The following is a 113505-nucleotide window of genomic DNA, read 5'->3' on the forward strand; positions in this document are numbered from 1 at the left end:
CGGCATCGCATAGGGCGGAAGGCATGAAATATTTCGCCCTCATGGTGGTCGTCTTCGCTGCGCTGGTCGCCGTCATGGCCGATCCCGCCGCGATGGAGGTGGCGGCCGCGGACGACAGATCCGCCGAAACGCTGATGGTCGATGCCGCGACCGCTCCGATTGTCGCGGCATCCGCGGCGCCTATGCCCCCTGTTCCGACCTACTCGAGCGCGGTCGAATTCGAACGCGGCCCAGGCGGGCATTTCTATACCGATGCCGTGATCGGCGGGACGAGCGTGCGCTTTCTGGTCGACACCGGCGCGACGGGCATCGCGCTGACCGAGGCCGATGCGCGGCGGCTGGGGCTGCCGTTCGACCCCCACGAATTCCATGTCGTGGGACGGCAGGTTTCGGGCGAGGTACGCGGCAAGCCGGTCACGCTGACCGAGGTCCGCGTCGGCGGCAAGGTCGTCCGCGACATCGAGGCGACGATCATCGAGGGCGGAACGATGAACCTGCTCGGCCAGAGCTTCCTCACCCGGGCGGGAAGGATCGAGATGGACGGCGATACGATGGTGCTGCGCTAGTCGCTGGCGCAACCCGCGAATTTGGGGCAGATCGCGCGCCATGTCGCGCGCCGCCAATCCCCTGAGTGCCTTTCTCGTCGCCGTTCTCGGCGTCGGTTGCCTGTCGGCGATGGATGGCGCGGTCAAGGCGATGAGCCTCGACGTCGGGGCGCTCGATGCGCTGTGCTGGCGACTGGCGGCGTCGGTGCCGCTGGTGGTGCTGGCCTACGTCCTTCTCCGCAAGACGCGCCCGACGCGCACGGCGGTGCGATTGCATGTCATGCGCGGCGTGCTGGGCGTGCCGATGGCGTTGCTGTTCTTCTCGGGGCTGGAACGGGTCCCGATGGCGCAGGCGATCGCGCTCGCATTCATGGCGCCGCTGTTCGCCCTGTTCTGGGCGCGTCTCCTGCTCGGCGAAAAGGTCGAGGGCGCGAGTGTTCTGGGCAGCATCGTGGCCTTTTCCGGAACCCTCCTGATCTTCTTCGGGCAGGCGCAGGCCGACATGGGCGAAGCCGCTTTCGTGGGGGCGCTCATGATCCTCGGTTCGGCGGTGCTCTACAGCTTTAACATCATCCTGATGCGGCAGCAGTCGCAGGTCGCCGATCCAATCGAGATCGCGCTGTTTCTCTATCTCATCCCCGCCAGCCTCTTCTGGATCATCGGCGTCGGCGTGGGCGGCGGTGTGCAATATCCGGAGGGTCAGGAGATCGCGATCGTCGCGGCGGCGGTCACCGGGGTGGCGGGGACGATCCTGCTGGCCTGGGCCTATCGCCGCGCCACCGCCAGCTATCTGAGCGCCAGCGAATATGCGGGTTTCCTGTGGGCCGCGGCGTTCGGGTTTCTCCTGTTCGGCGAAGTGCCGCTGCCGTGGACCGTCGCGGGCGGCGCGGCCATCATCGCGGGCGTGTGGATCGCCTCGCGTCCGGCCGCTCCGGGCCACGAGATGATCGAGGCCTAGTTCGCGGGCTCGACGTAGGGCGCGAACGGCGCGAGGTCGCTGGTCGACCGGGCGAAGGTCGGGCGGGGGAAATCGCCCCGCGCCTGCTCGTAGGCGTGGCCGAGCGCGAGGATCGCCGGATCGTCCCACTTGGTGCCGACGAAGCTCAACCCCACCGGCAGTCCTTTCGACAGCCCCATCGGTACGGTGAGGTGCGGATAGCCCGCCCACGCCGCCAGATAGCCTGCCCCGCCACCGTTCCAGCTGTCGCCATGCACATGGTCGATCAGCATCGCAGGCGCGGTTGTCGGGAAGATGAGCGCATCCAGATCGTTTTCCGACAGCAACCGGTCGATGCCGTTCCGGCCCGACCATTCGAGGTTCTGCTTCACCTTGTCGCGATAATCGTCGTCGATCCGCGTCTCCTCCGCTTTCTCGAAGATCGACTGATCGAAGATGGCGAGCTCGCGCGCGTTCGACGCGTTGAAGACGATGAGGTCGGCGAGCGTGCGCGTGGGGACCTGCGCGGGGTCGGTGGTCGCGAGGTATCGGTTCACCCCGTCGCGAAACTCGGTGAGCAGGATGTCGTAGGACAACTGCCCGTCGAGGCGGTCGGCCCCGATTTCCTCGATTTCGACTAGGATGGCGCCCTGCGCCTCGAGCAGCGCCCTGGCGCGCGCGAACGCCGCGTCGGTCTCGAACCCGGTCGCGAACTGAAGGACGCCCAGTCGCTTGCCTCGGAGGGTGGCGCCGGAAAGGGCGGGGACGAAGCGGCCCTTGTAGCGGTCGGCATCGGCAGTGGCGGGATCGGCGGGGTCGCTGCCCGCCATTGCGTCCATCATCTGCGCCGCTTGCGCCACGGTGCGCGTCATCGGGCCCGCGGTGTCCTGCGTGACGCTGATGGGAACGATATGGGTGCGGCTGACCATGCCGACCGAGGGCTTGAATCCGACGACGCCGTTCATTGCCGCGGGGCAGGTGATCGACCCGTTGGTTTCGGTGCCGACGGCATAGTCGGTATATCCTGCGGCGACCGCCGCGCCGGACCCTGCCGATGAACCGCACGGGGAACGGTCCATCGCCCACGGATTGACCGTCTGCCCACCCACGGCGCTCCAGCCCGAATTGCTATTCTCGCTGCGGAAATTCGCCCATTCGGACAGGTTGGTCTTGCCGAGGATGACCGCTCCGGCAGCGCGGAGGCCCGCGACCAGCGGCGCGTCGCGCCCGGTGACGTTGTCGGCGAGCGCGAGGCTGCCTGCGGTGGTCGCCAGCGGGCCGGCGGTCTCGATATTGTCCTTGAGGAGGACAGGCATGCCGTGAAGCGGAGAGCTCGTCGGGCCTTCCTCGAGACGGCGCGCCTGTTCCATTGCCGTCGGGTCGAGCGCGATGACCGCGCGGATCTCGTCGTCGCGCGCTTCGATCCGTTCGATCGCGGCGGCAGTCGTTTGTGCGGCTCCGGTAGGCGCGGACAGGGGAGCGAGCGGTGCGGGCCGTTCGTCCGACGTGCAGGCCGTTAGTAGAAAAGCGCCTGCAATCCAGACCTTGGAACGATGGTGCACTGCAACCTCCCTCGCGACATCACGTTACAAGGGGACGATTGCAGGCGCGCTCCCGGAAGGCCAGTCGGGAAATGCGCTGCCCGCTGTAGGAACCAGGAATTTCATGCACATCACCGGAACCGCCCTTGGCGCCATCGCTGCGATGCTCGCGCAGGAAGCACCCCAGGACCCCACGCCCATTCCCGCGCCGCAGGATGCGCCGGCAGAGGCGCAGGATGTCGACGATGCGGTCGACGAGGAGACCGTTCAACCCGATCCGGTGCCGGTGGTCGATGAGCCAATCGCCGACGACGACGGAATCGTGATCACCGCCGGGCGGCCGCGCGGATCGGTGGTCGGCGATGCCGAGCCGATCGTGACGCTCGATGCGCGCGACATCGCTGCGACCGGCGCGCGCAGCGTCGAGGAACTGCTGGAGGCTCTCCAGCCGGAAATCGGCTCCAACCGCGGGCGCGGCGGCGGACGGCCCGTCCTGCTGATCGACGGGCGGCGGATTTCGGGATTCCGCGAGCTGCGCGGGCTTCCGCCCGAGGCGATCGAGCGGATGGACATCCTCGCCGAGGAAGTCGCGTTGACCTATGGCTACAGCGCCGACCAGCGGGTGGTGAATTTCGTGCTGCGCGAGAATTTCTTCTCGACGACGCTGGAAACCGAAATGCGGGCCCCGACCGATGGCGGGCGCGCGGGCTTCGAGTTCGAGGCCGATCGCCTGATGCTGTCGCCCGGCAAGCGGACGACCTTCGAGTTCGAATATGAAACCCAGGGCAAGCTCACCGAGAACGAGCGCGATATCGCCCTCGAACCTATCGAGACGCTGGAAGGCGCGATCGACCCCCGCCCCTTCCGCACGCTGGAAGGCAGTAGCGAGGATTTGTCGCTGTCGACGGTCATCAAGCGGCCGCTCGGGGAGATCGACCTGACGGTCAACGGCGAGCTGTCCGAAGGTATCGGTCAGAGTCTCCTGGGACCGGACGTCGCGCGGCTCAACGTGCCGGCAGATAGCCCGTTCGCGATCGATGGTGTCGATACCGAAGTGTTGCGCGCCACGAACTTTGGCGCCTTGGCGCGCGACCGGCGTTCGCGCACGGGAGCGTTGGCCTTCATCCTGAATTCGCCTCCGGGCGACTGGCTCTGGTCGTCGAACGGCACGCTCGACGTCACGGAAACGCGCACCCGCACCGATCGCGGGGTGAACGTCGAGGCGATCCAGGCGGATCTCGACGCGCTCGATCCGCGCGTGAGTCCGTTCAACAATCTTGCGTTCGGTGCGCCGGTGCGCAACGAGGCGCTGTCGACCAGTGTGCAGGCGGTCCTCGACGGGCAATTGTCGGGCGTCATCGCCGACCTGCCGGCGGGCGAATTGCGGCCGACCTTCCGCGCCGGCGTGAACTATCTGTCGATCGACAGCAGCGACACGATTTCGGGGATCGAGGAGGATGTCTCCCTCGACCGCACGCGGCTGTTCGCTTCGGCCAACCTCGATGCGCCGCTTCTCGAGGACAGTCCGGTCGGCGAGATCGGGATCGGGTTCAACGGACTCGTCGAGGAACTGTCGGACTTCGGCACGCTGACCGCGCTCGGCGGCGGCGTGAACTGGCGCCCGACGGACCGGCTGCGGCTGCGCGTCAATTATCAGCGCGAGGAGGGCGCACCCTCGCTTTCCCAGCTCGGCGATCCCGTAACCATCGAGCCGCTGGCACGGGTGTTCGATTTCACCACTGGGGAAACGGTGTTCATTCCGGTGATTACCGGCGGCAACCCCGACCTCGTCGCCGATACGCGCGAGGTGTGGAGCCTCGGCGCGAACTGGGAAGTGCCGATCGACAACGACGACATCGACATCGATCTTCGTGCCGATTTCGTCTCGACCCGGATCGACAATCCGCAGGGCGGTTTTCCCTCCGTGTCTCCCGAGATCGAGGCGGCGTTCCCTGGCCGGTTCGTGCGCGATGCGATGGGCGATCTCGTCAGTGTCGACTTCACGCCCGTGAATTACGCCCAATCGCGGCGCGACAGCCTCCGCTACGGCTTCTCGCTGCGCCACACGCTCGAAGCCGATCCGCCGAGCCCCGAGACGATCCAGCGCTTCCGGGAGCGCTTCGCGCGTCTCGGATTGGAAGGACAGCGCGGGCAGCGTCAGCAGGCCGCCAACGCGCAGTCCGAAGGTCGGCAGGGACCACCGACGCCCGAAGGCCGCCAGCGGCCGTCGAGTGAACAGCAAAACCAGAGCGAGACCCGGCAACAGGGCGAGAACCAGCAGGGTCAGGCCCAGGAAGGCCAGACCCAGGAAGGTCAGCAGTCCCAGCAGGGACAGCAGCAGGCACGCGGACGTCGCGGCGGCGGCGGTCCGGGCGGATTCGGCGGCGGACGCGGCAATCGCGGCGGCCGGTTGTGGGCCAGCGTCACGCACGAGATCAATTTCACCGACGAACTGCTGATTGCCGAAGACGGGCCGCTGCTCGATTATCTCGACGGCGACGCGCTCGGCGGGACGGGCGGACGGTCGCGTCACACGCTGGAGGGGCGGTTCGGCCTGTTCAACAACGGCTGGGGCGCGCGGGTCGATGTCGACTGGTATTCGACCACGCGGGTGGACAGCGGGATCGGACAGCTACGCTTTGCCGATTACGGCACCTTCGACATCAACCTCTACGCCAATCTTGGCGAGAATCTCGATCTCCTGTCGCGCGAACCATGGCTTCGGGGCACCTCGATCCAGCTGGGCATCGACAATGTGCTCAACGATCGGCCCAAGGTGACCGACGAGTTCGGCAACGTGCCGCCAAGGTATCAGGCCGATCTTCTGCGTCCCGAGGGGCGGGTGATCAGCCTGGAAATCCGCAAGCTGTTCGTGCCGACGCGGTTCATCCGCGAGCAGTTTCAGCGGATGCGTGGCGGAAGCTAGGCCTTCCCCACGCGATCAACCGCGTCGCGCACGACCTTCAACGCATCATCGCGGTCGCCCCAGCGACCGATGCGCACCCATTTCTCCTTCTCCAGATCCTTGTAGTGGGTGAAGAAGTGTTCGATCTGCTGGGTCACGATATGGGGCAGGTCGGTGTGGTTCTCGACACTCTCGTAATAAGGTGAAACGCGGGTCACGGGCACCGCCAGCAGTTTCTCGTCGCCTCCCGCTTCGTCTTCGAGATGAAGGACGCCGACGGGCCGCGCGGCGATCACCGTGCCCGGAAGCAGCGACCAGCGGGTCATCACCAGACAGTCGAGCGGATCGCCGTCGTCGCACAACGTCTGGGGAATGAAGCCGTAGTTGGTCGGATAGCGCATCGGCGTGTGCAGGATGCGATCGACCACCATGGCACCCGATTTCTTGTCGAACTCGTACTTGACCGGCTCGCCGCCGATCGGGACTTCGATGAAGACGTTGAGTTCGTGCGGCGGATCGTCGCCAACGGGAATGAGGTCGATGTTCATGCCGGGCCTGTAGCGCTGCGGGGGCGGAGGGCCAAGGCGAAAAGGGTGGATTGCGTTGGCCCGAGCGACTAACCGCTCGCTGCATGAATAAATTCAGGCCGATCAAGGGCACGCAGAGCCTCTATGGCGAGGAAGCGGAGCGGTTCCAGCACGTGGTGGAGACGTTCGACCGGGTGCGGCGGCTTTACAATTTCGCGCGTGTCGAAGTGCCGGTGTTCGAGGTGACCGGTGTATTCGCCCGCACGATGGGCGAAACGAGCGACGTCGTGTCCAAGGAGATGTGGTCGTTCGAATCGCGCTCCGAGGGATCGGTGACCTTGCGGCCCGAGTTCACCGCGGGGATTGCGCGCGCCTACCTGTCCGAGGGCTGGCAGCAGCACGCCCCGATGAAGGTTGCGACGCACGGGGCGGCGTTCCGGTACGAACGACCGCAGAAGGGTCGTTATCGCCAGTTTCACCAGCTCGACGCCGAGGTGATCGGAAGCGCCGAACCGCTGGCCGACGTCGAATTGCTGACGATGGGTGCACAACTGCTCGAAGAATTGGGGATCGGCGCGGTTCGGCTGAAGCTCAACACGCTGGGCGATGCGGAAAGTCGTGACCGGTGGCGCGCCGCGCTGGTCGAGCATTTTGCGAGCCACCGCGACGAGCTGAGCGAGGATTCGCAGGACCGGCTGGAGCGCAATCCGCTGCGCATTCTCGACAGCAAGGACCCCCGCGATCGACCGTTTGCCGAGAGCGCGCCGCAGATGGACTTGAGCGCCGAAGCGGAGGATTTCTTCGGAAAGGTGCGTGCGGGGCTCGATGCGGCGGGCGTCGCCTACGAACTCGATCCGCACCTGGTGCGCGGGCTCGATTACTATCGCCATACCGCGTTCGAATTCGTCACCGACCAGTTGGGCGCGCAGGGCACCGTTCTGGCGGGGGGGCGTTACGACGGGCTGATCGAACAGCTGGGCGGATCGCATACGCCGGCCGTCGGCTGGGCCGCGGGGATCGAGCGGCTGGCGATGCTGCTCGATGGCGGCGAGGTCGTGCGCAAGGTCGATGCGGCGGTGCTTCCGATGGGCGACAAGGCCCAGGGGCTCGGCATCGCGGTCGTGACGGCGCTGCGCAAGGCCGGGCTGGCGGGTGAACTGTTCGCCAGCGGCAAGATGGGCAAGCGGATGAGCCGCGCCGACGAGGCGGGCGCGCTGGCGGCGATCATCATCGGCGACGACGAGATCGAAGCGGGCGAATTGCAGGTGAAGGTGCTGAGCACCGGCGAGCAGAAGGCGCTGGCGCCCGCGGCAGCGGTCGAGGCGATCACCGAACTGGCGGTCGAGCGGCAGATGCGTGCTGTGCTCGGCACCGACGAGGAGGAATAAGTATGGCGACCATTTCTCCCGACCGGGTCGACGCGATCCTTGCCAAGAAGGAGGATCTGCAACGACGCATGAGTGCGGCGGACCTCGACCCGCAGGACATCGTGCGGCTGGGCAAGGAATATGCCGAGGTCGAGGCGGTCGCCGAGATCGCGTCCGAACTGCGGCGCCTGCGCACCGAGAAGGCCGATCTCGCCGAAATGCTCGACGATCCCGAGATGCGCGAGATGGCGGAGGACGAGGCGCAGGCCATCAACAAGGCGATCCCCAAGGTCGAGCGCCAGTTGGCGTTGGCGTTGTTGCCCAAGGACAAGGCCGACGAAAAGCCAGCGATGCTCGAAGTCCGTGCGGGGACCGGCGGCGACGAGGCGGCGCTGTTCGCGGGCGATCTGCTGCGCATGTATCAACGGTTCGCCGAAGAGCAGGGCTGGAAGGTCGAGTTGATCAGCGCGAGCGTGAGCGATGTCGGCGGCTACAAGGAAGCGGTCGCATCCGTGAAGGGCAATGGCGTGTTCGCCAAGCTGAAGTTCGAAAGCGGCGTGCACCGCGTGCAGCGCGTCCCCGCGACCGAAAGCGGCGGACGTATTCACACATCGGCTGCAACCGTGGCGGTGCTGCCCGAGGCCGAGGAGGTCGACGTGCAGATCGACGACAAGGACCTGCGCATCGACGTGTTCCGTGCGTCAGGCCCCGGTGGCCAGTCGGTCAACACGACCGACAGCGCGGTCCGGATCACCCACATTCCCACCGGCCTCGTCGTCAGCCAGCAGGACGAGAAGTCGCAGCACAAGAACAAGGCCAAGGCCATGAAGGTCCTGCGCACGCGGCTGTACGAACATGAGCGCGCGATAGCCGATGCGGAGCGTTCGGGTGCGCGCAAGTCGATGGTCGGATCGGGCGACCGGTCGGAGCGTATCCGGACCTACAATTTCCCGCAGGGACGGGTGACCGATCACCGGATCAACCTCACGCTTCACAAGCTCGATGCGGTATTGGAAGGGGTGGCGCTGTCCGAACTGATCGAGGCGCTGATCGCCGAGGACGAGGCCGAACGGCTGGCGAGCCTCGACGCGCCGGAGTGAGCGATACCGCACGGCGGCTGACCGCCGCGGCGGCGCGCTTGGCGAACGTGAGCGACACGCCGCGGCTGGATGCGGAATTGCTGGCCGCATATGCTGGGGGATTGGAGCGCGACGCGCTGCTTCTCGACCCGGAGCGATCGCTGCCTGCATCCTTCGAAGCTTTCGTCGAACGGCGCGCAGCGGGAGAGCCGATAGCCTATATCGTCGGACGCCGCGCCTTCTGGACGATCGAGCTCATGGTCGGACCGGGAGCATTGATCCCCCGTGCGGACAGCGAGACCCTGCTCGACGAGGCGGTGGCCCATTTTGCGGGGACACCGGGGCCGGCGCGCGTTCTGGACCTCGGCACGGGGCCGGGAACGCTGTTGCTGGCAGCCCTCGACGAGTGGCCCGATGCGAGCGGCCTCGGCATCGATCTATCCTCCAGGGCGCTCGCCTTTGCACGGCGGAATGCGGATGACTTGCGCATGACGGAGCGGGCGAACTTCCAAGAGAAGGATTTCGCGGCGGTGGGCGGAGAGCGGTTCGATCTCGTTCTGGCGAACCCCCCCTACATCGCCGAGGGTGACCCCGAACTGGCGGCGGACGTGGCCGCACATGAACCGCGCGAGGCGTTGATGGCGGGATCGGACGGTCTCGACGCGTACCGGGTCATCGTGCCGCGCCTGCGACGCATGATGACGCCAGAAGGGATTGCGCTACTCGAGATCGGGCACCGTCAGGCCGCGGTCGTCAGCGCCATGGTCGAGGCGGAAGGCCTGCGCGCCCGGGTCGCCCGCGATCTCGCGGGACGGGACCGTGTCGTGGCTGCAACGATCGGCGACGCGTAAAAGGGTTGGAATCGTAGGACTTCGTTGCTACATCATTCGGTGAAACGGGGCCATCCATCGATCTCGATCGTCCGGAACGCCCCCGCTCATCCATCCCGCCGCATGTCTGCCTTTCCACCGACCCCAGGTCGCGGTAGGCGCGGAAACGGCAGCGGGAACAGCTCTCACCGGGCCGCGGGCCCCCTTGCCCGACCCGGTCTTCCGGCGCTGCTCCATTGTGGGGGCGCCCAACGACAAGGGTAATATACGTTGATCAGTAATCGACAGAACCGCCGCCGCGGACGCGGTGGCCAGCGAGGCGGCCCCAATCCCTCGGGCAATCGCAATCGCGGTAACGCATCGCAGCTTCTCGAAAAGTACAAGGGCCTTGCGCGCGACGCGCAGATGCAGGGCGACCGCGTGCAAGCTGAATATTATCTCCAGTTCGCGGACCATTATCACCGCGTGCTCGAGGAAATGAACTCGTCCAAGGACGATCGTCAGCAGCAGAACCAGCAGCCTCAGAAGTCCAAGTCGTCCAAGCGCGATCGTGACGACGACGAGGATGACGATCAGCAGCAGCAGCAGCAGCAGCAGGACAAGCCCAAGCGGACGCGCAAGCCGAAGAGCGACGATAGCGGACCCAAATCCGAGGACAGTCCTCCCAAGAAACGTGGACGTCCCAAGAAGTCGGATGATGGCATCGCGGCTGACGCGCTGCCGCCCGCGATCAGCACCAACGAGGCCGACGCCGCCTAGATCCGGCCGTCGGCCAACAGGCAGGCGACGAGGAATGCGGCAGCGGCGAGCGCACTGCCGAGCGGATGCTCGTGGGTTCGTTCATGCACGCTGCCGCGTATCAGTGCGAGGGCGAGCAACGCGGCGCTGCCGATCAACAGGACGAGTGGGAGCATCGCCCAGCCCGTCCATAGGCCGATGGCCCCGAACAGTTTGGGGTCGCCTGCCCCCATTCCGTCGTGGCCGCGCAATCGTTGATAACCCCGCCGCAGCCCTTCGAGCAGCAGAAAAGCCGCGGCTCCGCCGATCAGTCTATCGGTCAGCGTGATTGCGGTGACCCATTGGGCTGCCGCCAGACCAATCCCCGCGAGCAGCAGCACGAGCGGATCGGGAAGCCAGAGGTGGCGCGCGTCGAGCCAGCCGAGCGCCAGCAGCAGCCACCCCATCGCCGCGAGCGCGAGGCCGGCCGCTTCGGGCAGAATGGCAAAGGCAGTAGCGCCGATCGCCGCGGCGCCGATTTCGATCCCGACGTGCGACCGCGCGATCGGCGCGTGGCAGGCTCGGCATCTCCCCCGCAGGACGACATAGCTGACGATCGGAACCAGTTCGATCGGCGAAAGCGTGCGCGCGCACCCATCGCAGGCGGAGCGCCCTGTCAGCGCGCCTTTCCCCTCGGGCCAACGCACGACCAGCGTTGCGAGAAAGCTGCCGACGATGGCGCCCAGCAAAATGCCTGACACGATCCAGCTGGCCGGCGACACGGCCTCCACGTCCTATTGCAGTCGGCCGCGGCTCGACAGGGTCCAGCTGCCGCCGTCTAGTGTAAAGCCCGACGCACGCAGCGCCTCGCCGATCAAGGGCGAAGCGCCCTCAACGCTCAACATCGCTTCGGTCTCGCCCAGCGCGTCGATGTAGAGCGCGACGCTGGCCCCTCCACGGGGTCCCTGCAAGGTAGCGACGACCCGCCCGTCGTCGGCGCAGGCGACCGGGCCCGAAATCTCGCCCGCGAAATAGCGGACGGCGGCGGCGGGTATGGCCGTTACGGTTCCGGTGGCGGACTTGCAGGCGGTTCCGTCGAACAGCGCGTCGACCCCGTCGAAGAGCAGCGCGTCGATCGGCAAGGGCGCGACAAGGCCCGAGACATTGACGCGACCGTTGAGCGACGCGACGCCCTCGCTCGGCCCCGACAGGAAGAAACGGCCGGTCAGCGGGCCGTCGGGATCCTCGAGCCGCTCTACCGCCACTTCGGTACGCCCGATCAAAAGGGGCAGCGGGGCGAGATTGACGTCGAAGGTGCCGAGCCGCTCGCGGCCCAGCATCGCGTTGCCGATCCGCCCCGACCAAACGGTGCCGCCCACCTGTCGCGCCGACAAAAGGCCATCGCGGCCGAGTGCCATGTCCATCGCCACGCGCAGCGGGAAAAAGGCGAGCAGCGCCAGCAGGAAGGCGACCAGCGTCCAGACGATCCAGCGGCGGCGTCCCCGAATGGTCATGATGCGGCCTTTGCAAGGGTGAGGTCCAGCGCCACTCCGCCTTCGCCATTGTCGGTCATCGACATCGCCTCGACCACGACGCCCGCGGCGCGCAACTGCTCGAGCCAGGCGAGCGCGGCGGCCGAGCGCGCCTGCGCGATCGAGACGTTCGTACGATCGGGGCCGGAAGCGCTGTTGCTGGTAAGCGCGAAGCCCGCCTGGTCGGCCGAGGTCGCGACGAACTGGTCCAGCGATGCATCGATGCGCATGGGTGCGGTCGCCGTCGTCGAGGGATCGCCGCCCATCGCTTCCGCGAGCGCCTTGACCCGGCCGTAGCGATCGCTCGACGCCACATAGGTTTCGCGCGCCTCGTCATGCCAGCTGACCGCGGGCGCGATGATCAGGAACCAGGCAATGACCGGCACCGCGACGAGCGCGAGGATGCCGAACAGGATCTGTTCGCGGCGACTGCGTCCCCGCCACCAGTCCCGGATCGCGTTCATGCCGTTCCTCCACGGACGGTAAGGTCGATCATGGCGCGCCCCTGTCCGTCCGACAGGGGATTGGCCGCGACCGACCAGCCGCGCTGCTGAAGCCCCAGAAGCAGGCGGTTGAGCGTATCGACGTCGGGCGCCGTAAGGCGCGCGGTCAGCGAGCCGGTGGCGTCGAAGGACAGCATGCTGGCCTCGATGCTCGCCTCTCGTTCCATCTCGGCGAAAAGGCTGGTGAGCGCCTGGGTCCCCCGACCACCGAGACCCGTGCCTCCCTGGGCGGCCAGAAGTTCGGTTTCCGCACTCTCTGCCTCGACGGGTCGGCCCAGTGCAGCCGTCGCAATCGCTGCGGTTTCCCGGTCGAGGCTCTCGGTCGCGCTGTCCCAGCGGATCGCCTTGGCGATCGGAATGACGAGCGCGAGCAACAGGATCAGCCCGATCAGCAGCGCGAATTCCTCCAGGCGGCGCGGATCGGGCGCCCAGCGCCGTGCCCGCGCGAACCGTCCGGTGCGAAGGTCGATCGGCGGGTTCGGGACGGCAGAAGCGAGGCGCGCGTCGAGATCTTCGGGATCGAGCGTGTCGACGAATTCGTCTCCGACCAGCGCATCGACCAGCGCAGGCTCGTCGGGGAGGGCGAGGCCGTCCCGCGCGACGATGACCCGTTCGCCGACTTTCGCCTCGATCCACTTGCCATTCACGGGAAGAAGCGCGGCGAGCGGCACGATCTGGTCGAGCTCCGCCTCTTGCGCCTGCGCCCAGTCGAGCCACCGGCGCATCGTCGCGCCGTCGGTCGTGGCGATCCAGCCGTTCGCGGCGTCGGCCGCCGCGACGACATGGGGGTCGGCGCCAAGAGCGGTGTCTTCGCCCTCCAGCCGTGCGACTCCGCGTACCTGCGGGCTGGCGAACCGGTCGGGGTCGGTCCGTTCGAGACGGACGCGTTCGGGCCCGACGAGGCCGATAAGGACGACCGGTTCGCGCCCGCTCTGCGCGCTCCGGGCAAGCCATCCCGAACCCATGCCGTGGCCAATCACCCTTCCCTCGGCGACTTCCCACCAAGGTGCGTCGGATAATGAGGCGTCGGGCGCATCGGGCAGGAGGATCAGGACGGCCTTGGTCACGACGTGCTGCCCCATCGGCGCGCGTGCAGGATGGCGCGCCCGTCCTCGACCGAAAACAGCGCCTCCTGCCGCAATTCCGTATCCCCTTCGCCCACGCGGGTGACGAGCCGGAAGAAGCGCGTCTCCACCACGACCTGATTGTCGCGGCTGCCCTGGATGTCCCGCCCACGTAGCGGACCCGTTTCCCAGAAGTCCACAACCGAGCCGAACCCCGATGCGGGGCGCGCCTCCAGCTGGGCGGTGGCATCGGCGAGGCTGATCTGTTCCGGCGCCAGCATCGCGAGCAGCGCGGCGCGATCCGGCGACAGGGTTTCGACGTTGATGGGGGTGGGGTCCGTCGAAGGAAGTGCGCACAGATAGGGCCGGATTCGCGACCAGTATTCGGCATCCATGCCTTCGATCCCGGCCAGTTCGTCGGCGCTCGTCAGAAGGCGATCGGGAACGGGTGCGCCATCGGCCAGCCGCTCGCTGCCGAGCGGTCGGGGGTTGCGATCGTCGTCGATGGCATCGCCCATCGCATCGGCGAGCTGTTGCGAGCGGCCTTCGGGAAGACCGAGGATGATGAAGAGGTCGCGTAGCTGGAAGACGCGGCGTGCCTGGCTTTGCAGCACGCCGGTCTGGCGACGGCGCACCATGCTGTTGACGTTGAAGCAATTGGTCGCATCTTCGAGCCGCGCGGTGACGATCTGCCCGTCGGGCAGGGTGATCGACCGTTCGACGCCCAACAGCGCAGCCTGATCGGCGCCCGAGAGTTCGGCGGCATCGGTGATGCGCGCCTGCGCCAGTTCCTCGGCCATCGTCAGCCAGTGGCGACCCTGTGTCGCGACGACGGCATTTCCCGCCAGCCGCGTCGACAGGCCGAGGCGATCGAGCGCGGTGGCGGCGATGGCGGCCATGACCGCGACGATCAACAAGACCGACAGCAAGGCGGTGCCGCGTTCCTTCGACGGGATCATGGCGTCACGCTCCGCTCCTCGAAGGCGACGCGCGGAAGAGCGACCACGAATTGCGTTTCGGGGAGCCGGTTTCCCGCCAGCGTCATCCGAACGGCGCGGGGCAGCGCCTCGCCACTGCCGTCGGGCCAGGCGCCGCTCCATCCGCCTCCGATGCCCCGGTATTCCAAGGCGAACGTGCTGACGTCATCGACGAGACGCGCATCCGGAAGGCGGTCGTCGTTGCCATCGACTTCCTCGAACGTGATGCGGGTCAGCGCGCCCCGGTCCAGGGTCCATCGCACGCGACGAAGGTCGGTCTGCGGCGCGGTATCGAGCGCGACCACGCCGCCGCGGACGAAGGTCATGCCGTCCGCGCTGCCGACGAAGGCGGGTCGTTCGGCGCCGCCCGTGTCGCGCGTCGGACGGTCGGCGACCTGCGCGAGGTCGGCTTCGAGCAGGACGGAAATCCGCGTCAGATCGGCCTGTTCGCCGAGCGAGGCATCGACGGCCTGCTGGGTATCGGCGCTGGCCGACAGGAGGCCGACACCCGCGCTGGCGAGCAACGCGAAGATCGTCAGCCCGACGAGCATTTCGATCAGGGTGAAACCGTTGCGCTTGTCGATCACGGTTCGATCCGCTTGACGGTCACGAGCCGTTGGGACGGGCCGGCGGGGAGCGGGCGCACGGTGATGACGACGGTCAGGAACCGCTCGTCGTCGGTGGGGCTGGTATTCGTGATGACCGCGAAGGTCTGGCCGCCGTTCACGACGTTCTTCGTCTCGGTGCCGCGCGTGGGGGCGCCGGGCATGGAAGCGATCAGCGCGGCCTCGTTGCTCGCGACAAGTCGCGCCATGTTGTTTTCGCGAAGATTGGACGCGGTGCCGACGGCGTAGGCGTCGATGCGCAGAAGGGCGAGCGCGGCGATCGAGAACACGCTGAGCGCGATCAGCATCTCGATGAGCGTGAAGCCGCGTTCGTGGCGCATCAGTTGGCCTCGACCGCGCCGTTGGCGGCGACGGCGACCGTGGCGGTTCGTCCGTCCCCGTCCTCCAGAACGATGACCGACGGAGCCGACGGGAGCCCCAGATTGTCGAAGCGAACCCCGGTGCGCGCGCCCTGCGCCGTCACGCCCGATCGAAAGGCGGTGCGTCCGTCGAAGCGCTGCCCGGACAGCGGCTGCCACTGGCGGTCGGCATATTGCTCGAAGGTGAAACCGGATGGGGTGACCCAGATGCCGGTCGGGCGCGAACGCATGACGGCTTCGTCGCGCAGAGCGGCGATGCGACCCGCGAGCATGACCGCTTCGGTACGGGCGTGGTCCGAGGGGCGGAAGGTGAGGACGACTGCCGTCGCGGCAAGGCTCATCACCACCAACACGACCATCAGTTCGATAAGCGTGAAGCCGTTCGATCGGGATCGCGCCCTATTCGATGCCGGCGTAGATGTCCGCATTTTCGTCTTCGCCGCCCGGCTGGCCGTCGGCGCCGAGGCTGTAGATGTCGAAGGGGCGTCCGTCGCGACCGGGGGTCTGGACTTGGAACGGGCGGCCCCACGGATCCTCGGGGATTTCGCGGACATAGCCGCCGGGGCGGTAGCGATCGGGCTGGGCGAGGCCGGCGGGGGGCGTGCGCAGGGCCTCGATCGTCGGGGGATAGCTGAAGTTGTCGATGCGATACTGCTCCATCGCATTTTCCAGCTGTGCGATATTGGCTTGCGCGGCGGTGCGCTGTGCTTGGTCCTGCGCGGGCAGGACGTTGAGCATCACGACCGTGCCGAGCAGCCCGATGATGACGATGACGACCATCAGCTCGATGAGAGTGAAGCCGTTCTTGCGCTTCTTTGAGGTCTTCTTGGCGGGCATGGGCATCAGGTTCCGATCAGCGTTTGCAGTTGGAGAATGGGCATCAGGATCGCCAGGACGATGGCGGCGACGATCGCGCCCATGATGATGATGATGAGCGGTTCGAGCAAGGCCAGCGCGCTGGTCGTGAAGGTGTCGAATTCGCGTTCGAGATAGTCCGCAGCCTGCCCGAGCATGGGCCCCAGCTGGCCCGCGCTCTCGCCCGAGGCGGTCAGGTGGACGAGCAAAGGGGGGAACATATTGGTCTTGCGCAGCGCCCCCGACAGGCTGCCCCCGCCGCGGACATCGACTTCCATCTGGTGGGTGGCGACGGCGAGCTTGCGATTGGCGATGGTCCGCGCGGTGAGGCGCAGTCCCTCGACCAGGGGTAGGCGCGCGGCGACCATGGTGGCCAGCGTTCGCGCCATTCGAGCGGCGTTGAGATCGCGCAGAAGCCGCCCGAAGAAGGGCAGGCGCAGAATTGCGGCATCGAACCTGAGCCGGAACGCCTCGTTGCGGAGCGCAGCGATGGTCAGGAGGATGGCGGCGCCGAGAAACAAGAGGATGGCGATCCAGAAACTGGCGAGAAAATCGCTGATGGCGATCACGATCCGGGTGAGAAGCGGGAGTTGCTGCCCGACATCGTCGAACTGTTCGACGACCTTGGGCACGACCGCGATCATCAGCGCGGCGACGACACCGATGGCGACGACGGTCAGAACGGCGGGATAGGCAAGCGCACTGATGAGCTTGGAGCGCATTTCGGCCTGCCGCTCCTGCAGGGCGGCGAGGCGGTCCAACTGGTCGGACAGCGTACCCGAGCTCTCGCCCGCGGCGATCATGGCGCGATAGAGGCCGTCGAAGCTTCGGGGTTCGCCCGAGAGTGCGTCGGCGAGGCGGCGGCCTTCGACGACCCGGTCGGCGATGCGGGTGACGATATCCTTGACCGCCTGCTTGTCCGTCTGGCGGGCGATGGTCCGCAACGCCTCCTCGATCGGCGACACCTTGATGAGGGTCGCGAGTTGGCGCGTGAAGAGGACCCGCTGCTTGGCGGAGAACTTGGGCTCCCCGCCGATGCGCATGTCGAGCGAGATGCCCGGTTTCGCAGGGGCGCTCGCCTTGCGGGTGGCGCAGCCGAGTTTGACGGGATGCAGATTTCTACGCTGAAGCTGCGTCCGGGCGGCGTCCTTGTCGGGCGCCCGAACGGTGCCACGTTTCTCGCGACCCCTGGCGTCGACCGCGACATAGGCGAAGTCGCTGGTCATCAGGCGGCCTCGCCCGCTCCTTCATCGTCCTGACTGCGCGCGATGCGGATCGCTTCCTCCGGTGTGGTCTCGCCCGAACGAACGAGCTTTCGGGCGGCCGAGCCGAGGTTGGGATTGTTGAGGAAGGCGTGGCGGGCGATGACCGATTCGTCGCCCCCCTCGGCAATCAGGCGGCGGATGGTGCCATCGACCTTGATCGCCTCGAACACGCCGATGCGACCTTTGAAACCGGTGTTCGAGCATTCGGCGCAGCCATGCGCACGATAGACCGTTTCGCCTTCGTCGAAGCCGAGCAGCGCGGCGATCGAGCGGTCGGCCGGGACCGCCTCGCGGCAGTTCATGCAGAGGCGACGAACGAGCCGCTGGGCGATGACGGCGCGCAACGTGCTGGCGATCAGGAAGGGTTCAATGCGCATGTCACGCAGGCGAGTGATCGCACCGACCGCATCGTTGGTGTGAACGGTCGAGAGGACGAGATGGCCGGTGAGCGAGGCTTGCACCGCAATGTCGGCGGTTTCCTTGTCGCGGATTTCGCCGACCATGACGATGTCGGGATCCTGTCGGAGGATCGCGCGGAGGCCGGCGGCAAAGCTCATGCCGACCTTCGCGTCGACCTGCGTCTGGCCAATGCCGTCGATCGAATATTCGACCGGATCCTCGACCGTGAGCAGATTGCGCTGACCGTCGTTGAGATGCTGGAGGCAGGCGTAGAGAGTGGTCGTCTTCCCCGAGCCGGTGGGGCCGGTCACGAGAATGATCCCGTTGGGTTCGGACAAGGCTTCGCGCAGGACCTCGTCGGCAGCGCCGTGAATCCCGAGCAGGTCGATCGAGAGGCCGGCATTCTCCTTGTCGAGGATACGCATGACGACCCGTTCGCCCGCGCGACCGGGAAGCGTCGACACGCGGACGTCCAGCTGGCGGCCGCCGAGTTTGAGGGCGATGCGCCCGTCTTGCGGCACGCGCCGTTCCGCGATGTCGAGACGGGCCATGACCTTGATGCGGCTGACCACGACGGGTGCGGCATGCGCGGGCATGCGCAGATGCTCTTTCAGGACGCCGTCACGGCGAAGGCGGACGACGAGGCCGCTTTCGTAAGGTTCGATATGGATATCGGAGACGCCCAGGCGAACGGCTTCGGCGATGATGCCGTTGATGAGGCGGATGGCGGGGGCGTCGTCGCTGGTGTCGAGCAGATCCTCCGCACTGGGGATGCCGCTGGCGAGCGCGTCCAGTTCGTCACCGCCGCCGATGTCGCCGATCCCTTCGGCCGCGCTGCCGGCATACCGACCGTGCAGCAGTCGGTTGAACTCGCCTTCCTCGACGAAGTCGATGGCGAAGGGGCGGGCAAGGTAACGTCGGACCTCGACGATCATCACCGGGTCGGCTCCCTGGCGCACCGCGACGGTCAGATCGTCGCCGCTGTCGGGGCGAATGACGATCCCGTGTTCGCGCGCGAAGGCATAGGGAATGTCGATGACGTCGGCCATCGGCACGGCGGCGCGCGGTTCGTCGAGGGCCATGGCGCCCGGCGCCGGGCCGTCGTTTTCATCGGGTATCAGGCGCTGTTCGTCCTCCACGGGAGCGCGATTGTCGCGGCGCACGATCATCATCGCTCGTCTCCAATCATCGGCTCGGCAGCGGGGGGAACGGCGACCGCGTCGACGACCGCGGGCGGCCGGACGTAGATGTCGCCGGGACCGATCGGTGCGGCGGTCGGCGGGACGGTGCCGAGATAGTCGCGCACGAGGCTGTCCAGCGAGGGTTCGACGTTGGGATTGTTGGCCCATTGCGAGGCCCGCATGAAGTTGTAGCGGCGCGCGGTCATGGCCGCGGCGTCGTCGCGATCGCGGATGATCGTCGGGCGGATGAAGACCATGAGGTTGGTTTTGGACCGCGAGCGCGAGCGCGACTTGAACAGTTCGCCGAGGATCGGAATGTCGCCCAGCAACGGGATCTTCTCGATCGTGTTGCGCTCGCTGTCGTCGAGCAGGCCGCCGATGGCGACGATCTCGCCATTGTCGACGGTGACGACATTTTTGAATTCGCGCTTGTTGATGATGAGATCGGACGAGCCCGAGGCCACGGGGCCGGCGACCGAGCTGACTTCCTGACGGATGAACAGCTTGATCGAGCCAGAGCTGTTCACCTGCGGTTTGACGTCGAGCTGGATACCGACGTTCTGGCGCTGGACCGTCCGGAAGGCATTGTCGAAATTGCTCGAGAGCGCTTCGCCGGTGGTGATCGGGACTTCCTGACCGACCAGCAGGTTCGCTTCCTGGTTATCGAGCGTCATCGTCGAGGGAGTGGAGAGCAGGTTGCTCTCGGTATCGGCTTCGACCGCGTTGATGATCGCGCCGAACAGCGCATTGCCCGCAAGATTGATGACCCCGCCCGCGATTCCGCCCCGCGTCGCCAGCGCGGACTGGACCGCGGCTTCGGTCACGCCGTTGCCGAGCGGACTGTCGATCGTGGTGGTGACGACGCCGTCGTCGGTGACCGCGGTCTCGCGGCCCAGCTCGTAGTTCGCCACCGCCCCGCCGATGGCCAGGATGTTGGGCTGTGCGTTGGAATAGGTGGTGCCGAGGATCGGCGTGTTCTCGCCGGCGAGCAGGAACTGCGTGGACAGCTGGCGTGCGGCGGTGTCGCCGATCTCGACGATGATCGCTTCGATCAGCACCTGTTCGCGGCGCGTGTCGAGCTGGCGGATGACTTCGCCGATCTGGCGCTGCACGCTGGCGTTGGCGGCGACGATGATGGCGTTGGTGCCGGTGTAGCGGGTCACGACGGCGGGCCCGAAGCGGGCAATGCCGTTCGAGGCGTTGCCGGTGGAGGCGGGCGCAATGCCGCTCAAGGGCGGAACGGGCTGCGATGTCGGGCCCGCGCCCGTGCCTTCCTCGTCCTGCGTGGTGATGAAGGCAGGCGCGTCGGTCTGGATCGTGACCGGCTGGCCGAGCAGTTGCTGGATGACGGGCAGCATCGCTTCGGCGTCGGCATGTTCGAGGAAGTAGACGCGGATGTCGCTTCCGCCTGCGGCCTGGCTGTCCAGTTCGCGCGCAAGGCGGGCATATTCGGCGACCGCGGGGGCGGGGCCGCGGAGCGCGAGGCCGTTGGCGCTGTCGATCGGCGACACCGCGACCGGGGCGCCGATGACACCTTCGCCGTTGAGACCGGACAGCGCCTCCGCCACTTCGCGTGCGCCCGCGTTCGAAAGATAGACGATGTCGGTCGAGGAATTATCGGCATCGATGCGACCGATCAGGTTGCGGATGCGCACGACATTGTCGGCAAAGTCGGCGACGATGACGGTGTTGGCATTGCGGTTGGCCGTGATCTCGCCTTCCTGACTGATCAGCGGGCGGAGCGTCTCCAGGGCCCCCGCCGCATCGATGGTCCGCAGCCGGAAGATCTCGGTGACGAACTCGTTGCGTGCCGCGCCGCGCACGCCCAGCTGGCTCGGCTGGGTCGCAGCACCCTGCGCGGGCTGGATTCGATAGCCACCCGAAATGGGAATGGCGACGAGGCCATTGGAGCGCAGCGTCGACAAGAACAGCTCGAAATATTCCGATCGGCTGAGCGAACGTTGCGAGACGACGCTGACGGTCTGGTTGACGCGGCTGTCCACCACGAAGGTCAGTCCGGTCACGCGCGCGGCATCGTCGACGACCGCTCGAATATCGGCCTCCCGGAAGTTCAACGCATATTGCGCATAGGCGGGCTGGGCGGTCATCAGCATCGCGGCCGACAGGAGGAGGAGGGATTTCTTCATGGCGTTGGCTGCCTGCTGAAAGGATCTAGAGGGTGACCGCGACGGGGACGGTCGATCCCCCGCGTTCGACTTGGAGCGAAAGGCGCGCGCCGGGTTTGAGCGCGGCCTGGAACTGGGCGATGTCCGACTGGCTGTCGACGGGGACGCCATTGACGGAGACGATCACGTCGCCCTGGCGCAGGCCATAGACCGCCATGAGAGCGGGTTCGGCACTGACGGGAAGGCGGATGCCGGTGATGCGACCGCCCGACTGGCGCGGCTGGAAATCCAGATCGGGGACCGATGCGGAGGCGGCCGTCGTGTTGCCGCCCTCGCCGGCGGAAGCCGTATTTTCAGCGCCGGCTTCGGGTTCGGCTCCTTCGAAATACAGCCGCTCGCGGACGCCACCGCGATCGAGTGTCACATAGTCGAAGGCGACTGCGGCGAGCGTCACGCCGGGCGCGACTTCGTCGCCGACCTGATAGCTCGCCTGTTCGCCGTCGGCGCCGGCGATGATCGCGCTGCCCATGCCGGTACCGCGATTCTCGCGGGTTCCGAACAATTCCAGGTCGAGGTCGGTGACGGCTTCGCCGCCGACGCTGGTGGTGGCGGCCTGTTGTTGGGGGAACGGGTCGTAGCGGTTGAGCAATTCGCTTTGCGCCGCCGCCGGAAGCAGGCGGGGGCTGGCCGCCTGCCAGTCCCCGATGGGTCCGACGGGGGTCGCAAAGACCCAGACGAGGCGCGCGGCGAAGGCGGCGAGAACGGCGAGAAGCAGGGCGCGCGCGACGACGTGCGCCTGCGCAAAGGTCAGTCGATCGCGGCGCCCGGGGCGCGTGCGGAGAATCGAACCGAACATGGATACGAAAACCCTTCCCTGCCATAGGGATGCGTGGCATCGATGACAGTTTCAAGACATGTTTTTGATAGTTTTGTGAAAGCAGACGGGACCGCGATCCGGTTGGAAGGCGGTCCCGTCGTTCGGTCAGAAGTTCGGCGGAGCGCAGTCGCGACCCTAGAACGTCAGGGTGCCCGACAGATTGAAGGTGCGGCCGCGATCATAGGTGAGGATATTGAGAACGCTGTCGTTGAGCGTCTGCGTTTCCTCGTAATCGGTGCCGAGCAGGTTTCGTGCTTCGGCCTTCAGTTCGAGGCCGGGCCCGTTGCTGCCGAGTTCGATGCCTTCGCGGATGACCACGTCGAGCTGGACGCCGGGCCGTTCGATGAAGTCCGGGGTGCGGTTGGGGCCGCGGTTGGTCACGCGATCGGACGCGTAGGTCAGGAGGAGCGTCTGCTGCGACAGCCGATCCTCGTGTTCCAGCCCCAGCTGGACGTTAACGAGGTGCTCCGACTGTCCGGTCAGCGGCACGCCGTCGGCGAACACCGTGCTGGCGAGGACGCTGTCGGGCTGGCTAGTGAAGCTGATGGTCGTATCGTCGGGACCGACGACGATCTCGGAATTGGTGTAGGTATAGTTGGTGATTAGCGCGATCCGGCGGGGGCCGAAGAAGCCCTCTGTCGTCCCCAGGTCGTCGAAGGGGAGATATTTCCGGAATTCGACTTCGGCGCCGTAGAGTTGGGCCCGGGGCGCGTTCGCGAAGCTGGTGAGCGAGGTCGACCCGATATTCGTGGCGATCGCTTCGATCGGATCGGAGATGTCCTTGTAGAAGCCTGCGAGGCTGAAGATCTGGTCGCGGCCGAAATAATATTCGTAGCGCGCGTCGAGGTTGAAGATCTCGCTGTCGGTGAGGAACTGGTTGCCGAAGAAGGTCCGCTGCGATTCGAAATCGACATAGGGCTGCGGCGCGAGTTCGCGGAACTGCGGGCGAGCGATCGTCTTCGAAGCGCCTAGGCGCAGCTGCATGTCGTCGGCGAAATTCCAGGTAACCGTCCCAGCGGGAAGCCAATAGTCGCGCTCCAGCGTGGTGGCCTGCGCGGCGGGTTGCCCGAAGAGGATCAGCGGCGTGACCGTCTGGGTGCCCTGTTCGTAGCGCACGCCCGCATTGATCAGAACGTCGCTCGCGGGTTCGACCTCGACCATTCCGTAGCCGGCGATCGTTTCCAGTCCCGCATCATAGGCCGCCGAACCAAGACCACCGGTCGTTTCGCGGATCGCGATGTCGTAGGTGAAGACGTTGTAGTCCGAGAGCAGATAGTCGATGCGGGTCTGCGCCACGACCGGGCTGAGTGCCCGGTTGGGGAAGAACTCGAAGTCGCGCCGGATCGCCGAACGGCTGTTGTCGGAATAGGCAAATCCTGCCGACAGGGTGACCGGCATGGCGGTGGGCAGGTAATAGGCGACGTCCGCAGCGCCGAACCAGAGCTCGTCGTCCAGTTCGGAGAAGCTCACGTCCGCTTCGTTGCCAGGCGAGCGCAGGTCGTTGACGTAGTCGTTGACGCTGGCGTCGTAGACGTAGCTGTAGCTGCGCTCGTACGGGCTGTCGCGCCGCGTCTTGGCGTAGGAGCCGCGCAGATCGAGGCTGAGGTCGCCAAATTCGAGTTCGGCGACGGCTTGCGCATTGTAGAGTTCGCGCTCGAAGTAGCTGGTCCCGCCGGTCTGCAGCGTCGGGATGGCGGGATCGACGGGCGATACCGATTCCAGATCCTCGCCGAGGCTGATCTGCGCTTCCTTCAACGCATCGCGGATGTAGAGGCCGGTGAGGCGGAGCTGCTGGTCGCCGAGATTGAAGACCAGGCTGCCGAGGCCGTTCACGATGACGCGGTTCTGCGTCGAGGTGTAGAGGAAGCTCTGCTCGGCGAGCAGCTCGGCATCGGGCAGGGTCGGGTCGCCGAGCGAGTTGCCGAATTCGCGAAAGCCCTGCCGGGTGCGCCAGCTGTTCGAGATGCCGCCGACCGCGATCACGCCCAGATCGAGCGCCCCCAGTTCGAACGTCTCGCCCGCTCCGATGTCGGCCGACCAGTTCACGGGAACGTCGTAGGTCGTCTGGATCAGCGAGGTCGAGGCATTGTCGAGACTGGCGGTCAGGTTCTGGAGATCGGTGAAGCTGAAGGCCTCCGATTCGACGAGGCGGTTGCCGCTATCGAGCGCGGCCCGGAAGGTATTGGAAAGCGTGCGGTTGCCGTCGTCGTAGCCGAGAAAGTCGGTCGCGCTGCCGTAGTAGGTATAGCCGAGGTTGAGGCTGGTCTCGGTGTCGAAACCGATGCCGCCGCCCACGGAAAGGAAACCTTCTTCCGGCGCCGAACGGGTGGTCAGGTTGATGACCCCGCCGCCGAACTCGCCCGGATAATTGGCCGAATAGCTTTTCTGAACGACCGTCGAGGCGATGACCGACGTCGGAAACAGATCGAGCGGAACGACGCGGCGCAGCGGCTCGGGGCTGGGCAACGGAGCGCCGTTGAGCAGCGCCGAGCTATAGCGCTCCCCCAGGCCGCGCACGTAGACGAAGCGCCCTCCCACGACCGAAAGACCCGTCACCCGTTCGAGTGCAGAGGCGATATCGCCGTCGCCGCTGCGGGCGATGTCCTCGGCGGACAGCACAGATACGACTTCGGGCGTCGCGCGAACTGGGCTGGGGATATAGGTGCCGCGGATGATGATTTCCTCGCCGCGATCCGCACCGGGGCTCGAGATTTCGACCGTGCTCTCCGGCGGTGTGTCGTCGGCTCCCGGCTGGACGGCGTCGAGCGTGTCCTGCTGCGCGGCTTCATCGTCGGGGTCGCCGACCTGGCTGGCCGAGGGCGAGGAGGGGGGCGTGCCCGCATCCTGCGCGAAGGCCGTCGCGGGAACGAGCAGCGCAGTGGTCGCGAGCAGGGCGCAGAGCGTCTGAGGCTTGGTCATCGGGAAATCTTCCATCGGCTTTTCTGGATACGATGGGGGAGCGGCCACCGGTGGCGCCGCTCCCCGATACGAAAGAGGGCTGGAGCCCTAGTCGTCGGAACCGGCGCCGGGCACGGTCAGGCAGCTTTCCTGACCCGCAAGACCGCAGGTCCAGCCCCGCCACCAGTCGTCGTTGGCGTCGCGGACCGCGCCGATGTAATCGACGGCCTCGAAGAAATCGCCGTTCTCGAGCTCGGTCGGATCGGCCGCCTCGACGGCATTCTCGTTGGCGCCGTTGATGAAGGTGTCGGTCAGCGAGTTCGTGAACGACGTGTCGTTATTGTCATCGGCATCGAAGAGCGCCTGGATCTGCGCCACGGTCACCGGAGCGTTGGTTACGAACGGGTTGGCACCGCAGTCGAGCACGACCGACTTGATGCGCGGTGCGCCCAGTTCGTCGGAGCGGTTGGTTCCAGATTCCGTGACGGTGGCTTCTTCGTCGAACCCGATGCACGGCCCTTCGGCAACGATCACGCCATTGTAGAGCGCGAAGTCGGCAGCGCCGCGAATGTTGAGATACTCGTCGCTCTGCGGAGTGACGAACGTGAAGTTCGCAATCTCCCAGTTGGTGCCGGGTTCGTTGTCCTGGTTGCCGGGGCTGTCGATCTCGGCCAGCTTGTCGCCGCCGTCGGCGCGCTGGATCACGATCGCGAACTGCGTGCCGCCCTGATAGCCGACGTCGGCGTCGAGCGAGTCGTCGTCGTTGCCGGTCAGGACCAGCCACTTGTTGTTCACCGTGCCGCCGAACCATTCGATGCCGTCGTCCGAACCGTTGTGGACCTGGACATGTTCGAAGATCGTGCCCGCGCCGACGCCGCCGAGCGTGATCCCGTTCAGCTCGTTGTTGGCGTCGACTTCGAAGCCCGCGTAGCGAACCTGCAGATATTCGATCCGGCCCGAGGAATCGTTGGCATCGCCGCCGCCGTAGAGCGAACCGGATGTGCCTTCGACGGGCAGGCCGCAAGGCGCAGCGGCGCAACCTTCGCCGGGCGCCTGGCCGAGGAGGACGAGCCCGCCCCACTGGCCGATCGAGCTTTCGTTGGCGGTGCCGAGGACGTTCTGGCGGCTGGTCATCACGACGGGGCTGTCCGCCTCGCCGTCGACGATGAGCTGCGAACCGCGGTTGACCGCGAGGAAGTCCGCGCCCGCCGAGCCGAAGATGGTCACGCCGTCTTCGATGGTCAGGATGGCGGTATCGCCTGCGCCACCGGCGGCACCGTCGTCGATGCCGACCTCGACCTTGCCCGACAGCGAATAGATCGTGCCGTCGTTGTTGGGGAGGAAGAGGTCCTGCGTAATGCGACCCGAAAGCTGGCACACGCGCCGCTCGTCATCGGCATTGCCGCCGACGTCGATGGTGCCGACGTTCGCGGTACCCATCGGGCAGTTGGCCGCGGGGCCACCGGTCGGGGTGGGGGTCGGCGTAGGCGTGGGCGTCGGGGTCGGCGTGGGGGTCGGTGTCGGCGTCGGAACGACGATCACCCCTTCGCCGGGCGAGGCGACGTCGTCGGCGCCGCAGGCACCGAGGGCGCCGGCAGCGGCACTGAGAAGCAGGACGTTGCGAATGGTCTTCAGGTTGGTCATCATTTTTCTCCGCTTGCGGCGGTGGACAGGAACGATGATCGACAAAACGGAAAGGCAGCCCCCGCTTGCGCCGAACTCGACTTCGGCCGCTACGGGGTCAGTTTGACGCGATCATGCCGGTCCGATGACGCGAAGGTATCGGCTGCGTGACGGTGGGATGACGGTTGGCGCCTAAGTCGCTGTTCTGGCGGGACGCGCGGGTCGAGCGAGCAAAAAGGCAACGCCGACGCTTAATCGTGAAAGGGGACCGATCGGGTCGGTCAGGCCGATTCGATGGCGCGCGGTTTGGCGTCTTCATCGATCGCGACGAACGTGAAGATCGCTTCGGTGACCTTCTGCTCGACCTTCCCGCCTTCGCGCGTAGCGACGACTTCGATGCGGATCGCCATCGAGCTGCGCCCCACCCGTTCGATCTCGGCGTAGACGCTGATGAGGTCGTGAAGAAGGATGGGGGCGATGAACTCCATCGAATCGATCGCCACCGTCGCGACCTGGCCGCCGGCGCGGCGCGCGGCGACGATGCCGCCCGCGATGTCCATCTGGCTCAGCACCCACCCACCGAAGATATGGCCGTTGGCGTTGATGTCGCTGGGGCGCGGCACGATGCGCAGAATGGGATCGGTACGGTCGGTCGTCATCGGGGGTCGGAATCCTTGGGATCGAGAGAAGGGTCGTCGTGCATCGGATTACTGTCGTGCGCGTCGGCATCGTACCCGGCGCTGGCGCTGAAGTAGATCAGCGTCATGAGAAAGGTGGCTACCAGCATGCTGCCCGCGCCGAGCACGAACGTCGCGACGACGAGGTGGATGGTGGGATCGGGATCGCCGATCACGACGAAGGCAACGCCGAGCAAACCCACGATCACGCTCAGAAGCGCCATACGCTTGAGAGTCCGCCGGAGGCGCGCGAAACGGAGTTCGGTCAGTTCGGGCTCGGGCGAAGGCATGCCGCGCAAATGGCGGGGAGCCGCCTGCATTGCAAGCCGCGGGGCCGTCTCTTCCCGCGCGAATCCGCCTCCTGTTCCGACATTATATATAGGGATGCGTGAGGCGGCGTAGTCGATGCGATGCGGAAAGGAGCCCGTCGGCGAGCACTGGCTTCACCCGATTCATGCCGTCGAACGAAGCTTCTTTACCGCGATTCTCGACGGCGAATCCGGATACGCGGGGTCGATTCCCCGATCTGCGCCTGATCGCCGGCCCTGAAACCCGCTCGACAGTTCCGGCGGCGCCAAATTCGTTCAGACCCCGTAAATGGCTGAATTGCTACATAAAAGGCCGTCGATGGGGGCGCTTTCCAACAAAGTGTCATCTTTTTTCCAAAAAGCCGTTGACGGATTTGGGAGGCCCACATATATGCCTTCTCACAGCAGCGGCGGCGCCCACTCGGGACCGCCACCGCGGCGCTTCTTTTTCAGTCGGTAACACGACGCCCGGTACCACAAGCACCGGGACAGAAGATGCGTTTTGCTCTTTGACATTGTCGGTTAGAATGAAGGGACATGCGGGCGGCGGCCCGGCATCCGGAACACTAGGTTCGGGTCTGTCGGTAAATAACAAGCCGTTCCAATTGGGTGCCACCTTCGGGGTTCTTCGACCTCGTTGGATTCATGGTACGCATGTCCAAAAACGCAAACACACCAGATTGTGATTTTTGTGCAGGAACGGCTCCTAGTCAGCCGGTCGCACTGGTCGGGTTATTCCCCCGGCCTTGTCGATCGGTCATCAACTTGAGAGTTTGATTCTGGCTCAGAACGAACGCTGGCGGCATGCCTAACACATGCAAGTCGAACGAACCCTTCGGGGTGAGTGGCGGACGGGTGCGTAACGCGTGGGAAACTGCCCTAGGGTGCGGAACAACAGTTAGAAATGACTGCTAATACCGCATAATGACTTCGGTCCAAAGATTTATCGCCCTTGGATGTGCCCGCGTTGGATTAGCTTGTTGGTGGGGTAAAGGCCTACCAAGGCGACGATCCATAGCTGGTCTGAGAGGATGATCAGCCACACTGGGACTGAGACACGGCCCAGACTCCTACGGGAGGCAGCAGTGGGGAATATTGGACAATGGGCGAAAGCCTGATCCAGCAATGCCGCGTGAGTGATGAAGGCCTTAGGGTTGTAAAGCTCTTTTACCAGGGATGATAATGACAGTACCTGGAGAATAAGCTCCGGCTAACTCCGTGCCAGCAGCCGCGGTAATACGGAGGGAGCTAGCGTTGTTCGGAATTACTGGGCGTAAAGCGCGCGTAGGCGGCTTTGTAAGTCAGAGGTGAAATCCCGGGGCTCAACCCCGGAACTGCCTTTGAAACTACATCGCTAGAGTCTTGGAGAGGTGAGTGGAATTCCGAGTGTAGAGGTGGAATTCGTAGATATTCGGAAGAACACCAGTGGCGAAGGCGACTCACTGGACAAGTACTGACGCTGAGGTGCGAAAGCATGGGGAGCAAACAGGATTAGATACCCTGGTAGTCCATGCCGTAAACGATGAGAACTAGCTGTCGGGGCCCATAGGGTTTCGGTGGCGCAGCTAACGCATTAAGTTCTCCGCCTGGGGAGTACGGCCGCAAGGTTAAAACTCAAAGAAATTGACGGGGGCCTGCACAAGCGGTGGAGCATGTGGTTTAATTCGAAGCAACGCGCAGAACCTTACCAGCGTTTGACATCCTCTGACGGTTACTGGAGACAGTTTCCTCCCTTCGGGGCAGAGTGACAGGTGCTGCATGGCTGTCGTCAGCTCGTGTCGTGAGATGTTGGGTTAAGTCCCGCAACGAGCGCAACCCTCGCCTTTAGTTACCAGCATTCAGTTGGGTACTCTAGAGGAACTGCCGGTGATAAGCCGGAGGAAGGTGGGGATGACGTCAAGTCCTCATGGCCCTTACGCGCTGGGCTACACACGTGCTACAATGGCGGTGACAATGGGCAGCAAACTCGCGAGAGTGAGCAAATCCCCAAAAACCGTCTCAGTTCGGATTGTTCTCTGCAACTCGAGAGCATGAAGGCGGAATCGCTAGTAATCGTGGATCAGCATGCCACGGTGAATACGTTCCCAGGCCTTGTACACACCGCCCGTCACACCATGGGAGTTGGTTTCACCCGAAGATGGTGCGCTAACCTTTTAGGAGGCAGCCAGCCACGGTGGGATCAGCGACTGGGGTGAAGTCGTAACAAGGTAGCCGTAGGGGAACCTGCGGCTGGATCACCTCCTTTCTAAGGATCATGGCGGTAGATTTAGCTCACGCTAATCTCCTCCTGTCCAAAGAACATTGCCGCCGTCCTCATGTCCCTTCATTTCGGAACGCTTCCTCGAGCAATCGGGGGAGTTAGCCTGAGCTGGCTTATGCCGCCTGCGGCCTCGTTGCCGGTCAGGATTGGTATAGGTCCGTAGCTCAGTTGGTTAGAGCGCACCCCTGATAAGGGTGAGGTCGGTGGTTCAAATCCACTCGGACCTACCAGCACTTTCTGGTCAGGGGCCTTAGCTCAGCTGGGAGAGCACCTGCTTTGCAAGCAGGGGGTCATCGGTTCGATCCCGATAGGCTCCACCAGGTACCGCTGCCGCGGCGATGCTGCCGGCGCGACCATCATGTTCCGTTATGAAGATACCGAGATCCGGCTTTGCCGGTAGGTGCGGTTTGCGCACCGTCTTTGACATTGTGAATGGGTTCTAGAAATCGATGCCGTGAACGGCACGCAGGCTTCATGCCTGTGTGACGAACACTAATTTTAAATTGATTATCTAGCTGAGCCGATCATCCCCGCCGAGTTTGAGGGATGGTCGGAGTAAGTACCGCACCGCCTCTTCAATCGACGCCTCGTTATGCAAGAGGACTGTCGATGGTGGTGTGGATTCTCAAGCGTGAGGTAAGGGCAATTGGTGGATGCCTTGGCATGTACAGGCGATGAAGGACGTGGCACGCTGCGATAAGCACCGGTGAGATGTGAGCAATCTTTGACCCGGTGATTTCCGAATGGGGAAACCCAACTTCACCATTTATTTTCTTTCGATCCTTCGGGGTCGCTCGAAGATAAATGGGAAAGTTATCACCTTAGTGAATATATAGCTTTGGTGAAGCAAACCCGGAGAACTGAAACATCTAAGTACCCGGTGGAAAAGACATCAACCGAGATTCCGTTAGTAGTGGCGAGCGAACGCGGACCAGGCCAGTGCCAATAAGTGAGTTAGCAGAAAGATTTGGAAAGATCTGCCAGAGTGGGTGATAGCCCCGTATGCAAAAACGATCTTATTGGACTTGAGTAGGGCGGGACACGTGTAATCCTGTCTGAATATCGGGGGACCACCCTCGAAGCCTAAATACTCGTACATGACCGATAGCGAACAAGTACCGTGAGGGAAAGGTGAAAAGCACCCCGACGAGGGGAGTGAAACAGTACCTGAAACCGGTTGCCTACAAGCAGTTGGAGGATCCTTGTGATCTGACAGCGTACCTCTTGCATAATGGGTCAGTGACTTACTGTATCGAGCAAGCTTAAGCCGTTAGGTGTAGGCGAAGCGAAAGCGAGTCTGAATAGGGCGAATGAGTTCGATGCAGTAGACCCGAACCCCGGCGATCTAGACATGGCCAGGTTGAAGGTGCGGTAACACGCACTGGAGGACCGAACCGTTGTATGTTGAAAAATGCTCGGATGAGCTGTGTCTAGGGGTGAAAGGCCAATCAAGCCGGGAAATAGCTGGTTCTCCGCGAAAACTATTGAGGTAGTGCCTCGGATGGTTTCCTCAGGGGGTAGAGCACTGGATGGATGCGGGCTGCGCGAGCGGTACCAATTCTAACCAAACTCCGAATACCTGAGAGTATAGTCCGGGAGACAGACGGCGGGTGCTAAGGTCCGTCGTCAAAAGGGAAACAGCCCTAACCTACAGCTAAGGTCCCCAAGTCATCACTAAGTGGGAAAGCATGTGGGAATCCCAAAACAACCAGGAGGTTGGCTTAGAAGCAGCCATCCTTTAAAGAAAGCGTAACAGCTCACTGGTCTAATTAAGGGTTCCTGCGGCGAAGATGTATCGGGGCTAAAGTGATGCACCGAAGCTTAGGGTTCGTGATTTATCACGAGCGGTAGCGGAGCGTTCTGTAAGTCTGTGAAGCCGAAGGGTAACCGACGGTGGAGATATCAGAAGTGCGAATGCTGACATGAGTAGCGATAAAGAGGGTGAGATGCCCTCTCGCCGAAAGCCCAAGGGTTCCTGCGCAAGGCTAATCCGCGCAGGGTGAGTCGGCCCCTAAGACGAGCCCGAAGGGGGTAGTCGATGGGAAACAGGTTAATATTCCTGTACCTGGAGATGTGTGACGGATGGTGGACGTCGTTCTTCCTTAACGGATTGGAAGGGCGGCCATATTGTCCCAGGAAATAGCCTCTCCATTAAGACCGTACCCGAAACCGACACAGGTGGGCAGGTAGAGTATACCAAGGCGCTTGAGAGAAGGGTGTTGAAGGAACTCGGCAAATTGCCTCCGTACCTTCGGAAGAAGGAGGCCCCATATCGACGCAAGTCTTTGTGGGGGGCACAGGCCAGGGGGTAGCGACTGTTTATCAAAAACACAGGGCTCTGCTAAGTCGGCTTCAAGACGACGTATAGGGTCTGACGCCTGCCCGGTGCTTGAAGGTTAAAAGGAGGAGTGCAAGCTCCGAATTGAAGCCCAAGTAAACGGCGGCCGTAACTATAACGGTCCTAAGGTAGCGAAATTCCTTGTCGGGTAAGTTCCGACCTGCACGAATGGCGTAACGACTTCCCCACTGTCTCCAACACCTGCTCAGCGAAATTGAATTCTCCGTGAAGATGCGGAGTACCCGCGGTTAGACGGAAAGACCCCGTGCACCTTTACTGCAGCTTCAGAGTGGCTGTGGGAAACATTTGTGTAGGATAGGTGGGAGGCTTTGATCTGTTGGCGCCAGCTGACAGGGAGCCGTTGGTGAAATACCACCCTGATGTTTTCTACAGTCTAACCTCGATCCGTTATCCGGATCAGGGACCCTCTGTGGCGGGTAGTTTGACTGGGGCGGTCGCCTCCTAAAGAGTAACGGAGGCGCGCGATGGTAGGCTCAGGACGGTTGGAAACCGTCTGCAAGAGTGCAATGGCATAAGCCTGCCTGACTGCGAGACTGACAGGTCGAGCAGAGACGAAAGTCGGTCATAGTGATCCGGTGGTCCCTCGTGGAAGGGCCATCGCTCAACGGATAAAAGGTACGCCGGGGATAACAGGCTGATAACCCCCAAGAGCTCATATCGACGGGGTTGTTTGGCACCTCGATGTCGGCTCATCACATCCTGGGGCTGGAGCAGGTCCCAAGGGTTTGGCTGTTCGCCAATTAAAGTGGTACGTGAGCTGGGTTCAGAACGTCGCGAGACAGTTTGGTCCCTATCTGCCGTGGGCGTCGATACTTGAAAGGAGTTGCCCCTAGTACGAGAGGACCGGGGTGAACATGCCTCTGGTGGACCTGTCATCGTGCCAACGGTGCAGCAGGGTAGCTATGCATGGACGGGATAACCGCTGAAAGCATCTAAGCGGGAAGCCTCCCTTGAGATAAGGTATCATAGAGTCGTGGAAGACCACCACGTTGATAGGCCGGGTGTGGAAGCGCAGTAATGCGTGGAGCTAACCGGTCCTAATTACTCAATTCGCGCTTGAGAGTCCCACCATCATCGACAGTCCTCTGACTGACGAAGATACGGTACTTTCCCAGCAGATTTTCAAGATTTCTAGATCCTCGAACGACGATCCCATAGCTTGGTGACCATAGCGTCCGTGCCCCACCCGATCCCATTCCGAACTCGGCCGTGAAACCGGACAGCGCCGATGGTACTTCAGCTTAAGCTGCGGAAGAGTAGGTCGTCGCCAGGCTTTGCGATCGCCGTTCGAGGGATACCCATTCACATGTTTCAAAAGCCGCTGCCGGGGCAACCTGAGCGGCGGCTTTTGTCTTTCGGATCGCGAGCATTCGGGATCCGTCGGTGACGCGGGGTGGAGCAGTCCGGTAGCTCGTCAGGCTCATAACCTGAAGGTCGTTGGTTCAAATCCAACCCCCGCAACCATCGGTTCGAGATGAACTCACGCAAGGCGTCCTTCGGGGCGCCTTTTTTTATGGCCGAATGCGCTCGACAGCGTGGTCTTTCCGGGTCCGGGTGAAAGCGAGGTCGCGGTTGCGAGTGCCTCGCGAAGTTCATGTTCCGATCACCCGGCCGCCCCCCGAACATGCCCGCAAGGCCGTCTTTACTTTTGCACCGCGCTTCTCTCCATTGCCTCTCCGAGCGTCTGGCGGAGTGCGCCGTGCGTCATCGGCTGATTGGAGATCTCCTACGTGCGCCTCGCCTTGTCGTTTCTGTTGATGATCATGCTCGCGGGCTGCGCGCAGGCGGAAGAGGAGCGTGAGGAGCGTCCGGTCGACGTCATCGCGCAGCGGATCGAAATGCTTCCCGACGAACAAATCGTGGAGGCGATCGGATCGGCTCGCGCCGTGCGCTCGGCGGCGGTCTTTGCCGAAACGGCCGGCCGCGTCACCGCGGTTCGTTTCTCGCCCGGCGACTTCGTCCAGCGGGGCGCGCCGCTGGTCCAGCTCGACGCGCGCCAGGAGCGTCTGGCTCTCGATCTCGCCAACGTTCGGGTCGAGGAAGCGGCGCAGCTCCTCGCGCGCTATCGCAGGATCGAAGATACGGGGGCGATCTCCGACAGCCAGATCGAAGCCGGCGAAACCGCGCTCGCGGCGGCGCGCGTGGAGCGCGACCAGGCGCGCGAGGCCCTTGCGGACCGGACGGTACGCGCGCCCTTTTCCGGCCATATCGGCTTTACCGAGATCGATACGGGGGACCGTGTCACACCCGATGTCGAGATCGCGCAGCTCGATCAGCGCGGCACCCTCTATGTCGACTTTCCCGCGCCGGAAACGGTGTTTCAGCGCTTGCGCCCGGGACAGGAAGTCGACGTCGTTCCCTTCTCGGCTCCGGATACCCGCATCAGTGCGCGTATTCGCGCCGTCGACAGTGCGGTTTCGACGGACGGCCGCACCTATCAGGTACGCACCTCCATCGACAATGAGGGCGACGATTATCGACCGGGCATGAGCTTTCGCGTCCGCTATCGCGATTTCGGGGTTACGCGTCCGGCGGTACCCGAAGCGGCGGTCATCTGGGGCGGCGAAGGCTCCTACGTCTGGTCCGTGCGCGAGGGCGAGGCGGTGCGCGTTCCGGTGACGATCACCTCGCGGAGCGATGGCGTCGTTTTGCTCGACGCGCCGCTCGAGCGAGGTGACCTCGTGATCGTCGAGGGCGTTCAGAAGGTTCGCGACGGCCAGGCGGTCAATCTGGTCCAGCCGACGCGGATCGAGGCGCCCGACGTCACGGTCGAACCGTCGGCCAACGCGTCCTGATGGCCGAAAAGACCGATCTTCCTCTTCTTGCGGTCAAGCGACCGCTGCTCGTCATCGTTCTCAACCTGCTGATTGTGCTGGCGGGTCTGGCCGCCGTGCTGGGGGTCGAGGTCCGCGAACTCCCCAACGTCGATCGACCGATCGTCTCGGTCAATGCCAGCCTCCCGGGGGCGGCACCCGAAACGATGGACGCCGAGGTGACCAGCGTGCTGGAAAGTGCCGCCGCGCGGGTCAGCGGGGTCCGGCAAATCCAGTCTTCCAGCGAAGAGAACAACACGCGTATCCGCGTCGAATTCAATCCCGGCACCGATCTGGACATCGCCGCCTCGGACGTGCGTGAGGCGGTTAGCCGCGTGACACGCGAACTGCCGGATCGGGTCGAACAGGTTCGGGTCGTCAAGGCCGACGAGGACGCGCAGTCGGTCGTCACCTTGGCGGTCTCGAGCCGCGCCTATGATACGATGGCGCTCACGCAGATCGTCGAGAACGACATCATTCCCGAACTCCTCATCGCCGAGGGCGTGGCGTCCGTCAACAGCTTCGGCACGCGCCAGCAGCAGATGCGCGTCGCGGTGGACCCCGTCCGCCTCGGCCGGTTCGGACTGACCATCGGCGACGTGGCAAGCGCGCTCGAACAGGCGCCGTTCGACGTGCCCGTCGGTAGCTTCCGTTCGGATGCGCAGGAGCTCGTCGTGCGTGCCGAAGCCAACGCGGCCACCCCCGAACTGATCGCCGATGTCGTGGTGTCGGGAACGACGCGGATCCGCGATGTCGCCGAAACCACGTTCGCGCCCGCCGATGCCAGCAGCTACGTCCGGCTGAACGGAGAGGAGGTCATCGGTCTCGGCGTCGTGCGACAGGCCAACTCCAACACCATCGAGATCAGCGAGAACATCCGTGCCGCGGCGGACCGTATCAATGCCCGCTTCGACGACATCGATATTCGCGTGATTTCCGACGATGCGACCTTCATCAAGGTTTCGGTACGCGAAGTCCTCACGACGCTCGCCATCACGGTGGCGGTGGTCGTCGCGACCATCTTCCTCTTCTTCGGCGCGCTCAAGCCGACGTTCATTCCATCGACTACGATTCCGGTCGCTCTCATCGGGGTGGTCGCGGGCATCTGGCTCCTGGGCTTTTCCGTGAATCTCCTCACGCTTCTCGCGCTCGTGCTCGCCACCGGATTGATCGTCGACGACGCGATCGTCGTGCTGGAAAATGCGCAGCGGCTGCAGAAGGAGGAGGGGCTGGGCCCCAAGGCGGCCGCGGTGATCGGAACACGGCAGGTCTTCTTCGCGGTCGTCGCCACCAGTGCGGTCCTGGTCGCGGTCTTCGTGCCGATCAGTTTTCTGCCGAGCGAGACCGGCCGGCTGTTCCGCGAGTTCGGGTTCGTGCTCGCCTTCGCCGTTGTGCTGTCGACCTTCGTCGCTTTGTCGCTGGTGCCCGCTTTGGCTGCCAAGGTCGACCTGACGGGCGAGAACAAGACGCCGGGGTTTCTGTCGAAATGGGGTGCGCGCTCGACAAAACGGTACGAAGGGCTGGTGGGCAAGGTCGCGTCGGCGCCCAAGCGCGTCCTGTTCGGAAGTGTGCTGATCGCGGGTCTGGCGGCCTTTCTCTATACCCAACTCGACGAGGAACTGGTTCCGGACGAGGACCGGGCGACCGTCGTCGTCAGCGCGACCGGCCCCGACGGGGTCGGGCTCTCCTTCATGGACCGTGAGATGGACGAGATCGAACAGGTGCTCGACCCCTACCTCGAAAGTGGGGAGATCGAATCCACCCTGTCGATCGTCGGCCGATACGATCCCAACCGGATCCAGGTGACCGGAACACTCGCCGACTGGGGCGAGCGCGACCGCAGCCAGACCGAAATCGTGGAATCTCTGGAAGAACCGCTGCGCGCCATTCCGGGTTCGCGGGCCAATGCGCGCGGCCGCGGCACTTTGGGAGGCGGCGGTGGCGGCGGGGGCGGCATCGAAGTCGCGCTGACGGGGTCGGAATATGACGGCATCTACGCCTCGGCGCAGGCACTGGCCGAAGCCATCGACACCCAGTCGGACATTCTGTCCGATCCCGAAATCTCCTATCAGCCGACCCAGCCCCAGCTCTCGATCCAGATCGATCGGCAACGGGCTGCCGACGTCGGGGTGGACCTCGAGGAGCTGGCGCTGACCCTGCGCTCGATGGTGGACGGCAACGAGGTCGTCGATCTCAATGTCGGCGATCAGTCGATCCCCGTTTTCCTTACCTCGGCTGGCCGCGCCATTTCGCGCCCGTCCGATCTTCAGAACCTCTACGTCCGCAGCACGAACGGGGCGCTGATCCCGATCTCCACCATCACCCGACTGGAGGAAGAGGGAATCGCTGCCGAACTGGATCGCACCGAACAGCGCCGCGCGATCGAGGTCGAGGCGACGATCGCTCCCGGCACCCCGTTGCGGACCGCGGTGGACGAGATCGAACGGCTCGCCGCCGACGCGGTCGCCGACGACGTCGATCTCCTGCTGCAAGGCGAAGCGGAAACGCTGGAGGAAACATCCAATGCCCTCCTCCTTACCTATCTCTTCGCGCTGGTGATCGTCTTTCTCGTTCTGGTGGCGCAATTCGAGAGCCTGACCAGCCCCCTGGTCATCATCGCGACCGTACCCTTCGCGCTGGCGGCAGCGGTATGCGCGCTGTTCCTGTCGGGCGTGTCGCTCAACATCTACTCGCAGATCGGGCTGGTCATGCTGATCGGACTGATGGCGAAAAACGGCATTCTGCTCGTCGAATTCGCCGATCAGCGCCGCGCCGACGGGGCCAGCGTGACGGAGGCGATCGTCGAAGCGGCCCGTATCCGTCTGCGTCCCATCGCGATGACCCTTATCTCGACCATTCTCGGTGCAGTGCCGCTGATCCTGGCCTCCGGGGCGGGTGCCGAGGCGCGACAGTCGATCGGCTGGGTCATCTTCGGCGGTCTCGGCTTCGCTGCCGCCTTCACCCTGTTTCTCACCCCCGCGCTCTACGCGATCATCGCGCCGCTCGGCCAGTCGCGGCAGGTCGATCTCGCGCGAATGCGACGCGAGCTGGACGAGAATGACGACAAGGTCGCGGCGGCGTCGGCATGACAAGGTACCGCATCCTGATGTGCGCGGGCATGACGGTCGCGCTGGCCGGTTGCACCACGGCCACCCTGCCGCCGTCCGATCCGACGACGCGCGTTCCCATCCCCGCTGATTTCATCGCCGATGCGCGCCCCGATGCCGGGACGGGAGAACGATGGTGGCGGGGCTTCGAGGATCCCGAATTGAACGCGCTCGTCGATACCGCGCTCGACCGCAATCGCGAGATCGCCGCCGCCCGCTCGCGGCTCGGCGCGGCCGCCGCGCTGGTACGGGCGGAGCGATCCGACCTGCTGCCGAGCCTGGACGCCAGCGTCGGGGCGGACGTGGCTATCGATCAGGGACCGGGCATCGGCGAGGACGTTGGCGCCTCGCTCGGCGGTGCCCTTCCGATCGACCTCAATGGCAGGCTGTCTGCCGAGATTGCCGCGGCGCTCGCGGATCTCGACGCGGCGACCTACTTCGTCGCGGACCAGCGGCGCGTGATCGCCGCGGCGGTGGCCACGCAATATCTGGAACGCCGCCGGACAGGCGCACGGCTCGCCTTGCTTGAAACCTCCACCGAGTTGCAGGAACAGACCCTGGAGATCGTGACGTTGCGATACGATGCGGGCCTGTCCTCCAACCTCGACGTTCGGCGCGCGGCGGCCGACCTGGCGCGAACCCGCGCGCAGCTCGGTCAGCTCCAGCTCGCGCGTGCCCGGGCTAGCAATGCGCTCTCGGTCCTCACCGGCGATCCGCCCGCCCCGATCCCGCCCTCCCGCGAGGAAGCCACTATTCCGACCTACGAGGGCGGCCCCTCGGTCGGTCTTCCCTTGGATTTGCTCCGCCGTCGCCCCGACCTCCTGATCGCGGAGGCAGAGCTGGCGAACGCGGCCGCCGTCGTCGGGGTGGAGCGTGCCGATCTCCTTCCCACGCTTACGCTGCCGGGCTCGATCCTGCTGGGAGACGGGAGCATCGGCGGTCTCGTCACGAACGTCGTGGCGCAGGTCGGGGCATTGCTGGGTGTCCCCCTGTTCGACGGCGGGCGTCGTCGCGCCGAGACCGCGGCCGCCGAATTCGAACTGGAAGCACGGTTCGCCGATTATTCGCAGCGGCTGCTGTCGGTCTATTCCGAGGTCGAAACCGCGCTCGTCGCCATCGAGGCGTTCGACCAGCGGACGCGGCAATTGCGGCTCGCGGTCGAGGAGAGCGAGGCGGCTTTCTCGCAATCCAACGCGCTCTACCGCGAAGGGCTGGCGAGCCTGTTCGAGGTCCTCGATGTTCAACGACAGCTGATTTCCAGCCGCGAGGCGCTGATCGACAGCGAAGCGGATCTCGCGCAATCCCATGTCGACCTTTATCGTGTCGTGGGGGCGCCGACCTGCCCGGCATCGCCGGGCGAGGATCCGGGCGTCGTCTGCTGAAATGCCGGAGCCATTTCCTTCGCCAATTCGGCTGTTGCCGCTTGCCCGGGGGGCGGACCAAGTGCACGTTCGTTCCGACGTGCGGAACGACCTCGCCCGCGACGACGCGACGGCCGGATGACCGCAGAGAGAAGACAAGGACGATTGCCATGAACCTCGACCACACCCCCGAAGAAGAGGCTTTCCGCGAGGAGGTTCGCGCGTTTCTGAACGACAAGCTCCCCGAGCGGCTTTCGAACAAGGTGAAGAACGGCATGCGGCTGACCAAGGCCGACATGGAAGAATGGCACGCGATTCTCAACGAGCGCGGCTGGCTCGCGCCCCACTGGCCCGAGAAGTATGGCGGCACCGACTGGTCGACGATGGAGAAATTCATCTTCGAGACCGAACTGGCGCGTGCCCACGCCCCGCGCGTCGTGCCGTTCGGCGTGTCGATGCTCGCTCCCGTCCTCATTAAGTACGGGTCCGAGGAACAGTGCGCCCACTATCTGCCGCGTATTTTGGACGGCACGGACTGGTGGTGCCAGGGCTATTCGGAACCCGGCGCGGGGTCCGACCTCGCCAGTCTCAAGACCAAGGCCGAGCGGATCGAGGATCCCGACGGCGACTATTATCTCGTCAACGGCCAGAAGACCTGGACCACGCTCGGTCAGCATGCCGACTGGATCTTCTGCCTCGTTCGCACCGACGGCTCGGGCAAGAAGCAGGAAGGCATCTCCTTCCTCCTCATCGACATGGACACGCCCGGTGTCGAGGTGAAGCCGATCAAGCTGATCGACGGGGATGAGGAGGTGAACGAGGTCTTCTTCACCGACGTGAAGGTGCCGGTCGAGAATCTCGTCGGCGAGGAGAATATGGGCTGGACCTACGCCAAATATCTTCTGACCTACGAACGCACGAACATTGCGGGCATCGGGGCGGCCATGGCGTCGCTCGAACGGCTGAAGGAAATCGCGCGCACGACCCGCCGGAACGGCAAGCCACTGGCCGCCGACCCGCTGTTCGCGCAGCGGCTCGCCAAGGTGGAGATCGACCTCGAGAACATGAAGACGACCAACCTGCGCGTGCTGGCGGCGGCGGGCGAGGGCAAGGCGCCGGTCGCCGAAAGCTCGATGCTCAAGATCCGCGGAACCGAAATCCACCAGGCGATCGGCGATCTGATGCGCCGCGCCGCGGGCCGCTACGCCCAGCCCTTCGTCGATGAAAGTTTCGACGAGGGCTATAACGGTGCGCCCATCGGGCCCGAATGGACGGGCGCGGTATCGGCCAGCTACTTCAACAACCGCAAGCTGTCGATCTTCGGCGGATCCAACGAGATCCAGCGCGAGATCATCACCAAGGCGATCCTGGAGCTTTAATCAGATGGACCTTTCGATCGGACAGGACCGTGAAATGCTGCGCGACACGCTGTCGCGTTTCTTCGGCAAGAAATTCGACTGGGAACGGCGGCTCGAGGTTATCGAGACCGACGAGGGTTTCGACCGCGATCTGTGGAACGAGGTCGCGGAACTGGGCATGATCGGCGCTCTCTTCGGCGAGGACGCGGGCGGCTTTGGCGGCAGCGCGGTCGATGTCGGCGTGGTCTTCGCCGAGGTCGGTCGTGCGATCGTCACCGGTCCCTTTCTCGGTACCCTGCTCGCTGGCAAGCTGCTCGAACAGGCGGGCGAACAGGAGCTGCTCGCCGACGTCATCGGGGGCGAACGGATCGTGGCCTTCGCGCACGAACCCATGATCGAGGCCGGGGGCGGCGAACCGCTCGACGTCACCGCGCAGCGCGATGGCGACGATTGGCGGCTGGACGGGGCGAAGGGCGTGGTCGATTACCTCGGTTCCGCGGACCGGATTGTCGTCACCGCCGATACCGGGAAAGGTCGCGCAGCGTTCCTTTTGTCGGCCGACGCCGAGGGCGTGTCGGTTTCCGGCTACGATCTGGTCGATGGCGGTTCGGGCGGCGAGCTGCGGCTTGACGGGGCCAAGGCGCAGCGGCTCGACGGCATCGACGATGCCGCGATCGAGACCGCGCTCGCCTACGGCCTCGTGGCCCTGTGCTGGGAAGGCGTGGCGGTTATGGAAAAGCTGCGCGACCAGACGCTCGACTATCTACGGCAGCGCAAGCAGTTCGGCGTTCCCATCGGCAAGTTCCAGGCACTGCAGCACCGCATGGCAACGCTCGCACTCGAGATCGAGCAGGCCCGCTCGGCTGCGATCAACGCGGCGGCGAACTTCGACAAAGGCGCCGATCAACGCGATCGGTTCGTGGCGGCGGGGAAATATACCGTGTCGCGTGTCGGCACGCTGGCGGCGGAGGAGGCGATCCAGATGCATGGCGGTATCGGCATGACGTGGGAATTGCCACTGTCCCATTTCGCCAAGCGAATGACGCTGATCGGACACATCCTCGGCGACGAGGACGAGCATCTGTCCCGCTACATCGAGCTCACGGCGGCCTGATGGAAGGACCGCTGCGAAGGTCCTCGAGCATCGTTCGATTGCGAGACGATCGGTGACGATGACGGAAACAGCGAAGCCGGAAGACGCCGATCGTTTCCTGCTACTGGAAGGCGCACGCAATTGCCGGGACTTCGGCGGCTATCGCACGCGCGGTGGCGAGACCGTCGCGAGGGGGAAACTGTTCCGCTCGAATCGTCTGTCGCAGCTGACGGCGGCGGACTGCGAACGGCTGGACGCGACCGGGATCGACACGATCTTCGACCTGCGCGTGTCCCGCGAGCGCGAGGCCGATCCGACCGTCTGGGACGCACCGCACCTGACGGTCCATACCTATCCGCCGGGGCACAAACGGCGACTGGTCGACATGGCACTCGACTATCCGCCGACCGAGGCGGGGGCGCTCGACCTGATGCAGGATTTCTACGCTCAATTGCCGCTGACCCTCGCCCATGCGTTCGCCGATATTCTCCGTCGCATCGCCGACGGCGCGCTCCCCTGTCTCATTCATTGTTCGGCGGGCAAGGATCGTACGGGCATGGCGGCCGCGCTAATCCTCGAAGCGCTCGACGTACCGCGCGCCACGATCCTTGCCGACTACGCGCTGACCGACCTCGACCGCGTGGACGAGGAGGGAATGGCACGCTCGGTCGTAAGCGCGAAGAACGTCAGCGGATCCTCGGCACGCGAACGACTGCGCCAGCGTTTCGGCGACGAAGCGATCGCGGTCATGCGGTCGGCCCGACAGTCCTTTCTGGAGGCCGCCTTCGCAGGGGCCGAACGGGCGCACGGATCCATGACCGGATGGTTCGACGCGAACGGCGTGGACGCCCCCACGCGCGACCGGTTGGCAGCCCGACTGCTGGAACGACGATAAGGGCGCGTAGGTCGCGCTTGGTTGCCACCGAATTTTCAAGGCTGAACCCGAACCGGGCGGCTCTTGTCGCATCCGTGATGCAGCCTTTGGGCGGTAGGACGGTTGAGGCATCAAGAGATCGCTGATGCAAAAGCCCCCATGCCGTTCCTCCTCGACCAAGCCGCCCCGACGCCTGTGGTTCGTCTTCAACCCGGGATCGCATTCCGTCGAGGCGGACGTGCTCGACCGGGTCCGCACGCGCCTGTCGGAAATGGGCGGCACGATCGTCGGCGAGACCCGCTTTCCCGATCAATCGATTCCGGATGGTGCCGCGCTCGACGACCATGAAGTCGATACGCTCGTGACGCTCGGCGGCGACGGGACGATCACCTGTGCCGCGACCGAACTGGCCGGGTGGAAGGGGCGGCTGCTGGTTCTGGCCGGCGGGACCATGAACCTCATTCCCAAGATGCTGCACGCCGACCTGGACCCCGACGCGATCGTGACGGCGGCCTTCGCCCGGCCGCGCCTCACCGCGCTGCCTTACATCGCGGTCGGTGAACACCGGAGCTTCGCACGGATCATCGCCGGCCCCGCCGCCAGTTTCGTCCACGTCCGCGAGGAACTTCGCGCGGGCCGCGTGTCCCAGATGTGGCGGGCGCTGCGGTTCGCCTGGCGGATGCTCTGGTCGCGAACCATCGCGCTCGACGGCGAGGTCGGCCGGTTCCGCGCGATCTTCGTGCGCGCGGGTGACGATGAAGAATTGATGTTCGAGACGATCGAGGCGGGCGGACCGCTGAGTGCGCTCAAGCTCGCTTGGACCTGGACCGTCGACCTGATGGGCGACACCGCCGCGCTCGACCAGCGGCACCGGGGGACTGCGCTGCTCCGCTCCTCGCGGCCCGTTCGCATGCTGCTCGACGGGGAAGAGATGTTCTTCGATGCGCCGGTCGCACTCGAACCGCGAACGAGCGGCCTGTGCTTCTTCACCACCCGCGACGACCAGAACGAAGAAGAGGAGGGGGCATGAGCCGACTGCTGCACATTTCGGACCTGCATTTCGGTGCCGAGGATCGCGACGCGCTCTCCTGGTTCGCTGCCGAGGCCGATCGGATGCAGCCCGACGCCATCGTCGTGACGGGCGACCTGACGCAACGCGCCAAGCATCGCGAATTCGACGCGGCGCGCGATTATCTCGCCCGCCTGCCCGCACCCATCATCGTGGAGGAGGGCAATCACGACCTGCCCTATTTCAACCTGATCGAGCGGTTCACGCGACCCTACGCGCGGATCGACCGAGTGAAGCGGGCGGTCGAAACCCGCGTCGAGCTGGACGATTGCGTGTTCGTCTCGCTCAAGACGACCGCGCGGGCGCAATGGCGTCTGAACTGGAGCCATGGTCACGTTGATGAAAAGAGCATTTCGCGGGCGGAAGCCGCGCTGCGCGAGGTGCCCAAGGAAAAACTCGCCATCGTCGCTGCGCACCACCCGCTGGTCGAGCGCGCAGGGTTCGAGAGCAAGGGAAAGACCCGCGGCGGCAAGGATGCGATGCAACGGATTGCGGTCGCGGGGTGCGACGTCATCCTCACGGGGCACGTCCATACGCCCTTCGACCTCGAGCAACTGGGGGTTCGGATGATCGGCGCGGGAACGCTGTCCGAACGGCTCCGCGAACATCCACCCAGCTACAACGAGATCCTGATCAGGGGCCGCGACGTCTCCGTCGAGCATCACGTCCAGAAGGATTGATGCAGGGAGACTTTGGACCCGCTTGTCCGTTCGGTGGAAAAGCGCGACACTGCGCTTCGAACCATTTGCAAAGGGGACCAGCAATGAAGACCGCCGCTTTCGCCATCGCCGCCGCCATCGCCGTCACGGGTATCGCCACCGCACAGCCGCAGGGCCAGCCGGGCACCGCCGATCCGTCCGCAGTCGCCGCGGGCACCTATTCCACCGACCCCGCCCACACGCTGGTGCAGTGGTCGGTCAGCCACTTCGGTTTCAACCCCTATTGGGGAAGCTTCGGCGACGTCGAAGGGACGCTGACCATCGACCCCGCCAATCTCGCCGATGCGGAGCTGGACGTGTCCATTCCGATCGGTTCGGTCGCCGTGGTGAGCGAGGGGCTGCGCGACCATCTGCTGCGCCCCGGCGCCGACGGCGGCGATCCCGACTTCTTCGGTCCGGAACCGGGAATGGCCCGCTTCGTCTCCTATGACGTCCGTCCGACGGGCCCGACCAGCGCGACGATCCACGGTCGGCTGACCATGTTGGGCGAAACGCAGAACGTCGCCATCGCCGCCCAGTTCACGGGCGCCGGTGCCAACCCGATGAACCAGGCGCAGACGATCGGCTTCACCGGGCGTGCGCGCATCATGCGGTCCGATTTTGGCGTGAATTACGCGCTGCCCGCCATTTCTGACGAAGTCGATCTCACGATCAGCGCCGCCTTCGAACGGCAGTAAGGCGTTGCGGATCACGCTCTTCGGCGCGACCGGCGATACCGGCAGGCTGGTGCTCGAACAGGCACTGGCCGCCGGACACGAGGTCGTCGGCGCCGAGCGCGATTTCCCCGAGGGCTTCTGTCGTCACCCGTCGTTCGAGGAGCGGCAGGCCAATCTCCTGAAGGATGATCTGTCCGACGTGATCGCGGGCAGCGATGCGGTCATCAGCGCCGTCGGCCTGCCACGCGATCCCCGGACCCTCGCGGACCCGCCCCCCCTGTTCACCGAGGGCGCGGTGCGGATCGTCGAAGGCATGCGCAAGGCGAACGTCAAGCGACTGGCGGTCATCAGCGCCGCTTTCGTCAAACGCGACGTGACCATCCCCGACTGGTTCAAGGCGTCGATCATGCCGCTTCGGCGTCAGTTTGCGCAGATGGGCGACATGGAGCGCGTGCTGCGCGTGGCCGACGATCTCAAATGGACCGCGGTACGGCCCGGCTGGCTGCTCGATCAGCCGCATACGGGCGATTATGCCGTGGCGCAGGACGATCTTCCCGCGATGACGCTGCGGACCCGCAAGGCGGATCTTGCCGACTTCCTCCTGCGCTGCGTCAGCGACGACCTCCACGTCCGCGAAACCCCATTCATCGCCCGTCCCGAAGCGCGCGAGCACGAGGCCCCGACCGCGCTTGGCGAGGAGATCAAGCGCGGCTTCCGGCTCTGACCGCGGCTACAGCGCTTCGATGATGGTGGCGTTGGCGATACCGCCGCCCTCGCACATCGTCTGCAGGCCATACCGCTCGCCGCGCTGGCGCAGTGCGTAGATCAACGTCGTCGCCAGCTTGGTCCCGCTCGCGCCCAACGGATGACCGAGCGCGATGGCACCGCCGCGTACATTCAGCCTGTCGGGGTCGGCATCCGTCTCCTTCAGCCACGCGAGCGGGACGGGAGCGAATGCCTCGTTGACCTCGTAAAGGCCGATGTCGGCGTGGGTCCGTCCCGCGCGCTCCAGCACCTTGGCGGTCGCGGGGATCGGCTCCATCAGCATGACGACGGGATCGCCCGCGGTCACCGCCATCGCATCGACGCGCGCGAGCGGGGTGAGGCCGTGTTCCTTCAGCGCACGTTCCGACACGACCAACACGCCCGATGCGCCGTCGCAGATCTGGCTGGCATTGCCCGCGGTGATCACGCCGCCATCCGCGATGGGGTCGAGGCCCGCGAGACCTTCCATGCTGGCGTTCGCCCGGATCCCCTGGTCGCGGTCGTGGCGGAAGGTCTCCCCTTCCTTGTCGAGCCCCTCGAGGACGAGAATCTCCTCGTCGAACGCCTCTGCTTCGCTCGCGATGGCGGCCTTGCGGTGGCTGTCGAGCGCGAAGGTGTCGAGTTCCTCGCGGCTCATGTCGTAGCGGTCGGCGATCATCTGCGCCCCGGTGAATTGGGAGAATTGCTGCACCCCGAACCGCTCCTTGATCGCGGGACTGAACGGATCGGACGACAGGCCCGCCTTTGCAGGCGCCATGAAGGGCGTGCCCATCGGCACCCGGGTCATGCTTTCCACTCCCGCCGCGATGACCACGTCCTGGACGCCACTCATCACCGCCTGCGCCGCGAAGTGCAGCGACTGCTGCGACGAGCCGCACTGGCGATCGATGGTCACGGCGGGAACCGACTGGGGCAGCGAAGAGGCGAGGACCGCGTTGCGCCCGACGTGGAAGCTCTGTTCGCCCGCCTGGCTGACGCAGCCCATGATGACGTCCTCGATCGCAGCTGGGTCGATGCCGCTATCGGAGACGAGCGCATCGAGGATGGCCGCACCGAGATCGGCGGGATGCCATTCGCGCAGCGCGCCGCCTCGCTTGGCACCGGCGGTCCGGCGGGCGGCGACGATATAGGCTTCGGGCATGGCGGTTTCTCTCCTTCGGCGGTCACAGAAATTGTCCGCGACCCGCTGCTCATGCTACTCGCGCGGCAAGAGACGATAAAGGACCCGAATCATGCCCGATCTGTTCGACAACCCCGCCGGCCTCGACGGCTTCGAATTCGTCGAATTCACCGCGCCCGAAAAGGGCATGCTCGAACCGGTTTTCGAAGCGATGGGGTTCACCCACGTCGCCGATCATCGCTCCAAGGACGTGCAGCTGTGGCGGCAGGGCGGAATCAACCTCATCACCAATTACGAACCCGAAAGCCCTGCCTGGTACTTCGCACAGGAACATGGGCCGGGTGCCTGCGGCATGGGCTTTCGCGTCCGCGACGCCCAGGCGGCATGGGACCATCTGATGGAAGCAGGCGCGCAGCCCGTTCCGACCGACGCGGGGCCGATGGAACTGGTCATTCCCGCGATCAAGGGGATCGGGGGCAGCTATATCTACCTTATCGACCGCTACGCCGACGATCATGGCATGGGGATGACGATCTACGACATCGACTTCGACTATCTCGACGATGTCGAGCCCTATCCCGACGGCGCGGGGTTCAAGCTCATCGATCACCTCACGCACAACGTCTACAACGGGCGGATGGCCTATTGGGCGGACTATTACGAGAAGCTGTTCAACTTCCAGGAAATCCGCTTTTTCGACATCAAGGGCGAATATACCGGGCTGACCAGCAAGGCGCTGACCGCCCCCGACGGCAAGATCCGCATTCCCCTCAACGAGGAAGGTGACGGCGGCAAGGGGCAGATCGAGGAATATCTCAAGCAATTCAACGGCGAGGGCATCCAGCATATCGCGCTGATCTGCGACGATCTCTACAAGGCGTGGGACAATCTCAAGGAACTGGGCGTCCCGTTCATGACCGCCCCGCCGGAGACCTACTACGAGATGCTCGACGAACGGCTGCCGGGGCATGGTGAACCGGTGGACGAACTGCGCGCCCGCGGCATCCTCATGGACGGAACGACCGAAGGCGGATCGCCGCGTTTGCTGCTCCAGATCTTCGCCGAGGCGAACATCGGCCCGGTGTTCTTCGAATTCATCCAGCGCAAGGGCGACGACGGTTTCGGCGAGGGCAACTTCAAGGCGCTGTTCGAAAGCATGGAACGCGACCAGATCAAGCGCGGTGCATTGAAGGTCGACGCAGACGAAACCCAGCCCGCATGAGCGCGCAACGACGCCCGCCGTTCCACCTCGCTTTCCCGGTCGACGATCTCGAAGCGGCGCGGGGTTTCTATGGAGGCGTACTGGGCTGCGCCGAGGGACGGTCGAGCGAAAGCTGGGTCGACTTCGATCTGTTCGGTCATCAGATCGTCGCCCATCTCGACCCCTCGCTCAAGAAGCAGGCGCGCACCAACGCGGTCGACGGTGACGCGGTGCCGATCTTCCATTTCGGTCTGGTGCTGGACGTCGAGACATTCGAAGGACTGGCGCGCGATCTGCGGGAGCGGGACTGCGACTTCCTGATCGAACCGCGGGTGCGGTTCGCGGGGCAGCCTGGCGAACAGCATACGATGTTCGTGCGCGACCCCGCCGGCAATGCACTGGAGTTCAAGGCGTTCGCGGACCCCGCGCGCATGTTCGCGCGGGACTAGTTGGCCGCTTCCTTGGGGACGCGGTGGAATTGCTCGCTCGCCTTCTTGCGCGTGCTGGCTGGAATGTTACGGGGCAGGAATTCGACGCCGAGCACGACGTCGCGACCATAGACCCGGGTGCCCGAGCCGTCGCGAACCTCGACCCGATATTCGGGCGCCGCTTCCAGCGCGGCGGCGCCGAACCCCCAGCCGCGCGGATATTCGGCCATCAATTGGCAGTCGCGGACCCGATCGTCTTCCAGTGCCTCGCAAACGAGTTTGGCCGCTCCCGCCGTTCGGGTGGCGCGCGCGCGATCGGGATAGTGGCGCAGAAAGATCGCCTCGTGGTTCATTCCGGGAGCCCAGCGGACCGATAGAGCCGATGTGCCAAGCCCATCGCCGCTGCCGCCCGTTCCGGCACCGCTGCCCGATCCGGTTCCCGTTCCCGTGCCGGTGCCACCGCGACCCCCCGATAGCGCCAAGCCGATATCGTCGAGCGAAGAGGTCAGGCGGGTGGAGGGCGCCGACGGACGCTGGAGAACCGGCAATCGCACGATCGGACGCGGCAACTCGATCCGGGGCGCAGGCGCGGCGCGGGGCGATCCGCCCGACGGCAGTTCGATCGCGCCGGTGGGCGGTCCGACCGCGGAATCGCTCGACGGAACGGGTTCGACGAACGTCTCGATCGGTGGCGGGGGCGGTGGATCGGGGATCGGCAGCACCGGCGTGAACAGCCGCACTGCCGTCGATACGGCCGGTTCGTCGTCAGACCGGGGAAGGAGCAGGAACAGCAGAAGCGCGAATTGCGCCCCCGTCACTCCGAGCGCGATGGCCAGCCCGCCCGGATCGAGGCGGCGCCGCGCCGTGAGGCGATTCGGCGAGACCATGCTCATGCATCCCTGCATAGCAGCCGGAAACGCAACCGTCAGCATCCCATGATTGATCGATTCCCTGACCGGTAGCCAAAAGCCACGATTGAGCCAGTCGATTGAACTGATGAACGCAAAGCGTTGGACGGAACGGGTGCCGATCCCGCATCATTGGCACGATAGACGAATTTCCAACACGCGAAGGGATCCCACATGGACATCGAAAAAGGCAAGATCGGGGGCGGCTGCCCCATGCACGGCGACAGCGAAATGCGCTCGCTGCTCGGCCGCACCAACCGCGACTGGTGGCCTGACCAGCTGAACCTCGAAATCCTGACCGAAGACGGCAAGGCGGCCAACCCGATGGGCGAGGATTACGATTATCCCGCCGCCTTCCTGAAGCTCGACTACAAGGCGCTGAAGGCCGACATCAAGGCGCTGATGACCGACAGCCAGGAATGGTGGCCGGCCGACTATGGACACTACGGTCCCTTCTTCATCCGCATGGCGTGGCACGCCGCCGGAACCTACCGCACCGGCGACGGGCGTGGCGGCGCCTCGAGCGGACAGCAGCGCTTCGCGCCGCTCAACTCGTGGCCCGACAACGGCAACCTCGACAAGGCACGGCGCCTCCTGTGGCCGATCAAGCAGAAGTACGGGAAGCATATCAGCTGGGCCGACCTCTTCATCCTGACCGGCAACGTCGCGATCGAGGACATGGGCGGACCCGTGTTCGGCTTCGGCGGCGGCCGCGCCGACGTGTTCGAACCCGAACTGGTCTACTGGGGTACCGAGGAACAGTGGGTCGACACCGGCGCCAAGACGCGCATCGATCCCGACGAGGGCAAGGCGCTCGATAACCCGCTGGCCGCGATCCAGATGGGCCTTATCTACGTCAATCCCGAAGGGCCGGGCGGCAACCCGCACGATCCCGAAGGCATGGCGCGCGACATGCGCGAGACCTTCAGCCGCATGGCGATGAACGACGAGGAAACCGTCGCGCTGACCGCCGGCGGTCACGCGTTCGGCAAGTGCCACGGTGCCGCTCCCGCCGACACGTTCGGCAAGGCGCCCGAAGGCGAGAACCTGCATTCGATGGGCTTCGGCTGGCTGACCGACCCCGAAGAGATCGGCAAGGGCCACATCACCACCTCGGGCATCGAGGGTGCATGGACTCCCAACCCGACCGAATGGGGCAACGACTATTTCCGCCTGCTCTTCAAGTACGAATACGAGCTGACGAAGTCGCCCGCCGGCGCCAACCAGTGGACCCCGATCGACCCCGAGGAAGCCGACATGGCGCCCGACGCGCGCGATCCGTCCAAGAAGGTGCCGACGATCATGACGACCGCCGACATGGCGCTGAAGCGTGACCCCGACTATCGCAAGATTTCGGAGCGTTTCCGCGACGACCAGGCCGCGCTCGACGATGCGTTCGCCCGCGCCTGGTTCAAGCTGTGCCACCGCGACATGGGTCCCAAAGTCCGGTACCTCGGCCCGGAAGTGCCCTCGGAAACGCTGATCTGGCAGGACCCGGTCCCCGAGGGCAAGGAAGCGTCGGCCTCCACGGTCAAGGCGTTCAAGGACAAGGTGAAGGCGAGCGGCATGACCGTTCCCGAGGTTGTCAAGGCGGCCTGGGCCTCGGCCAGCACCTATCGCAAGTCCGACCATCGCGGCGGCGCCAATGGCGCGCGCGTCCGGCTCGCTCCGCAGAAGGACTGGGCGGTCAACGACCCCGAGGAACTGTCGGGCGTGCTGGCGAAGCTCGACGAGATGCGCGGCAGCCTGTCGATGGCCGATGCCATCGTGCTGGCGGGCGCGGCGGCGATCGAGAAGGCGGCCGCCGACGGTGGCTTCAAGGTCGATGTCGACGTCACGACCGGCCGCGGGGACGCGACCGACGCGGACACCGATGCCGAGAGCTTCGAGCCGCTGGAACCGTTCGCCGACGGTTTCCGCAACTATCTGAAGACCAAGGCCAACGTGAAGACCGAAGACATGCTGATCGACCGGGCGCATCTGCTCGATCTGTCGCTGCCCGAAATGACGGTCCTGCTGGGCGGCATGCGTGCACTGGGCGCGGTCAGCGAACATGCCAAGCACGGCAACCGCATCGGCGTCCTCACCGACCGTCCGGGCGTGCTGACCAACGATTTCTTCGTCAATCTGCTCGAAATGGGCACGATCTGGGAAGTGGTCGACGAAAGCGGCGACGAGGAATTCGTCGGCAAGTGTCGCAAGCAGGGCACCGAGAAGTGGCGCGCCACGCGCACCGATCTCGTTTTCGGCTCCAATTCGCAGCTTCGCGCGATCGCCGAAGTCTATGCCGAGAAGGGTAACGAGGAAAAGTTCGTGAAGGACTTCGTCGCGGCCTGGACCAAGGTCATGGACGCCGACCGCTTCGACCTCCGCTACAAGAAATATGGTTGAGGCTTCGACCCTCTAGAGGCTGCCCCTCCGGCCTCGAAAGAAGGGCCCTCGGCAGAAATGCCGGGGGCCCTTTTTCGTCGTCGCATGGATTTCGGGGTCGCATCGATGCGGAACAGGAACCGGACTCGGCGCCGCTTCGTCTCTTCTCATGCCCCCCCACGAAGGACCGAGACATGAGCGACAAGCGTAAAGTGCCCCCCACCACCACCGATGCCGGTATCCCCGTCGCCAGCGATGAACATTCGCTCACCGTCGGGCGCGACGGTCCGATCGTCCTGCACGACGATCATCTGCTCGAGGAAATGGCGCAGTTCAATCGCACCAACATCCCCGAGCGCCGCCCGCACGCCAAGGGATCGGGCGCCTTCGGCCGGTTCGAGACGACCGAGGACGTGACGAAATATACCCGTGCGAAACTGTTCCAGCCCGGCGCCAAGACCGACGTCGCGATGCGCTTCTCGACCGTCGCGGGCGAGCGGGGCAGCCCCGACACGTGGCGCGACCCGCGCGGCTTCTCGATCAAATTCTATACCGAGGACGGCAATTTCGACATGGTGGGCAACAACACCCCCATCTTCTTCGTCCGCGACCCCATGAAATTCCAGCATTTCATCCGCTCGCAGAAGCGCCGCGCCGACAACGGCCTGCGCGATCACGACATGATGTGGGACTTCTGGACGCTGTCGCCCGAAAGCGCGCACCAGGTCACCTACCTGATGGGCGATCGCGGCGTGCCGAAGAACTGGCGCGAGATGAACGGCTACGGCAGCCACACCTACATGCTCGTCAACGAGGAAGGCGAGAAGTTCTGGGTGAAGTTCCACTTCCACACCAATGTGGGCGACAAGAGCGGCAATGCACATTTCACGCAGGACGAGGCCGTCAAGAAGGCGGGCGAGGACAGCGACTATCACCGCCGCGACCTGTTCGAGGCAATCGCGAAAGGCGACCACCCGAGCTGGGCACTGAAGTGGCAGATCATGCCGTACGACGATGCCAAGACCTACCGGATCAATCCGTTCGACCTCACCAAGACCTGGCCGCACGAGGACTACCCGCTGATCGACGTCGGCACGCTGACGCTCGATCGCAATCCGACCGACTGGCACATGGAGATCGAACAATTGGCGTTCGAACCCAACAATATGGTGCCCGGCATCGGCCTCTCGCCCGACAAGATGCTTCTGGCGCGCGGCTTTTCCTATGCCGACGCGCACCGCGCACGGCTGGGGACGAACTACAAGCACATCCCCGTCAACGCGCCGATCGCGCCGGTGAACAGCTACACGCGCGGCGGGGCGATGCAGATCAAGAAGAACGAAGATCCCGTCTACGCTCCCAACAGCTACGGCGGCCCCGCGGCACAGCCCTCGCGCACCGATCATGCGGGCGAATGGCATGCCGACGGCGACATGGTGCGTCAGGCCTACACGCTTCGCGAGGATGACGACGACTGGAGTCAGGCCGGGGCGCTGGTGCGCGACGTCATGGACGATGCCCAGCGCGACCGCTTCGTCTCGAACGTCGCGGGCCATCTGGCCGATGGCGTGTCCGAAAAGGTCCTGCTCCGCGCGTTCGACTATTGGAAGAACGTCGATGGAAAGATCGGCGAGCGAATCGAGAAGAAGGTCCGTGACATGATCGGCGGGAAATCGACCGCGCCGGGGATGGCCTCGGCCGAATCGATCAAGGCGGACGCCGCCCAGCCCGAGCGTGAGCCCGCCGAATGAGCGAGCGGTACGAAAAGCTCGATCGCATTTACGTCGCAGGCGAATGGCGCGACGGCTCGGGCGAAGAGATGACCAACATCTGCCCGTGGGACGAAAGCACCATCTTCACCACGAAGGCAGCGACCACTGCGGACGTGGACGAGGCGATGGAGGCCGCCGCCGAGGCGCAGCAGGAGTGGGGCGCGCTGCCGCCCTCCGCCCGCTCAGCCAGGATGCACGCAATCGCCGATGTCCTCGAGGCGCGCAATGGCGAGATCGCGGACTGGATCGAACGCGAGGTCGGTGCCACCAAGTTGAAGGCCGCGCTCGAACTCAAGCTTGCGACGCAGGTCGCGCGGTCGGAGGCCGCCGCACTGCCCTTCATGGTCGAAGGCGCCATCCTTCCTGAGGACATTCCGGGCAAGGAAAGTCGTGTCTATCGCCGCCCGGTCGGGGTGATCGCGCTCATCAGTCCGTGGAATTTCCCGCTCCAGTTGACCGCCCGCACGCTGTTCCCGGCGCTCGCGCTCGGCAACGGCGTGGTGGTCAAACCTGCCAGCGACACGCCGGTGACCGGCGGCACAATCTTTGCCGCGATCTGCGAAGAGGCCGGCCTGCCGCCGGGGCTCGTTTCGGTCCTGCCGGGATCGGGAAGCGAGATCGGCGATGCGCTGTGCCGCCATCCCATCCCTTCGGTCGTCAGTTTCACCGGCTCCACCCCGGTCGGCCGGGGCGTCGGGAAAGCGGCGCTCGACGGGGACCGGATCAAGTCGGTCGAGCTCGAACTGGGCGGCAACAGTCCGATCGTGGTCCTCGACGATGCCGACATCGACCAGGCCGTGGAAGCCAGCGTCTGGGGCAAGTTCATGCATCAGGGCCAGATCTGCATGATCGCCAACCGCATCGTCGTCGAGGACGCGATCTACGACGAATTCGTCGATAAGTTCGTGGCCCGGGTGAAGAAACTCCCCGTCGGGAAACGCGACGACCCCGCCTGCTTCATCGGGCCGATCATCAATCGCGACCAGTATGACGGTATCGTCGAGATGATCGAAAAGGCGAAGAGCGAGGGCGCGACCTGCGCGCTCGGCGGCGATCCCGACGGGCTGGTCATCCCGCCGCACGTCTTCACCGACGTCGGCGAGGACAATTGCCTCGTCGCCAACGAAATCTTCGGACCCGTCGCGCCGATCCAGCGCGCGAAGGACGAGGACGAGGCCCTGCGCCTTGCCAACAATACCGAGATGGGACTGTCGAGCGCGGTCTTCTCGCGCGACGAAGGACGTGCGTTCGCCTTCGCCAAGCGGATCGAGGCCGGAATGACCCACGTCAACGATCAGCCCGTCAACGACAGCCCGTTCGCGGCGTTCGGGGGTGCCAAGAACAGCGGCATCGGCCGGTTCAATGGCCGCTGGGCGATCGAGGCGTTCACCGCGGCGCACTGGATCAGTGTCCAGCACGAGCCGCGGCAATATCCGTTCAGCGCCACGGATCTCGATTAAACCAGACTTGGCTTGCGCCCCCCGCGCGCGTCGTTATCGTGACCCGCCAATATCACGATAGAGCGCTGGGGGCGCGATCCACATGAATTTCGAAACCATCGACAATATCTCCGGCTTCATCTGGGGCGGGGTCTGGAGCGGCGAACAGGTCATTCCCCTTCCGCCGATGGTCCTGGTCCTGTTCGGGATCGGCATGTGGATCATGGTGGGGCTGAAATTCTATCCGATCCGCCAGCTGGGCAGCGCCTTCGCCGGCCTCTTCGCCAGCCGCAAGAGCTCGGGCGCGGGCGAGATCTCGCCCTTCGCGGCCCTGTCGACGGCGCTGTCTGGGCAGGTCGGCACGGGCAATCTCGCCGGTGTCGCGACCGCGATCACGCTGGGCGGTCCCGGCGCGATCTTCTGGATGTGGATCACCGCGCTCATCGGCATGGCCCTGGCTTTCGCCGAAGGCTCGCTCGCCATCCGCTATCGCGAAAAGGCCGCTTCGGGCGGCTATCGCGGCGGCCCGATGACCTACATCATGATGGGCCTCGGCCCGAAATGGACCTGGCTGGCGATCCTCTTCTGCATCGGCGCGCTGTTCAGTGCGGTCGTCACCGGCAACTCGATCCAGTCCAACTCGATCGCCGACAGCTTCGGGGAGCTCTTCGGGTTCGAGGAATGGGTGTCGGGCATTATCGTCGCGGTCGCGGTGTTCGCCGTGATCATCGGCGGCATCAAGTCGATCGGTTCGGTCGCCGAAAAGGTCGTGCCCGTCATGGCTATCGCCTACATCGTCCTGGCGGTCATCGCGCTCATCCTGAACTTCGCCGACCTGCCCGAAACCTTCTCGCTGATCTTCACCGGCGCTTTCAATCCGCAGGCGGCCAGCGGCGGCTTCCTCGGCGCGATGATCATCATCGCGATCCGGGCGGGTGCGGCACGCGGCCTGTTCTCGAACGAAGCGGGGCAGGGTTCGACCCCGATCGCACATGCGGTTGCGCAGACGGACGATCCCGAACAGCAGGGCCGCATGGCGATGCTCGGCACGTTCATCGACACGATCGTCATCTGCACCATGACCGCGCTCGTCATCCTGACCGTCCGCGGGGACTTCACCTACGAAGGCGCCTCGGTCGCGCATGCGTGGCAATCGGGCCTCAACGGGTTCGAAATGACGTCGGCGGCCTACGGGGCGGCCTTCCCGCTGCCCGTGCTTGGTGTGCCGCTCGGTACCTTCATCGTCAGCCTGGCGCTGATCCTATTCGTGTTCACCACGCTGCTTACCTGGAGCTACTACGGCGAACGCGCGATCACCTTCATCTACGACCGCACGCCGGGCGCGAGCGTGTCGGGCGAAAAGGCGCTGCACTTCGTCTGGCGGCTGCTGTGGTGCGTGGTGATCTTCGTCGGTGCCAGCGTGGACCTCGAACTGGTCTGGCGCATGGGCGACATTTCCAACGCCGCGATGGCGCTGCCCAACCTTCTCGCATTGGCGCTTCTGTCGGGCGTGGTCTTCAAACTGGCGCGGGGCGAGCGCGATGCCGGCCCCACCCATGCGCTCAAGAAGATCGAGAAGGCGGGCGATGCGGATACGGTGTCCGATGCCCCGCCGCCGGGTGTCGGCCACTAGGCCCGCATCCGCGATACACGAAGGAAAAGGCCGGGTTCGTCCCGGCCTTTTTCATTGCACCAGACTGTTCTCGACGGTGTTCATCTGAGCCTCGCTAGCGTTGCCGAGGTTCACGAAGGCCAACACGGCGGCCACCGCGATCAGCGAGGCGATCAGCGCATATTCGATCGCGCTCGCCCCCCGCTCGTCGCGGAGCAGTTTCTTCCACTTCGACATGATCCATGCCTCCTGGTCTTCTGCGGGCCGCACGGCGTCCACTCCGCAACGCCCCCGCACATTGATTTGCCGAGCGATAACGGAAATCAATTAACGGATGATAACCGCGGTGACGATGCCCTAATTGTAGGCGCGCTGTCCATGCTCGGCGAGGTCGAGGCCGTCTCGCTCTTGGCTGGGGGCGGCGCGCAGCGGCAGCGCGAGGCGGACGATCGCAAAGCACAGCGCGCTCCCGAGCCCCGCCCAGACGATCGCGATCAGCACCCCCAGCAGCTGGACCCCCAGTTGGGGAAGGAGCTCGTAGCCACCCTGTCCACCGATCGCGGGCAGCCCGGCGATGACGAGAGCGACCGACCCGACGATCCCGCCAAGACCATGGATTCCGAAAACGTCGAGGCTGTCGTCGATGCGCAGCCGCGACTTGGCCGCCCCGACGAAACCGTAGCACGCGAGCGAGGAGGCCGCGCCGAGCAGCATCGCCCCCAGCGGTCCGCTGACCCCTGCCGCCGGCGTGATGGCGACGAGCCCCGCGATCGCGCCCGATGCGCCGCCGACGAGGCTGACCTTGCCGGTCCGTGCGCGCTCGATCCCCTCCACGCGAGGATCGCGGCGGCGGGCGCGACGAAAGTGTTGATCATGGCAAGCGCCGCGGTTCCGTCGGCGGCTAGTGCCGAGCCCGCGTTGAACCCGAACCAGCCGACCCATAGAAGCCCCGCCCCGATGAACAGGAAGGCCAGGTTGTGTGGCGGCATCTCTTCCTTGAGGAAGCCTGCGCGCCGGCCCGTGAAGGCGACCGCGACGAGGCCCGAGATGCCCGCCGTGATGTGTACGACCGTGCCGCCCGCAAAATCGATCGCGCCGAGATCGTAGATCAGCCCGCCCTCGGCCCAGACCATGTGCGCGATGGGTGCGTAGACGAGGGTCAGGAAAAGGAGACCGAACAGCATCATCGCGGGGAAGCGCAGTCGCTCGACGGTCGCACCGACGACCAGAGCAGCGGTGATGGCGGCAAAGGTCATCTGGAAGGCGACGAAGGCGAGCGTCGGGACGCTGCCGCTGACTGCGTCGGGACCAATGCCGACGAGCCCGACCAGGTCGAGGTTCCCGACGACCGGTCCGCTTCCGGAGAAGGCAAGGCTGTACCCCCAGCCGACCCAGCCCAGCATGACCACTGCAGTGACGCCCAGCACCTGTCCAAGGGTGGACAGAATGTTTTTGGCGCGCACCAGTCCGCCATAGAACAAACCCAATCCCGGCACGGTCATCATCAGCACGAGAAGCGTCGATGTAAGAAGCCAGGCGGTGTTACCGGAATCGATCATGGATGGTCCCGCGTTTGCTGCACCTGCGAAGGTGCCGCGCGGGGGATCGCCGCGCAATCGGGATCGAGCGCCCGGTTAACTTTTCACTCGGTCGCAACTAACGGAAATTGCGGCCCTTGGGGATGCAGTCGACGTCGCGCGGGTGGACGCCGGTGGTGCGGCCAGGGTGGAGTTCGGGCAGGGTGCCGCTGCCGCCGCCCGCCACTTCGTCCCCGCGCCCGCCGTGCGGCGCCCACGCGCCGCCGCCGTCGCCGCGTCCGGCCGCCGGGGCGAGCAGGCGATCGGACAGGCTCGACAGCAACCCCGTATCGTCCTCCAGCTTGGCGGCGATCACGTGCACCACCGCATCGTCGTGCTGGACGATCCCGGTAACGTTGAGCAGCCGCGCGCCCATGACGATCGGGCGATAGGCTTCGAACGCGTCGGGCCAGATGACGAGGTTGGCGACCCCCGTCTCGTCCTCGATCGTGGTGAAGCATACGCCCTTGGCACTGCCCGGTCGCTGGCGGATCAGCACCAGCCCCGCCAGCCGCACCCGCCGCCCATAGCGCATCGAGCGCAATTCGCCCGCCGTGACGCACCCCATGCTGGCGTAGTGCTGACGCAGGAAACTCATCGGATGCGCTTTCAATGACAGGCGCGTGGTCTGGTAATCGGTCACCACCTGTTCGGACAGCGGCATGGCGGGCAGGCGCACCTGCTCCACCTCCCACCCTTCGTCGCGCGCATCGGCCGCTTCGAACAACGGCAGCGCGGGCGCGCCTTTCAGCGCCTTGGCGTCCCACAGCGCCGCGCGCCGGTCGAGCTTGATCGACCGGAACGCATCGGCCTCCGCCAGCCGCTCGACCGCCCCGACCCCGACGCCCGCGCGGCGCTTCACGTCCTCGACGCTTTCGTAGGGCGTGCTCGCCCGTGCCGCGACAATCCGCGTCGCGTCGTCCAACCGCATCCCGTCGATCTGTCGCAGCCCGAGACGCAGCGCCATGCGGGGGCGGGGCGGGGGCAGGCTGTCGGGGGTCCATGCCTCGGCGGGCAGCGCGGTCGAACCCCAGCTGCGCCGCTGCGCGACCGGTTCTCGGTCGGTCGGCTCCAGCGTGCAGTCCCAATCGGAATGATTGGCGTCCACGGGACGGATCTCGACCCCATGTTCCTTGGCATCGCGCACGATCTGCGCGGGGGCATAGAAGCCCATCGGCTGCGAATTGAGCAGCGCGGCGGCGAAGGCGGCGGGATATCGCCACTTGAGCCAGCTACTCACATAGACGAGCAGCGCGAAGCTCGCCGCGTGGCTCTCCGGAAACCCGTATTCGCCGAAGCCGCGGATCTGGTGGAAACAGCGTTCGGCAAAATCCTGGTCGTAGCCGCGCTCCACCATTCGCCCGACCATCTTGTCCTGCAGCAGGTCGATGGTCCCGCGCGAACGAAACGTCGCCATCGCCTTGCGGAGCTGGTTGGCCTCGGCACTCGAGAATTTCGCGGCATCGAGCGCGATCTTCATCGCCTGTTCCTGGAATACCGGCACGCCCAGCGTCCGCCGCAGGATCCGTTCCAGCTCGTCGGGCTCGCCATGATCGGGGTCGGGACAGGGGTAGAGCACCGGCTCCTTGCCCTGCCGCCGCTTCAGGAAGGGATGTACCATGTCGCCCTGGATCGGACCCGGGCGCACGATCGCGACCTCGATGACCAGGTCGTAGAATTCGCGCGGCCTGAGCCGCGGCAGCATGTTCATCTGCGCGCGGCTCTCGACCTGGAACACGCCCAGCGAGTCCCCCTCGCACAACATGTCGTAGACGCCCGGCTCCTCCTTGGGCAGCGTCGCGAGGTCCCACTTCTCGCCGTGGTGCGCCTCGATCAGATCGAACGCCTTGCGGCAACAGGTCAGCATGCCCAGCGCCAGCACGTCGATCTTGAGGATGCCCAGCTCCTCGATATCGTCCTTGTCCCACTCGATGAAGGTACGGTCGGGCATCGCGCCATTTCCGATCGGCACCGTCTCGGTGAGCAGCCGCTCGGTCAGGATGAAGCCCCCGACATGCTGCGACAGATGCCGCGGCATGCCGATCAGCTGCTCTGCCAGCATGACCGTCCGGCGAAGGTGCGGATCGGCGAGATCGAGCCCCGCTTCGGCCACCCGCTCCTCCCGCATCTCGCTTTCCATCGAGCCCCAGAAGGTCGCGGCGATCGCGGCGCACACGTCCTCCGACCAGCCCATCACCTTGCCGACCTCGCGGATCGCCATGCGCGGGCGATAGTGGATGACCGTCGCCGCGATCCCCGCCCGGTCGCGGCCGTATTTCGCGTAGATATGCTGGATCACCTCCTCGCGCCGTTCGTGCTCGAAATCGACGTCGATGTCGGGCGGCTCCTTGCGCTCCTCGCTGATGAAGCGTTCGAACAGGAGGTCGGTGGTCGACGGGTCGACCGCGGTGATGCCGAGGCAATAGCAGACCGCGCTGTTCGCGGCGCTCCCGCGTCCTTGGCACAGGATCGGCGGGTCGAGGCTGCGCGCATAGGCGACGATGTCGTGAACCGTGAGGAAGTAGCGCGCGAAATCGAGCTTCTCGATCAGCGCCAGCTCCTTCTCGAGCTGCGCGATGATCGGTTTGGGCACGCCCTCGGGCCACCGATCGCTGGACCCTTTCCACGTCAGGTGCGCCAGATGCTGATGCGGCGTCCGCCCGCCGGGACAGGTTTCCTGCGGATATTCGTACGCCAGTTCATCGAGGCTGAAGTCGATCTCGTCGGCGAATTCCCGCGTCGCGCGGATCGCGTGGGGCCAGCGCGCGAACAGCTCCTTCATCTCGCCCGGCGATTTCAGGTGCCGCTCGGCATTGGCATGCAGCCGCCATCCCGCCTGCTCCAGCGTCACCTTCTCGCGGATGCAGGTCATGACGTCCTGCAGCGGGCGCTTTTCGGGCGCGTGATAATGCACGTCGTTGGTGGCGAGGATGGACAGACCCTGCGCCCGCGCCAGCCGGTCCAGCCGCTCGATCCGCGCCACGTCGTCCCCACGATAGAGATAGCTTGCCGCGACATGGCGCATCCCGGGCAACCGCGAGACGATCGTCGGCAGCACGTCGGCGAAGGCGTCGAGGTCGTCGCCCGGCATGGCGATGAAGGCGATCTCTCCGGCATGGTCCGCAATCTCGTCCAGCGTCAGGTCGCAGGCTCCCTTCTCGCTTCGCATCTTGCCGAGGCTGAGCAGCCGCGACAGGTTCGCATAGCCTTCGCGCGTAAGGGGGTAGGCGAGCAGCTCGCACCGCTCCCCTTCCGCGTCATCGGGCGAGGCGTTGCAGTTGGCGGCGGCGATCCGCGGCGGTCGCGCGAAGGTCAGCCGGCACCCGATCAACGGGCGCAGGCCCGCCGCCTTGGCGGCCGAATGCATGCGCACAACCCCCGCCAGCGTGTCGGTATCGGTGACCCCGATCGCGTGCATGCCCTTGCCCAGCGCCGTCAGCACCAGTTCGATCGCGTCCGACGCGCCGGTCAGAAAGGTGAAGGGCGTCGTGACCGCCAGCTCGACATAATCGGCCACCGGCACCGGCACGGCCGGCCCGTCGCCCGCCAGCAGGCGCTTCTTGGAAAAGGAGGCGGGGCTGGCGTCAGGCACGGCTCACCCGAACAGCCCGTGGATGTACCAGCTCGGCTCGCCCCCGCGCCCGTCCCCGAACAGGCCTTCGCGAAAGATCCAATAGCCGCGCCCCGCCTGGTCCTCGACATGGTAGTAATCCCTGAGGCGCGCCGGTCGATATTCGCGCCACCATTCGGGCGCGACCCGCTCGGGCCCCGCGACCTTCTTGATATCGTGCACCGCGCGGCGCCACACGAAGCGGCGCGGCAGTCCTTCGGGCGTGGCATAGATGACGCTGATCGCCTCGGGCGCGTCGAGCAGCCGTTCGGGGCGGCGTGCCTGCACCGGCGCGGCTTCCGGCACGGCGCGGTCGGCCAGCGCGGGGGCCCAGCCCGACGAGCGTTCGGGCATGTGGCTCGCGCGGCGCACGGGGCGCGTCACGGCGCGCGGCCCCAGTTTGGTCGCGATCCGGTCGACCAGCTTGCCCACCGCCACCCCCGTCGGTTCGCCGCCGTCCAGCGCGTCCTGCGCGGGGTCCAGTCGCTCGACCCCGGTGGCGGTCAGCGTGAAGGCGTCGAACCCGAAATCGGGGTTCATCTCCTGCGTCTTCTCGGCGAGCAGGCGGCGCACATGCCGCGCATCACGGGTCGCCAGCGCGGTCGCGGCGCGTACGCTCGCGATCGACCCGTCGACGCGATAGCCGACGAGCTCGACCTCGCGCAGTCCCATCCGCTCGGCTTCCAGTCGTCGCGCCAGATCGGGGGCCAGCAGGTCCAGCGCCTGTTCCGCCGCGGCGGGGTCGGCGACCGGTTCCTTGAGCTTCAGCAGCGCGCGGGGCGACGGCGCCTCGCGGGTCGCGGTGAGCGGCTCCTCGGCACGGCCCAGTGCGCGGTCGAGCGCATCCAGCGGATTGTCGGCGCTGCGAAACCGCCGCGCGAGGCTGCGCCGTTCGATCCCCGACAGGCTGGCGATGGTCTTGAGGCCCAGCCGGTTGAGCGTCTGCACGACCGACGGCGACAGCCGCAGCGCGGCGACCGGCAGCGGCGCCAGCTGGGCCGCCAGCGCGCCCGAGGCAAGCCGCCGCTCGATCTTGTTGCGGGGAGGGGCGCCGAGCTGTGCCGAGCCGAGTTCGCCCCTCCCCGACCCCTTGCGGGGATCCCGTTCGCCACCGCCGCCACCGAAATGGGCCAGCGCCCAGGCGGCGAGCGCGGTGTCGGCGATCGCGGTGCGCGCGGTCAGGCCCATCGCGCCCAACCGCCGCTCGATGTCGTCGAGCATCTGCGCCTCCCCACCGAACAGGTGCGCCGCGCCCGTCGCGTCCATCCGCATCGCGCCCGGCCCGTCGCGTTCGACCGTCGGCGACCAGCGCCCGGCCCAGCGCACCAGCCGCCTCATCAGCGCATCGTCGCCCGCATGATCGCACGCCACCGCTTCCAGCGCCGGATCGAGCGCCCGCGCATCGGTCAGCCGCATTCCCGCGCGAATGCCGATCGCGGCAGCGACGTCGTTGGGCGCATGGACCAGCAGCCCGTGCGTGCCTTCGCGGGTCAGGACGATGCGCTTCGGCTCGCCCGGCTCGTGGTTGTCATCCGCTTGCTCGCCGGACAGTTTCTCCCACCGCTCGAGCGACAGGCGCGGCAGCACGATCGACACGATCCGGCGGCGAACCCGCCTCTGCCTGCGCGGCGACATGGGCGTCCTCATCGCGCCACTCCCATATGCCCGGCGCCCGCCCGCGCACGCGGAACAGGTCGGCGGTCAGCCGCGAGGAGCCGGGGGCCTGGGGATCGAGCGCATTGACCTGGCTCGGCAGGCTCTCCACCCGCCAGCGCCAGCGCGCGCCCGAAAGGTTGGCGCGCTGCGCACCCAGCCGCATCAGCCAGCAGGCAACCCCATGCGCTTCCGAAGCGAAGGCCAACCGCCGCGTGGCGGTGAAATCCAGCCGCGCATGCTCGCCCCACGCCTCGCCGATTACCGCGCTCAACCCCGAACATCGCAGCCCCTCTTCCATCGCCCACAGGAGGCGCGGTGTGTCGGGCGCGGTGACGTGGATGATGTCGACGCCCGGCTTTCCGCCGAGTGGACCCTCGAGGCCGGGGGGATGGATGCGCCCGGCCTCGAGGATCGCCATCCGTTCCTGCACCCACAGAATGGGGCCCGTCCGGGGAAGGCGGGACAGCAGGAAACGGACCCAGCCCGCATCGCGCGGGTGGCTGGAAAAACATTCGCTGAGCGTGGGATCGGGCGGTGCGGGAAGCCGATCGCCGGCAGGCGCACGCACGTCCCCCGCACCGTCCGGAAGGGACGGTTCGTCAGGCCGCACGACATCGTCCGCAGCGCCGTCCACCGCCGCCGCGTTCCGACCGCCGGCCGTGGGTGGAAGAGGCTTCGCCACACGACTCGCAATCACTTTGTTCTTTGTTTGTTCTCTTATCGGGCGAGTCCCGGCAAAGAGTCAAGAATGGCGGATTGGGGGGATGCGAGAAGGGTTTCGGCGGTAACGACTCGACGCGGTTACCCGCTTCGCAGCGCGGCCTTCAGTTCCTTGCGCGCGCGTCGTTTCGCACGGCGGCGTTCGCGAAAGCCCATCGCGGGATCGGTCCCTTCCGCCTCGGCCACGAAGCGGTTGATGTTGCGCGCGATCCGCGACAGCGCCGGGCGCCACATGGCGAACCCCATGTGCTGGGTGTCGATCTCGATCGCGCGATCGCAGTGGATGTCGCCCTTGCCGCACGCCGCGCCGGGCGCGACGACGCCGTCCTTGCGGCTCCAGAAGGCGATCGTCGGTACCGGCGGCTTTTCCTCCAGCCGGGGGAAGGGCGGCTCATTGACGTCGTGCCCCGCCACCCATTCGTAGACCCAGCGCGCGCTGTTGTTGGTCTTGAGATCGCCGCAAAAGGGCGAGGCCAGCGTCACGACTGCGCGAACCTTGCCGGGGCAGGCCCGCGCCACTTCGCGCGCATAGAGACCGCCGAGGCTCCACCCGACCAGCAGGACCTTGCGCCCCCCGCCAATGGCATCGACGCGTGATTCCAGCTCGTCCAGCAATTCCGCATAGGCGCCCTTGTTGACGCCCAGCTCCCACGGGTGGGCGCGCCAACCTGCGCGGCCCAGTGCGTGGCGGATGAGATGGGTTCCACGATCCGACGTCAGGAAGCCCGGAATGACCAGGGCCGGCGGTCCGTCCTCGGGGCCGTCGGCGTCGGATGGCCCGCGAAACCCGGCCAGCCTGGGCAGTTGCCAGGCCAGCTCGCGCACCCGCTCCCACCCGCGCGGCGCGGCGTCGGAAAGCAGTTCGGGTTCGAGAGGGATCGTCGCATTCATGGTGAGAAAAGAATAGAAAATCGCGGCTGAAGTTCCCCTGAACCCCCACGTTTCCCTCTATCGTTCCACGAACGTATCGATCTCTTCGACGACCCGCGCGATCATGCCGCGCGACATGCCGATGCGAAAATGGCCGCAGGGAATGCCGACGCAGGCATCGCTTTCGTCGAGCTGCCCCCGCTGGCACCCTTGGGCGAGCAGGCCGTCGCGCTCGGCATAGAGCGCCAGCGTGGGTACCGGCGGCTTTTCAGGGCTTTGTGCGACGGGCGGTTCGTCGACCGGGTGACCCGCGACCTTCTCGTAATATTTCCAGACGTTGTTGGCCTTGCGATTACCCGAAAAGGGGGAGGCGAGCGTGACCACCGCCCGAACCTTGTCCGGATGCTCGCGGGCGAGTTCGCGGGCGATTACGCCGCCCAGGCTCCAGCCGACCAGCAGCGCCTTGTCGTCGCCCCGGACGGTGTCCAGCCGCGCGTCCATGTCCTCGAGGATCCCCTCGTAGGCTCCCTGATTGCGCCCGCGCCCCCAGCCGTGCACCCGCCACCCGTCCGCGGCCAGCCCGCGGCGCAGCGCGAGCGTGGTGCGGTCGGTGGTCAGAAAGCCGGGAATGACCAGCGCGGGCGGCCCGTCGTCGGGACCGCGCGCGTCGAGGTGCCCGATCCGATGTGGCAGCCGCGCGAAATTGTGCGCGACCTCGACGAGTTTTCGCCCCAGTCCGGGCACCCGGTCGAGTGGATCAGAGATATTCGTCGCCGTTCATCAGATGGCGGATCCCCTCGGGCAGGCGCACGCGCCCGTCCTCGGTCTGGTGGTTCTCCAGCAACGGGACGAGGATGCGCGGGCTCGCCAGCGCGGTATTGTTCAGCGTGTGGGCGTGGACGACCTTGCCCTCCGCATTGCGATAGCGAAGGTTCGCGCGCCGCGCCTGCCAGTCGTGCAACGTCGAACAGCTGTGCGTCTCGCGATATTTCTCGAGGCTGGGCACCCAGCTTTCGAGGTCGTTCATGCGATATTTGCCGAGGCCCATGTCGCCGGTCGACGTCTCGATGACCTGATAGGGCACGTCCATCGCCTTGAGCAGCTTCTCGGCCGCGCCCAGCAGCTTGTCGTGCCACTGCGCACTGACCGCATCGTCGGCCTCGCAGATCACATATTGCTCGACCTTCACGAACTGGTGGACCCGCAGCAGTCCGCGCACGTCGCGTCCCGCGCTTCCCGCTTCGCGCCGGAAACAGGGGCTGTAGCCCGCGTAGAGGATCGGCAGCTGATCGACCTCGAGGATCTCGCCCGAATGAAGCCCCGTCAGCGCGACCTCGGCGGTGCCGGCAAGGAACATCTCGTCCTTTTCCAGCTCGTAGGTTTCCTCGCGGTGTCCCGGGAACTGGCCCTGCCGGACGAACGCTTCCTCGCGCGCGATCGCGGGCAGGGTGATGGGCGTGAACCCGTTGCCCATGATCTCTTCCAGCGCCCACGCCAACAGCTTCTGCTCGAGCAGCGCGAGCCGCCCCTTAAGGCAATAGGTGCGGCTGCCCGACACCTGCACGATGCGGCTGAGGTCGGCCCAGTCGTTCTTTTCGATGAGTTCGACATGATCGAGCGGGGTGAAGTCGAACGAGCGCGGCGTGCCTTCGGTGCGCACGACCACGTTGGCGCTTTCGTCGGGTCCGACGGGCGCGCCCTCGTACGGAATGTTGGGCATCGCCAGCATCATGGCGCGCATCTCGTCCTGCTTGGCGCCCAGACCCGCTTCCAGTTCGCCCGCCTGCTTGCCCGCCGCCTTCGCCTTGGCGCCCAGTTCGGCTTTCTCCTCGGGCGCGGCATCCTTGAACATGCCCGAAATGCGATTGCGCTCCGCACGAAGCTGGTCGATCTCGGTCTTGACGGCCCTGATGTCGGCATCGAGCGCGAACAGCCGGTCGAGGTCGAGATCGACATTCTTGGCCGCGATGGCGTCGCGAACCGCGGGGCGATTGTTTTTGATAAAGTCCATCGAAAGCATGGCGTCGTCCTGCGCCAACCGCGCCGTCGAAGGCAAGGGCGTCCTGCATTAACTTCCCGTTATTTCGTCTGCGATTTTCGGGTGGGTAGAGTAGGGACGCGAGGATACGCCCCTGATTTGCCGCCCCGGACGAACGCCCGCATCGAGGGTTGCATCCCCGGGCATGGCGGGCGACAGTCGCGCTTTCTCGGCGTAGATGATGGGGACGGATCGATGGTGAATGGCATGACATGGCGCCGCCGCGGTGCTGCGGCGATGGGCGCGCTCCTGCTGGCCATCGGCACGCTGGCGACCCCCGCGCAGGCGCAGGACCGCTTCGTCATGGTCCCGACCGAACAGGGCGAAACCCGGGTCGAGGTATGGGACGCGCTCGGCGACGACGTTCGCGGCGTGATCCTCTTCGGCAGCGGTTGGGGCGGCAGTCCGTCCAACTACGACCTGCTCCTCTCCAGCTTTGCGGGCGCGGGCTACTCGGTGTTCGCTCCCGTCACGCTCGACAGTGCGCAGCATCCGGGCAACGACGGGGTCGATGCGAACAGCATGGCGGGCGCGCAGGCGATCATCGGCGACCGGATGGTCGCGACCATGGCCCTGAGGAACTGGCTCGAGGAAAATCACGGCAGCAAGCCGGTGGTCCTCGCCGGCCACAGCTTCGGCAGCTACGTCGCGTTCACGCAGGCCGAGGGAAAATGGGCGTTCGGTCCGCTCCCCGGCCCCGACGTCGACGCGATCCTCGCCTTCTCCTCCCCCGGCCAGGTCCCCCAGCTCGTCAGCGAGACCAGCTACACCACCATCGACGTTCCGATGATGGTGGTGACGGGTACCGAGGACGTGGGCGGCGCGACCTTCCCCAACTGGGAATTGCACCGCATGGCCTTCGACCGTTCGCAGCCCGGCGACAAGTATCTCGTCGTGTTCGAGGGCGGACCGCACAGCCTGCCGCGGCTGGAAGAGGATGAATGGGTGTGGCGGGTGCAGTCGATCAGCCTGACGTTCCTCGACGCCTATGTGGCGAATATCGCCGATGCGCGAACGTTGCTTGAAACGCTGAAGGAACCGCGGGTACGGATCGAACGGCGCTAACCGCGCGCACCGCCAGACAGGGGATTTTCGCCTATGCCATCCGGTCTCGTCGCTTTGCTCGACGACGTCGCGCTCATCGCGCGCACCGCCGCCGCCAGCGTCGACGACGTCGCCGCCGCCGCTGGTCGCGCGGGGTCCAAGACCGCGGGCGTCATCATCGATGATGCGGCGGTCACCCCGTCGTACGTCACGGGGCTCGAGCCGGCACGCGAACTGCCGATCATTTGGAAGATCACCAAGGGTAGCCTGAAGAACAAGCTCGTCTTCCTCCTGCCCGCCGCGTTGCTGCTGTCCGAATTTGCACCCTTCCTCATCATCCCCATTTTGATGCTCGGGGGTTCCTACCTGGCCTTCGAAGGCGCCGAAAAGGTCATCGAGGCGTTCGGCGGCGGGCACCATACCGAAGAAGAAGTCATTGCCGCGACGCCGGAAGAACTGGAAAAGCGACAGGTAGCGGGCGCGGTTCGGACCGACCTCATCCTGTCGGCGGAAATCATGGCGATCACGCTCAACGAACTGACCGCCAGCGGGCTGGTCGACGGGCTCGGAATGCGCGCCGCCGCGCTGGCGCTGGTCGCGCTCGCGGTGACCTTCCTCGTTTACGGTACGGTCGGATTGATCGTGAAGCTGGACGATATCGGCCTAGCGCTCGCGCGGCGTGGCGGCGGCGTTGCATCGTTCGGGCGCGGGCTCGTCGCCTTCGTCCCCAAGTTGCTGAAGACGCTGTCGATCGTCGGTACCGCCGCGATGCTGTGGGTCGGCGGGTCGATCCTGCTCCACGGCTTCCACGAAATGCACTTCCTCGAGTTCATCTACGACTGGAACGAGGCGGCGGCGGATGCGGTGGCGGGCGACAATGCCATCGGCTCGTGGATCATGCATACGCTGGGCGCGGCGCTCATCGGCCTTGTCTGGGGCACCATCCTGGCGGTCGTCGTCACCAAGCTGTTCGGCCATGACAAGGCGCACGATGCCGCTGCCGCGGCCGGCCCCGACGAAACCGCACCCGCGCGGATCGACGACCATTGATCGCCGCGCTCGCCGTGTTCCTCGGCGGCGGGCTGGGCGCACTGCTGCGGTACGGGATCGGGCGCTGGACGCTCGCCTGGTTCGGCGCCGGCTTTCCGGTGGGGACTCTGGCGGTGAACATCGTCGGCAGCCTCGCGATCGGTCTCGCGATCGGCGCGCTCGACGGCATCGGACAGGAAGCGCGGCTGTTCTTCGTGACCGGCCTGCTCGGCGGTTTCACGACCTTCAGCGCGTTCAGCCTCGACACACTCACCCTCTGGCAGCGCGGCGACACCGGTGCGGCGATGGCCTACGTGGCCGCCTCGGTGCTGCTGTCGCTCGCCGCTTGCGCGCTGGGATTTAGGATTGCAACATGAACTGCACCGCATCGCCAGAGGCAACTCCCTTGCGAATTTCGCTACTTTTGGTTTTGCTATGGGTCGCTTCGATTCTCGTCCGATGGCCCGCGTTCAACCAGCAATCGGCATTGCAGGGCCTTGAAGCGACCTATCATATGCTCTGGACGGCCCGCGTCTTCGAGTCGGCGCCGCTCGAGAGCCATTGGTTCCTTCCTTCCGTCACACTCGATCCCGATCCCGAAGATCCGATCCGCTGGGGCGCGACCGTTCCTACTTCGGCTGGTAGTTTCATTTACACATCATTTCCCCCGCTGGGGTTTCTGATCGCCTTCCTCATCGCACTCTGGGTCGAACAGGTCGATCGATTCATGCTTCTCGGCTTGGCGAACAGCCTCGTCGGATTGATCGCTGCAATTCTGCTGGCTCGGTTGGTCACCGCTGTTTTCCAAGCGCTTCGTCCCGATCAAGAGAGCCGCCGATCCACTGTCTTTTTAACGACGTTTACCCTCTATCTCTTCTCTCGCGAGGCGTTGCTGAGCCACGGGGCCGTATTCTGGGGTCATTCCATCTCGCAGCTATGCCTTTTCGCAGGGTTGTTGTCGTGGTGGAGAGTTTTGCAAGGCGATGGGGGCAAAAGGTCGGTTGCGGGCTTAGTTGTTATAGCCTTCATTTACCCATCGCTCGAATGGACCGGCTTCGTCTTCAACGCCGGGATTGTTTTCCTGAGTCTGGCGACGCTTCTTAAAGAAACGCCGGACCGATACTTATTGCACGTGTGTGGGGGCGTCATCGTTTCGACGATCGCGGCCGGCGCCCTACTCGTAGGGCATTTTATTATTTCGATCGGAATCGATCCGCTGCGCAGCGCCCTGATGTCACGAGCATCCGCGCGTGGTGGCACGTTCGATGCCTTGAGCAGTCTCCCGATAGACTATGTGATCTCGTTTGGCCTTGCCGCTCCGATAGGATTGGTGTGCCTCCTGAAAATTTTGCGTGGCGGCACTAGAGAGCCTCATTCCCCCTACAGACTTTTACTGCTCGCGTCGCTCTTCCCAATGCTTGCCAACATTCTGCTGGCGCAGCACGCGCATCTTTTTTCCTTCGATCGATTGAAGCTTGCCGCACCGTTGGCCATCGCAATCATTGGTGTCGTCGCCACCACACGCATCGAGCGTTGCCGCGCACTATTCCTAGGTGGCGTGGCCCTGACTTTAGTGTCGAACGTAGGGCTCTATCTCTATGAGCAAGAGCGTAAGCGCCCGTGGCAGGACATCATTGCGAGAAACGATGCAGCAACCGCTGCACTCCAGAGCGAGCCGCTATCAACTTGTGCGCTAACCGGCACAGCCGCCGTTCCGCGCGGCAATGCCAACCTCATGTTAGCTGTCGATATCGTGGCGGTCTCGGAAACGGACGAACTTCTCGCGCGCGCTCGGCGACGAGGATCCTGCGCGGTGGTGCTCGTCGATTTCAGCTCGCCCTACAAGGATTTGCACCAAATCGAAGCAATCGACCTATACTCTCTCGATGGCCAACCGATGCGGACGATCTTTCCGACGCGGTAGTATGCACAGGCTTCGAGAGAGGGGCAAAAATCAATCAACCCCGAACGCGTGACAGAGGATGGCCGCTCCCTACGGTCGCCCTTGAACCGAATCTTCAGCTGACCGTCGAGTGTCGACGTTTTCCGGCAGTAAATTTAGCGCAAGAGAAAGGGGCCGGAGCATGATGCCCCGACCCCTCCTCAGGTTCGCGCTGGTCTCGTGCCTACCAGGCGACCTGGAACCCTGCGCGGGCCCCGACCTTGGCATCGCGGCCCGTCACGCCGATCCCGGCGTTGAACGAACTGCGTTCGCTGGTGCGCGCCGAAAGGGCGACGCTGGCAGCGACCTGCTCGTCGAAGTAACCGACACCGCCCGACAGGCCGAAGTTGGCATCATCGGGGAGGTAGGGCGATTCCATCGACAGGGCGAGCGCCACGCCGGCGGTCGCGTCACGGATGCTGTCGCGGTTTTCCTCGGTCAGCTGGAACAGCGTATCGACGTTGCCCTGAAGGCCAGCAAGACTGCCCTGCAGACCCGAGATGGCGCTCGTGTTGAGGCCGATCTGGTTGGCATTGTCCATGATCGCCATCGCATTGGCGGTCACGTCGGTCTGCCGCGCCAGACCCGTAAGGTCGATCGAGGACGTCCCGAGCGTACCGTTGCTGTCGGCGGTCACGAAGCTGATCGGTCCGACCTGGCTCTGCGTGCTGGTGCCGAGACCCGCGATCACGACCTGGCCGTCATTGGTGGCCGTCGCCCCGTTGCCGATGGCGATGCTGTTGGTGCCGCTGGCAACCGCCTCGTTGCCCATGGCGACCGAACCGTCACCCGACGCTTCGGCGGCTTCACCGACCGCGACCGACCGCACGCCATTGGCGTTGGCGAGATGGCCGAGAGCCGTGGCCCGTTCGGCATCCGCGACCGCGCGCCAACCGTAGGCCGTGGCCCCCGGTCCCTGCGCGACCGCTTGCCCGCCGACCGCCGTGGTCGAAGGACCGCTGGCGATGGTGTTCGAGATGTCGTTGTTCGGATCGTTGTCCTCGTTGACGTCGGCGATACCGTTGCCGTTGGCGTCCACGAAGTTGCGATTGCCGCCGATCGCGATGGCGTCGCCACCGTCGGCCGTCGCCATGTTGCCGATCGCGATGCTGTTGTCGCCGCTGGCATTGGACAGGTTGCCGAGCGCGACCGACTGGTCCCCGCTGGCGACCGCATCCTCGGCACCGGCAAAGCTCTGATCGCCGCTGGCGGTGGTCTGGTGACCAACCGCAGTGGCCATCGCGCCGGTGGCCTGGCTCTGCCAGCCGAGCGCGGTGGCACCCGGCGTCGTGGCATCGGACTCGCCGCCCAGGGCGACGGTCGAATTGCCCTGTGCGTTGGCTTCCGAACCGATGGCGATCGCATCGACGCCGTTGGCGACCGAATCGCCGCCGATGGCGACCGATTCGTCACCCTGCGCGTCGGCTGCGGCCCCATCGCTGTTGACCTCGAAATAGACCAGCTCGCCGGTGTTCTGATCGACCTGGACCGAGCCCGCGAAGCCGGCATCGGCGATCGCCTGGTTGAGCTGCGCGAGATTCACCGCGTCGGTGTCCTGCGTGCCAGCGGCGACGTTGGTGATCTGGCGAAGCGCACCGGCCGAACCGACCGACACCGTATTGGCGCGATTGGCGACCGACCCGTTGCCCAGAGCGACACTGTTGGCCGCCGTGGCGCTCGAAAGGTCGCCGATCGCGACGGCGCGGCTGCCCGATGCACTGGCGGCTTCACCGACCGCGACCGAGCGAAGGCCCGTCGCTTCGGCAAGGTGGCCGAGCGCGGTGGCGCGTTCGGCGTCCGCAACGGCGCGCCAGCCATAGGCCGTCGCACCCGGACCCTGTGCCAGCGCCTGGCCGCCGACGACCGTGGTCGAGGGGCCGTTGGCAGTGGTGTTGCGCACGTCGTTGTCGGGATCGTCGTCTTCGTTCACGTCGATGATGCCATTGCCGTCGGCATCCACGAAGTCGCGGTTGCCGCCGATTGCGATGGCGTCGCCGCCGGTCGCGCTGGCAAGGTTGCCGATCGCGATGGCGTTGGTGTCGGACGCGGTCGCGCCTTCACCGACGGCGACCGACCGCACGCCATTGGCATTGGCGAGATGGCCCAGCGCGGTAGCGCGCTCGGCATCGGCGACACTGCGCCAGCCGAAGGCGCTGGCCCCCGGGCCCATCGCGACGCTCTCGCCGCCGACCGCAGTGGTCGAATTGCCGTTGGCCATCGCATTGTCGCCGACCGCCAGCGCGTCGATGCCGTCGGCCGAACTCTCGTTGCCGATCGCGGTCGCGAAGTCGCTGGAGGCGACCGCCGCTTCACCGATGGCGACCGAGCGGATGCCTGTCGCTTCGGCGAGATGGCCGAGCGCGGTGGCGCGTTCGCCGTCCGCGACCGAACGCCAGCCATAGGCCGTTGCGCCCGGACCTTGCGCCAGCGCCTGTCCACCGACGACCGTAGTCGACGGACCGTTGGCGGTCGTGTTGCGCACGTCGTTGTCGGGATCGTCGTCTTCGTTGACATCGGCGATGCCGTTGCCGTTCGCGTCGACATAATCGCGGTTGCCGCCGATCGCGATGGCGTCGCCGCCGGTCGCGCTGGCGAGGTTGCCGATAGCGATCGCGTTGCTGTCGGCAGCCGTGGCGGCTTCACCGATAGCGACCGAACGAAGGCCGTTGGCATTGGCGAGATGGCCGAGCGCGGTGGCGCGTTCGGCATCGGCGACGGCGCGCCAGCCATAAGCCGTGGCGCCCGGGCCGATCGCCTGGGCCTGACCGCCGACCGCGGTCGTCGACGGGCCGATGGCCATCGTGTCGGACACGTCGTTGTCGGGATCGTCGTCCTCGTTCACGTCGGCGATGCCGTTGTTGTTCGCATCGACGAAGTTGCGGTTGCCGCCGATCGCGATGGCGTCGCCGCCTTCGGCCGTCGCGCGGTTGCCGATCGCGATGGCGTCGTCGCCGGTCGCGCTGGCATCCTCGCCGCAGGCAAGCGCCTCGTCGCCGTCGGCTTCGGCGCCGGCGTCATCGTCGGCGGGGGTGGCGCTGTCGTCGTCCTCCGTGTCGAGGAGGCATTCCTGCGCCTGTGCGGGAGTGGAAAGGGTAAAGGTCGCGACGCCCGTAAGAAGGGCGGCGGTCGTTGCGGTCATGATCTTCATGAAAGAGCTCCTGTTGCTGGCACGATCACGACAGGATCCCCCGCGACGAAGCGAAGGGCAGAACGTTGAAGGGAAAATCGCGGGATTGCTTCTTCCTCGAACCGTCCGCAGGCAGACCTGACGCGGCACCGCCAAGAGAGGCGATGCAGGACGGTAACGCCGTTAACTATGCGTTATGTTCCGCGTTAACTTTCGATTAAACGCCTATTCGGGGTCGGCTCGTCCGTTTGCTGCCACGGTCCATCCCGTCGCTGAGAGAGCGATCAGTCGAAATGCAGCCGACGGTATTTTCCGCGAAAGTAGAGCAAGGGATCGGGGCCCTTTTCGAAGCCCGCCCGCACGATGCGGCCGACCAGGATCAGGTGGTCGCCACCGTCATGGACCGCGTGATGCGCGCATTCGAACTGGGCGAGGCTGCCCTCCAGCAGCGGCGATCCCCCCTGTCCCCGGGTCCAGCGGGTTCGTCCGAACCGGTCCTCTCCGCGCGTGGAAAAGGTGATGGAGGCGGGACGCTGCTCGGTCCGCAGGACGTTGATCGCGAAATGAGCGGCCTGGCTCAACGGCGCGGCGCTCGTCGCGCTCTTGGCCAGGCAGACGAGCAGCAGCGGCGGATCGAGACTGACGCTGGTGAAGCTGTTGGCGGTCAGCCCGTGCGGAATGCCCTCGCCATCGGCGCAGGTCACCACCGTCACCCCCGTCGCGAAACAGCCCATCGCATCGCGCAGGGCCCGCGGGTCTCCGCCGTCTTCGTAAGTCTGCCACTCGCTCATCGAGCGGTGGCATAGCTCTCCGCCTGTCCCGCGCCAAGCGCTGCGAGCCGATCGACGCTTACCTCCACCAAATCGCGCGCGGAGGTCTCCAGGCTGTCGGACACGAAATAGAGCGGCTGGAACCGGTCGGAGCGATAAGGGGTCGCGGCGGCGTCGGGCACCGTGAAGCGCGGACGCGGCACGTCGGCCTCGAGGCTGAACCGCGCCTCCCCGAAACTCGACGCCAGTCCGGCCCCCCAGATCTTCACCGCACCATCCTCGCGGGCCAGTCCGAATTCGACCGTATGCCAGTAGAGACGGCTGACCAGCTCGGCGTGACCCGCCGCACAGGCCGCGACCCCCAGGACGCCCATCGCTTCCATCAATTCCGCCATCGGGCCGTGCGCCAGCACGGGGACGTGTCCGAAGATGTCGTGGAAGCAGTCGGGTTCCTCCAGATAGTCGAGGTTGCCCCCGTCGCGGATGAAATTACCGATCGGAAAGACCCGGTCGCGCAACATCGCGAAGAACGCGGCGTCGGGCACGATCCCCGCCACCGGCACCAACCGCCACCCCGTCGCATGGTGAAGCCGGCGGGTCAGCCGATCGAGCGCCGGAATGCCCGGTTCGTCGAGCCCCAGTCGCTTCAGACCCGCCAAGAAGGGCGAGACGGCGGTCCTGCCGAGCAGCGCCACCTGTCGGTCGTACAGACGGTCCCACGTCGCATGGTCCGCCCGCGTATACCGCGACCATTGTTCCTCGACGATATGATCGCGCCAGTCCGCGCCGGTCGGCATCGGGGCGATTTTATCCTGGAACATGGTCGCTTCTCCTTGGTGTCGTGAACGTCGGGCAATAAAAAACCCGCCGGGCGGAAGGCCGGGCGGGCGGTGGTCTCCTGGAGTTTTTCGGACTGTCCGTCGTTACTCCGTCGCCACCGCGCGCCCATAGGCGTACGTCCACGCATAAGCGCGGCCGATGGTGCGAATGAGGGCGATCCGGGTGGTCATTGCGGATCAGCCTATCGCCCGGCAACGATGAAGGAAAGATGAAACTGGCCCGTACCGCGCCACCTCACGAACGAGCGCGGCCCGTTACAACGGAGTTCTAGGCCAGAAGCGCGTCGATCGCGGCGGCCAACCGTTCGTCCTTCTCGGTGACCTTGTTTCCCGCATCGTGGGTGGTGAGGGTCAGATCGACCGTGTTCCAGACGTTGCGGATCTCGGGGTGATGGTCGCGCTCCTGGGCAAGCAGCGCCACCCGCGCGAGAAATCCGAACGCTTCGGAGAAATCCTCGAACTCGAGGTGGCGGGTGAGGGCGTCGCCCTCGCGGGTCCATTGATGGGAATGTTCGCTCATGCCCCCTCCAACCCACCGTCGCGGCCTCGGGTTGCAACCGCCCGCCCGTCACGCCAGTTGGAGGGAATGGAAGAAGGAGCGCCCATGTCCGAAGCCTATATCTGCGATGCCGTTCGGACCCCGGTCGGGAAGTTCGGCGGCGCTTTGTCGCAGGTGCGTGCCGACGATCTGGCCGCCGTCCCGCTCGCCGCACTGAAGGAGCGCAATCCCGGCGTGGACTGGAGCCGGCTCGACGATGTCATCCTCGGCTGCGCGAACCAGGCGGGGGAGGACAATCGCAACGTCGCGCGCATGGCCGCGCTGCTCGGGGGTCTTGGCGAAAGTGCGCCCGGAACGACCGTCAACCGCCTGTGCGGTTCGGGGCTCGACTGTCTCGCGATGGCCGGGCGGGCGATCAAGGCCGGCGAAGCCGATCTGATCGTTGCGGGCGGAGTGGAAAGCATGACCCGCGCACCGTTCGTGATGCCCAAGGCCGCGCAGGCATGGGATCGCAACAACAGCATCTACGACACCACCATCGGCTGGCGCTTCGTGAACCGCCGGCTGAAGGAGGAGTTCGGAATCGATTCGATGCCCGAAACGGCTGAGAACGTCGCCGAGATGTACGACGTCAGCCGCGAGGACCAGGACCGTTTCGCGCACGAAAGCCAGGTCCGCGCCGCGCGGGCGCAGGAAAGCGGCCGCCTCGCCGCCGAGATCGTCCCCGTCACCATTCCGCAGCGCAAGGGCGATCCCGTCGTCGTCGATCGCGACGAGCATCTGCGCCTGTCCGATCTCGACACGCTCGCCAAGCTGCGCCCGATCGTGCGCGACGGCGGTACTGTGACCGCAGGCAACGCGAGCGGCGTCAACGACGGCGCTGCCGCGCTGATCGTCGCGTCGAAGAAAGCGGTGGAAGAACATGGCCTTACGCCCCGTGCCCGAATCCTCGGCGGCGCTGCGGCGGGGGTGCCGCCCCGCATCATGGGGATCGGCCCGGCACCTGCGTCTACCAAACTGTTGCACCGTCTGGCGCTGACCATCGACGCCTTCGGAACGATCGAACTGAACGAAGCCTTCGCCGCGCAGGCGTTGCCCGTCCTGCGCGAACTGGGAATTCCCGACGATGCGCCGCACGTGAACCCCAATGGCGGCGCGATCGCCATTGGCCACCCGCTGGGGATGAGCGGCGCACGCCTCGCGATCACCGCAGTGGAGGAAATGCAGCGCGAAGGGCATGACAAGGCCCTCTGCACGATGTGCATCGGCGTGGGTCAGGGCATCGCGCTGGCCTTGGAGCGGGTCTGAACATGGGGACGCCCACGATCGACAAAGCGGGCATTCTTGCCGTGCTGGCCGAGGTGCCCGATCCCGAGATTCCCGTCGTGTCTGTCATCGATCTTGGGATCGTACGAGGGATCGAAGAAGGCGCGCGAGGGCCCGCCGTCATCATCACGCCAACCTATTCGGGTTGCCCTGCCACGGTGGAGATCGAGAACAGCGTCCGCGCCGCACTCGACGCCAACGGCTATTCCGATGTCGCCATCGTCACCCAACTCTTTCCGCCCTGGACGACCGACGACATGAGCGACGAGGCCAAGGCCAAGCTCAAGGCATATGGCATTGCTCCGCCGAGCCGGACCGAGAAAGCGGAATGCCCGAATTGCGGTTCGGAAGACACCAAGGAAATTAGCCGGTTCGGTTCAACGCCGTGCAAGGCACAATGGCAGTGCCAGGATTGCCTCGAACCCTTCGATCGGTTCAAATGTCACTGATCGGGCGCTGTTGATCCACCGCACTGCGCGCGGTGAAGCAGAAGGTGATCCGCCAGAACCAGCGCCATCATCGCTTCCATGACCGGCGCCCCGCGAATGCCGACGCACGGATCGTGACGACCGCGGGTGACGGCTTCCGCTTCGCTGCCGTCGGAACGCACGCTGGGCACAGGTATGCGGATCGAACTGGTTGGCTTAAACGCGGCGCTCACGACGATCTCTTGTCCCGTCGAAATGCCACCGGAAATCCCGCCCGAATGGTTGGCAGCGAACGTCGGCCCGTCGGCGCCCGCATGCATCGGGTCCGCATTCTCGCTTCCCTTGAGATCTGCTGCGCGCATCCCCTCGCCGATCTCGACACCTTTTACCGCCGGGATCGACATCATCGCTGCTGCCAGATCGGCGTCGAGCTTTCCGGAGACGGGCGCACCCAGGCCCGCCGGAACGCCGCGTGCGACACATTGAACCCTTGCGCCGAGGCTATCCCCAACCGCACGAGCAGTGTCGAGCATATCATCCCATTTGGTTTCATCGCGTTCACCGCCGATCGAGATCACCCGGGCGAGGATTGTCACATCGGGTAGAAGAAGGCGTGCTACCGCGCCCGCTGCCACCCGCATGGCGGTTTCGCGCGCCGAAGCCCGGCCGCCGCCCCTCGGATCGCGAAAGCCGTACTTGGCGTCGTAGGCATAATCGGCGTGGCCGGGCCGGTAAGGTGCGTCTTCCGGATAGTCCTTCGACCGCGCATCGACATTGTCGATCATCAACGCGATCGGCGTACCGGTGGACCGTCCCCGGAAAACGCCCGAGAGGATGCGCACGATATCCGGTTCCTGCCGTGGGGAGACATTGCGGCCCGTTCCGGGTCGCCGCGCGTCGAGGAAGGGCTGAATCTTGTCTTCGGACATAGGGATTCCCGGGGGGCAACCGTCGATCACGCAACCGATGGCCGGGCCGTGGCTCTCGCCCCATGTAGTCACCGTAAAGAGTCGCCCGAAGCGATTGATGCTCATCCTGCCTCCTCGAACCGGGCGCCCAGCCTCGTCATCATTTCCCGAAAGTCCGGAAAGCTGGTCGCAATCGGTGTCGTATCGTCCACGCCGACGGCGCGCTCGGCTGCCAGACCCAGGGTCAGGAACGCCATCGCGATGCGATGGTCGTGGTGGGTCGTCACCGTTCCACCCCCACGCACCCGGCCCCGACCGAAAATGGTCAGTCTATCGTCTTCGGGCATTGCATGAACCACATTGGCGACAAGCCCCGCCGCAGTAGAACCGATACGGTCGCTTTCCTTGTGACGTAACTCGTTGACGCCTTCGAACACGCTTTCGCCGTCGGCCATGGCCGCAACGCAGGCGAGCACGGGGATCTCGTCGATGAGCGCAGGAATGGTCGCCGCTTCCAGCCGCAAAGGGTCGAGACGGCGATGCGCAACCGTCACGTCGGCAACGGGCTCGCCCGATTGGGTCCGTTCGCGTTCGATGCGCACGTCCGCTCCCATTTGCTCGAGAGCCTCGAGAAAACCGGTCCGCGTCGCATTCACCAGCACGCCGGCGACACGCACTTTCGCGCCCGGGATCATCGCCGCCGCTCCCCACGCGAAGGCCGCCGACGAGGGGTCGCGGGGAACCACGACCTCGCATGCACGCAATTTGCGCGACTGCCCGAGGGCCACGGCCTGCGCGCCGTCTTCCATCGGTTCAAGTGTCCCGTCCGCTCCGAACTGGGCGAGCATGACCTCGCTGTGATCGCGGCTGGCGCGCGGCTCGCTTACCCGGACGGGTGCGTCGGTGCCGAGGCCCGCGAGGAGAATTGCCGATTTGATCTGCGCGCTCGCGACCGGGCTTTCGTAATCGATCCCGCCCAGCCGCGCACCGTGCAGTGTCAGGGGGAGGGTGTCGCCGCCCTCGAACCGGGCCCCCATGCGCGTCAGCGGCGTGACGACCCGCCTCATCGGTCGACGCGAAAGGCTGGCATCGCCGACGAAGCGGGCGGTCAGACCTTCGAACCGCGCCGCAGCGCCCATGAGCAACCGCGCCGAGGTTCCACTGTTTCCGCAGTCGATCGGGACAGCGGGACTCCGCCAGGGGCATCCCGTTACCAGCAGGTCGGCGCCGTCTTCCTCGATCCGCGCGCCGAACGCCTCGACCGCTGCACGCGTCGCCTTCACGTCGTCGGCGTCGAGCAGTCCGCTGATACGGCTGGTCCCTTCGGCCAACGCGGCGAGGATCAGCGCACGGTGGCTGATCGACTTGTCCCCCGGAACCGTTGCAGTGCCTCCGAATGCGGGCGAAGGGTGCGCCGTCAGCGGGCTCACCACCGGCCCGCCATGTCGGCGACCAGCCGCTCCGCCTGCGCACCGTTCAACCGTGGATCGCAGGCGGTCCGATAGGCGCGATCGAGCGCCGCCGCACTGACCGGCCCGCCCCCGCCTATACATTCGGTCACCGCGTCGGGACTCATCTCCAGATGCACGCCCCCCGGAACGATACCCTCGGCGCGGGCGATCGCCATGAAAGCGCGCGTTTCCGCGAGAATGGCGTCATAGTGTCGCACCTTCCGGCCCGATTCCATCACGGTGTTGCCGTGCATGGGATCGACGATCCAGACGAGCGAACGGTCGCGGCCGGCGCGGAGCAGCGGAGCGAGCCGGTCCTCGACCGCATCCGCGCCGAGCCGGACGATCATCACCAGCTTTCCCGGCGAGTCGTCGGGGTCGAGCCGATCGGCCAGCGTCGTCAATTCGTCGGGCTCCATCGTCGGACCGCATTTGACGCCGATGGGATTGGCGATGCCGGCAAGATAGGCGACGTGCGCTCCGTCCGGGTCGCGGGTCCGATCGCCGAGCCAGAGCAGGTGTCCCGATCGCGCCCACCAGCGCCCGTCCGACGCGCGCCGGGTCAATGCTTCCTCGTAGTGCAGCAGCAGTGCCTCGTGACTGGTGAACACGGGAGCTGCGCCGTGCCGCGCCGCGCGCAACGTGGCCGCCGTTCCGACCGACTGGACGTGCGCACGCACCATTCGGGCGGGATCATGCCGCCGGTCGCCGCTCGAGAAACCCTGAGCGTTGACGATATCGCCGCGATAGGCGGGCAGCGTAACCGTGCCGCGGGTTTCGCTCGGCGCCGATCGAGGCTTGGCGAACTGTCCCGCGATCCGCGCAAGCCGCACGACCGCACGACCGGTATCGCGTTCGATGCCGTCGGCCATCCGGTCGAACAACGCCGTCAGGCGTGCCACGCGCTGGGCTACGGCATCGTCGAAATTTTCCGCGCAATCGCCGCCTTGCAACAGGAAGGCATCGCCGCGTGCCACCCGCGCGAGCTCGGTCTGCAACGCCCTGATCGAGGCAACATCGACCACCGGCGCGGCGTCGGCCAGCCGCTGTTCGACCGCGCGCAACGCCGTTTCGTCACCATAAGTCGGCAACTGGCGCGCGGGACAGTCGCGCCAGTCCGCGGGGCTCCAGTCGGCCGGGGGTGGGGCGAAGGGGCGGTTCATCGTGCGCCGCTGTAGCGTGAGGGAGAGTGCGGGAAAAGCGGTCCGCTCAGGCCGCGCCATCTTCTTCGCGTGCGATCCGCCGCGACAGGCTGCGCGTGGTTTCCAGATCGCGGGTCGCCAGCGAGGTTTCACGAAGGAAGAAGGTCAGGCCGGCAAAGATCAGCACCATCGCCACGATCCAGCTGAAGGCGACCAGCGATCCCAACGGCGTGCGCACGAAGGAGCTGACGAACAGCAACGCGACGACCAGGCAGATCATGAGCGCCGCGGCGGTCGACAGGTTGACCGCATGATGGGCGTATCGCTGGCGCCGACGCAGGACGGGCAGTTCGTCCTGACGGGCGGCGTCGATACCTTCCTCGCCGGCCGCTTCGAGCTGATTGATCTTTTCCACCAGCCAGGTCAGCCGCAGGTTCATGACGTTCAGAAACGCCCCGATCCCCGCCAGCAGAAACACCGGCGCCAGGCTCAGCTGCAGGATCGCCTGCACGCGCGGCGTCGAGGCGGTCCGTTCAATGAGTTCGCCGAAGGCGGTCGCGATGAGAAGGTCCACGCCGGGGATCCTTTGCAACGAAAAATGGCGGAGCGGGTGGGATTCGAACCCACGATACGGGGTTTCCGTATACACACTTTCCAGGCGTGCGCCTTCGACCACTCGGCCACCGCTCCGCACGAAGGCGCGGGCGTAGCGGGATGCCGCCCTTGGCGCAAGCCGAAGGCTCGCTTAGAGGGCATGGTGAATGACACGGACGATCGGCATCGCGCCCACGGCGGCGGAAATGGAGGAGATCGCGCGGACCGCGCTCGCGCGGCTTCCCGACGATTTCACGCGGCATCTCGGCGATATCGTCTTTCTGGTCGAGGATTTCGCCGATGCCGAGACGCTCCGGATGATGGGGATGGATGAGCCCTACGAGCTGACGGGGCTATACGAAGGTCTCCCGCTGACCGAGCGGAGTGTCGAGCATTCGGGCACGATGCCCGACAAGATCCGGCTGTTTCGCCTGCCGATCCTGCTCGAATGGTGCGAACGGGGCGACGAGACGCTCGAGCATCTCATCCATCATGTTTTGGTGCACGAGATCGGCCACCATTTCGGTCTTTCCGACGACGATATGCACGCGCTCGAGGATATGGCGTGAGGGTCGCTTTGTGATCCCGCATCTGCGGTTCGATGACGTTGCCTGCGACCGGGGGGGACGGCGGCTGTTCGAGGGCATCGGTTTCGAACTGCAGCCGGGCGAGGCGATGCGGCTGACGGGGCCGAACGGAGCGGGAAAGTCGTCGATGCTGCTGGTCGCGGCCGGACTGCTCGTGCCGAGCGAAGGCACGGTGGTAAGCCGCGAACTGGCGCTGGCGGACGACCGGTTGGCCCTCGACCGGAGCCTGCCGCTGGGCAGGGCCCTGTCGTTCTGGGCACGGCTGGATGGACGGGAAGAAGCACTGAACGAGGCGATGGAAGATCTCGGGCTGGCCCCGCTTTCGGACGTTCCGGTCGCGTTTCTCTCGACGGGTCAGAAGCGACGGGCGGGGCTCGCGCGGCTGGTCGCGAGCGGTGCATCGCTCTGGCTGCTCGACGAGCCCGCTGACGGACTCGATTTCGAAACGCGGGGCCGGCTCGACACGCTCATCACGAGACATCGCGCACGCGGCGGCGCGGTCCTGGCAGCCTCGCACCAGTCGCTGGACGGAGAATGGCGCTCGATGGAGTTGGGGCGGTGACCGGCGCGCTGATAACCCGCGATCTGCGCCGCGCGGTCAGCGGCGCGCTGTGGCTGCCTGTCATCTTTTTCCTCATCGTCGCCAGCCTCGTACCTTTTGCGGTGGGGCCCGATGCGCCGTCGCTCGAACGGATCGGCCCCGGCATGATCCTGGTCGCCGCACTTCTCGCGGCGTTGTTGCCGATCGACCGACTGATCGCTCCCGATCTTGCCGACGGCACGATCGATCAATTGCGCCTTCGCGGTCTGACGCCCGAATGGATCGCGCTGTCGAAGATGGTCGCGCACTGGCTGTCCTTTGCGCCCCCGATGTTACTCGCGCTGCTACCTGCGGCGGCCTTGCTGGGGCTCTCGGACGGGTTGGACCGAACGGCTCTCGCGTTGCTTCTGACCAGTCCGGGGCTCGCTGGCCTTGCGCTCGCGGCGGCGGGGCTGACGGCGGGGCTGGAGAGGGCAGGGGCGCTCGCGGGGCTGCTCGTGCTGCCGATCGCCGTACCGCTTCTCATTTTCGGAGTCGGGGCGGCGAATGGCGAGGCGGGCGCCTTCCCGCTGCTCGCGGCGGTGACGATGCTGATCTCTGCCGGCGCACCGTTCGTGACGGGCGCAGCGCTTCGCCAGCGCGGCTAGTCGTTTACGTACCGTGCGAAAATCGCGGTCGGCAGCACCAGGTCGCGAGCTTCCTCCCGCACCCCCATCTCCCCCACCTCGACCCGCCCCGGCAGATGCGCGGTCGCCTGGCGCAGCAATTCGCCGATCGATAGCGCGCTTATCCGCACCGCGTAGACGGTGAGGATGCAGAAGCGACTCTTCTTGTCGAGCAGCGCGGCGCAATCCGCGACCAGCGGGGCGAGCCCCGTTTCGATCTCCCACCGCTCGCCCTTGGGGCCCCGGCCGAACTTGGGCGGGTCGAGCATGATGCCGTCGTAGCGCCGTTCGCGCCGAACCTCGCGCGCGGCGAACTTGCCCGCGTCCTCGACAAGCCAGCGGATCGGGCGGTCGGCCATGCCGGACAGCGTGGCATTCTCGCGCGCGCCCTCGACCGACTTCTTGCTGGCATCCACATGGACCAGTTCGGCGCCCGTCTCGCTCATCTGCAGCGTGCCGACTCCCGTATAGCCGAACAGGTTCATCGCCGTGCTTCCCGGGCCCAGTCGTTCGCGCGCAAAATCCCATTGCGGTGCCATGTCGGGGAAGAAAGCCAGATGCCGAAAAGGCGTCAGCTGGGCGTGGAAGCGGGTCGGACCGCGCGTCAGCTCCCAATGGTCGGGGACCTCGCGATAGTGCTGCCATTGCCCCTTGCCGTCGGCATCGCTGGCAGGGACGAACTCGGCATGCGCGTCCCAGTCCTTCGATCCGGGCGACCACATCGCCTGCGGTTCGGGGCGGACGGTCCGGACGGGGCCGAAGCGTTCGAACTTCCGCCCATCGCCGGAGTCGATGAGCGCATAGTCGTCCCAGGGTTCGGTCACGAGAGTGAGGAGATCGCTCACGATCTAGGCGTCGCGATCCTCGCGCCGGGCCTTGCGCGCGGCGAGCAGGAAGATGATCGCGGCGATGGCGGCGAAGGCGAACCACTGGAAGGCGTAGCTGCGCGAATTGTTGCGGATCGCGTCGGGCGAGGGTGGGGCGCTCGCTTCCAGTCCCGCGAGCCCTTCGTCCGCGACCAGACGGAATCCGTATTTCTCGTCGGGGCCGATCGTCCCTGAAACCTGTCCGCCTTCCCAGTCGGTCCCTGCGACGGGCTCAGTGCTCCAGCCGATTTCGACGGCGGCGCCCGGCCCTTCCGCGCTGGTCCGGCAATCGGCGACGTGGGCATAGCCGCTGCGGCCCGCGCGGTTCGCACCGGCCTGATGCCGCCATCCCGTCACTTCGAGGCAGTTGAGTTGCGAACGGCGGAACAGCGGCGGTTCGTCGGGGACGATGGTGGGATAGGTGACGGCGGGACGTCCGGCCGCGGCTTCGTAGGACGCGATGCGCGCATCCTTTTCCGCCGCGCGGTCGAGCTGCCAGATGCCGAGCCCGATCATCGTCGCAACGGCAATGGCCGTCACGATTCCGCCGATGACGAGCTTGTTCATTCTAGTGGTAGGTGGCGCCCCAACCGCCCCATACGTAGATGGTCGCGAAGAGGAACAGCCACACGACGTCGACGAAGTGCCAGTACCAGGCAGCGGCTTCGAAGCCGAAATGCTGCTTGGGTGTGAAGTCGCCCTTCACCGCGCGCAGATAGCAGACGATCAGGAAGATCGTGCCGACCAGGACGTGGAAGCCGTGAAAACCGGTCGCCATGTAGAAGGTCGACCCGTAGATGTTCCCGCCGTCTTCGGTCGAGAAATTGAAGGGTGCATGGATATATTCGTAGACCTGTACGGCGCTGAACAGCGCGCCGAGCGCGATCGTTAGGAGGAGGCCGTTCTTGAAGCTCTTGCGATCACCATGGATCAGCGCGTGATGCGCCCAGGTCACCGTCGTTCCCGAGCACAGCAGGATGAGCGTGTTGAGAAGCGGGTAACCGAACGGATCGATCAGCTCCATGTTGTTGGGCGGCCAGACGCCCCCGACCGAATCGACTGCGGGCGGGAACAGGGAGGCGTTGAAATAGGCCCAGAACCACGCGACGAAGAACATCACTTCGGACGCGATGAACAGGATCATGCCGTAGCGATGGTGCAGCTGCACCACTGGCGTGTGATCGCCAGAATTGGCTTCCTTGGTGACATCCGACCACCAGCTGAAGAAGGTGAACAGCACGCCGACGAAGCCCGCGCCGAAGATGAGGGAGCCGAACTGGCTCATGTCGTTCATCCACATCACCGCACCGCCAAGCATGGTCATCGCGCTGAACGATCCGATCAGCGGCCAGATGCTGGGCGGAAGGATGTGATAGTCGTGATTGACTTGGCCGGCCATGAATTGTCCTCGTCAGAGATGCGTTTGCGGATCGCTTAGCGGCTGCCCGCTCAACTTTCCACCGGGAAAAAGGTGTAAGAAAGGGTGATCTCGTCGATGTGACTGGTGTCGGGATCGGTGAGGATCGCGGGATCGACGAAGAAGATAACCGGCATCTCGACCTTCTCGCCCGGTTTGAGCTCCTGTTCGGTGAAGCAGAAACATTCGATCTTCGAGAAATACTGCCCTGCCTGGACCGGTGACACGTTGAAGGTCGCGGTGCCCTTCGTGGCGCGTGCGACGAGATTGGTGGCTTCGTAATTCACGATGGTGCGTTCGCCCGGCGCGATGCGGACGGTTTCGGCGGGTTCGAACTTCCACGGCAGATTGCCGTTGATATTGCCATCGAAGCGCACACCGATCTCGCCCGCTACCGCGCCCGGCGCGATCGCGGCTTTCTGGGTCGTGCCGCCGAAGCCCGTCACCTGGCAAAAAATGCGGTAGGCGGGCACCGCCGCGAAGGCGACACCGAGCATCAGCAGCGCGAACAGCGCGGCGCGCAGTGCGACCTTGCCGTTGTTGGGGGTGGCCGTCGCGCTCATCAGGCGAGACCCATCTTCGCGATCGTGATCCCGAAGACGAGCATGACGAACCCGAGCAGCAGCAACGCCGTGATGCGCGAGCGCTGGCGCTGGATGCGCCGAACTTCCTCGTCGCTGTAGTCGGGGCGGGGGGCTTGGGTCATGCGAAGGCGATCCGGTCGATGGTGAGAATGGCGAAGATCAGGAAAAGGTAGAGGATCGAATATTTGAACAGAGTCTTCTCCGGCCCCATCGCTTCGGGGGTGTCGGCGCGGTTCCGCGCGACTTGCACGGTAAACCAGAAGAAGAGCGCGGTCAGCGCGATGCTGGCGATCCCGTAAATCGGGCCGGTCAGTCCCAGGGGCCAGGGGGCGATCGCCGCGACCGCCATCGGGAAGGTGTAAAGAAGGATCTGGCGCCGCGTTTCCGCCATGCCGCGAACGACCGGAAGCATCGGGATGCCCGCCGCAGCATAGTCGGTCCGAACGAACAGGCTGAGCGCCCAGAAATGCGGCGGAGTCCACAGAAAGATGATCGCGAACATCAGCGCCGGTAGCAGCGTCACATCGCCCGTCACTGCCGCCCAGCCGATGACCGGCGGAAACGCACCCGCCGCGCCGCCGATGACGATGTTCTGGACCGTCCGGGGCTTGAGCCACATCGTATAGACGACGGCATAGAAGAAGATCGAAAAGGCAAGGATCGCAGCGGCCAGAAGGTTGGTCGCGAGGCCCATCACCATCACCGAGAAGAGCGACAGTCCCATGCCGAGGTGCAGCGCAGAGGAGCGGTCGACGCGGCCCGAAGGCAGCGGCCGTCCGGCGGTACGCTTCATTTTGGCGTCGATGTCGGCTTCGTACCACATGTTGAGCGCACCGCTCGCGCCCGCGGCGACCGCGATGCATAGGACTGCGGTAAAGCCGAGCACGGGATGGATCGGCGCGCGCGCCGCGAGCAGTCCACACAGCGCGGTGAAGACCACCAGGCTCATCACCCGCGGTTTGGTCAGCGCGAACAGATCGCTGGCGCTCGCAGGAAGGCGCGGCGAGGCGGCGACAGGCGGAGGGGATTCGGCGGCATGATCCATGATCGTGGTCGCCTATAAGATGCTGAACGGGCAAAGCAAAGCGGGACGAAAGCCTTTGTCGACGGGAGCCCGGCGCGCTAGGCTTCGCTTATGACCCACCTTATTCTTGCCGCCGCCCTCGCGCTCACCTTGCAGGACGCCGCGCCTGCCGCCCCGATGCAGGTCGCGGCACCAGATGCCGAGGCGGCGGCCACCGAAACGGTGCGCGTTCGGATGACGACGGCTGCGGGCGACATCGTTCTCGATCTCGACACCGGTGCCGCCCCGATCACCGCGAATGCCTTTCTGGACTATCTCGACGCGGGAAACTTGGAGAGTGCGACCTTCTACCGCGCGATGCCCTACGGCGAAGCGGGGATCGCCCAGTTCGGCGTCCGTCGCACCGATCGGCTGCTCCACCCGATCGCACACGAATCGACCGCCGACACCGGCCTTGCGCACGAACGCGGCACCATCTCGCTGATCGCGCCCGAACCGGGACAGGGTCAGGGTAACTGGTTCATCGCGCTGACCGATATTCCGGGGTTTGACGCGTCGGACAGCTTCCACGGCTTCAGCCCCTTCGGGCGGGTCGTCGAAGGTATGGACGTGGTCGAAGCGATCTTCGCCGCGCCGACCGATCCTGACGCCGGAGAGGGCGTGATGAAGGGCCAGATGCTGGTCGACCCGGTCGCGATCGAGAGCGCGACACGGGTCGAACCTTAAGCGGCAATTTTTCTGGCCCGCCGGTTACGCTCTGGCGGCGCGGGAGAATTGTATGGCCGCCAAGAGGAAGATCGTCACGAACATGGCGTGGATCACGATGACGAATGGGGCCGGATTGCCCATTCCAGCGGCGAAGGCCGCCACGCCCATTCCGATGTAGAACGTCGCCGCGATACGGCAGACGGCTGCCATGCCCGATGGCTTGGCCCTGACGAGCGTGGCTCCCAAGGCGAGAAGCGGGACGATCAGAAAATAGCCGATGTTGAACGGATTGTCCTCGTTGCCGACGATGCCGACCGCAAGGTTCGACCATAGAGTGAAGAGCGCCCCGAAGGTCATCAGGCCTGCCCCGATGCGATATGACCAGTCGCGGCTGAGCCGGACGAGAGCCTCGACCACCAGTCCCGCGCCGCCCAGCAGGATGGCGGCAGCGATGAAGTCCCCGCCGTTCCAGTCGACCCCCTCGGCTCCCGCCGCCATGGCGATGGCGGGCAGGGCGATAAGGAAACCGACAAGCCCCCATCCCGCGAGGCGAAGTCTGGAAAGCAGGCGATCGTCCTTGTCGATCATGACGTCGTTCATTTGGTCACTCCTTGAAACGATGAAGAGTGATCGGTCATCGTTCTTTCGCCGGGAAAAGGCATGAGCGCCCGGTGAGGATCAGGTGAGCGCCCGCTGATTTCCGCGATTTGCCAAAAGAACACCTGCGACGAGAAAGCAGCCGAGCAGCAGTCCCTCGGTGGCCGCGGTGGCTGCCTGGACGGCTGGACTGAACCGCTCGGCCAGACCGCCCAGCCAACCGCCGTCGATCGCGGGTCCATGGAACTTGCGGGCGAGACCCAGCAGACTGGCGGCAAGTAGCTTGCCCCCGCCAAGGCTGATCAGCCCGCCCGCCGCTGCGCCGCCCAAACCGCCCCCGATGACGGGGCGGGGCCACCGCCCACTCACACCCCCGCAAAGTCGTGCGCCGATGGCGATCCCCGCGCCGAGGATCGCGCCCTCGAGACCGCCGGTAAAATCGTCGTGGGGCTGCCCGAGCAGGAAGGAGAAGCTGCCACTGGCGAGCAGGTGGAAAAGGTCGCCGACCAGAAAGCCGCCGATCGCCGCACCGACGGCGACGAAGGCGAAATCGCGCTGCACGATCCGGCTGGCGGCCGCCATTCCCAGCATCAGGCCGAGTGATCCGAGCGCCGCCAGGCCAACGCCGATGACCGTCATGACCACGAAGATGATCAACGCGGCATCGTTTCCCGCGCCCGCGAGCAGGCCGTAGATCGCGCCGCCCAGGAGCCCCGCCGCCGCGCCGCCAAGCGTTCCGCCGACGATCGTGCGCACCATCGACGCATGGGCTTCCGCAGACGCGGTGCGAGGCATCGGTGAGTTCCCGGTGGGCGCCGCGGATTCGACGGGCGCGATGAAGCGATAGCCGCGCTTGGGGACGGTCTCAATGTAGGTCGGTGCCGCTGCCTCGTCGCCCAGCGATTTGCGCAGTTCCTTGATCGCCTGGGTGAGCGCTTCGTCGCCGACCGTGACACCGGGCCAGGCGGCGTCGAACAACGTGTCCTTGGAGAGAAGTTCGCCGGGATGTCGGACGAAGGCGGCGAGAAGGTCGAAGGTCTTGGGTGCCAGCGCCACCGCTTCGCCATCGCGTGTCAGTCGAGCCTCTCGCTCGTCGAACTCGAAAGGGCCAAAGCGATGGATGGCGGCGTTCATGGCCAAGGGCTAGCAGTCGGGTTGCGCGAGGTCATCCGGCGATTGAAACAAACAAAGGCCGCCCGGTCTCTCGGACGGCCTTTTGAGTTTCCGTGTCGAGAACACCCGGTCTAGTCGACCTTGGGCAGCGTCTCGAACTGATGGTACGGCGGCGGGCTCGACAGGCTCCATTCGAGCGTCGTCGCGCCTTCGCCCCATTCGTTGTCGGGAGCCTTCTTGCCCGCGGCGAGGCTCCAGAAGACGTTGACGAAGAACACCACCATCGACCCCGCCATGATGAGATAGCCATACGAGCTGATCTCGTTCCAGTAGGCGAACGCCTCCGGATAGTCGGGGTAGCGACGCGGCATGCCGTCGAGACCCAGGAAATGCTGCGGGAAGAAGATCACGTTCACGCCGATGAACATGGCGAAGAAGTGAACCTTGCCCAAGAACTCGTTGTACCGCTTCCCGGACATCTTCCCGAACCAATAATAGAAGCCCGCAAACAGCGCGAACACCGCGCCGAGGCTCAACACGTAGTGGAAGTGCGCGACCACATAGTAGGTGTCGTGCATGTAGTTATCGACACCCCCGTTGGCGAGCACGACGCCGGTGACGCCGCCCACGGTGAACAGGAAGATGAAGCCGATCGCCCAGAGCATTGGGGTCTGGAAGCTGATCGAACCGCCCCACATGGTGGCAATCCAGCTGAAGATCTTCACGCCTGTCGGGACCGCGATGATCATCGTCGCCGCGGTGAAGTACATCTTCATATCGACGCTCATGCCGATCGTGAACATGTGGTGCGCCCAGACGACGAAGCCGACGACGCCGATCGCGACCATGGCGTAGGCCATGCCGAGATAGCCGAAGACGGGCTTGCGGCTGAAGGTGGCGACGATCTGGCTGACGATGCCGAACGCCGGCAGGATCATGATGTACACTTCGGGGTGACCGAAGAACCAGAACAGATGCTGGTACAGGATCGGGTCGCCGCCCGCCTGTGCATCAAAGAAGGCCGTGCCGAAGTTGCGGTCTGTCAGCAGCATGGTGATCGCGCCCGCCAACACCGGCAGCGCCAGCAGCAAGAGGAAGGCGGTCACCAGCACCGACCAGACGAACAGCGGCATTTTGTGCAGGGTCATCCCCGGCGCACGCATGTTGAAGATGGTCGTGATGAAGTTGATCGCGCCCAGGATCGAGGCGGCACCCGCGAGATGCAGCGAGAAGATCGCGAAATCGACCGCGGGTCCGGCGGAGCCCGACGTCGAAAGCGGCGCGTAAACGGTCCACCCCGTGCCCGCGCCCGTGCCCGTTCCTCCCGGAACGAACGCGCTGGCGAGCAACAGGATGAAGGCGGTGACCGTCAGCCAGAAGCTGACATTGTTCATGCGCGGGAACGCCATGTCGGGCGCGCCGATCATGATCGGAACGAACCAGTTCCCGAAACCGCCGATCAGCGCGGGCATGACCATGAAGAAGACCATGATGAGACCGTGCGCGGTGATCAGCACGTTCCAGTGATGGAGCGCCTCGTCGAAGCTCGCCTCCGCACCCGCACCGAAGGGCCAGGCACCCGTCAGAATCTGAATGCCCGGTTCGGCAAGCTCGGCGCGCATGATGCCCGAAATCGCACCCCCGATGATCCCCGCGCAGATCGCGAAGATCAGGTAGAGCGTGCCGATATCCTTGTGGTTGGTCGACATGAACCAGCGGGCGAAGAAACCCGGCTTGTGATCGGCGTCATGCGCATGCGCGTCCGAATGCTCGCGGGGAGCATCGAAGTTCAGCGTGTCGGCAGTAGTGGCCATTGTTCAGATCTTCCTTAGGCGATCGGCTGCGCGGCGGGCGCTTCGTTGGGTTCGGCTTCGGGCGGCGTGCCCTCGAGATCGGCATCGTCGCCTGCCTCGGCTTCGGCAGCGTCGGCTTCGGCCTGCGCGGCGGCGGCTTCGGCGGCCTCGCGGCGCGCGATCTCGTCGGGCATCGCGCCACCCTTGCTGGCGACGTAGCGGCGGAATTCAGCGGGAGTCACGACCTCGATCGCGATCGGCATGTAGGCATGACGCGCCCCGCAAAGCTCGCTGCACTGTCCGAAATAGAGACCCGGCTCGTCGACCTTGACCCAGGTTTCGTTGAGGCGACCGGGGACGGTGTCCATCTTGAGCCAGAAGGCCGGCATCGCGAACGAATGGATGACGTCGTTCGCCGTCAGCAGGAACTTGACCGTCTGTCCCGCCGGAATGACGAGCCGCTCGTCGACCGCCAGCAGCGCCGGACCATCGGCGTCGGTGCGGAACCGCTGACCCTCGGTCAATGCGGGATCGTCCGCTTCGCGCAGCATGTTGGACACGAAGCTGAAGCCGCCATGGTCGGGGTATTCGTATTCCCAATACCATTGATGGCCCGTCACCTTCACGACGACATCGGCCGGCGGCGGCGAATATTGCGCCCGGATCAGACCGATCGAGGGAAAGGCGATGACCAGCAGAATCAGCGCGGGCAGCACCGTCCAGATCACCTCGATCACCGTATTGTGCGACGTCTTGCTCGGTTCGGGATGGGCGCTGCGGCGGAAACGCACCATGGCGTAGAGCAGCAGGACCAGCACGAAGAGGCTAATCGCCGTGATGAGCGGCATCAGCCAGTTGTTATGGAAGCCGAGCGCACGCTGTCCGACTTCGGTATACTGCTGCTGGATCCCCATCGCGCCGGTCGGGCCGTTGTAGCCCTGCGAAGCATCGATGCCGATCCATTCGGGCAGATCCTCGGCCTCGGCGTCGGCGTCGAGCCCCGGCTGGACGGCGACCTGCTCGCCGATCGGAGTCTCGACCGTCTCCTGCGCGGCGGCAGGGGCGGTGGCGAGGAACAGGGCGGCAAAGGCCAGGAACAGCGTTTTCACGAGATCGATCATCCTGAATGATAAGCGGATTTGGGCGTATGTCATGCACCCGATTGGCCGCCTCTATATCGGCGCGTTCGCCATAGCTCAAGACCGTGTAAAAGGCCGTAGCGCAGCCTCGCTTTACCTGTTCGCGTGCGCCATTTAGAGACGCAGCGACGAGGAGACGGCAGGCGACATGACGCAGGACGAGATTTTGGCCGAATTCCGTAGCGCCAATGCGCTGCTGGAAGGACATTTCATTCTTTCCTCCGGACGCCGCAGCGCCGCCTATCTGCAATGCGCGCGGGTGCTGATGAACGCGGAGCGCGCCGCACGCTTGGCCGAGGCGCTGGCAGAAAAGATTCCCGAAAAGCTGCGTCAGCGCATCGACACGGTCGTTTCTCCCGCCATGGGCGGAGTCGTCATCGGCCATGAAATGGGCCGGGCCCTCGGCAGGGACGCGATGTTTCTCGAGCGGCCGGAGGGGGAATTTCATCTGCGCCGCGGGTTCGCGCTCGAACCGGGCGCCAATGTCTTGATGGTCGAGGATGTGGTGACGACGGGCCTGTCGAGCCGCGAGGCGATTGCGGCCGTGGACCGCGAAGGCGGCAAGGTCCTAGCCGAAGTCGCGCTGGTCGATCGCGGCGGCGGCGGCGAGCTGGGAGTCCCCTTCTTCGGGCTGATCGACCTCGACATTCCCACGTACGATCCCGACGACCTGCCGCCCGATCTGGCCGCGATCGAGCCCGTCAAGCCGGGCAGCCGCGCGTGAAGAAATTTCTTCTCGTTCCCATGGCGCTGGCGCTGACAGCCTGTCCGCCGCCCGAGGGACATGTCTATTCTGCCTCGTCACCTGAGGCTTCAGAACGCGCTCGCGCCGATTTGCAGCCGGTTCTGGACCGGCATGGTTTCGATGGGGACCTTCGCGTTTCCGGCGGCCGGCTCGACGGCGCGCGGGTAGGAAGGATGCGTGTCTGGCCTTGGGCGAGCGTCACCAAGCAGATCGTTGCCGTCATGGTGATGCAGGAGGTCGAGGCGGGGCGTCTCGACCTCGACACGCCCGTGTCCGACTATGTCGACTGGCCGGAATCGAGTGAGGATTTCGTGCCCCCCACCTTGCGGCAGTTGCTGAAGCACCAGTCGGGGCTCTTGGACCAAGAACCACGCTTCGGACAGCCGGATGCCGTTCCCCCCGAGGACTATGAGTGTTCGCGGCAAATCGACGCGGCGGGCGGCGCCTTCGTTTACAACAATTGCGACACGATCATCGCCGCGTCCGTTCTCGAGGCATTGACGCGCCACTCGATCGGCGAACTGTTCCACGAGCGGATCGCCGCGCCGCTCGGGCTGGCCTCGTCGGGCTTCGCAACCGCAGAGACCCCGCTCGCGGACAGCCGCGACGGGTCGCTGACGCCCCATGACGTTTCGCTCTATGGCGCGGCCGGCGGGCTGGCGGGGACGCCCGAGGGGCTGGTCGTCGTGTCGCGGGCGCTGCTCGACGGACGCTTGCTCGGCGAGGCCGCGCGGGCCGAGATGTGGCGGGGCGATCCGGAGCTGGGTTATACGGCGCTCGGCCAATGGGACGTGACGCTCCCGCTGGACGGTTGCGACGCCCCCGTCCGCATTATCGAACGGCGCGGCGCCGTCCCCGGCTATCAGGCACGCAACTTTATCCTCCCCGACCTCGGCATCGTCGTCGTCGCCTTCATCGGGCGTAGCGAGGAGAACTATTCTTTTGGAGAGCCGTGGTCGGGTGAGGGTCTCAGCTACGATCTGCTCTCCGCTGCGGCGTGCGGCGACTGATGGCCGAGCTTCGTTCGCTCCGCCTCGGGGTCAACATCGACCATGTCGCGACCGTCCGGAATGCGCGGGGCGGCGATCATCCCGACCCCGTTCGTGCGGCCGAAATCGTCGCGGTTTGCGGCGGCGACGGCATTACCGCTCATCTCCGCGAGGATCGGCGTCATATCCGCGACGAGGATCTGCGACGCATCCAGGATGCGACGGACCTTCCGCTCAATCTCGAAATGGCGGCGACCGACGAAATGCTCGCCATCGCGCTCCGCCATCGGCCGCATGCCGCCTGCATCGTTCCCGAGAAGCGCGAGGAGCGGACCACGGAAGGCGGGCTCGATGCCGCGGGACAGCATAATCACCTCGCCCGCTACGTCGGCGCGCTCAACGATGCCGGGATCCGCGTCAGCCTGTTCATCGAGGCGAGCGAGCGGCAACTGGACGCCGCGCATCGTCTCGGCGCTCCGGTGGTCGAATTCCATACCGGCGAGTATGCGCACGCGGGTCTCGACGGCGACCCCGAACGCGTGGAGCGCGAACTGCGACGTATCGCCGACATGGCCGCACTCGCGGCGAAGAACGGGATCGAACCTCACGCGGGGCACGGCCTCACCTACGAGAACGTCCAGCCGATCGCGGCCATTCCGCAGCTCGCGGAACTCAACATCGGACATTACCTTATCGGCGAGGCGATCTTCACGGGGCTGGAAAGCGCCGTTCTGCGGATGCGCGAGCTCATGGACGCGGCGCGCGGATGATCGTCGGTCTCGGTAGCGACTTGTGCAGTATCGAGCGGATACAGGCATCGCTCGATCGCTTCGGCGAACGGTTCGAGCATCGCGTCTTTACCGATACGGAACGTGCGAAGGCACGTCGCCGACCCTATACGATCGCCGGCACCTACGCGAAGCGGTTCGCGGCGAAGGAGGCGTTCTCGAAGGCCGTGGGCACCGGATTCAAGCGCGGCGTCTTCATGAAGGACATCGGGGTCGTCAATGCACCTTCCGGCAAACCGACGCTCGCCCTGACGGGCGGTGCGCGGGCACGGCTTGACGCGATGACCCCGGCGGGCCACTCCATGACGGTCCATCTCACGCTGACCGACGACCATCCGTGGGCGCAGGCGTTCGTGATCCTCGAGGCACTGCCGATAGAGGCCTGATTGAGTAGCTCTGCCCCACCCGAAACCTCTGCACCGCTGTCGAACGAGGGTGCCGAGGAAGTCGTCGACGCTCCGCCGCGCCGCAAATGGACCGCGGGCAGGATGGCTGGCGTCGTCTGGGACGAACTGCGCGGGCTCTTCTGGGTGATGCTCGCGGTTCTGGGTTTTCACAGCTTCATCGCCAAGCCCTTCTACATTCCGTCGGAAAGCATGATGCCGATCCTGCTCGAAGGCGACCGGCTGCTCGTGAGCAAATTTCCCTATGGCTATAGCCATGTGTCCCCGACCATCCCCAACCCCGCCGCGCTGACGCGGATGTTGCTGCTGGGCGGTCCGGCGGAACCGTGGAGCATCGTGTTGCCGTCGGTGGGCGGGCGACTGTTCGGACGTTATCCGACGCGCGGTGACATCGTCATCGTGACGCCGCCGACACGTTCGGACGATTACATCAAGCGCGTCATCGGTCTGCCGGGCGACACGATCGCCGTCACCGGCGGTCGCCTGGTCATCAACGGCACGGCGGTGAAGGCCGAACGTCGTCCGCCTGCGCTCATTCCGGTGGATGCCAACATGCCCTGTGGCCTGTTCGACGGCACGCGGATGCGCACGACCGACGGTGCGCTCGTCTGCCAGTTGCCGATCGTCCGCGAGACGCTGCCCAATGGTGTCTCGTTCGATACCGTCGACATGGGCTATCGCCAGTCGAGCGACGAATTCGGTCCGATCACCGTACCCGACGGACACGTATTCCTGATGGGCGACAACCGTGACCGTTCGTCGGACAGCCGGGTCGAGTTGGAATTCGGCGGCCTCGGCGGTGCGGTGCCGGTCGAACGGATTGGCGGGCGCGCGGAATTCATCACGTTCAGCCTCGACGGCACGACACGGCTGAGCCCGGCGACGTGGTTCACGAGCCTTCGCGACGGACGCTCATGGTCCGGACTTCGGGCGCGCCCCACCACGAACGAGGAGCGAGAATAGGATGGTGGCGCCCGATCCTCAGACGACCGGCCCCACCGAAATCGAGGATCCGCGCCTTCGGTTGGAGGTCAAGAAAGCGCTGATCTGGCTCGGCATGGCGACGCTGTTCGCGCTCGTCATTCTAGCGGCCGGCCCCCTGTTGCTCATCGTCGCGGGCATGATCTTTGCGGTCGCCCTCGACGGCGGGACGCGGCTTCTGGGCAGGGTCCTTCCCATCGGGCGCGGCTGGCGTCTCATGCTGGTCATCATCGGGGTGTTCGGGTTTCTCGGCTGGACCGTCTGGACAGCCGGTACCGCGTTCGTCGCGCAATTCGCGGCGTTGCGGGAGCTCGTCGTCGGCCAGTTCGAACGGCTTCTGGCCTGGGCATCGGCAAGCGGCATGATCGACGACATGAGCATCGACGCCGTGTCGGGCCAGATGTTCGCATCGGTCGGGCGCGTCACCAGCCTTCTGGGATCCGCGATCGGCGCCCTCACCGCGTCTCTCCTCGTCGTCGTGATTGGGATCTTCATTGCCGCCGAACCGCGCCTCTACGATCGCGGCGTGGGATGGATGCTGCCGAGGCGAATGCGCCCGTCCTTCTACGAGATTTCCGACCAGGTCGGCTGGGCACTGCGACGCCTGCTCGCCGGACGGCTGATCGGCATGTTCATCGAAGGGCTGTTCACGTACGTCATGCTGACGCTGGGCGCGCGGTTGCTGGGGCTGCCTAGCTTTCCGCTCGCGGGGCTGTTGGCACTGCTGACCGGGCTGTTCGCATTCATTCCCAACGTCGGCGCAGTCCTGTCGGGGATGCTGATGATCGCGGTCGGCTTCTCGCTTTCCCAAGAAGCGGGGTTCTACGCCATCTTCGTCTATCTGTTCGTCCAGAACTTCGACGGCTACGTCGTCATTCCGATGATCGCGCGGCGCACCGTCGACCTGGCGCCCGCGTTGGTGCTGGCGACGCAGATCATCATGGGAACGTTGTTCGGGATCCTCGGCCTCATGCTGGCCGATCCGGTCGTGGCCGCGATCAAGGCCGCGCTCGAACGCTACAGCGCCTTCCGCGACGAACAGGCCAACATTGCCGCTTCGCGCAAACCCAAAGTCTTGTGATCGCCGACTAGCCGCCGACTAGGGGGTCGGCGTCCCGATCGGCGGCGGGCCAGCGCCTTCGACGGGCGGGGGGCCTTCGCCCGGCGCCGTGGGCGGCGGTCCGCCACCACCCTGCATCTGCTGCTGCTGCGCAATCAGCATCGGGGCGATCCCGCGGCCGACTTCGACGATCGTCAATTCGAAGACCAAGTCGGAATTGGGCGGAATCGGCGATCCGGGGCGCACTTCCGAGCCATAAGCCTGCTCGGCCGGCAGGAACAGGCGGTAGCGGCCGCCCGGACGCATCTGGGTCCAGACTTCGGCGAACCCGGGGACCAGGGCCTGCGCGTACATGGGTACCGGCGAGCCCGTCGTATCCTCGAACACCTCGCCCGTGGCTGCGAGCGAACCGACATATTCGACCAGCGCCGCGTCATCGAGGGTCATCGGCTCGTCTTCGCCCTGTTCGAGGACGCGAAGATTGACGCCGGTCTCGCTGGTCTCACCCTGCAAGGGAGAGGTCGAACAAGTCGCGAGCGCGAACGCCAGCGCAACCAGTACCGCCATCGCGATCCAGAACTTCAGGAGCGAACCCTTGGCGATCGGACGCAACGGTACCTGGGTGGCCGACATTGCAGATGCTCCTGAAGGAGAAGGCTGGCGGACCGAACATTCGGCCCGAAGAGAAAGGCGTGAAGGGGATGGGTCCCCTTAGCGACCGCCCTCGCGTTCCATACGCTTGCGCTCGAGCTTGCGCGCACGACGCACGGCAGCGGCCTTTTCACGGGCACGCTTTTCGCTCGGCTTTTCGTAATGGCGGCGCAGCTTCATCTCGCGATAGACGCCTTCACGCTGCAGCTTCTTCTTGAGCGCGCGCAGCGCTTGGTCGACGTTGTTGTCGCGAACGATAATCTGCATAAAAAACCACCAGCTCCTTTGACCGGAGCCGCACGGACGGGCACCGGAAAATGATCATGAGAATCGGATCGTCCGGCCGCAGTGCGACCGACGAAGAAGGGGCGCCCCTAACAGGAAGCGCCTATCGAGGCAACTCTTATAGCAGGTCCCGATCGGTTTGTCGCGTGGCAGAAGTGCGATGAACCGTGGCACTCCGCTGCCCAGACGACGGATCGGCCTCATGACCGGTTAACCTTCTGTTGTTTATAAGGTTTCCCGAATCACGAACCATGTGGGGAGGGACCGGGCGTATGCAGCTTGGACGGCGAGACTTGTTGAAAATGGCAGGCGCGGGGGCGGCGATCAGCGCGCTTCCGGGAGCCGCGGCGGCGCAGATGCTGCCCCGCGTGCCCGTTCCCCAGCTTCCAAACATCGCCGCGCCCCGAGGCGTCGACCGCGCGCTGTTCGAGCGTGCCCGCGCGGCGCTCATGCGTCATTCGGACCGCATCCGGCACCGCGACCGCATCGGTATCGTCGACTACAGCCTGCGTTCGGACGAGGCGCGCTTCCATATCGTCGACACCGCGACCGGTCAGACGCGCAGCCATCTCGTCAGCCACGGCAGCGGTTCGGACCGCAACCACAACGGCTTTCTCGACCATTTCTCGAACCAGCATAACAGCTATGCGACCAGCGCGGGCACCTACCAGACCGCCAACCGCTATCACGGCAAATACGGCCTCTCAATGAAGCTGCACGGGTTGGACGACAGCAATTCCAACGCTTTCTCGCGCTACATCGTCATGCACTCGGCCTGGTATGCCGAACAGGATATGGTCCACAAGCATGGCAAGCTCGGACGGTCGCAGGGCTGCTTCGCGCTCGGACGCGCCGACCATTGGAGCGCGATGGACCTGCTCGGCGACGGCCGCATGATTTACGCCGACAAGCTGGCGTAACTTCACCGCTTCCGACGACAATAAAAAGCCCCGCCGGCGACCGCCGACGGGGCTTTTTTCTTGATATGTTGATGCGCGACTAGTTCAGCGCCGCAACCTCGTCGCGCGGGGCGAGCGGATCGGCGCCGCGGGGGGCGTCGTTCAGCGTCGCCAGCACCGGCTTGTCGCGGTTGTAGATGTCCTCGTAGGCGAGGATGTCGCCGTCGGCTTTCGCCACCGCCGAGAAATAGACGATGTGCACGGGGATCGGCTTCACGAACTTGGCACCCGTATTCTCACCCGAATTGATCACTTCGGCAGTCTTCGCCGCGGACCAGTCGCCACCGTCTTCCTCGAGCAGGATCGTCGCGAGCTTGAGGATATTTTCGGTCCGGATGCAGCCGTGACTGCGTGCCCGTTCCTCGGCGTTGAACAGCCCCCGCGCGTTGGTGTCGTGCAGATAGATGAGGTGCGGATTGTACATCACGAACTTGACGCGACCCAGCGAATTGGACGGCCCCGGCGGCTGGCGCCAGCGGATGATCGAGCCGTCGTCGCCCCGCACGGCTTCGTAGCCGGCCTTGCCCCGCACTTCGGGTTCGATCGACTTGGGCACGTTCCAGTAGGGATTGAAGATCACGCCCGTCGCTTCGACCGACAGTTGCGGCGTCGGGGTGTTTTTCGCTCCGGCGACCGCGCGGTGGCGCGACAGGGTCTCGCCATTCTCGACCAGCGCCGCGGTATAGGCGGGCACGTTCACGATGATGTAGCGATCGCCCAGATCGCGCGGCAACCAGCGCCAGCGATCCATGTTGAGCCGAATTTCCGCGACATTCTTCGCGCGGGCAGCGCTGCCCTTGCCGATTTCTTTCTTCAACGCAGCCTTCAGGGCTTCGTACTGCGGATGTGTAGGCATCAGCGCGTCGAGGCTGCCGGTAATGTCGTTGTCGTAGAGCGCGCGCAGCGTCAGGTACCGCAGATCGCCTTCTTTCTGCAGATCGGGGTCCACGACATGCCAGTCGATCCGCGACTTTTCGCCCGCATGACCACGCGCCAGATCGTTCGCCAGCCGTTCGTATCGCTCGGTTGCGGCGGCGGAGACCTCTTCGGCACTGCCCGAGGCGCGGATCGCGCGCAGCCCTGCCGCGTCATAGTCCGCCGGGGTCAACCCATGCTGATGAATGACGTCGATGTAGGACAGGAGTTCGTCAACGTCTCCGGCCTGCCAGACGGGGACCGCCTGGACTGCGGCGCGCGACTGATCGTTGGCGACCGCATCCTGCGATGCGTCGACGGCGACTTCCTCGACCGGAACACGCGCATCGTCGGCGGGTGGCATGCTCGGCGGCGGCGGGGCTGCCAGCGCGGCAGCGGCCGGGATCAGGATGCTCGCCGCACCCAGTCGGACCATCGAATTCGTCAATATCGTCACGTCTTCCATCCCCTCGCAGCGCCGCGGATCGCGGCATTTCTGCTGTGTCCCCTATCACTTAGCAATATGATCGAAGCTGAACGGCTTGGCAAACGAAACCCGAATTGGTCGCTTTTTTGTTGCCACTTGTCGCACGAATCGCGCAGCGTATCGGGCAGATGAAACAGGCGACTCAGGATAAGAAGATCGCGCGCATCGCTCCCGTCGACCCGGCGGTCGAACGGCGTCGCAGTCAGCGCCAGACGGTCGAGATCGACGCGCTGATGCGCGAGATGGGAGCCGAGGGTTTCGATGTACGCCTGATCGACCTGTCGACGCATGGCTTCCAGGCCGAGATCGTCGGCACCGAGGAAGTCGATGTCGGCGCGCGCATCTGGCTGATGGTGCAGGGCTGCGAGCGACAGAGCGCGCTCGTCAAATGGATCGCGGGCGCGCGGCTGGGGGCGGAATTCGCGCAGCCGGTCGACGTCGACGCGCTTCTTTCGGGCGGCGTCGGCTAGAGCGCGTCCAGTTCGCTCGTCGCGACCGGCAGCATGGCGGTCACGATCCGCTTGATCCCCCGATAGGTTGGATGGACCCCGTCCGGAAGCAGCATGCCAGGCTCGCTCGCTAGTTCCTGCGGAAGAAACGGATGGACCGTGACCCCGTACCGTTCGCCGAGCGACGTGTAGACGCCGTCGAACCGCTCGATATAGGCGCGATCGTAATTCTGCGCCGCGGGAATGGCGGCGAGCAGCACGCGGATATCGTCCTGTTGAAAGCGTTCGATGAGCGCCGCGAGGTTGCGTTCCACCTCTGCCGGATCGACCGCGCGAAGCATGTCGTTGCCGCCCAGTTCGAGGATGACCATGTCAGGGGTGCGATCGAGATTGTCGAGCGTCCATTCGACCCGATCCAGGCCCTGCGCGCTGGTTTCGCCCGAAACGCCCGCGTCGATGACCCGCACCGTGCGCCCTTCGCGGCGCAACGCATCCTCGAGCTGCGGCGCGAACCCCAACCCTTCGTCGAGGCCGTAGCCGGCTGTCAGACTGTCCCCAAAGGCGAGGATGGTGACGGGTTCGGCACGGTCGGTCGAAGGCTGCGCGCCGCCCGTCGAGGGCAGGGCGAGAAGCATCAGCAGAAGAGCGAGGAGACGTAGCATGGACCTTATGGCGGCTAGCGCGATTGCGCGCGGGCCGCAATCTTTCTACCCGCGAGCTCATGACCGACCCTCTTCTCTCCCTCTCCAATGTAACGTTTGGCCTCGGCAAGGGCGCCGCGCGCGTCGACATTCTGAAAGGGGTCGATCTGGCGCTGGCGCCCGGCGAGACGCTCGCGATCCTCGGGCCGTCGGGGTCGGGCAAGTCCTCGCTGATGAGCGTGATCGCGGGGCTCGACCGTCCCGACGGCGGCACCGTGCAGGTGCTGGGCGAGGAATTGACCGGCCTGTCGCAGGACCGGCTCGCGCAGCTTCGCGGACGACGGATCGGGATCGTGCTTCAGGACTTCCAGTTGCTGCCGACGATGACCGCGCACGAGAATGTCGCGGTGCCGCTCGAACTGGCGGGCCGCGCCGATGCGGACGATCGCGCCCGGGCCGAGCTGGACCGGGTGGGGCTGGGCGACCGGATGACCCATTACCCTTCCCAGTTGTCGGGCGGCGAGCAACAGCGTGTCGCCATCGCCCGCGCCACCGCGCCGGGACCCGAATTGCTGCTGGCGGACGAACCGACCGGCAATCTCGACAGCGCCACCGGCGCGGCGATCGTCGAGCTGCTTTTCGACCGGGCGCGCAGCGAAGGCGCAGGCCTCGTCGTCATCACCCATGACGCGGAACTCGCCGCGCGCGCCGACCGCACTCTTCACATGCGCGACGGAAAGCTGGCGTGAGCCTCGGCGCTCGGCTCGCCAAACGCGATCTGAAAGGCGGGTTCGGCGGACTCGGCCTGCTCTTCACCTGTCTGCTTCTCAGCATCGCGGGCCTGGCCGCCGTGCTTAGCCTCGTCGCGGCGATGGAAAGCGCGATCGACGACAGCGGACGGTCGCTTCTGGGCGGCGACCTCAAGTTTGAGCAGGCGCAGCGTCCCGCCACCGAGGCGGAACTGGCAGTGCTGCGCGACGCCGGCGAGATCAGCGTCGGGGTTGCCACCCGCGCGATGCTGCTGACCGAAGACGACTTCGCGCTGATCGACCTGCGGTCAGGCGACGATGCCTATCCTCTCGCGGGCGAGATCGTCTTCGCGCAAGGGGTGCGGCCGTCAAATGCGGAACAGATCGCGCTCGGCGCCGAGATTGCGTCACGCTCCGGCCTGGCCGTCGGTGACACGGTCGATCTCGGGCAGGCAAGTTTCACCGTGAGCGGCCTGATCGACCGGATGCCGGGCGGCAGCTTCGTTCTCGCGCCGCCCGCGCTTCTCACCGACGAAGGCATGGCTCGCACCCAATTGGTCGTTCCGGGTAGCCTCGTCGACTATGAGGTGCGTGTTTTGGTCGAGGGCGATCGCGATCTCAATGCGCTCGGCGAGGAATTGGCGTCGCAGCTCGAACCCATCGGTTGGGACGTCGATACGCGCGAGGGCGCGGCGGGTGGCACGCAGCGGTTCGTCTCGTCCACAGGAGACATGCTCCTGTTCGTCGCGATCGCGGCGCTCGGCATCGGTGCCCTGGGGATCGGCAGCGCCATGCGCGCATTCGCCGCCTCCCGCCGCGAGACGATCGCGCGGCTGAAGCTGGTGGGCGCCACCACCGCGCCGCTTCGCTCCATGCTCGGGATCGAGATTCTCCTGGTTGCCACGCTGGCGATCGTACCTGCGTTGGCCATCGGCGCGCTTGCCCCCCTCATCGTTGGCGAGATCGTGGCCGACCGCCTGCCGCTGGCCCCCGATCCGGGACCGCATTGGGGCGCATTGGGTCTGGCCGCGGCCGTCGGGATATTGACCACCCTGGCGGTCAGCTGGCGCCCGCTGGCCTCCGCGCTCCGCACGCAGCCCAAGGCGACGCTTCGCCAGACGGCGGCGCCCGGCGACATGGATGCGCGGCGAAGCGATTGGATCGTTCCGCTGGTCGCGACGGCAGGGGTCGTGGGGTTGCTGCTGCTCGCCGCCGACACACCGTTCCTCGCAGCGGTCGCGATCGGATCGTTGCTTGGGCTCGCGATCCTGTTCCTGCTGTTCGGGTGGCTGGTCCGCCGTCTCGCCCGCAGCGCGCGGCACATCGGTAGCCCCGTCGTCCGGCTCGGCATCGCCGCGCTCGACCGTCCCGGGAATGCGACCCAGCGGCTGGTACTGGCGCTCGGGCTCGGCCTGTCTATTCTCGTGGCGCTCGGCGCGGGCGGGCAAAGCCTGCTGACAGAAATCGATACTGCCATCCCCGATCGCGCACCCTCGCATTTCATCATCGATGTTCCGCGCGATCGCGAGGCGGATCTGAGGGCGCTGGCCGAACGCGAGGCGCCCGGCGCCGAAGTTCGCGTCGTGCCCAGCTTGCGCGCCGCCGTGACCGCCGTGGATGGCGTTGCCGTGGCAGACCTTCCCGAAGATCAGCAGAGCTGGCTGGTTCGCGGGGATCGGGGCCTCACCTTCTCCGCCGAGGTGCCCGAAGGCAATCGCGTGACCGCGGGCGAATGGTGGCCCACAGACTATGACGGCCCGCCGCTGATCAGCCTCGAGAACGAGGCTGCCGACGATCTGGGCATCACGGTGGGCGATACACTGACCTTCTCGATCGCAGGCCGCGAGATTACCGCCACCATCGCCTCGCTGCGCGAAGTGGACTGGCAGACGTTCGGTTTCAACTTCGGGATCGTGTTCGCGCCGGGCACGCTCGAGGATGCCCCCTACACTCTTCTGGCCCAGCTCGAGCCGGGTGCTACCGGGCTGGCCGACGGTTTCGAACGGCGTCTTGCGACCGAACTGCCGATGGTGACGGCGATCAGCGTGGCTGGCATTCTTGCCGAAGTGCGCTCGATCCTGACGGCGCTCGACGCCGCCATCCGCATCGCGGTGGCCCTGGCCATTGCCATCGGTGTCATCGTGCTCGCCGGTTCGGTCGTCGCGACGCGAGCAGCGAGAGCGCGCGATCTCACGCTGCTTCGGCTGGTCGGCGCGCGCTGGCGGCAATTGGTGGCGAGCCAGCTGACCGAATTCGCCCTTCTGTCGGTCACTGCGGTCGCGCTCGCCTTCGCGACAGGCCTCGCGCTCGCCTACGCCGCGATCGTCTATCAGTTCGAAATCGCCTTCCGTCCCGACATGGTCCAGCTGGGGTTGCTTGCCGCAGCCTCGATCGCATTGGCGATCGGTTCGGCGATGATCGCGGTCTGGCCTGCGCTGACCGCCTCGACCGGTCGTGCGCTCAAGGCCAGGTGATGCCCTCCAGCCACGCCGGATTGACCCATTTTAAGACATTGGAAACCATGCGCGGATCGGGACGTTTAAGAGGCGAAAGGATTCTCTTATGGCTTCCCGACCCGTTCCCCAGATGCGAGCCCCTTATGCGACCCGATCCTATATCGCGACTTATCGGGCGGACGGGGCCAACTACTGCCCGGGCTGCGGCCAGTCGCACTGGATCGTCGGCCGGATTTCCGCGGAGTGCGCGCGTTGCGCGACGGCTCTTCCGCTCGCGGAGAGCGTCCATTCCTTCGACAGCGCCTCGGTCGTCGTGGCCACGGACCGCCGCCCCCATCTTCACGCCATTTAAGGCGGAAGATCAGCCGTCGACCCGCCGCACCGGCACGTTGACGTTGCACACGTCCACTCCGCCCGCCGCGACGCGATAGAAATCATCGTTTCGGTTGGCGCGTACCGACAGGTAGCGCGCGAAGGCCTCGCTATCTTCCCGCATGACCTGATAACGGGGGATCGGCTCTTCCTGCAGCATTGCGGCGAGGACCGAGCGCGTGATGGGGACGGGCGTTTCGTTTTCAGCGTACATTCCCAGTCCTTCGGATCCGCGCGGAAGCGAAGAAAGATATTCGATCCCGTCGATGACGCGGCCGACGATTGCGATATTCCGGTCGAGATGGCGAGGAGCGTGGCCGATCACCGCGTAGAGTTCGCTACCCGACCCCGTTTCCGGGTCGAGCCCGCGCCCCACCCCGACGGTGCCATAGCAATGTGTCAGGCTTGCGGTTCCGTCGCGATAAAGCGCCACCGGCCATCCGTCGACGAACCCTGCTGCCGACGCATAGCTGTCGCTCGAACCCAGTCCCGTGACCTTGAGGTCGGACACCGGTCGAACATATTCGGCCGCCGGTCGTTCGCTCACCCCGGCCGGAAGCCTTCGCTCTTCGTCGCCGACGCCCCATTGCGCGACGTAATTATCCTGGACGCGATAGACGCTGGCTCCCGACCAGTGGGCGTTGCGCGCGAACGACTGGATATTGGCGACATGTTCGGGCGCGAACGTCGGGTTGAGCTCGATCACGACGCGCCGGCCTCCCTCGAGGTCGACCAGCAAGAGAAGCTCGGGATCGACGTCGCGCCACGCCTCATCGGGTGCGGCTTCGACGATCTGTCCCGGCGTCACTTTTGGGAGTGGTGGCGCAGGATCCTGAAACGTCAGCGAAAGGGCGGCGAACAGGATCGACATGGTCTAAGCACTCCAGGGGTGACAGCAGGATGACAACCGAACATGGCAGCGTTGCCCCAAAGAGCAAGCGGCCACCTGAATCGCGACTTTCGAAACTTTTTGGCCATTTCAGCCATTCAGTGTCGCATGGACGACCTTTCTCACCAGAAGCTTTCGCCGCACGAACTGCGCGAGATGGCCGACACGAGCGGCGATCCTGTCATCCGCCGCGCGCTTGAAACCTTGGCGCGCGACGTAGAGGAAGAGGGCACCGATCTTCTGGAGAGCGCCAAATGAAGTCCGTTGCCTTGATCATCCCGCTCGCTGCCCTGGCGTTGGCGTCATGCGGCGAAACCGAAGTGGCCGAAGATACCGGCGTCGACGTCCGAGGCACGCTTCAGGACGAGTTGTTCGATCGTTCGCCCGTCGATCGCGACATTGCGCTCAAGCGCGCCATCCGCGGAAACGGCGGTGTGTGCGATCTCGTCAATTATTCGGGTTTCGTCACCGAATATGAGAATGTCGACATGTGGACCGCCAACTGCGACGCGGACGTCGAATGGGCGATCTTCATCGGCAATGACGATACGGCGCAGATCCGCTATTGCGACGACGTCGGAGCGGCCGGCCTTCCCGAATGCGAAATCACGCGGCTCAACAGCGAGGGGCAGAACACGCCCGAGGTGACGCCCGTCACCGATGGATCGAACGAACCCGACTATGAGGCCGCTCCCGCCGAAGCTCCCGCGAACTAAACGGGCGGCGCGTCGGGAAAGCGGGCGAGTTCGACGAACTCGTGCGCGTTGCGATGGCCCACCACCGGCACCTCGCCGCTCGACAGCCAGACGTGCGCTTCCAGACCGTCCGCTCCCCGGCGCGACCCGAAATGATAGGTCGCCGCATATCCGCGCCGCGCCAGCATCCGTTGCGCTGCGAGCGCTTGCTCGAAACACATCGGTCGCCAGGGCAGACGCCGCGCCCACCCGCGGATGACCCGCTCGATCCGCCGCGCTGTTCGATTGTCCGCCGGCGGCCGGGCACTTTGGGTGCCCGCAACCAGCTCTTCGAAGGAGCGTCGGCGAAGCGCCACCGAGGCCACGACGAGATCGCGAAGCGCCTCGGCCATGAACCGCCACGACAGGCGTTCCGGCTTGCTCATTGCTCCGCGACCCACTGAGCGAACGCGGCGCCGGTGAGCGTTCGCATCAGCCGCACGCGATAGGTCATGACCTGCTCTTCATCGTTCCATCCGCTGGCCGGCCATTGACGAAGCGTGCGATCCATCGCCTCAACGTCGAAAATCTCGGCGCCCGGATGGCCGTCGCGCAGCCGATCGACGATCTGCCGCATCAGCGCCGCATCGCGGATCGCGGCGGCGCGCCAGTCCGCGCCCTGCATTCCGCCGGCGCGACCCAGTCGGATGATTTCGGGCAATCGCGGATCGAGCATCGCGCGCTGAACCCGTCGTACGCGCTTCGGCTGGCGATACAGCTCCTCGGGCAGTCGCAGCGAGAAGGCCACCAGTTCGGGATGGCCGTAGGGGTCGACCAGTTCGACCCCGTGCCGCCGCCGTGCCGCCCTTTTGCTGTTGGCCAAGTCGAGTTGGAGAATGACGTCGCGAAGCCGCCGCTGCGGAAAGGGCATGCCGTCGGCGGGCTGGTCGGCCTGGTATCCCGCCGCGACCGCGCGTCGGCGTTCGCTCGCAACGAAACGGTTGCTTGTCTTGAGATACATCCGTTTCGCCTGACGCCGTCCGGCCGAAGGTGTCTTGAGCCGCAGCAGCCACTCGGGGGGCGCCTCGCGCCAGACCGCGCGTAGCCCGTGCCCGCCGTGCCGTGCGCATTCGGCCAACATGTCCCGCCATCGACGCTGCGCCGCGAGCGCGACCACCGGATGTTCGCCATTGTGACCGATCGTGAAATTGCCGAGCGTGCCGTCGAAGACGGTGCCATCACCCAATGTGGCGGCAAGAGCCTGGCACCCGTCCATCCATCCGAGATTGGACGGATTGTACATAGGACGCTCGAACGCTTCGAAGCCCCAGTCGATCGCTTCGCGCAGACCAGAAGGTGCGGCGCGCAGCCGATAATGATCACCGCCCCCGCCGACTGCGTGATAGGCCGCGTGGGCAAGCGGATATTCGTCTATCGTGTCGCCGCCCGCCGCCTCGGCATGGACCGAGGGCGATCCGGTAATCGCGTCGCCGAGATTGCCCGCCTGGGCCAGCCGCGACAACATGACATTGCTGTCCACGCCGGCGGACAGCAGAAGGGGCGCCTTGCCGTGCGCCTGCAGGCGCTTGTCCACCAGCCGCTCTGCGGTTGCGACGGCCTCCTCCAGCGACAGATCGAGTTGCTGAAGGTCGGGGGCCCAATAGAGCTCGACGCGGGGTTCGCGGCCCGGTTCGATCGTCACGATCGATCCGGGCGGTACGCGGTGAACGTCGCGATAGGCGGTCGCGTCCCGCGCTTCGGGGATCAGCAGCAGAAACCCGGCAAGCCAGTTGGCATCGACCCGCGGGCGGGCACCTAGCCTTCCGAGGGGAAGCATGTCGGAATGGACGAACAGTCGGCCGTCGTGCTGCCGATAATGGAGCGGTTCGCAGCCAAGCGCGTCGCGAAACAGGTGGACAGTCGTACCCTGCTGCCAGATGCCCGCGAAGATACCGGTGAGATCGCGTAGCGCTCGCGATCCGGCCTTCTCAAAGCCCGCGAGGAGAAGTGCAGCCTGCGAGGCATTGTCGTCCGTGGAATCGCCCGCCAGCTCGTGAAGCGACCCCGTCTCGCCCAGCGAGCCGATCAGCCACAGTCGCGCATTTCCCAACTCGGCATCGGGTGCGCGAACGCTTCCGCTATCGAGCGGAAACGTGAAATCCAGCGATGTCAGCAAGGCGCGACTAGACGAAGGCCGAGCAGTTCACCACGCGCATCCCGCCACCACAGACGGAATCATTTCCTTCGCCGCTCGCGTTGGTACCGTTACGCGCCTGCTTGGCGTTAAGACGTGAGAGACGGGGGGCGTCCCAAACCAGTTTCTTTTCGCGTGCACGCATGACCGGATCCTTCGACACAAACATTGGAATCACCCGGGTTCGGGCGATAATCGTTAATGCTTGTAAAGGATTTTGGGTTCCGAGTCGACCGCCGACCTAGGCGCTCCCCTTGATCGTACCGGTTTTCCCGCTCGCTCCCTCGCCCATCGACAGTCGTCCGGGCATTTGCGCGGCTTTCGCAGCGATCCGGGACAGCGCCGGCGTCGTCCAGACAAGAAGGGCAGGGGGAACGGATCGCACGAGCTGTCTCGCATTGGGTCAAAAAAAGACACCCGCCGGGCGGGTGCGAAAACCGGTATAGAATGGTTGGGGTAAACGAAGTGTTGATGCTGGGGCGTGTCAGCCCAGAGCGACGCGGTCGTCCATCAAGTCCCACGTCTGCGGGCGGTGCGAGACCATCAGTACGGCGGCATCCGGCAATTCGGAACGGATCGCCGTAATCAGCGCCGCCTCGCTTTCGAGGTCGAGTGCCGCCGTCGCCTCGTCGAGAATGAGCAGGCTCGGGCGCCGCAGAATCGCACGGACGACCGCCAGTCGCTGCCGTTCTCCGCCCGAGATGCGAGCGGCGCGATCGCCAAGCCGCGTGTCGAGCGATCCCAGCCGCTCAATCAACGGCATCGCGCCGACCATCTCGATCAATCGCGCGACCTCGGCATCGGTCGCGTCTGCGGGCGGATCGATCATGGCCCGTGCCGTATTGCCGAGCAGCGTGCCGTCCTGACCGAGATAGGCGATCTCGCGTGGCCAGCGGGGTGCGTCCGAAGGATCGAACGGTGCATCGTTCAGGGTCATCGTCCCGTCCACCGGCCGGAGCAGTCCCGCCACCACGTCGACCAGCAGCGATTTTCCCGTTCCCGACGCGCCCTGCAGCGCGACCCAGCGCCCGCGCTGCACCACGCAATCGACCGGGCCGAGCGGTTCGCCGCGTGCGGGCAGAAGCAGGCCGCGCGCCTCCAGACGCTGCCACTCCAACCGATCGTCGTCGCTTTCTGCACAAAAACGTGTGCCGACGCGTGTCTCGCTGTCCAGCAGCGCGGCCAGCGGCAGGAAGCTCCCCGCATAGGCGAGAAACCGCTGCAATTGCGCGATCAACGCCCGTGCCGGCCCGACCATCCGCGCGAACAGGATCAGCAGCAGGAAGAAGACGCTCGTCTCCACTTCGATCGCCACGATCCCCACGTACAATATCGCTGCCAAACCCACGGCTGCTGCGAACTGATTGGCGACGTCGGCTTCCGCTTCGGCGCGTTCGATCGCGTAGAACCCGCCATATTCGGCTCCGACGAGCGCCTTGAACCGATCGACGAAGCCCTGTTCGCGTCCCTCTGCGAGCGCGGACTTGAGGCTCGCGTGAAACTGGAACCCATGCTCGCGCGCATCGCTGAGGGCGTCGAGCGCTTCCTGTCCTTTGCGCCCCGACCGTCGGACCCAGGTCCAGCTCGCCAACGAACTCAGCGCGAGCAATATCGTCGCCGCCGCCGCCATGGCCGGGGCCAGCGCAAAAGCGATCGCCGCCTTTACGGTCAGCAACAGCACCGACACCGCCATCATCAGAAGCTGCGTCACCGCCAGCGTCGTTCGCGGCACGTTGGCGTTCCAATATTGCTGCATCCGCGCCTGCCCGATGTCGCTGGCCGCGGGCCATCCGATCCGTGCCAGTGCCTCGGCCAGTTCGCCCGACAACGAGACCGAATAATCGCGATAGAAGGCTGCCTGCATCCGTCCGCGCACGAGCAAAAGGATGGCGCGGACCACCATGACGCACAGGAACGCGATCACTACGACCTCGATGCTGGCGAAAGCGGGTAACCAGTCTGGACCCTCGCCACTCAACGCCGCGAGAAGCGGCAGCAGAAGCAGGATCCCGATGCCTTCGACGAGAGCCGACACGGTCTGAAAGCCGATATAGATAAAGATCCGCCGGCCGAAGCGCTTCCGCATGTCACCCAGCAGAGGGCGGATGTGTTCGATCCTCACGCCCGGTCCACGATCACCAGACCCGAATCGACCAGTTCCTCGAGAAAGGACAGTGTCTCGGTGCGGCACCGCTCCACTGCAACGTCGTGGGTGTCGGCGAGCTTTTCGATTAGCGTTTCGACTGCAATGCCATCGCCGATCGCGTTCCAGATCCGCGTTCCCGTTGGGTCGAGTCCGTAGACCTCGCCGGCGGCGGGATCGAGCGCCATGAGTTCGCCATCGACCGCTCCCGTCGGGATCGACCGATTCTGTCGAATGTGGTCGGTGAGGAGGATCGCGCTCGCCTCTGCCATGCCAAAGGGGCTAAGGAGCATCGGCATGGGTGACAAGCAAAATGGATGAAAAGCTGCGGACCTTCGGCGCCTTCGGTCTGCGCATCGCCGCCCCCTTCTCCCTCACGGCGCTCCGCCCGGCGACGGGACCGGCCGACATCGCCATCGCACTCGACGAAGGCCCGGAGGGACCTCTGTACGATCAGGCCCGCTGGTCGGTCGAGGATGCAGGCGATCGCGTCGTCTTCGATATCGGTGCGCTTTCCTTCGCGGTGGAGGGCGGGCGCCGGATCGCCGTTACCGCTGCCCCCTCGGTCGCGCATCGCGAACTTGTGACCTGGCTCACCGGGCCGGTAATGGGTGCGGCGCTGTTGCAGCGCGGCATGTTGGCGGTTCACGCCAATGCGGTGGTATTCGCAGATGGCGAAGCGGCCGCGATGCTCGGATCGGCGGGAGACGGGAAATCGACGCTCGCCGCCGCGCTCGACGCGGGCGGGGTAGAGCCCCTTTGCGACGATCTGCTGGGCATCTCGTTCAACGCGGACGGTCACCCGCTCGTCCATCCCGGCATTCCGCGCGTGAAGCTCAAGCCCGAGGCTGCCGACCGGCTTGGGATCGACGTGTCCAATGCGCCCTTCGTCGGTGCGGGAATGCAGAAATATGAGGTCGCGCTGCGCAAAGAGGCCGCGTGGGACCGCTCGTTCCGTCTTTCGCGGCTTTACGTGCTCGAGCGAGGGCCCCTCGCGATCGAGCCGATCCGCGGGCAACGAGCGGCCGCCGTGCTACTCGAAAACCTGTTCTGGCCTGACGCGCAGGA

Annotated in this window: 103 protein-coding genes, 4 tRNA genes, 3 rRNA genes and 1 pseudogene (1 of these 111 running past the window's edge); 52 read left to right on the forward strand and 59 right to left on the reverse strand. The window is 65.5% G+C overall.

Translation table 11 applies throughout. From position 1 onward, the window contains the following. Positions 1–23: 23 nt before the first annotated feature. Both WJT74_RS11350 and WJT74_RS11355 read left to right on the forward strand, forming a co-directional pair. Positions 24–566: a retropepsin-like aspartic protease family protein gene (locus WJT74_RS11350; protein WP_343344958.1), complete on the forward strand. Its 543-nt coding sequence runs from the start codon at positions 24–26 to the stop codon at positions 564–566. Between the two features lie 40 nt (positions 567–606). Further along, a complete protein-coding gene (locus WJT74_RS11355; protein WP_343344960.1) occupies positions 607–1503 on the forward strand; it encodes a DMT family transporter in 897 nt (298 codons plus the stop codon). Here WJT74_RS11355 and WJT74_RS11360 read toward each other — a convergent pair. Next, positions 1500–3044 (reverse strand): amidase, encoded by a 1545-nt coding sequence (locus WJT74_RS11360; RefSeq protein ID WP_343344963.1) that lies wholly within the window; start codon positions 3042–3044, stop codon positions 1500–1502. The genes WJT74_RS11355 and WJT74_RS11360 overlap by 4 nt on opposite strands. Before the next feature lie 103 nt (positions 3045–3147). Here WJT74_RS11360 and WJT74_RS11365 point away from each other — a divergent pair, with 103 nt between their 5' ends. Next, a complete protein-coding gene (locus WJT74_RS11365) occupies positions 3148–5949 on the forward strand; it encodes a hypothetical protein (protein WP_343344966.1) in 2802 nt (933 codons plus the stop codon). Here the strand turns inward: WJT74_RS11365 and ppa are convergent. After that, positions 5946–6476, reverse strand: coding sequence for an inorganic diphosphatase (gene ppa / locus WJT74_RS11370; RefSeq protein WP_343344969.1), 531 nt, complete (start codon positions 6474–6476; stop codon positions 5946–5948). The genes WJT74_RS11365 and ppa overlap by 4 nt on opposite strands. 83 nt (positions 6477–6559) lie before the next feature. On the opposite strand from ppa, the gene hisS reads away from it, so the two are divergent. The 4 genes from hisS (at position 6560) to WJT74_RS11390 (ending at position 10490) form a co-directional block, all read left to right on the forward strand. Further along, positions 6560–7843, forward strand: a complete 1284-nt coding sequence (hisS, locus tag WJT74_RS11375) for a histidine--tRNA ligase (protein WP_343344971.1) — start codon at positions 6560–6562, stop codon at positions 7841–7843. 2 nt (positions 7844–7845) lie between these two features. Continuing rightward, on the forward strand, positions 7846–8922 hold the full coding sequence (gene prfA / locus WJT74_RS11380; RefSeq protein WP_343344973.1) for a peptide chain release factor 1: 1077 nt from the start codon (positions 7846–7848) through the stop codon (positions 8920–8922). Next, positions 8919–9752 (forward strand): peptide chain release factor N(5)-glutamine methyltransferase, encoded by an 834-nt coding sequence (prmC, locus tag WJT74_RS11385; RefSeq protein WP_343344975.1) that lies wholly within the window; start codon positions 8919–8921, stop codon positions 9750–9752. The genes prfA and prmC overlap by 4 nt, the downstream gene beginning before the upstream one ends. Positions 9753–10001: 249 nt before the next feature. Beyond that, positions 10002–10490: a DUF4167 domain-containing protein gene (locus tag WJT74_RS11390; protein WP_343344977.1), complete on the forward strand. Its 489-nt coding sequence runs from the start codon at positions 10002–10004 to the stop codon at positions 10488–10490. Here WJT74_RS11390 and WJT74_RS11395 read toward each other — a convergent pair. The 17 genes from WJT74_RS11395 to WJT74_RS11475 all read right to left on the reverse strand — a co-directional run bounded on the left by WJT74_RS11395 (position 10487) and on the right by WJT74_RS11475 (position 27700). Next, positions 10487–11239, reverse strand: coding sequence for a prepilin peptidase (locus tag WJT74_RS11395; protein WP_343344978.1), 753 nt, complete (start codon positions 11237–11239; stop codon positions 10487–10489). The two genes, WJT74_RS11390 and WJT74_RS11395, sit on opposite strands and share 4 nt — an antisense overlap. Before the next feature lie 3 nt (positions 11240–11242). Further along, entirely contained in the window at positions 11243–11962 is a 720-nt protein-coding gene (gene gspN, locus WJT74_RS11400; RefSeq protein ID WP_343344980.1) for a type II secretion system protein N, read from the reverse strand. Further along, complete coding sequence (gspM, locus tag WJT74_RS11405) at positions 11959–12444, reverse strand: type II secretion system protein GspM (protein WP_343344982.1); 486 nt, start codon at positions 12442–12444, stop codon at positions 11959–11961. The genes gspN and gspM overlap by 4 nt, the downstream gene beginning before the upstream one ends. Continuing rightward, a complete protein-coding gene (gene gspL, locus WJT74_RS11410) occupies positions 12441–13550 on the reverse strand; it encodes a type II secretion system protein GspL (RefSeq protein ID WP_343344984.1) in 1110 nt (369 codons plus the stop codon). The genes gspM and gspL overlap by 4 nt, the downstream gene beginning before the upstream one ends. Beyond that, positions 13547–14506 carry a type II secretion system minor pseudopilin GspK gene (gspK, locus tag WJT74_RS11415; protein ID WP_343344986.1) on the reverse strand — a complete coding sequence of 320 codons (960 nt, stop codon included), beginning with the start codon at positions 14504–14506 and terminating at the stop codon, positions 13547–13549. Before gspK ends, gspL begins: the two co-directional genes overlap by 4 nt. After that, positions 14503–15111, reverse strand: a complete 609-nt coding sequence (gene gspJ / locus WJT74_RS11420; RefSeq protein ID WP_343344988.1) for a type II secretion system minor pseudopilin GspJ — start codon at positions 15109–15111, stop codon at positions 14503–14505. The genes gspK and gspJ overlap by 4 nt, the downstream gene beginning before the upstream one ends. Beyond that, the gene (gene gspI / locus WJT74_RS11425) at positions 15108–15470 is read right to left on the reverse strand and encodes a type II secretion system minor pseudopilin GspI (RefSeq protein WP_343344990.1); all 363 of its coding nucleotides are present in this window, start codon (positions 15468–15470) and stop codon (positions 15108–15110) included. Before gspI ends, gspJ begins: the two co-directional genes overlap by 4 nt. Next, positions 15470–15937 carry a GspH/FimT family pseudopilin gene (locus WJT74_RS11430; RefSeq protein ID WP_343344993.1) on the reverse strand — a complete coding sequence of 156 codons (468 nt, stop codon included), beginning with the start codon at positions 15935–15937 and terminating at the stop codon, positions 15470–15472. Before WJT74_RS11430 ends, gspI begins: the two co-directional genes overlap by 1 nt. After that, entirely contained in the window at positions 15909–16352 is a 444-nt protein-coding gene (gene gspG, locus WJT74_RS11435) for a type II secretion system major pseudopilin GspG (protein ID WP_343344995.1), read from the reverse strand. The genes WJT74_RS11430 and gspG overlap by 29 nt, the downstream gene beginning before the upstream one ends. Beyond that, positions 16352–17590, reverse strand: coding sequence for a type II secretion system inner membrane protein GspF (gspF, locus tag WJT74_RS11440; RefSeq protein WP_343344997.1), 1239 nt, complete (start codon positions 17588–17590; stop codon positions 16352–16354). Before gspF ends, gspG begins: the two co-directional genes overlap by 1 nt. Next, a complete protein-coding gene (locus WJT74_RS11445) occupies positions 17590–19110 on the reverse strand; it encodes a GspE/PulE family protein (RefSeq protein ID WP_343348188.1) in 1521 nt (506 codons plus the stop codon). The genes gspF and WJT74_RS11445 overlap by 1 nt, the downstream gene beginning before the upstream one ends. Before the next feature lie 86 nt (positions 19111–19196). After that, the gene (gene gspD, locus WJT74_RS11450; RefSeq protein ID WP_343345000.1) at positions 19197–21356 is read right to left on the reverse strand and encodes a type II secretion system secretin GspD; all 2160 of its coding nucleotides are present in this window, start codon (positions 21354–21356) and stop codon (positions 19197–19199) included. Between the two features lie 25 nt (positions 21357–21381). Next, the gene (locus tag WJT74_RS11455; RefSeq protein ID WP_343345003.1) at positions 21382–22191 is read right to left on the reverse strand and encodes a type II secretion system protein N; all 810 of its coding nucleotides are present in this window, start codon (positions 22189–22191) and stop codon (positions 21382–21384) included. Between the two features lie 156 nt (positions 22192–22347). Next, positions 22348–25131, reverse strand: coding sequence for a TonB-dependent receptor domain-containing protein (locus WJT74_RS11460; protein WP_343345005.1), 2784 nt, complete (start codon positions 25129–25131; stop codon positions 22348–22350). A gap of 87 nt (positions 25132–25218) precedes the next feature. Next, complete coding sequence (locus tag WJT74_RS11465) at positions 25219–26757, reverse strand: hypothetical protein (protein WP_343345009.1); 1539 nt, start codon at positions 26755–26757, stop codon at positions 25219–25221. A 257-nt stretch (positions 26758–27014) separates the two neighbouring features. Continuing rightward, a complete protein-coding gene (locus WJT74_RS11470; protein WP_343345012.1) occupies positions 27015–27392 on the reverse strand; it encodes an acyl-CoA thioesterase in 378 nt (125 codons plus the stop codon). Further along, complete coding sequence (locus WJT74_RS11475) at positions 27389–27700, reverse strand: hypothetical protein (protein WP_343345015.1); 312 nt, start codon at positions 27698–27700, stop codon at positions 27389–27391. Before WJT74_RS11475 ends, WJT74_RS11470 begins: the two co-directional genes overlap by 4 nt. 779 nt (positions 27701–28479) lie before the next feature. Here WJT74_RS11475 and WJT74_RS11480 point away from each other — a divergent pair. The 16 genes from WJT74_RS11480 (at position 28480) to WJT74_RS11555 (ending at position 46111) form a co-directional block, all read left to right on the forward strand. Continuing rightward, a 16S ribosomal RNA gene (locus WJT74_RS11480) occupies positions 28480–29963 on the forward strand. 168 nt (positions 29964–30131) lie between these two features. Continuing rightward, a tRNA-Ile gene (locus WJT74_RS11485) sits at positions 30132–30208 on the forward strand. Between the two features lie 14 nt (positions 30209–30222). Next, a tRNA-Ala gene (locus tag WJT74_RS11490) sits at positions 30223–30298 on the forward strand. Positions 30299–30604: 306 nt separating this feature from the next. Then, positions 30605–33398, forward strand: a 23S ribosomal RNA gene (locus WJT74_RS11495). Between the two features lie 97 nt (positions 33399–33495). Continuing rightward, positions 33496–33610 (forward strand): 5S ribosomal RNA (gene rrf, locus WJT74_RS11500). The 16S, 23S and 5S rRNA genes sit together here with 3 tRNA genes alongside, the layout of an rRNA operon. 114 nt (positions 33611–33724) lie before the next feature. Continuing rightward, positions 33725–33801: transfer RNA gene (locus WJT74_RS11505), tRNA-Met, on the forward strand. Between the two features lie 251 nt (positions 33802–34052). Further along, positions 34053–35132: an efflux RND transporter periplasmic adaptor subunit gene (locus WJT74_RS11510; RefSeq protein WP_343345018.1), complete on the forward strand. Its 1080-nt coding sequence runs from the start codon at positions 34053–34055 to the stop codon at positions 35130–35132. Next, positions 35132–38239 carry an efflux RND transporter permease subunit gene (locus WJT74_RS11515; RefSeq protein WP_343345021.1) on the forward strand — a complete coding sequence of 1036 codons (3108 nt, stop codon included), beginning with the start codon at positions 35132–35134 and terminating at the stop codon, positions 38237–38239. The genes WJT74_RS11510 and WJT74_RS11515 overlap by 1 nt, the downstream gene beginning before the upstream one ends. Next, complete coding sequence (locus WJT74_RS11520; RefSeq protein WP_343345023.1) at positions 38236–39639, forward strand: TolC family protein; 1404 nt, start codon at positions 38236–38238, stop codon at positions 39637–39639. The genes WJT74_RS11515 and WJT74_RS11520 overlap by 4 nt, the downstream gene beginning before the upstream one ends. A 149-nt stretch (positions 39640–39788) precedes the next feature. Beyond that, positions 39789–40997 carry an acyl-CoA dehydrogenase family protein gene (locus WJT74_RS11525; RefSeq protein WP_343345025.1) on the forward strand — a complete coding sequence of 403 codons (1209 nt, stop codon included), beginning with the start codon at positions 39789–39791 and terminating at the stop codon, positions 40995–40997. 4 nt (positions 40998–41001) lie between these two features. Next, entirely contained in the window at positions 41002–42090 is a 1089-nt protein-coding gene (locus WJT74_RS11530) for an acyl-CoA dehydrogenase family protein (protein ID WP_343345027.1), read from the forward strand. A 58-nt stretch (positions 42091–42148) separates the two neighbouring features. Beyond that, positions 42149–42964 (forward strand): tyrosine-protein phosphatase, encoded by an 816-nt coding sequence (locus WJT74_RS11535; protein WP_343345029.1) that lies wholly within the window; start codon positions 42149–42151, stop codon positions 42962–42964. A 124-nt stretch (positions 42965–43088) separates the two neighbouring features. Continuing rightward, the gene (locus tag WJT74_RS11540) at positions 43089–43973 is read left to right on the forward strand and encodes a diacylglycerol/lipid kinase family protein (protein WP_343345032.1); all 885 of its coding nucleotides are present in this window, start codon (positions 43089–43091) and stop codon (positions 43971–43973) included. After that, positions 43970–44692, forward strand: coding sequence for a metallophosphoesterase family protein (locus tag WJT74_RS11545; protein WP_343345034.1), 723 nt, complete (start codon positions 43970–43972; stop codon positions 44690–44692). The genes WJT74_RS11540 and WJT74_RS11545 overlap by 4 nt, the downstream gene beginning before the upstream one ends. A gap of 83 nt (positions 44693–44775) precedes the next feature. Beyond that, complete coding sequence (locus WJT74_RS11550; protein WP_343345037.1) at positions 44776–45408, forward strand: YceI family protein; 633 nt, start codon at positions 44776–44778, stop codon at positions 45406–45408. Between the two features lie 4 nt (positions 45409–45412). Further along, complete coding sequence (locus WJT74_RS11555; protein WP_343345040.1) at positions 45413–46111, forward strand: NAD(P)-dependent oxidoreductase; 699 nt, start codon at positions 45413–45415, stop codon at positions 46109–46111. 6 nt (positions 46112–46117) lie between these two features. Here WJT74_RS11555 and WJT74_RS11560 read toward each other — a convergent pair whose 3' ends face one another. Next, entirely contained in the window at positions 46118–47293 is a 1176-nt protein-coding gene (locus WJT74_RS11560; RefSeq protein ID WP_343345043.1) for an acetyl-CoA C-acetyltransferase, read from the reverse strand. Between the two features lie 91 nt (positions 47294–47384). On the opposite strand from WJT74_RS11560, the gene hppD reads away from it, so the two are divergent. Both hppD and WJT74_RS11570 read left to right on the forward strand, forming a co-directional pair. Then, complete coding sequence (gene hppD, locus WJT74_RS11565; protein WP_343345046.1) at positions 47385–48494, forward strand: 4-hydroxyphenylpyruvate dioxygenase; 1110 nt, start codon at positions 47385–47387, stop codon at positions 48492–48494. Then, positions 48491–48922 (forward strand): VOC family protein, encoded by a 432-nt coding sequence (locus WJT74_RS11570; protein ID WP_343345048.1) that lies wholly within the window; start codon positions 48491–48493, stop codon positions 48920–48922. The genes hppD and WJT74_RS11570 overlap by 4 nt, the downstream gene beginning before the upstream one ends. Here the strand turns inward: WJT74_RS11570 and WJT74_RS11575 are convergent. Then, positions 48919–49788, reverse strand: coding sequence for a hypothetical protein (locus WJT74_RS11575; protein WP_343345050.1), 870 nt, complete (start codon positions 49786–49788; stop codon positions 48919–48921). The genes WJT74_RS11570 and WJT74_RS11575 overlap by 4 nt on opposite strands. Before the next feature lie 195 nt (positions 49789–49983). On the opposite strand from WJT74_RS11575, the gene katG reads away from it, so the two are divergent. The 4 genes from katG to WJT74_RS11595 all read left to right on the forward strand — a co-directional run bounded on the left by katG (position 49984) and on the right by WJT74_RS11595 (position 57023). Continuing rightward, positions 49984–52200: a catalase/peroxidase HPI gene (gene katG / locus WJT74_RS11580; protein WP_343345053.1), complete on the forward strand. Its 2217-nt coding sequence runs from the start codon at positions 49984–49986 to the stop codon at positions 52198–52200. 173 nt (positions 52201–52373) lie between these two features. Continuing rightward, positions 52374–53930, forward strand: coding sequence for a catalase (locus tag WJT74_RS11585; RefSeq protein WP_343345056.1), 1557 nt, complete (start codon positions 52374–52376; stop codon positions 53928–53930). Then, a complete protein-coding gene (locus tag WJT74_RS11590) occupies positions 53927–55411 on the forward strand; it encodes an aldehyde dehydrogenase family protein (protein WP_343345059.1) in 1485 nt (494 codons plus the stop codon). The genes WJT74_RS11585 and WJT74_RS11590 overlap by 4 nt, the downstream gene beginning before the upstream one ends. Positions 55412–55493: 82 nt before the next feature. After that, positions 55494–57023, forward strand: coding sequence for an alanine/glycine:cation symporter family protein (locus WJT74_RS11595; RefSeq protein WP_343345061.1), 1530 nt, complete (start codon positions 55494–55496; stop codon positions 57021–57023). Between the two features lie 51 nt (positions 57024–57074). On the opposite strand, the gene WJT74_RS11600 is transcribed toward WJT74_RS11595, so the two are convergent. From WJT74_RS11600 to serS, 9 genes and pseudogenes are all read right to left on the reverse strand, one after another. Beyond that, positions 57075–57239: a Flp family type IVb pilin gene (locus WJT74_RS11600; RefSeq protein WP_343345063.1), complete on the reverse strand. Its 165-nt coding sequence runs from the start codon at positions 57237–57239 to the stop codon at positions 57075–57077. Positions 57240–57359: 120 nt separating this feature from the next. Next, the gene (locus WJT74_RS11605; protein ID WP_343345065.1) at positions 57360–57836 is read right to left on the reverse strand and encodes an ammonium transporter; all 477 of its coding nucleotides are present in this window, start codon (positions 57834–57836) and stop codon (positions 57360–57362) included. 53 nt (positions 57837–57889) lie between these two features. Next, positions 57890–58561, reverse strand: a pseudogene (locus WJT74_RS12250) (ammonium transporter); the annotation flags it as partial. Between the two features lie 97 nt (positions 58562–58658). Further along, positions 58659–62171, reverse strand: a complete 3513-nt coding sequence (locus tag WJT74_RS11610; protein ID WP_343345067.1) for an error-prone DNA polymerase — start codon at positions 62169–62171, stop codon at positions 58659–58661. 3 nt (positions 62172–62174) lie between these two features. Then, a complete protein-coding gene (locus WJT74_RS11615; protein ID WP_343345069.1) occupies positions 62175–63824 on the reverse strand; it encodes a DUF6504 family protein in 1650 nt (549 codons plus the stop codon). Then, positions 63718–64479 (reverse strand): ImuA family protein, encoded by a 762-nt coding sequence (locus tag WJT74_RS11620; protein ID WP_343345071.1) that lies wholly within the window; start codon positions 64477–64479, stop codon positions 63718–63720. Before WJT74_RS11620 ends, WJT74_RS11615 begins: the two co-directional genes overlap by 107 nt. Positions 64480–64646: 167 nt before the next feature. Further along, complete coding sequence (locus WJT74_RS11625) at positions 64647–65456, reverse strand: esterase/lipase family protein (RefSeq protein WP_343345073.1); 810 nt, start codon at positions 65454–65456, stop codon at positions 64647–64649. Between the two features lie 57 nt (positions 65457–65513). Next, on the reverse strand, positions 65514–66179 hold the full coding sequence (locus tag WJT74_RS11630; protein ID WP_343345074.1) for an esterase/lipase family protein: 666 nt from the start codon (positions 66177–66179) through the stop codon (positions 65514–65516). 13 nt (positions 66180–66192) lie between these two features. Further along, positions 66193–67446 (reverse strand): serine--tRNA ligase, encoded by a 1254-nt coding sequence (gene serS / locus WJT74_RS11635; protein ID WP_343345077.1) that lies wholly within the window; start codon positions 67444–67446, stop codon positions 66193–66195. Positions 67447–67680: 234 nt separating this feature from the next. Here serS and WJT74_RS11640 point away from each other — a divergent pair, with 234 nt between their 5' ends. Genes WJT74_RS11640 through WJT74_RS11655 form a run of 4 tightly spaced genes read left to right on the forward strand, consistent with a single transcriptional unit; the run spans position 67681 to position 71470 of the window. Continuing rightward, positions 67681–68538, forward strand: a complete 858-nt coding sequence (locus tag WJT74_RS11640) for an alpha/beta hydrolase family protein (protein WP_343345080.1) — start codon at positions 67681–67683, stop codon at positions 68536–68538. Positions 68539–68571: 33 nt separating this feature from the next. Further along, the gene (locus WJT74_RS11645) at positions 68572–69567 is read left to right on the forward strand and encodes a DUF808 domain-containing protein (RefSeq protein WP_343345083.1); all 996 of its coding nucleotides are present in this window, start codon (positions 68572–68574) and stop codon (positions 69565–69567) included. Beyond that, positions 69564–69923 (forward strand): fluoride efflux transporter CrcB, encoded by a 360-nt coding sequence (gene crcB, locus WJT74_RS11650; RefSeq protein WP_343345085.1) that lies wholly within the window; start codon positions 69564–69566, stop codon positions 69921–69923. Before WJT74_RS11645 ends, crcB begins: the two co-directional genes overlap by 4 nt. Continuing rightward, positions 69920–71470, forward strand: coding sequence for a hypothetical protein (locus WJT74_RS11655; protein WP_343345087.1), 1551 nt, complete (start codon positions 69920–69922; stop codon positions 71468–71470). The genes crcB and WJT74_RS11655 overlap by 4 nt, the downstream gene beginning before the upstream one ends. A 202-nt stretch (positions 71471–71672) precedes the next feature. On the opposite strand, the gene WJT74_RS11660 is transcribed toward WJT74_RS11655, so the two are convergent. The 4 genes from WJT74_RS11660 to WJT74_RS11675 form a co-directional block, all read right to left on the reverse strand. Next, complete coding sequence (locus WJT74_RS11660; RefSeq protein ID WP_343345089.1) at positions 71673–74636, reverse strand: YadA-like family protein; 2964 nt, start codon at positions 74634–74636, stop codon at positions 71673–71675. 263 nt (positions 74637–74899) lie between these two features. Continuing rightward, positions 74900–75406, reverse strand: a complete 507-nt coding sequence (locus tag WJT74_RS11665) for a flavin reductase family protein (RefSeq protein WP_343345092.1) — start codon at positions 75404–75406, stop codon at positions 74900–74902. Then, positions 75403–76206, reverse strand: a complete 804-nt coding sequence (locus WJT74_RS11670; RefSeq protein WP_343345095.1) for a phenylalanine 4-monooxygenase — start codon at positions 76204–76206, stop codon at positions 75403–75405. The genes WJT74_RS11665 and WJT74_RS11670 overlap by 4 nt, the downstream gene beginning before the upstream one ends. A gap of 286 nt (positions 76207–76492) precedes the next feature. After that, a complete protein-coding gene (locus WJT74_RS11675; protein ID WP_343345097.1) occupies positions 76493–76744 on the reverse strand; it encodes a 4a-hydroxytetrahydrobiopterin dehydratase in 252 nt (83 codons plus the stop codon). Positions 76745–76828: 84 nt separating this feature from the next. On the opposite strand from WJT74_RS11675, the gene pcaF reads away from it, so the two are divergent. Both pcaF and paaD read left to right on the forward strand, forming a co-directional pair. Continuing rightward, a complete protein-coding gene (gene pcaF / locus WJT74_RS11680; RefSeq protein WP_343345100.1) occupies positions 76829–78031 on the forward strand; it encodes a 3-oxoadipyl-CoA thiolase in 1203 nt (400 codons plus the stop codon). Positions 78032–78033: 2 nt separating this feature from the next. Next, positions 78034–78498, forward strand: a complete 465-nt coding sequence (gene paaD, locus WJT74_RS11685; RefSeq protein ID WP_343345103.1) for a 1,2-phenylacetyl-CoA epoxidase subunit PaaD — start codon at positions 78034–78036, stop codon at positions 78496–78498. Here paaD and WJT74_RS11690 read toward each other — a convergent pair. From WJT74_RS11690 to WJT74_RS11710, 5 genes are all read right to left on the reverse strand, one after another. Next, positions 78492–79511, reverse strand: a complete 1020-nt coding sequence (locus WJT74_RS11690; RefSeq protein ID WP_343345105.1) for a chorismate synthase — start codon at positions 79509–79511, stop codon at positions 78492–78494. The two genes, paaD and WJT74_RS11690, sit on opposite strands and share 7 nt — an antisense overlap. Continuing rightward, positions 79508–80815 (reverse strand): 3-phosphoshikimate 1-carboxyvinyltransferase, encoded by a 1308-nt coding sequence (gene aroA, locus WJT74_RS11695; protein WP_343345107.1) that lies wholly within the window; start codon positions 80813–80815, stop codon positions 79508–79510. The genes WJT74_RS11690 and aroA overlap by 4 nt, the downstream gene beginning before the upstream one ends. Then, positions 80812–81999 carry a 3-deoxy-7-phosphoheptulonate synthase gene (locus tag WJT74_RS11700; protein WP_343345110.1) on the reverse strand — a complete coding sequence of 396 codons (1188 nt, stop codon included), beginning with the start codon at positions 81997–81999 and terminating at the stop codon, positions 80812–80814. The genes aroA and WJT74_RS11700 overlap by 4 nt, the downstream gene beginning before the upstream one ends. A gap of 46 nt (positions 82000–82045) precedes the next feature. Continuing rightward, the gene (locus tag WJT74_RS11705; protein ID WP_343345113.1) at positions 82046–82552 is read right to left on the reverse strand and encodes a DUF2721 domain-containing protein; all 507 of its coding nucleotides are present in this window, start codon (positions 82550–82552) and stop codon (positions 82046–82048) included. A 25-nt stretch (positions 82553–82577) separates the two neighbouring features. Further along, a tRNA-Ser gene (locus tag WJT74_RS11710) sits at positions 82578–82668 on the reverse strand. A gap of 71 nt (positions 82669–82739) precedes the next feature. Between WJT74_RS11710 and WJT74_RS11715 the strand changes: the two genes are divergently transcribed. From WJT74_RS11715 to WJT74_RS11725, 3 genes are read left to right on the forward strand one after another with little or no spacing between them, the layout of a single operon-like run. Continuing rightward, positions 82740–83141, forward strand: a complete 402-nt coding sequence (locus WJT74_RS11715; RefSeq protein ID WP_343345116.1) for a metallopeptidase family protein — start codon at positions 82740–82742, stop codon at positions 83139–83141. Positions 83142–83151: 10 nt separating this feature from the next. Beyond that, positions 83152–83721 carry a heme ABC exporter ATP-binding protein CcmA gene (gene ccmA, locus WJT74_RS11720; protein WP_343345118.1) on the forward strand — a complete coding sequence of 190 codons (570 nt, stop codon included), beginning with the start codon at positions 83152–83154 and terminating at the stop codon, positions 83719–83721. Continuing rightward, on the forward strand, positions 83718–84347 hold the full coding sequence (locus WJT74_RS11725) for a heme exporter protein CcmB (protein WP_343345120.1): 630 nt from the start codon (positions 83718–83720) through the stop codon (positions 84345–84347). The genes ccmA and WJT74_RS11725 overlap by 4 nt, the downstream gene beginning before the upstream one ends. Here the strand turns inward: WJT74_RS11725 and WJT74_RS11730 are convergent. From WJT74_RS11730 to WJT74_RS11755, 6 genes are read right to left on the reverse strand one after another with little or no spacing between them, the layout of a single operon-like run. Further along, positions 84344–85210 (reverse strand): class I SAM-dependent methyltransferase, encoded by an 867-nt coding sequence (locus WJT74_RS11730; RefSeq protein WP_343345122.1) that lies wholly within the window; start codon positions 85208–85210, stop codon positions 84344–84346. The genes WJT74_RS11725 and WJT74_RS11730 overlap by 4 nt on opposite strands. Positions 85211–85213: 3 nt before the next feature. Continuing rightward, positions 85214–85798, reverse strand: coding sequence for an SURF1 family cytochrome oxidase biogenesis protein (locus WJT74_RS11735; RefSeq protein WP_343345123.1), 585 nt, complete (start codon positions 85796–85798; stop codon positions 85214–85216). A gap of 1 nt (position 85799) precedes the next feature. Further along, positions 85800–86630 carry a cytochrome c oxidase subunit 3 gene (locus tag WJT74_RS11740; RefSeq protein ID WP_343345125.1) on the reverse strand — a complete coding sequence of 277 codons (831 nt, stop codon included), beginning with the start codon at positions 86628–86630 and terminating at the stop codon, positions 85800–85802. A gap of 50 nt (positions 86631–86680) precedes the next feature. Next, complete coding sequence (locus tag WJT74_RS11745; RefSeq protein WP_343345128.1) at positions 86681–87211, reverse strand: cytochrome c oxidase assembly protein; 531 nt, start codon at positions 87209–87211, stop codon at positions 86681–86683. Next, entirely contained in the window at positions 87211–87354 is a 144-nt protein-coding gene (locus WJT74_RS11750) for a hypothetical protein (RefSeq protein ID WP_343345131.1), read from the reverse strand. Before WJT74_RS11750 ends, WJT74_RS11745 begins: the two co-directional genes overlap by 1 nt. Continuing rightward, a complete protein-coding gene (locus WJT74_RS11755) occupies positions 87351–88277 on the reverse strand; it encodes a heme o synthase (RefSeq protein WP_343345134.1) in 927 nt (308 codons plus the stop codon). The genes WJT74_RS11750 and WJT74_RS11755 overlap by 4 nt, the downstream gene beginning before the upstream one ends. 90 nt (positions 88278–88367) lie before the next feature. Here WJT74_RS11755 and WJT74_RS11760 point away from each other — a divergent pair, with 90 nt between their 5' ends. Beyond that, positions 88368–88982: a peptidylprolyl isomerase gene (locus tag WJT74_RS11760; RefSeq protein WP_343345136.1), complete on the forward strand. Its 615-nt coding sequence runs from the start codon at positions 88368–88370 to the stop codon at positions 88980–88982. Between the two features lie 24 nt (positions 88983–89006). On the opposite strand, the gene WJT74_RS11765 is transcribed toward WJT74_RS11760, so the two are convergent. The 4 genes from WJT74_RS11765 to coxB form a co-directional block, all read right to left on the reverse strand. Further along, positions 89007–89564, reverse strand: a complete 558-nt coding sequence (locus WJT74_RS11765) for a hypothetical protein (protein ID WP_343345138.1) — start codon at positions 89562–89564, stop codon at positions 89007–89009. 78 nt (positions 89565–89642) lie between these two features. After that, positions 89643–90695, reverse strand: a complete 1053-nt coding sequence (locus WJT74_RS11770; RefSeq protein ID WP_343345140.1) for a winged helix-turn-helix domain-containing protein — start codon at positions 90693–90695, stop codon at positions 89643–89645. A 110-nt stretch (positions 90696–90805) separates the two neighbouring features. Continuing rightward, the gene (gene ctaD / locus WJT74_RS11775; protein WP_343345143.1) at positions 90806–92488 is read right to left on the reverse strand and encodes a cytochrome c oxidase subunit I; all 1683 of its coding nucleotides are present in this window, start codon (positions 92486–92488) and stop codon (positions 90806–90808) included. A gap of 14 nt (positions 92489–92502) precedes the next feature. Further along, positions 92503–93576: a cytochrome c oxidase subunit II gene (gene coxB / locus WJT74_RS11780; protein WP_343345145.1), complete on the reverse strand. Its 1074-nt coding sequence runs from the start codon at positions 93574–93576 to the stop codon at positions 92503–92505. A 178-nt stretch (positions 93577–93754) separates the two neighbouring features. Here coxB and pyrE point away from each other — a divergent pair, with 178 nt between their 5' ends. The 6 genes from pyrE to WJT74_RS11810 are packed head-to-tail and all read left to right on the forward strand — an operon-like array spanning position 93755 to position 98594. Next, a complete protein-coding gene (gene pyrE, locus WJT74_RS11785; protein WP_343345147.1) occupies positions 93755–94330 on the forward strand; it encodes an orotate phosphoribosyltransferase in 576 nt (191 codons plus the stop codon). Next, positions 94327–95361, forward strand: a complete 1035-nt coding sequence (locus WJT74_RS11790; protein WP_343345149.1) for a serine hydrolase domain-containing protein — start codon at positions 94327–94329, stop codon at positions 95359–95361. The genes pyrE and WJT74_RS11790 overlap by 4 nt, the downstream gene beginning before the upstream one ends. Beyond that, positions 95361–96110, forward strand: coding sequence for a pyridoxine 5'-phosphate synthase (locus WJT74_RS11795; protein ID WP_343345151.1), 750 nt, complete (start codon positions 95361–95363; stop codon positions 96108–96110). The genes WJT74_RS11790 and WJT74_RS11795 overlap by 1 nt, the downstream gene beginning before the upstream one ends. Then, a complete protein-coding gene (gene acpS / locus WJT74_RS11800; RefSeq protein ID WP_343345153.1) occupies positions 96107–96514 on the forward strand; it encodes a holo-ACP synthase in 408 nt (135 codons plus the stop codon). The genes WJT74_RS11795 and acpS overlap by 4 nt, the downstream gene beginning before the upstream one ends. Next, entirely contained in the window at positions 96515–97495 is a 981-nt protein-coding gene (lepB, locus tag WJT74_RS11805; protein WP_343345155.1) for a signal peptidase I, read from the forward strand. Position 97496: 1 nt separating this feature from the next. After that, on the forward strand, positions 97497–98594 hold the full coding sequence (locus WJT74_RS11810) for an AI-2E family transporter (protein ID WP_343345157.1): 1098 nt from the start codon (positions 97497–97499) through the stop codon (positions 98592–98594). Positions 98595–98612: 18 nt separating this feature from the next. Here WJT74_RS11810 and WJT74_RS11815 read toward each other — a convergent pair whose 3' ends face one another. Further along, a complete protein-coding gene (locus WJT74_RS11815) occupies positions 98613–99206 on the reverse strand; it encodes an FKBP-type peptidyl-prolyl cis-trans isomerase (RefSeq protein WP_343345159.1) in 594 nt (197 codons plus the stop codon). A 78-nt stretch (positions 99207–99284) separates the two neighbouring features. Next, complete coding sequence (rpsU, locus tag WJT74_RS11820; protein WP_245112460.1) at positions 99285–99491, reverse strand: 30S ribosomal protein S21; 207 nt, start codon at positions 99489–99491, stop codon at positions 99285–99287. A 320-nt stretch (positions 99492–99811) separates the two neighbouring features. On the opposite strand from rpsU, the gene WJT74_RS11825 reads away from it, so the two are divergent. Then, the gene (locus WJT74_RS11825; protein WP_343348189.1) at positions 99812–100429 is read left to right on the forward strand and encodes a murein L,D-transpeptidase catalytic domain family protein; all 618 of its coding nucleotides are present in this window, start codon (positions 99812–99814) and stop codon (positions 100427–100429) included. Positions 100430–100508: 79 nt separating this feature from the next. Here WJT74_RS11825 and WJT74_RS11830 read toward each other — a convergent pair whose 3' ends face one another. Continuing rightward, positions 100509–101840: a L,D-transpeptidase family protein gene (locus WJT74_RS11830; RefSeq protein WP_343345163.1), complete on the reverse strand. Its 1332-nt coding sequence runs from the start codon at positions 101838–101840 to the stop codon at positions 100509–100511. A gap of 158 nt (positions 101841–101998) precedes the next feature. Here WJT74_RS11830 and WJT74_RS11835 point away from each other — a divergent pair, with 158 nt between their 5' ends. Continuing rightward, entirely contained in the window at positions 101999–102340 is a 342-nt protein-coding gene (locus WJT74_RS11835) for a PilZ domain-containing protein (protein WP_343345165.1), read from the forward strand. Here WJT74_RS11835 and WJT74_RS11840 read toward each other — a convergent pair. After that, the gene (locus WJT74_RS11840) at positions 102337–102981 is read right to left on the reverse strand and encodes an arylesterase (RefSeq protein WP_343345168.1); all 645 of its coding nucleotides are present in this window, start codon (positions 102979–102981) and stop codon (positions 102337–102339) included. The genes WJT74_RS11835 and WJT74_RS11840 overlap by 4 nt on opposite strands. Before the next feature lie 59 nt (positions 102982–103040). On the opposite strand from WJT74_RS11840, the gene WJT74_RS11845 reads away from it, so the two are divergent. Further along, positions 103041–103709: an ABC transporter ATP-binding protein gene (locus WJT74_RS11845; RefSeq protein ID WP_343345170.1), complete on the forward strand. Its 669-nt coding sequence runs from the start codon at positions 103041–103043 to the stop codon at positions 103707–103709. Continuing rightward, positions 103706–106183: an ABC transporter permease gene (locus WJT74_RS11850; protein WP_343345173.1), complete on the forward strand. Its 2478-nt coding sequence runs from the start codon at positions 103706–103708 to the stop codon at positions 106181–106183. The genes WJT74_RS11845 and WJT74_RS11850 overlap by 4 nt, the downstream gene beginning before the upstream one ends. Positions 106184–106354: 171 nt before the next feature. Here WJT74_RS11850 and WJT74_RS11855 read toward each other — a convergent pair whose 3' ends face one another. Both WJT74_RS11855 and WJT74_RS11860 read right to left on the reverse strand, forming a co-directional pair. Next, positions 106355–106486, reverse strand: coding sequence for a hypothetical protein (locus WJT74_RS11855; protein WP_343345175.1), 132 nt, complete (start codon positions 106484–106486; stop codon positions 106355–106357). Between the two features lie 40 nt (positions 106487–106526). Next, on the reverse strand, positions 106527–107408 hold the full coding sequence (locus tag WJT74_RS11860; RefSeq protein ID WP_343345178.1) for a peptidylprolyl isomerase: 882 nt from the start codon (positions 107406–107408) through the stop codon (positions 106527–106529). A 42-nt stretch (positions 107409–107450) separates the two neighbouring features. Between WJT74_RS11860 and WJT74_RS11865 the strand changes: the two genes are divergently transcribed. Together WJT74_RS11865 and WJT74_RS11870 are read left to right on the forward strand one after the other, a co-directional pair. Beyond that, positions 107451–107684 (forward strand): hypothetical protein, encoded by a 234-nt coding sequence (locus WJT74_RS11865; protein WP_343345181.1) that lies wholly within the window; start codon positions 107451–107453, stop codon positions 107682–107684. Beyond that, positions 107681–108142: a hypothetical protein gene (locus WJT74_RS11870; RefSeq protein WP_343345182.1), complete on the forward strand. Its 462-nt coding sequence runs from the start codon at positions 107681–107683 to the stop codon at positions 108140–108142. Before WJT74_RS11865 ends, WJT74_RS11870 begins: the two co-directional genes overlap by 4 nt. On the opposite strand, the gene WJT74_RS11875 is transcribed toward WJT74_RS11870, so the two are convergent. From WJT74_RS11875 to WJT74_RS11890, 4 genes are all read right to left on the reverse strand, one after another. Next, positions 108139–108546 (reverse strand): lasso peptide biosynthesis B2 protein, encoded by a 408-nt coding sequence (locus tag WJT74_RS11875; RefSeq protein ID WP_343345184.1) that lies wholly within the window; start codon positions 108544–108546, stop codon positions 108139–108141. The genes WJT74_RS11870 and WJT74_RS11875 overlap by 4 nt on opposite strands. Continuing rightward, positions 108543–110276 (reverse strand): asparagine synthase-related protein, encoded by a 1734-nt coding sequence (locus WJT74_RS11880; RefSeq protein ID WP_343345187.1) that lies wholly within the window; start codon positions 110274–110276, stop codon positions 108543–108545. The genes WJT74_RS11875 and WJT74_RS11880 overlap by 4 nt, the downstream gene beginning before the upstream one ends. Positions 110277–110778: 502 nt before the next feature. Beyond that, a complete protein-coding gene (locus WJT74_RS11885; protein ID WP_343345189.1) occupies positions 110779–112416 on the reverse strand; it encodes an ABC transporter ATP-binding protein in 1638 nt (545 codons plus the stop codon). Continuing rightward, positions 112413–112736: a PqqD family protein gene (locus WJT74_RS11890; RefSeq protein ID WP_343345191.1), complete on the reverse strand. Its 324-nt coding sequence runs from the start codon at positions 112734–112736 to the stop codon at positions 112413–112415. The genes WJT74_RS11885 and WJT74_RS11890 overlap by 4 nt, the downstream gene beginning before the upstream one ends. 14 nt (positions 112737–112750) lie before the next feature. Between WJT74_RS11890 and WJT74_RS11895 the strand changes: the two genes are divergently transcribed. Beyond that, positions 112751–113505: the 5' portion of a hypothetical protein gene (locus tag WJT74_RS11895; RefSeq protein WP_343345193.1), read on the forward strand. The gene runs 154 nt beyond the window's last position; only the first 755 of its 909 coding nucleotides appear in the window; it begins with the start codon at positions 112751–112753; its stop codon lies off the right edge, out of view.

The sequence above is a fragment of the Sphingomicrobium sp. XHP0239 genome (genome assembly GCF_039555325.1).
GTDB classification, from domain to species: Bacteria; Pseudomonadota; Alphaproteobacteria; order Sphingomonadales; family Sphingomonadaceae; genus Sphingomicrobium; species Sphingomicrobium maritimum.

Excerpts from the sequence above, each read along its gene's own strand:
- WJT74_RS11455 (WP_343345003.1), bottom strand. The coding sequence starts at position 22,191 with ATGTTCGGTTCGATTCTCCGCACGCGCCCCGGGCGCCGCGATCGACTG.
- pcaF (WP_343345100.1), top strand. The coding sequence starts at position 76,829 with ATGTCCGAAGCCTATATCTGCGATGCCGTTCGGACCCCGGTCGGGAAG.
- gspK (WP_343344986.1), bottom strand. The coding sequence starts at position 14,506 with ATGATCCCGTCGAAGGAACGCGGCACCGCCTTGCTGTCGGTCTTGTTG.
- WJT74_RS11660 (WP_343345089.1), bottom strand. The coding sequence starts at position 74,636 with ATGAAGATCATGACCGCAACGACCGCCGCCCTTCTTACGGGCGTCGCG.
- WJT74_RS11760 (WP_343345136.1), top strand. The coding sequence starts at position 88,368 with ATGACCCACCTTATTCTTGCCGCCGCCCTCGCGCTCACCTTGCAGGAC.
- WJT74_RS11675 (WP_343345097.1), bottom strand. The coding sequence starts at position 76,744 with ATGAGCGAACATTCCCATCAATGGACCCGCGAGGGCGACGCCCTCACC.
- WJT74_RS11735 (WP_343345123.1), bottom strand. The coding sequence starts at position 85,798 with ATGAACAAGCTCGTCATCGGCGGAATCGTGACGGCCATTGCCGTTGCG.
- WJT74_RS11875 (WP_343345184.1), bottom strand. The coding sequence starts at position 108,546 with ATGAGCAAGCCGGAACGCCTGTCGTGGCGGTTCATGGCCGAGGCGCTT.
- WJT74_RS11535 (WP_343345029.1), top strand. The coding sequence starts at position 42,149 with ATGACGGAAACAGCGAAGCCGGAAGACGCCGATCGTTTCCTGCTACTG.
- WJT74_RS11575 (WP_343345050.1), bottom strand. The coding sequence starts at position 49,788 with ATGGTCTCGCCGAATCGCCTCACGGCGCGGCGCCGCCTCGATCCGGGC.
- WJT74_RS11865 (WP_343345181.1), top strand. The coding sequence starts at position 107,451 with ATGGCAGCGTTGCCCCAAAGAGCAAGCGGCCACCTGAATCGCGACTTT.
- hisS (WP_343344971.1), top strand. The coding sequence starts at position 6,560 with ATGAATAAATTCAGGCCGATCAAGGGCACGCAGAGCCTCTATGGCGAG.
- pyrE (WP_343345147.1), top strand. The coding sequence starts at position 93,755 with ATGACGCAGGACGAGATTTTGGCCGAATTCCGTAGCGCCAATGCGCTG.
- WJT74_RS11740 (WP_343345125.1), bottom strand. The coding sequence starts at position 86,630 with ATGGCCGGCCAAGTCAATCACGACTATCACATCCTTCCGCCCAGCATC.
- prfA (WP_343344973.1), top strand. The coding sequence starts at position 7,846 with ATGGCGACCATTTCTCCCGACCGGGTCGACGCGATCCTTGCCAAGAAG.
- WJT74_RS11810 (WP_343345157.1), top strand. The coding sequence starts at position 97,497 with ATGGTGGCGCCCGATCCTCAGACGACCGGCCCCACCGAAATCGAGGAT.
- WJT74_RS11460 (WP_343345005.1), bottom strand. The coding sequence starts at position 25,131 with ATGACCAAGCCTCAGACGCTCTGCGCCCTGCTCGCGACCACTGCGCTG.
- rpsU (WP_245112460.1), bottom strand. The coding sequence starts at position 99,491 with ATGCAGATTATCGTTCGCGACAACAACGTCGACCAAGCGCTGCGCGCG.
- ctaD (WP_343345143.1), bottom strand. The coding sequence starts at position 92,488 with ATGGCCACTACTGCCGACACGCTGAACTTCGATGCTCCCCGCGAGCAT.
- WJT74_RS11600 (WP_343345063.1), bottom strand. The coding sequence starts at position 57,239 with ATGTCGAAGTGGAAGAAACTGCTCCGCGACGAGCGGGGGGCGAGCGCG.
- WJT74_RS11750 (WP_343345131.1), bottom strand. The coding sequence starts at position 87,354 with ATGACCCAAGCCCCCCGCCCCGACTACAGCGACGAGGAAGTTCGGCGC.
- acpS (WP_343345153.1), top strand. The coding sequence starts at position 96,107 with ATGATCGTCGGTCTCGGTAGCGACTTGTGCAGTATCGAGCGGATACAG.
- WJT74_RS11860 (WP_343345178.1), bottom strand. The coding sequence starts at position 107,408 with ATGTCGATCCTGTTCGCCGCCCTTTCGCTGACGTTTCAGGATCCTGCG.
- WJT74_RS11520 (WP_343345023.1), top strand. The coding sequence starts at position 38,236 with ATGACAAGGTACCGCATCCTGATGTGCGCGGGCATGACGGTCGCGCTG.
- WJT74_RS11430 (WP_343344993.1), bottom strand. The coding sequence starts at position 15,937 with ATGCGGACATCTACGCCGGCATCGAATAGGGCGCGATCCCGATCGAAC.
- WJT74_RS11350 (WP_343344958.1), top strand. The coding sequence starts at position 24 with ATGAAATATTTCGCCCTCATGGTGGTCGTCTTCGCTGCGCTGGTCGCC.
- WJT74_RS11755 (WP_343345134.1), bottom strand. The coding sequence starts at position 88,277 with ATGGATCATGCCGCCGAATCCCCTCCGCCTGTCGCCGCCTCGCCGCGC.
- katG (WP_343345053.1), top strand. The coding sequence starts at position 49,984 with ATGGACATCGAAAAAGGCAAGATCGGGGGCGGCTGCCCCATGCACGGC.
- WJT74_RS11795 (WP_343345151.1), top strand. The coding sequence starts at position 95,361 with ATGGCCGAGCTTCGTTCGCTCCGCCTCGGGGTCAACATCGACCATGTC.
- hppD (WP_343345046.1), top strand. The coding sequence starts at position 47,385 with ATGCCCGATCTGTTCGACAACCCCGCCGGCCTCGACGGCTTCGAATTC.
- WJT74_RS11655 (WP_343345087.1), top strand. The coding sequence starts at position 69,920 with ATGAACTGCACCGCATCGCCAGAGGCAACTCCCTTGCGAATTTCGCTA.
- paaD (WP_343345103.1), top strand. The coding sequence starts at position 78,034 with ATGGGGACGCCCACGATCGACAAAGCGGGCATTCTTGCCGTGCTGGCC.
- WJT74_RS11870 (WP_343345182.1), top strand. The coding sequence starts at position 107,681 with ATGAAGTCCGTTGCCTTGATCATCCCGCTCGCTGCCCTGGCGTTGGCG.
- WJT74_RS11550 (WP_343345037.1), top strand. The coding sequence starts at position 44,776 with ATGAAGACCGCCGCTTTCGCCATCGCCGCCGCCATCGCCGTCACGGGT.
- WJT74_RS11545 (WP_343345034.1), top strand. The coding sequence starts at position 43,970 with ATGAGCCGACTGCTGCACATTTCGGACCTGCATTTCGGTGCCGAGGAT.
- WJT74_RS11540 (WP_343345032.1), top strand. The coding sequence starts at position 43,089 with ATGCAAAAGCCCCCATGCCGTTCCTCCTCGACCAAGCCGCCCCGACGC.
- WJT74_RS11595 (WP_343345061.1), top strand. The coding sequence starts at position 55,494 with ATGAATTTCGAAACCATCGACAATATCTCCGGCTTCATCTGGGGCGGG.
- WJT74_RS11690 (WP_343345105.1), bottom strand. The coding sequence starts at position 79,511 with ATGAGCATCAATCGCTTCGGGCGACTCTTTACGGTGACTACATGGGGC.
- WJT74_RS11530 (WP_343345027.1), top strand. The coding sequence starts at position 41,002 with ATGGACCTTTCGATCGGACAGGACCGTGAAATGCTGCGCGACACGCTG.
- WJT74_RS11815 (WP_343345159.1), bottom strand. The coding sequence starts at position 99,206 with ATGTCGGCCACCCAGGTACCGTTGCGTCCGATCGCCAAGGGTTCGCTC.
- WJT74_RS11835 (WP_343345165.1), top strand. The coding sequence starts at position 101,999 with ATGAAACAGGCGACTCAGGATAAGAAGATCGCGCGCATCGCTCCCGTC.
- WJT74_RS11700 (WP_343345110.1), bottom strand. The coding sequence starts at position 81,999 with ATGAACCGCCCCTTCGCCCCACCCCCGGCCGACTGGAGCCCCGCGGAC.
- WJT74_RS11625 (WP_343345073.1), bottom strand. The coding sequence starts at position 65,456 with ATGAATGCGACGATCCCTCTCGAACCCGAACTGCTTTCCGACGCCGCG.
- WJT74_RS11445 (WP_343348188.1), bottom strand. The coding sequence starts at position 19,110 with ATGGCCCTCGACGAACCGCGCGCCGCCGTGCCGATGGCCGACGTCATC.
- gspG (WP_343344995.1), bottom strand. The coding sequence starts at position 16,352 with ATGCCCATGCCCGCCAAGAAGACCTCAAAGAAGCGCAAGAACGGCTTC.
- WJT74_RS11470 (WP_343345012.1), bottom strand. The coding sequence starts at position 27,392 with ATGACGACCGACCGTACCGATCCCATTCTGCGCATCGTGCCGCGCCCC.
- WJT74_RS11715 (WP_343345116.1), top strand. The coding sequence starts at position 82,740 with ATGACACGGACGATCGGCATCGCGCCCACGGCGGCGGAAATGGAGGAG.
- WJT74_RS11525 (WP_343345025.1), top strand. The coding sequence starts at position 39,789 with ATGAACCTCGACCACACCCCCGAAGAAGAGGCTTTCCGCGAGGAGGTT.
- WJT74_RS11825 (WP_343348189.1), top strand. The coding sequence starts at position 99,812 with ATGGCAGGCGCGGGGGCGGCGATCAGCGCGCTTCCGGGAGCCGCGGCG.
- WJT74_RS11840 (WP_343345168.1), bottom strand. The coding sequence starts at position 102,981 with ATGCTACGTCTCCTCGCTCTTCTGCTGATGCTTCTCGCCCTGCCCTCG.
- WJT74_RS11570 (WP_343345048.1), top strand. The coding sequence starts at position 48,491 with ATGAGCGCGCAACGACGCCCGCCGTTCCACCTCGCTTTCCCGGTCGAC.
- WJT74_RS11465 (WP_343345009.1), bottom strand. The coding sequence starts at position 26,757 with ATGATGACCAACCTGAAGACCATTCGCAACGTCCTGCTTCTCAGTGCC.
- WJT74_RS11355 (WP_343344960.1), top strand. The coding sequence starts at position 607 with ATGTCGCGCGCCGCCAATCCCCTGAGTGCCTTTCTCGTCGCCGTTCTC.
- gspF (WP_343344997.1), bottom strand. The coding sequence starts at position 17,590 with ATGACCAGCGACTTCGCCTATGTCGCGGTCGACGCCAGGGGTCGCGAG.
- WJT74_RS11845 (WP_343345170.1), top strand. The coding sequence starts at position 103,041 with ATGACCGACCCTCTTCTCTCCCTCTCCAATGTAACGTTTGGCCTCGGC.
- WJT74_RS11745 (WP_343345128.1), bottom strand. The coding sequence starts at position 87,211 with ATGAGCGCGACGGCCACCCCCAACAACGGCAAGGTCGCACTGCGCGCC.
- WJT74_RS11670 (WP_343345095.1), bottom strand. The coding sequence starts at position 76,206 with ATGTTCCAGGATAAAATCGCCCCGATGCCGACCGGCGCGGACTGGCGC.
- WJT74_RS11645 (WP_343345083.1), top strand. The coding sequence starts at position 68,572 with ATGCCATCCGGTCTCGTCGCTTTGCTCGACGACGTCGCGCTCATCGCG.
- WJT74_RS11515 (WP_343345021.1), top strand. The coding sequence starts at position 35,132 with ATGGCCGAAAAGACCGATCTTCCTCTTCTTGCGGTCAAGCGACCGCTG.
- serS (WP_343345077.1), bottom strand. The coding sequence starts at position 67,446 with ATGGACTTTATCAAAAACAATCGCCCCGCGGTTCGCGACGCCATCGCG.
- WJT74_RS11365 (WP_343344966.1), top strand. The coding sequence starts at position 3,148 with ATGCACATCACCGGAACCGCCCTTGGCGCCATCGCTGCGATGCTCGCG.
- WJT74_RS11640 (WP_343345080.1), top strand. The coding sequence starts at position 67,681 with ATGACATGGCGCCGCCGCGGTGCTGCGGCGATGGGCGCGCTCCTGCTG.
- gspM (WP_343344982.1), bottom strand. The coding sequence starts at position 12,444 with ATGAACGCGATCCGGGACTGGTGGCGGGGACGCAGTCGCCGCGAACAG.
- ppa (WP_343344969.1), bottom strand. The coding sequence starts at position 6,476 with ATGAACATCGACCTCATTCCCGTTGGCGACGATCCGCCGCACGAACTC.
- WJT74_RS11615 (WP_343345069.1), bottom strand. The coding sequence starts at position 63,824 with ATGTCGCCGCGCAGGCAGAGGCGGGTTCGCCGCCGGATCGTGTCGATC.
- WJT74_RS11590 (WP_343345059.1), top strand. The coding sequence starts at position 53,927 with ATGAGCGAGCGGTACGAAAAGCTCGATCGCATTTACGTCGCAGGCGAA.
- WJT74_RS11890 (WP_343345191.1), bottom strand. The coding sequence starts at position 112,736 with ATGCCGATGCTCCTTAGCCCCTTTGGCATGGCAGAGGCGAGCGCGATC.
- WJT74_RS11770 (WP_343345140.1), bottom strand. The coding sequence starts at position 90,695 with ATGAACGCCGCCATCCATCGCTTTGGCCCTTTCGAGTTCGACGAGCGA.
- WJT74_RS11765 (WP_343345138.1), bottom strand. The coding sequence starts at position 89,564 with ATGAACGACGTCATGATCGACAAGGACGATCGCCTGCTTTCCAGACTT.
- WJT74_RS11560 (WP_343345043.1), bottom strand. The coding sequence starts at position 47,293 with ATGCCCGAAGCCTATATCGTCGCCGCCCGCCGGACCGCCGGTGCCAAG.
- WJT74_RS11475 (WP_343345015.1), bottom strand. The coding sequence starts at position 27,700 with ATGCCTTCGCCCGAGCCCGAACTGACCGAACTCCGTTTCGCGCGCCTC.
- gspN (WP_343344980.1), bottom strand. The coding sequence starts at position 11,962 with ATGACCATTCGGGGACGCCGCCGCTGGATCGTCTGGACGCTGGTCGCC.
- WJT74_RS11585 (WP_343345056.1), top strand. The coding sequence starts at position 52,374 with ATGAGCGACAAGCGTAAAGTGCCCCCCACCACCACCGATGCCGGTATC.
- gspI (WP_343344990.1), bottom strand. The coding sequence starts at position 15,470 with ATGCGCCACGAACGCGGCTTCACGCTCATCGAGATGCTGATCGCGCTC.
- gspD (WP_343345000.1), bottom strand. The coding sequence starts at position 21,356 with ATGAAGAAATCCCTCCTCCTCCTGTCGGCCGCGATGCTGATGACCGCC.
- WJT74_RS11665 (WP_343345092.1), bottom strand. The coding sequence starts at position 75,406 with ATGAGCGAGTGGCAGACTTACGAAGACGGCGGAGACCCGCGGGCCCTG.